The organism is Chitinophagales bacterium, assembly GCA_041392475.1.
Taxonomy (GTDB): domain Bacteria; phylum Bacteroidota; class Bacteroidia; order Chitinophagales; family UBA2359; genus JAUHXA01.
In genome coordinates this window covers 1-115,343 of the sequence record JAWKLZ010000001.1, presented here as the reverse complement: position 1 = coordinate 115,343, position 115,343 = coordinate 1, and the positions used below count along the sequence as shown (strand labels likewise).

At 38.9% G+C, this 115,343-nt stretch carries 84 protein-coding genes (1 of these 84 running past the window's edge); 43 read left to right on the top strand and 41 right to left on the bottom strand.

Going from position 1 to position 115,343, the window contains the following annotated elements; translation table 11 throughout:
• From R3E32_00420 to R3E32_00390, 7 genes are all read left to right on the top strand, one after another.
• Positions 1-209, top strand: partial view of an ATP-binding cassette domain-containing protein gene (locus R3E32_00420; protein MEZ4883165.1) — the end only. It extends 427 nt beyond the left edge of the window; 209 of the gene's 636 nt are visible here — the last part of the coding sequence; the start codon falls outside the window, past its left edge; its stop codon occupies positions 207-209.
• 8 nt (positions 210-217) lie between these two features.
• Entirely contained in the window at positions 218-1,228 is a 1,011-nt protein-coding gene (locus R3E32_00415; protein ID MEZ4883164.1) for a patatin-like phospholipase family protein, read from the top strand.
• A 176-nt stretch (positions 1,229-1,404) separates the two neighbouring features.
• Positions 1,405-2,184 carry a class I SAM-dependent methyltransferase gene (locus R3E32_00410; protein ID MEZ4883163.1) on the top strand — a complete coding sequence of 260 codons (780 nt, stop codon included), beginning with the start codon at positions 1,405-1,407 and terminating at the stop codon, positions 2,182-2,184.
• Positions 2,185-2,202: 18 nt separating this feature from the next.
• The gene (locus R3E32_00405; GenBank protein ID MEZ4883162.1) at positions 2,203-4,578 is read left to right on the top strand and encodes a WG repeat-containing protein; all 2,376 of its coding nucleotides are present in this window, start codon (positions 2,203-2,205) and stop codon (positions 4,576-4,578) included.
• Between the two features lie 88 nt (positions 4,579-4,666).
• On the top strand, positions 4,667-5,044 hold the full coding sequence (locus R3E32_00400; protein MEZ4883161.1) for a VOC family protein: 378 nt from the start codon (positions 4,667-4,669) through the stop codon (positions 5,042-5,044).
• A 106-nt stretch (positions 5,045-5,150) separates the two neighbouring features.
• Entirely contained in the window at positions 5,151-5,594 is a 444-nt protein-coding gene (locus tag R3E32_00395; GenBank protein MEZ4883160.1) for a hypothetical protein, read from the top strand.
• Between the two features lie 127 nt (positions 5,595-5,721).
• A complete protein-coding gene (locus tag R3E32_00390; GenBank protein ID MEZ4883159.1) occupies positions 5,722-6,381 on the top strand; it encodes a Vps62-related protein in 660 nt (219 codons plus the stop codon).
• Positions 6,382-6,740: 359 nt separating this feature from the next.
• Here the strand turns inward: R3E32_00390 and R3E32_00385 are convergent, their stop codons facing one another.
• A complete protein-coding gene (locus R3E32_00385; protein ID MEZ4883158.1) occupies positions 6,741-8,642 on the bottom strand; it encodes a T9SS type A sorting domain-containing protein in 1,902 nt (633 codons plus the stop codon).
• Positions 8,643-8,795: 153 nt separating this feature from the next.
• Between R3E32_00385 and R3E32_00380 the strand changes: the two genes are divergently transcribed.
• From R3E32_00380 to R3E32_00370, 3 genes are all read left to right on the top strand, one after another.
• The gene (locus R3E32_00380) at positions 8,796-10,382 is read left to right on the top strand and encodes a SusD/RagB family nutrient-binding outer membrane lipoprotein (GenBank protein MEZ4883157.1); all 1,587 of its coding nucleotides are present in this window, start codon (positions 8,796-8,798) and stop codon (positions 10,380-10,382) included.
• Positions 10,383-10,878: 496 nt separating this feature from the next.
• The gene (locus tag R3E32_00375; protein ID MEZ4883156.1) at positions 10,879-11,334 is read left to right on the top strand and encodes a DinB family protein; all 456 of its coding nucleotides are present in this window, start codon (positions 10,879-10,881) and stop codon (positions 11,332-11,334) included.
• Positions 11,335-11,357: 23 nt separating this feature from the next.
• Positions 11,358-18,353, top strand: coding sequence for a PKD domain-containing protein (locus R3E32_00370; GenBank protein ID MEZ4883155.1), 6,996 nt, complete (start codon positions 11,358-11,360; stop codon positions 18,351-18,353).
• On the opposite strand, the gene R3E32_00365 is transcribed toward R3E32_00370, so the two are convergent.
• A complete protein-coding gene (locus R3E32_00365) occupies positions 18,354-19,784 on the bottom strand; it encodes a hypothetical protein (protein MEZ4883154.1) in 1,431 nt (476 codons plus the stop codon).
• 61 nt (positions 19,785-19,845) lie between these two features.
• Positions 19,846-20,259 carry an alternative ribosome rescue aminoacyl-tRNA hydrolase ArfB gene (arfB, locus tag R3E32_00360; protein ID MEZ4883153.1) on the bottom strand — a complete coding sequence of 138 codons (414 nt, stop codon included), beginning with the start codon at positions 20,257-20,259 and terminating at the stop codon, positions 19,846-19,848.
• 23 nt (positions 20,260-20,282) lie between these two features.
• Here arfB and R3E32_00355 point away from each other — a divergent pair, with 23 nt between their 5' ends.
• Positions 20,283-21,281: an NAD-dependent epimerase/dehydratase family protein gene (locus R3E32_00355; GenBank protein ID MEZ4883152.1), complete on the top strand. Its 999-nt coding sequence runs from the start codon at positions 20,283-20,285 to the stop codon at positions 21,279-21,281.
• Positions 21,282-21,492: 211 nt separating this feature from the next.
• On the opposite strand, the gene R3E32_00350 is transcribed toward R3E32_00355, so the two are convergent.
• Together R3E32_00350 and R3E32_00345 are read right to left on the bottom strand one after the other, a co-directional pair.
• The gene (locus R3E32_00350; protein ID MEZ4883151.1) at positions 21,493-22,443 is read right to left on the bottom strand and encodes a mechanosensitive ion channel; all 951 of its coding nucleotides are present in this window, start codon (positions 22,441-22,443) and stop codon (positions 21,493-21,495) included.
• A 57-nt stretch (positions 22,444-22,500) separates the two neighbouring features.
• Positions 22,501-23,097, bottom strand: a complete 597-nt coding sequence (locus R3E32_00345) for a hypothetical protein (GenBank protein MEZ4883150.1) — start codon at positions 23,095-23,097, stop codon at positions 22,501-22,503.
• Positions 23,098-23,379: 282 nt separating this feature from the next.
• On the opposite strand from R3E32_00345, the gene R3E32_00340 reads away from it, so the two are divergent.
• Positions 23,380-24,879: an ISNCY family transposase gene (locus tag R3E32_00340; protein MEZ4883149.1), complete on the top strand. Its 1,500-nt coding sequence runs from the start codon at positions 23,380-23,382 to the stop codon at positions 24,877-24,879.
• 236 nt (positions 24,880-25,115) lie between these two features.
• Here the strand turns inward: R3E32_00340 and R3E32_00335 are convergent, their stop codons facing one another.
• The 4 genes from R3E32_00335 to R3E32_00320 all read right to left on the bottom strand — a co-directional run bounded on the left by R3E32_00335 (position 25,116) and on the right by R3E32_00320 (position 44,117).
• Positions 25,116-25,643, bottom strand: a complete 528-nt coding sequence (locus tag R3E32_00335) for a hypothetical protein (protein ID MEZ4883148.1) — start codon at positions 25,641-25,643, stop codon at positions 25,116-25,118.
• Between the two features lie 431 nt (positions 25,644-26,074).
• Positions 26,075-26,443 carry a hypothetical protein gene (locus tag R3E32_00330; protein ID MEZ4883147.1) on the bottom strand — a complete coding sequence of 123 codons (369 nt, stop codon included), beginning with the start codon at positions 26,441-26,443 and terminating at the stop codon, positions 26,075-26,077.
• A 374-nt stretch (positions 26,444-26,817) separates the two neighbouring features.
• Positions 26,818-40,824 carry a proprotein convertase P-domain-containing protein gene (locus R3E32_00325; GenBank protein ID MEZ4883146.1) on the bottom strand — a complete coding sequence of 4,669 codons (14,007 nt, stop codon included), beginning with the start codon at positions 40,822-40,824 and terminating at the stop codon, positions 26,818-26,820.
• Between the two features lie 911 nt (positions 40,825-41,735).
• Positions 41,736-44,117 (bottom strand): TonB-dependent receptor, encoded by a 2,382-nt coding sequence (locus tag R3E32_00320; protein MEZ4883145.1) that lies wholly within the window; start codon positions 44,115-44,117, stop codon positions 41,736-41,738.
• A 366-nt stretch (positions 44,118-44,483) separates the two neighbouring features.
• Between R3E32_00320 and R3E32_00315 the strand changes: the two genes are divergently transcribed.
• Positions 44,484-45,563, top strand: coding sequence for a histidine kinase (locus tag R3E32_00315; GenBank protein ID MEZ4883144.1), 1,080 nt, complete (start codon positions 44,484-44,486; stop codon positions 45,561-45,563).
• 1 nt (position 45,564) lies between these two features.
• On the top strand, positions 45,565-46,266 hold the full coding sequence (locus R3E32_00310) for a response regulator transcription factor (protein MEZ4883143.1): 702 nt from the start codon (positions 45,565-45,567) through the stop codon (positions 46,264-46,266).
• A 120-nt stretch (positions 46,267-46,386) separates the two neighbouring features.
• Here R3E32_00310 and R3E32_00305 read toward each other — a convergent pair whose 3' ends face one another.
• From R3E32_00305 to R3E32_00285, 5 genes are all read right to left on the bottom strand, one after another.
• Positions 46,387-46,995 carry a nucleoside 2-deoxyribosyltransferase domain-containing protein gene (locus tag R3E32_00305; GenBank protein ID MEZ4883142.1) on the bottom strand — a complete coding sequence of 203 codons (609 nt, stop codon included), beginning with the start codon at positions 46,993-46,995 and terminating at the stop codon, positions 46,387-46,389.
• 19 nt (positions 46,996-47,014) lie between these two features.
• A complete protein-coding gene (locus R3E32_00300; protein ID MEZ4883141.1) occupies positions 47,015-47,467 on the bottom strand; it encodes an NADAR family protein in 453 nt (150 codons plus the stop codon).
• A gap of 64 nt (positions 47,468-47,531) precedes the next feature.
• Positions 47,532-47,675, bottom strand: a complete 144-nt coding sequence (locus R3E32_00295) for a hypothetical protein (GenBank protein ID MEZ4883140.1) — start codon at positions 47,673-47,675, stop codon at positions 47,532-47,534.
• A gap of 79 nt (positions 47,676-47,754) precedes the next feature.
• Entirely contained in the window at positions 47,755-48,174 is a 420-nt protein-coding gene (locus R3E32_00290) for an HNH endonuclease (GenBank protein ID MEZ4883139.1), read from the bottom strand.
• A 299-nt stretch (positions 48,175-48,473) separates the two neighbouring features.
• A complete protein-coding gene (locus R3E32_00285) occupies positions 48,474-51,278 on the bottom strand; it encodes a DNA repair ATPase (protein ID MEZ4883138.1) in 2,805 nt (934 codons plus the stop codon).
• 60 nt (positions 51,279-51,338) lie between these two features.
• Between R3E32_00285 and R3E32_00280 the strand changes: the two genes are divergently transcribed.
• Positions 51,339-51,626, top strand: a complete 288-nt coding sequence (locus R3E32_00280; protein MEZ4883137.1) for a hypothetical protein — start codon at positions 51,339-51,341, stop codon at positions 51,624-51,626.
• A 60-nt stretch (positions 51,627-51,686) separates the two neighbouring features.
• Positions 51,687-52,286, top strand: coding sequence for a pseudouridine synthase (locus R3E32_00275; protein MEZ4883136.1), 600 nt, complete (start codon positions 51,687-51,689; stop codon positions 52,284-52,286).
• A gap of 53 nt (positions 52,287-52,339) precedes the next feature.
• Here R3E32_00275 and R3E32_00270 read toward each other — a convergent pair whose 3' ends face one another.
• Both R3E32_00270 and R3E32_00265 read right to left on the bottom strand, forming a co-directional pair.
• The gene (locus tag R3E32_00270; GenBank protein ID MEZ4883135.1) at positions 52,340-53,902 is read right to left on the bottom strand and encodes an SAM-dependent methyltransferase; all 1,563 of its coding nucleotides are present in this window, start codon (positions 53,900-53,902) and stop codon (positions 52,340-52,342) included.
• Between the two features lie 111 nt (positions 53,903-54,013).
• Positions 54,014-57,514: a tetratricopeptide repeat protein gene (locus R3E32_00265; protein MEZ4883134.1), complete on the bottom strand. Its 3,501-nt coding sequence runs from the start codon at positions 57,512-57,514 to the stop codon at positions 54,014-54,016.
• 226 nt (positions 57,515-57,740) lie between these two features.
• Between R3E32_00265 and R3E32_00260 the strand changes: the two genes are divergently transcribed.
• From R3E32_00260 to R3E32_00230, 7 genes are all read left to right on the top strand, one after another.
• A complete protein-coding gene (locus tag R3E32_00260) occupies positions 57,741-58,625 on the top strand; it encodes a M23 family metallopeptidase (protein ID MEZ4883133.1) in 885 nt (294 codons plus the stop codon).
• A 25-nt stretch (positions 58,626-58,650) separates the two neighbouring features.
• Positions 58,651-59,130: a polymer-forming cytoskeletal protein gene (locus R3E32_00255; protein MEZ4883132.1), complete on the top strand. Its 480-nt coding sequence runs from the start codon at positions 58,651-58,653 to the stop codon at positions 59,128-59,130.
• The gene (locus R3E32_00250) at positions 59,084-59,311 is read left to right on the top strand and encodes an AtpZ/AtpI family protein (protein MEZ4883131.1); all 228 of its coding nucleotides are present in this window, start codon (positions 59,084-59,086) and stop codon (positions 59,309-59,311) included. The genes R3E32_00255 and R3E32_00250 overlap by 47 nt, the downstream gene beginning before the upstream one ends.
• A gap of 64 nt (positions 59,312-59,375) precedes the next feature.
• The gene (locus R3E32_00245; protein ID MEZ4883130.1) at positions 59,376-59,756 is read left to right on the top strand and encodes a hypothetical protein; all 381 of its coding nucleotides are present in this window, start codon (positions 59,376-59,378) and stop codon (positions 59,754-59,756) included.
• 334 nt (positions 59,757-60,090) lie between these two features.
• Positions 60,091-60,948 carry a glucose-1-phosphate thymidylyltransferase RfbA gene (gene rfbA, locus R3E32_00240; protein ID MEZ4883129.1) on the top strand — a complete coding sequence of 286 codons (858 nt, stop codon included), beginning with the start codon at positions 60,091-60,093 and terminating at the stop codon, positions 60,946-60,948.
• 337 nt (positions 60,949-61,285) lie between these two features.
• Complete coding sequence (locus R3E32_00235) at positions 61,286-62,218, top strand: NAD-dependent epimerase/dehydratase family protein (protein MEZ4883128.1); 933 nt, start codon at positions 61,286-61,288, stop codon at positions 62,216-62,218.
• A gap of 6 nt (positions 62,219-62,224) precedes the next feature.
• Positions 62,225-62,890, top strand: coding sequence for an HAD hydrolase-like protein (locus tag R3E32_00230; GenBank protein ID MEZ4883127.1), 666 nt, complete (start codon positions 62,225-62,227; stop codon positions 62,888-62,890).
• Positions 62,891-62,989: 99 nt separating this feature from the next.
• Here R3E32_00230 and R3E32_00225 read toward each other — a convergent pair whose 3' ends face one another.
• Entirely contained in the window at positions 62,990-63,787 is a 798-nt protein-coding gene (locus tag R3E32_00225; GenBank protein ID MEZ4883126.1) for a M15 family metallopeptidase, read from the bottom strand.
• A 289-nt stretch (positions 63,788-64,076) separates the two neighbouring features.
• Between R3E32_00225 and R3E32_00220 the strand changes: the two genes are divergently transcribed.
• Complete coding sequence (locus R3E32_00220; protein MEZ4883125.1) at positions 64,077-64,595, top strand: hypothetical protein; 519 nt, start codon at positions 64,077-64,079, stop codon at positions 64,593-64,595.
• Positions 64,596-64,654: 59 nt separating this feature from the next.
• Here the strand turns inward: R3E32_00220 and R3E32_00215 are convergent, their stop codons facing one another.
• The 4 genes from R3E32_00215 to R3E32_00200 all read right to left on the bottom strand — a co-directional run bounded on the left by R3E32_00215 (position 64,655) and on the right by R3E32_00200 (position 69,290).
• Positions 64,655-66,289 (bottom strand): ATP-binding cassette domain-containing protein, encoded by a 1,635-nt coding sequence (locus tag R3E32_00215; GenBank protein ID MEZ4883124.1) that lies wholly within the window; start codon positions 66,287-66,289, stop codon positions 64,655-64,657.
• Between the two features lie 122 nt (positions 66,290-66,411).
• Positions 66,412-66,633 carry a cation transporter gene (locus tag R3E32_00210; protein MEZ4883123.1) on the bottom strand — a complete coding sequence of 74 codons (222 nt, stop codon included), beginning with the start codon at positions 66,631-66,633 and terminating at the stop codon, positions 66,412-66,414.
• An 85-nt stretch (positions 66,634-66,718) separates the two neighbouring features.
• Positions 66,719-68,686, bottom strand: coding sequence for an adenylate/guanylate cyclase domain-containing protein (locus R3E32_00205; protein MEZ4883122.1), 1,968 nt, complete (start codon positions 68,684-68,686; stop codon positions 66,719-66,721).
• A gap of 43 nt (positions 68,687-68,729) precedes the next feature.
• Positions 68,730-69,290: a MarC family protein gene (locus R3E32_00200; protein MEZ4883121.1), complete on the bottom strand. Its 561-nt coding sequence runs from the start codon at positions 69,288-69,290 to the stop codon at positions 68,730-68,732.
• A 136-nt stretch (positions 69,291-69,426) separates the two neighbouring features.
• Here R3E32_00200 and R3E32_00195 point away from each other — a divergent pair, with 136 nt between their 5' ends.
• Entirely contained in the window at positions 69,427-69,900 is a 474-nt protein-coding gene (locus R3E32_00195) for an Lrp/AsnC ligand binding domain-containing protein (GenBank protein MEZ4883120.1), read from the top strand.
• A gap of 191 nt (positions 69,901-70,091) precedes the next feature.
• On the opposite strand, the gene R3E32_00190 is transcribed toward R3E32_00195, so the two are convergent.
• The 3 genes from R3E32_00190 to R3E32_00180 all read right to left on the bottom strand — a co-directional run bounded on the left by R3E32_00190 (position 70,092) and on the right by R3E32_00180 (position 72,650).
• Positions 70,092-70,451, bottom strand: a complete 360-nt coding sequence (locus R3E32_00190) for a nuclear transport factor 2 family protein (protein MEZ4883119.1) — start codon at positions 70,449-70,451, stop codon at positions 70,092-70,094.
• Between the two features lie 97 nt (positions 70,452-70,548).
• The gene (locus R3E32_00185; protein MEZ4883118.1) at positions 70,549-70,887 is read right to left on the bottom strand and encodes a molybdopterin dinucleotide binding domain-containing protein; all 339 of its coding nucleotides are present in this window, start codon (positions 70,885-70,887) and stop codon (positions 70,549-70,551) included.
• Between the two features lie 17 nt (positions 70,888-70,904).
• On the bottom strand, positions 70,905-72,650 hold the full coding sequence (locus R3E32_00180; protein ID MEZ4883117.1) for a molybdopterin-dependent oxidoreductase: 1,746 nt from the start codon (positions 72,648-72,650) through the stop codon (positions 70,905-70,907).
• 181 nt (positions 72,651-72,831) lie between these two features.
• Here R3E32_00180 and R3E32_00175 point away from each other — a divergent pair, with 181 nt between their 5' ends.
• Positions 72,832-74,625 (top strand): tetratricopeptide repeat protein, encoded by a 1,794-nt coding sequence (locus R3E32_00175; GenBank protein MEZ4883116.1) that lies wholly within the window; start codon positions 72,832-72,834, stop codon positions 74,623-74,625.
• Between the two features lie 57 nt (positions 74,626-74,682).
• Here the strand turns inward: R3E32_00175 and R3E32_00170 are convergent, their stop codons facing one another.
• Entirely contained in the window at positions 74,683-74,871 is a 189-nt protein-coding gene (locus R3E32_00170) for a hypothetical protein (GenBank protein MEZ4883115.1), read from the bottom strand.
• A 600-nt stretch (positions 74,872-75,471) separates the two neighbouring features.
• On the opposite strand from R3E32_00170, the gene R3E32_00165 reads away from it, so the two are divergent.
• Entirely contained in the window at positions 75,472-76,146 is a 675-nt protein-coding gene (locus tag R3E32_00165) for an ATP-binding cassette domain-containing protein (protein ID MEZ4883114.1), read from the top strand.
• A gap of 262 nt (positions 76,147-76,408) precedes the next feature.
• Here the strand turns inward: R3E32_00165 and R3E32_00160 are convergent, their stop codons facing one another.
• Positions 76,409-77,947, bottom strand: coding sequence for a T9SS type A sorting domain-containing protein (locus R3E32_00160; GenBank protein ID MEZ4883113.1), 1,539 nt, complete (start codon positions 77,945-77,947; stop codon positions 76,409-76,411).
• 198 nt (positions 77,948-78,145) lie between these two features.
• On the opposite strand from R3E32_00160, the gene R3E32_00155 reads away from it, so the two are divergent.
• Positions 78,146-79,567 (top strand): hypothetical protein, encoded by a 1,422-nt coding sequence (locus R3E32_00155; GenBank protein ID MEZ4883112.1) that lies wholly within the window; start codon positions 78,146-78,148, stop codon positions 79,565-79,567.
• Between the two features lie 6 nt (positions 79,568-79,573).
• Here the strand turns inward: R3E32_00155 and R3E32_00150 are convergent, their stop codons facing one another.
• Positions 79,574-80,155, bottom strand: a complete 582-nt coding sequence (locus tag R3E32_00150; GenBank protein MEZ4883111.1) for a DUF6565 domain-containing protein — start codon at positions 80,153-80,155, stop codon at positions 79,574-79,576.
• Positions 80,156-80,375: 220 nt separating this feature from the next.
• Here R3E32_00150 and R3E32_00145 point away from each other — a divergent pair, with 220 nt between their 5' ends.
• Positions 80,376-80,810, top strand: a complete 435-nt coding sequence (locus R3E32_00145) for a hypothetical protein (GenBank protein MEZ4883110.1) — start codon at positions 80,376-80,378, stop codon at positions 80,808-80,810.
• Here the strand turns inward: R3E32_00145 and R3E32_00140 are convergent.
• The gene (locus tag R3E32_00140; GenBank protein ID MEZ4883109.1) at positions 80,755-82,914 is read right to left on the bottom strand and encodes an HDIG domain-containing protein; all 2,160 of its coding nucleotides are present in this window, start codon (positions 82,912-82,914) and stop codon (positions 80,755-80,757) included. The two genes, R3E32_00145 and R3E32_00140, sit on opposite strands and share 56 nt — an antisense overlap.
• Before the next feature lie 128 nt (positions 82,915-83,042).
• Here R3E32_00140 and R3E32_00135 point away from each other — a divergent pair, with 128 nt between their 5' ends.
• From R3E32_00135 to R3E32_00125, 3 genes are all read left to right on the top strand, one after another.
• Positions 83,043-84,071, top strand: coding sequence for a hypothetical protein (locus tag R3E32_00135; GenBank protein ID MEZ4883108.1), 1,029 nt, complete (start codon positions 83,043-83,045; stop codon positions 84,069-84,071).
• Between the two features lie 125 nt (positions 84,072-84,196).
• On the top strand, positions 84,197-84,862 hold the full coding sequence (locus R3E32_00130) for a WbqC family protein (GenBank protein MEZ4883107.1): 666 nt from the start codon (positions 84,197-84,199) through the stop codon (positions 84,860-84,862).
• Positions 84,863-84,920: 58 nt separating this feature from the next.
• Entirely contained in the window at positions 84,921-85,646 is a 726-nt protein-coding gene (locus R3E32_00125) for a (Fe-S)-binding protein (protein ID MEZ4883106.1), read from the top strand.
• Here the strand turns inward: R3E32_00125 and R3E32_00120 are convergent.
• Positions 85,643-86,083, bottom strand: a complete 441-nt coding sequence (locus R3E32_00120; protein ID MEZ4883105.1) for a UPF0158 family protein — start codon at positions 86,081-86,083, stop codon at positions 85,643-85,645. The two genes, R3E32_00125 and R3E32_00120, sit on opposite strands and share 4 nt — an antisense overlap.
• A gap of 106 nt (positions 86,084-86,189) precedes the next feature.
• Here R3E32_00120 and R3E32_00115 point away from each other — a divergent pair, with 106 nt between their 5' ends.
• The 4 genes from R3E32_00115 to R3E32_00100 are packed head-to-tail and all read left to right on the top strand — an operon-like array spanning position 86,190 to position 90,859.
• The gene (locus R3E32_00115; protein MEZ4883104.1) at positions 86,190-86,984 is read left to right on the top strand and encodes a hypothetical protein; all 795 of its coding nucleotides are present in this window, start codon (positions 86,190-86,192) and stop codon (positions 86,982-86,984) included.
• Positions 86,985-87,013: 29 nt separating this feature from the next.
• Complete coding sequence (locus R3E32_00110) at positions 87,014-88,348, top strand: AAA family ATPase (protein ID MEZ4883103.1); 1,335 nt, start codon at positions 87,014-87,016, stop codon at positions 88,346-88,348.
• Between the two features lie 5 nt (positions 88,349-88,353).
• Positions 88,354-89,100 carry a hypothetical protein gene (locus tag R3E32_00105; GenBank protein MEZ4883102.1) on the top strand — a complete coding sequence of 249 codons (747 nt, stop codon included), beginning with the start codon at positions 88,354-88,356 and terminating at the stop codon, positions 89,098-89,100.
• Positions 89,101-89,113: 13 nt separating this feature from the next.
• Positions 89,114-90,859 carry a S8 family serine peptidase gene (locus R3E32_00100; protein ID MEZ4883101.1) on the top strand — a complete coding sequence of 582 codons (1,746 nt, stop codon included), beginning with the start codon at positions 89,114-89,116 and terminating at the stop codon, positions 90,857-90,859.
• Positions 90,860-90,982: 123 nt separating this feature from the next.
• Here R3E32_00100 and R3E32_00095 read toward each other — a convergent pair whose 3' ends face one another.
• Positions 90,983-92,395, bottom strand: a complete 1,413-nt coding sequence (locus R3E32_00095) for an MBL fold metallo-hydrolase (GenBank protein ID MEZ4883100.1) — start codon at positions 92,393-92,395, stop codon at positions 90,983-90,985.
• 418 nt (positions 92,396-92,813) lie between these two features.
• On the opposite strand from R3E32_00095, the gene R3E32_00090 reads away from it, so the two are divergent.
• The 6 genes from R3E32_00090 (at position 92,814) to R3E32_00065 (ending at position 101,013) form a co-directional block, all read left to right on the top strand.
• The gene (locus R3E32_00090) at positions 92,814-94,451 is read left to right on the top strand and encodes a T9SS type A sorting domain-containing protein (GenBank protein MEZ4883099.1); all 1,638 of its coding nucleotides are present in this window, start codon (positions 92,814-92,816) and stop codon (positions 94,449-94,451) included.
• Positions 94,452-94,462: 11 nt separating this feature from the next.
• Entirely contained in the window at positions 94,463-96,082 is a 1,620-nt protein-coding gene (locus R3E32_00085) for a T9SS type A sorting domain-containing protein (protein MEZ4883098.1), read from the top strand.
• Between the two features lie 155 nt (positions 96,083-96,237).
• A complete protein-coding gene (locus R3E32_00080) occupies positions 96,238-98,820 on the top strand; it encodes an alkaline phosphatase family protein (GenBank protein MEZ4883097.1) in 2,583 nt (860 codons plus the stop codon).
• 20 nt (positions 98,821-98,840) lie between these two features.
• Positions 98,841-99,530 (top strand): glycosyltransferase family 2 protein, encoded by a 690-nt coding sequence (locus R3E32_00075; protein MEZ4883096.1) that lies wholly within the window; start codon positions 98,841-98,843, stop codon positions 99,528-99,530.
• Between the two features lie 12 nt (positions 99,531-99,542).
• Complete coding sequence (locus R3E32_00070) at positions 99,543-99,899, top strand: DUF2304 domain-containing protein (protein ID MEZ4883095.1); 357 nt, start codon at positions 99,543-99,545, stop codon at positions 99,897-99,899.
• Between the two features lies 1 nt (position 99,900).
• Positions 99,901-101,013, top strand: coding sequence for a glycosyltransferase family 4 protein (locus R3E32_00065; protein MEZ4883094.1), 1,113 nt, complete (start codon positions 99,901-99,903; stop codon positions 101,011-101,013).
• A gap of 68 nt (positions 101,014-101,081) precedes the next feature.
• On the opposite strand, the gene R3E32_00060 is transcribed toward R3E32_00065, so the two are convergent.
• The 11 genes from R3E32_00060 to R3E32_00010 form a co-directional block, all read right to left on the bottom strand.
• The gene (locus tag R3E32_00060) at positions 101,082-102,173 is read right to left on the bottom strand and encodes an NAD-dependent epimerase/dehydratase family protein (protein ID MEZ4883093.1); all 1,092 of its coding nucleotides are present in this window, start codon (positions 102,171-102,173) and stop codon (positions 101,082-101,084) included.
• Positions 102,170-103,378 (bottom strand): hypothetical protein, encoded by a 1,209-nt coding sequence (locus R3E32_00055; GenBank protein ID MEZ4883092.1) that lies wholly within the window; start codon positions 103,376-103,378, stop codon positions 102,170-102,172. The genes R3E32_00060 and R3E32_00055 overlap by 4 nt, the downstream gene beginning before the upstream one ends.
• Positions 103,379-103,431: 53 nt before the next feature.
• Positions 103,432-105,276, bottom strand: a complete 1,845-nt coding sequence (locus R3E32_00050) for an ABC transporter ATP-binding protein (protein MEZ4883091.1) — start codon at positions 105,274-105,276, stop codon at positions 103,432-103,434.
• Between the two features lie 23 nt (positions 105,277-105,299).
• Complete coding sequence (locus R3E32_00045) at positions 105,300-106,337, bottom strand: glycosyltransferase family 2 protein (GenBank protein ID MEZ4883090.1); 1,038 nt, start codon at positions 106,335-106,337, stop codon at positions 105,300-105,302.
• 202 nt (positions 106,338-106,539) lie between these two features.
• Positions 106,540-107,361, bottom strand: coding sequence for a hypothetical protein (locus R3E32_00040; protein ID MEZ4883089.1), 822 nt, complete (start codon positions 107,359-107,361; stop codon positions 106,540-106,542).
• Entirely contained in the window at positions 107,358-108,383 is a 1,026-nt protein-coding gene (locus R3E32_00035) for a glycosyltransferase family A protein (protein ID MEZ4883088.1), read from the bottom strand. The genes R3E32_00040 and R3E32_00035 overlap by 4 nt, the downstream gene beginning before the upstream one ends.
• A complete protein-coding gene (locus R3E32_00030; GenBank protein ID MEZ4883087.1) occupies positions 108,367-109,260 on the bottom strand; it encodes a glycosyltransferase family 2 protein in 894 nt (297 codons plus the stop codon). Before R3E32_00030 ends, R3E32_00035 begins: the two co-directional genes overlap by 17 nt.
• Positions 109,257-110,087, bottom strand: a complete 831-nt coding sequence (locus R3E32_00025; GenBank protein ID MEZ4883086.1) for a hypothetical protein — start codon at positions 110,085-110,087, stop codon at positions 109,257-109,259. The genes R3E32_00030 and R3E32_00025 overlap by 4 nt, the downstream gene beginning before the upstream one ends.
• Before the next feature lie 94 nt (positions 110,088-110,181).
• Positions 110,182-111,924, bottom strand: coding sequence for a phosphoethanolamine transferase (locus R3E32_00020; GenBank protein MEZ4883085.1), 1,743 nt, complete (start codon positions 111,922-111,924; stop codon positions 110,182-110,184).
• Complete coding sequence (locus tag R3E32_00015; protein MEZ4883084.1) at positions 111,893-112,792, bottom strand: glycosyltransferase; 900 nt, start codon at positions 112,790-112,792, stop codon at positions 111,893-111,895. Before R3E32_00015 ends, R3E32_00020 begins: the two co-directional genes overlap by 32 nt.
• Entirely contained in the window at positions 112,789-113,631 is an 843-nt protein-coding gene (locus R3E32_00010) for a glycosyltransferase (protein ID MEZ4883083.1), read from the bottom strand. The genes R3E32_00015 and R3E32_00010 overlap by 4 nt, the downstream gene beginning before the upstream one ends.
• Positions 113,632-113,816: 185 nt before the next feature.
• Here R3E32_00010 and R3E32_00005 point away from each other — a divergent pair.
• On the top strand, positions 113,817-115,343 hold a 1,527-nt coding region (locus tag R3E32_00005), incomplete at its 3' end, for a glycosyltransferase (GenBank protein MEZ4883082.1).

The following is a 115,343-nucleotide window of genomic DNA, read 5'->3' as shown; positions in this document are numbered from 1 at the left end:
TGAAATTGGTATTGGCTATTTTAGCAGACAGTTCTATTCTACTCTTGGATGAACCCGCTACCAATTTAGATGCTACTGCAACGGAATGGTATCGGCGATTGGTGCAGCAATATGCTCACAATCGAGTGGTTATCGTAGCTTCTAACCAAGAAAAGGAGTACGATTTTTGTGACAACAAGTTGGTGATAGAAGACTTTAAAAAAATGTAACAAAGAAAATGAAAAAGACAGTATCGTTGGTATTGGGATGCGGTGGCGCAAGAGGTTTGGCGCATATTGGAGTGATTGAAGCAATTGAAGCAGCAGGCTACGAAATCAAGGCCATTGCAGGTACTTCAATGGGGGCAGCTGTCGGAGCAGTGTATTCTGTGGGAAAGTTAGCTGTTTTCAAGGAGTGGTTTTGTGGATTGACCAAATTCGGTGTGTTAAAGCGAATAGATTTCACCTTTAGTTTTCAGGGTTTTGTACGAGGAGATAGGTTATTTGAAGAAATGGCGAGCCTTGTTGGTGGAGATAAAAATATTGAAGATTTAGAAATACCCTATACCGCTGTTGCAGCAGATTTGAATACTGGTCAAGAAGTGTGGATCAATCGAGGAAGTCTTTTTGATGCAGTTCGTGCTTCGATTGCCATTCCTACCGTTTTCACTCCAAAAATACTGCATGACCGAGAGTTAATCGACGGAGGAATTTTGAATCCTACACCTATCGAACCAATTTTGGAAGAGAAAAACGACTTGATTATTGTGGTCAATCTTAATGCAAGAATGTCAGGACCACAACCGAGACAAGTGGTAGAAGTTGCAGATAAGGCTGATAATTTGAGATTGAATATGATACCCGAACCTGGCAAGCCTGGCCATTTTTTGTTTCGCTCCAAATGGCTGCACAACCTTCCAAAAGTGAGCATGGTCAAACACCATTTGAATTATATTGGATTGACTACGAGAAGCATTGAAGTAATGCAAGACAAAATCACCGACTATACCCTTCATCTTTACAAACCCGATATTCTGGTCAATATTTCGAGGGACGCAAGTGGCGGTTTTGATTTTTACAAAGCCAAAGAACTCATCGAATTGGGCAGAAAAGAATGTGAAGCAGCACTCAATAGATATGAGGTTGCTCAACAAGAATTGATTCAACAACAAACCATTTCCAAAAAAGAACGCATGGATTTGTTCAAAACCATACAAATGGGTTGGGATAGTATCTGGTCTAAAAAATAAACAAAAAGCTTTTTTTTCAATTCAAATGAACAATTTGGCAAGCTTTTGGTATATACTACATCATTGTGAAGAGAAAAAGTTTGTAATGTCATTTTAGTAATTGGTTTAGTTAATATAGGCTCGTAAGATTTTCCCCTTGCGAGCCTTTTTGTTTTTATATTTGCAAGGTGAATAAAATGCAAACCATATACCGTTACCTTCAATACTTGCGTCAGGCAAAGTCGAAGTACTACCTTCATTCTCCGTTTGTATATCAACTTGCAGAAGAGGTAATTTTCGACAAACGAGATTATTATGCCTTCAGCGATATAGAGTATGTGAGGAGTCAACTGCTTCAAAATCACCATATCATTGACGTGAAAGACTACGGCGCAGGGTCTAAAAATACGGAAGCCTCAGAACGAAGGCAGATATCCGAAATTGCCAAAAACGCAGCTGCTCCCGAAAAAGTAGGGCAGTTATTGTTTCGTTTGGTGCATTATTTTGAACCCAAAACCATGCTCGAATTGGGAACTTCACTCGGCATCGGCACACTCTACCATGCACTTGCACTCCCCAAAAGCAAAGTTTACACGATTGAAGGATGTCCCAATACTGCAAAAATCGCTCGGCAGACTTTCGATTTGATGCAATTGAAGAACATCTATACCAAAGTCGGAACTTTTGAACAAATGCTGCCAACTACATTGGCTGAAATTGGACAATTGGATTACATTTATATGGATGGAAATCACCGAAAAGAGCCAACTCTACAATACCTCAACCGGTGTTTACCATATATTCACAACAATACAATCATGGTTTTTGACGACATCAATTGGTCAGAAGAAATGCAAGAAGCATGGGCTTCCGTCAAAGCACATCCCAAAGTGACCCTCACCATAGATTTGTTCCGATTGGGCATTGTTTTTTTTAGAGAAGAACAAGCCAAAGAGCATTTTCAGTTGTATTTTTAAAAAAACGATTCGAAATTCATGTCAATAAATATTCATCCTCATATTCAACTTTTTGTGTTGTTTTTACTCACTTCAATAGCAGCCTGCACAGGCGGAAAAGAAGCCACCCTAAAAACAAATATTCCTGAAAAAGTAACTGCAATAAGTACTGCAAGCCAACAACTCTATCCCATATTGACACGTAGCAAAAACGGCTTTATTGACCCACTCGGACAGTGGGTATTGAATTTGCCGTATTTGAAGTTTGGCACTTTCAAAGAAGGTTTGGCCAGTGTCGTGGAGAAAGGAAAAACGGGATTTATCAACCAAAAAGGAGAAGTGGTTGTAACGCCACAATACAAGGATGCACAGGATTTTAGTGACGGAATGGCTGCCGTTCAAAATGACCAAAATTTGTGGGGTTTCATTGATTCACTTGGAAACTTAATCATACCTACAACCTACATGGAAGTAGGTGATTTTTCGGAAGGAAAGGCATCGGTAAAGCTACCCAATTCGCAGCAATGGGGATTCATTGACAAAAAAGGAAGTATGCTTGTTTTCCCGCAATTTGATTTTCCTTATCCACCTATTTTCAAAGATGGTTTGGCTAAAATTTTGATAGACAACAAATATGGCTTTATTGATGAATCGGGAGAATTGAAAATCCCAGCTCAATTTGCGGCTGCTTTGGATTTTTCGGAAGGATTAGCAGTCGTCAAAGAAGGCAGCAAAATTGGCTTCATCAACACAGACGGATTGAAGGTGATTACCCCTCAATATGACAGCGCACGGAGTTTTTCGGAAGGATTGGCAACGATTTATGTGGACGGAAAAGCGGGATACATCAACTACAAAGGCAAAATAGAAATAGAACCACAGTTTGATGATGCGCTCGACTTCAAAGAAGGATTTGCACCCATATTGCAGAATGGGAAAGCGGGTTATGTCAATTCTAAAGGCCTGATTGTCATTGAGCCGCAATTTGAAACGGTGGATTACTTTTCTGAAGGGATGGCAGCTGTTCGTGACAACAACCGCTATGGTTTTATCAATACAAAAGGTGAGTGGGTCTTTTTGCCGAGATTGGATTTTGCGACTTCCTTCAATGATGGTTTGGCAAAGGCGATGTCTTTTGACAAATGGGGCTTTATGGATGCAGCAGGTACGGTGATTTTGAAGCCGCAGTTCGACAAAGTGGGCGATTTTGCAGAAGGTTTGGCAGCCATTGAAGTAGATGGTAAATGGGGTTTTGTGAATTCCCAAGGAGACTTGACGATTGCGCCCCAATTTGACAAAGTTGACATTTTTTCGGAAGGTTTGGCAGCCATTGAAGTAGATGGTAAATGGGGTTTTATTGACAAAACAGGCACGGTGATAATCGTCCCAAAATTTGATAAAGTTGCCTCTTTTTCAGAAGGGAAAGCGGGTGTGATGCAAAACGGTAAATGGGGTTTCATTGACCAAAAAGGAACTGCAATGGGTGACTTTCAATGGGAGTCGGTAGCCAAGTTCAAAAATGGCATGGCATTAGTGAAAATGAATAGTCAATATGGCTACCTTAACAGCAAAGGGGAAATGGTAATCGAACCACAATTTGATACTGCTAAAGACTTTGAAGGTTCGTTGGCAGAAGTGGGTTTTGGGACAAACAAAGGTTTGATCACAAAGTCTGGCCAAATTATCCAGACTGATGCGTACAAGCCTATTAATGAGGGCCTTAAAGCGATTCAGGTGAACGAAAAATGGGGCTTTATTGATGCAAACGGCAAAACAGTGATTGTTCCACAATATGAGGATGCGGGTAGTTTTTCGGGAGGTATAGCAATGGTGAAATTGGAAGACACCTATGGTTTTATCTCCTCAACGGGTAAATTGGTGGGTGAACCGAAATACTTAATGGCTCGTGATTTTTCGGAAGGCTTTGCTGTGATTTACTTCAAAAACAAATGGGGCTATGCTGACACAACGGGCAGCATGGCGATTTACCCCAGTTATGAATGGGCAAAGGACTTTTCGGAAGGATTTGGAGCGGTAAAAACCAATGGTAAATTTGGCTACATCAACCGCAATGGGGAATGGATAATCAAGTCCATTTACGACGATGCCAGTGCTTTTGAGAATGGAATGGCTAAGGTGCGAATGGATGCAAAATGGGGAATCGTTGATACTTTGGGGCAAGTAAAGGTGCCGATTGAATTTGACCAAATATGGTTTTTGGAAAACGGTGCGATTCAAGTCAAAAACGACAATTCTTTTGGCTTATACCATTCTGAAAATGGTAAACTAACCGAAATGGATTTGAATGGAATCATCTGGTATCCGACTGACCGCATCGGCAAATTAATCAAAGGCAGCAACATGGCATATATCAATGAAAAGGGGGAATATTTGTGGAAAGCAGAAGGGTTTTAAGAAATCAGTGGCTGCTCTTCAACTTTTGAAGAAAGCAAGCGTTTTCAAAAAAACAATGGAATCAAACCTACAAAATCAAAGAAATCAAATGAATATTCCTGAAAATCACCAAGCTGTTATGCCTTATTTGATGGTCAATAAGGCTGAAGATTTTATCAAGTTTGCTCAAGAGGTTTTTGGTGCATCACTGAACTTCAAAAGGATGCGACCTGACGAAATCACCATCATGCACGCCGAACTTCAAATCAATGGTAGCACCATTATGTTTTGTGAAGCAACGACTGATTGGCTGCCTCAAACCGCCAATTTGTTTGTCTATGTGCCTGATGCAGATGCTACTTACCAAAAAGCGATTGATTTGGATGCAACAACTGTGATGGAGTTATCAGATCAGGATTATGGTCGAACTTGCGGTGTAAAAGATTCTTTTGGAAATATTTGGTGGATAACTTCAGCAGGACATTAAGAGAATGGGTACTGGCTTTTTTCCTTCAATACTTTTTGGACTTTGACCGAAAGAAGTTGACAGGCTAATTTAGAGCATAAATATTTGATAATAAATGTGTCTACTGATGAAAAAAGTTGAGATTATTCCTTTGGAGAAATTGGAAGAATTGCTAAAGCATGAGATTGGAGGAATGGAAGGTTGTCAAGAAATTTTGGATATATTTATTTCATTTTTTCAGACATTTAAAGTCAAAAAAGAAGTGAGATATGAGGATGAAGATATGCTGCTTTTTCAGTACGAGCTTTTTGATTGGGATGGTACAGGTGGGGATTTTGAACTTAACCTCACCCGCCAACTCGAAATTCCTAATAATGATGAATTGTTGCAAATAGGAGTGACACTCTACTTTGACCCTAAATCAATTGGCGAAATAGAAGAATTTAATATTTGGTCTATGGACTGTGAGAGTATTGAAGCATGGAAAAAAGTAATTGAAGCTACAGATGGGTTTCAAAAAATATTGGGATTGAAACCTCTAAAAGTTGAGTTGAATTCAAATGAAACATAGAAAATGTAATTTCCAAAAATAAATCTCTCCAATCTTGTAACGCCTTACCTCTTTTTTCAGATTCTTGAGTGTAAGCAACGAAATCTATCGTTGAAATCATTTTTTTATCAAAAAAAAAATACACCTCATGAATCAAGTAAAATTTGTAGCAACCTGTCTTTTTGTTTTGGGCCTATTTTTGAATGTGTCATCTGCAAATGCACAAGAAGACGTTTTAAAAATGGATGTAATTGGTGTAATGTATGTCAATAACTTTGACCACGTTTATTCTGATCGAGGAACGGGAGCGGAAGAAGATCTTTCGATTTGGAAACCTCAATTACCATCGGGCTACCATGCTTTGGGACATTATGCCAAAGCGGGTTACGATGCACCTACTGAATCCATGCCAGTTGTCAGAGCGATAGACCCAACGGCTTTAGCGCATCCTGTGGATTACCAACGATTTTATGCTGACAACGGTACAGGCGGTGATCAAGATGCTTCTTTTTGGATACCGATTCCACCAGCAGGTTACAAGGCTTTGGGAACAGTAGCGATGAGTTCGTACAACAAACCCTCACTTACCGATGTGGTATGTGTGAGAGAAAATTTAGTAGTTCCTGCGGTCATTGGACAACCTATTTGGACAGATAGAGCTTCAGGTGGAGATATGGATGTTGCACTTTGGGCAATTGAAGCGGTAAGTCATTCGGGTACAATTCCTTCAGGCTCTTTTTGTGGTCATGCTTCTTACAATCAATTGACCCGCTCAGAAGTTTGTTATGCACTCAAAACTGGATGGTAAGTGGGGATTTAACTTCAAAATACAAACTATTAAATGTATAAATATTTTGAAATTTAATATTTTTTACTTGAGCTAAGGATTTTTTTTGGGCGAACAGTAATGGCTAACCCACAAAATAAAGTTAAGAAAACGCTTCAAAAATGTGTGCTTACTTTTTAGTGCCATTGCTTAGAAAAAATAGCTTCCCGACTGAAATTCCCTTTCTATAAAGAGGGAAGGACAGCACAAAAATCGGGGAGTTATTTTTTTACCTTGAACTTATACTTTCGATTTTAACATTCAAATAATGAAGCCTTTATATCGAAAAGTGAAATAACCTTCAATTACAGTTCATCCACAATAACAATATTCAACACACACTACTGCATCACCACAAATTTTTCACTCACCCACTTCCTTCCGTCTGTTAGCATCAACACATAAACCCCACTCCCCATTGAAGGAAAAGCTAACTCTAATCCATTTTCCCCCATTACAGCCATAACTGCCTGGTTTTGCAGCAAACGACCATTCACATCGTACAACATCACCTGCAAATTCACCTGTTTTTCACTCAAAAAATCCACCTTCCAATCCGTTGCCGACAAGCGGTGAATCGCTGCAATCTCAAACTCCCTTTGCAACTTCAAGTCTTCAATACCCACACAATCTGCATCGTAAGCAAGCATATAGGTCGTCTCGGTCAAATCGGCACACAAAGAACCAAACTGAATGCGGTTTTCGATTTCGCCCATTGAAGTCAATGCCTGCACCTCCACCACATCTTCCACCTTCAAAGACAAACCCACCACTTCATATTCACCCGATGCCACATTGTTGAAGTCAAAACTGCCCGTTGCACTTTTTGCGGCAATATTTCCATCCCCATCCGCCAACAAAAACAAATAAGCAGAAGCCCCTCCAATGTATTCATCCCCATTTGTTTGCGCTCGAAAATCATCAGCAGAATCGGCGCACAAAGTCGTTTCGGTGGGTATCTGCAGCGTTCCCCCATTCGCAATACACGCACAAGCATTCAACTGCACATCGTCTAGAAAGAAAGCGGTCAAACCACCTCCAGCACCAAACAAACTAAATTGAATCGTATGGGCATTGCCATCTGCAAAAGAGCTCAAATCCACTTCAAAACGCTGAAAATAGAGTGCACTGCAAAGCGCATCGTTGCTGCCAAACACATCCAATAAAGGCACATTGTCCACCAAGACCTTGAAGTTATCGTTGTCGCTTGCACAGAAAAACAAGCCGTAAAAACTCAATGTGGCACTGCCAGTAAGTGGCATTGTTATCTGCTGCGAAATTTGGGTAATTTGCTGCGTTTGGTAGCCTCCCAAATAAGCCGAAAAATTGCCCACCATCGGAATCGTGTTGTCAATGATGTTGGCATCAGGTTGATTCGGTTCTTCAAATTCTACCCACGCATTGCCGCCTTCTTCAAAGCTGCCATCTGCTATCACATTGCAGAGAACAGGACAATAATCTCCTAATACATAAAACAAATTGCAGTCAGCATTTTGTGTATCTATCACCCAAATAGGTATTTCACCTCCTTCGTAAGGCCCTAAAACCACTGTTCCTGCACTCGTCAAAACCTGCGAATACCCATTCAAACTGTCTATCACCGTATAACTACTCGCCCCTCCAAAAGTGACATCAAACTCCAATTCAAACATTCCTTCCTCGTCGCATTCACTGCTAAAAATCTCAACCATTGGCGGATTGTCGCAGCCTTCAATGACCGGCTCACAAGAAGGTTGTCCGCCATTTACACCACAACCGAAATAAGGAAAACCATTGTCTATCTGCACCAAGTCTCCTCCACAACTACCCTCTTCCGAAATAATGACCATCACATCCACAGGCTCGGTATAGCTCGTTGGAACGGTGAAAACCAATTGACAATCTTTCGCCGAAGCCATCACTGTACCCGAGACCACCATTGGCGGATCGCTGTTGATGTACTCCAATGCAGTCAATTCTGCCCGCCAATTATTGGCATCGTAACCCTCACAAATATCAAAAACGTATTCAGCACCAGGATACAATTTTCCCAACAAATAGGCCTCATTGAGCCACACTTCAAAACCTGTAATCTCAAAACCACCTGCATCACAACCTTCTGCACCATCACAAAGCACTTCGCCCACATTCGAGTTCGCAAAGTTCGCCACCGCAGATGCAAACTGTTCACACTGAGCATAAACATTTGAAGTAGAACAAAATACTATCAAAATAACTGTCAACAAGGAATACATTTTTTTCATAAGATTGATTTTTGATGCCCTAAAAATACAATAGTTTTACTTCAATAAAAATTACATTTTCTACGGTTTATCTCCGAAAATTGACAACAACTGACACAAAAGACACTTGGACAAACTTCAAAAAACAACTACTTTTGACTATAAATAAATCGTATGAAAAAAATTCTCCTCCTACTAAGCATCCCCCTTTTCCTCCTCCTACCCGCCTGTGAAAAAGGTTTTGAAGAACTCAACAAAAATCCGTTTTTTCCAACACAAGCAGATGTCGGGGCAGTCTTCAATACGGTTGTTGATTTGACCCGATTAGGCTGGAACGAGCAGTTTTACATACACAACGAAATGCTCTATGGCATCACCCAATTGGCAGCCTTGACCGATGCGAGTTTCCAAAACAGTTCGATTGGAACAGAGGAAGTTTGGGAGATGTACTACAAAAGTTTGGCGCATATCAGAACCGTAGAAAATCGCCTCAATGCCCTTGAAGTAGAGGAAGAAGCATTAGACAATGTGCGTTCCATGCTCAAAATCCTCACCGCCTACAAAACCTTTCGAGTCACCGATTTATTTGGCGATATGCCTTTTTTTGATGCAGGAAAAGGCTTTGAAGGTTTGCAATATGCACGTCCAAAATTTGACACACAGGAAGAAATTTACAAATCTTTGCTGCAAGACCTTCAATGGGCCAATGAACACCTCAACACACTTCCCAATCCTCAAACGGCTTCTGGTCAAGCATACATAAGTTTGGGAGATTTCGACAATTTGTTTTTTGGCGATATGCTGCGATGGAAAAAATTTGCCAATTCACTGCGCTTGCGCCATGCCCTGCGAATGGTCGAAAAAGACCCAGCATTTGCACAGCCGATTTTAGCCGAAATCATTGAAGGAAACCTGCCCATTATTGAAGAGGGAGAAGATGTGATGATGTCGCCAGAACGTCAGAACTGGCTGAACGAGAGCCTCAATTGGTCTTTTAGAGAGCACAAAAAACTGCGAATGGGATCCAACATCTGGCAATCTTTTTCGACAAGCAATGCAACAGATGGCAGCGGCATTTACGACCCTCGTGCCTACATTTTCTTTGAACCCAACAATGCAAATGAGTGGGCGGCTTATCCTCAAATTCCGAACAGCGACACAGCACCTTCTGGAGGAATTCCATACCAACAACACCGAGACAACAACTATACCGTCAAGGGAACTGCCAACATTTATTCGCCCTTCAATTATTACCTCATTCGGGACGAAAAACAGGTTCCGCAATTGATTTTGACTGCCGCCGAAGTCCATTTCATCAAAGCAGAAGTCTATGCACGGGGTTTGGGCGTAGCGGCAAACGACGGGGAGGCAGATGCGTCCTATACGCTTGGCGTTGTGGCTTCTATCAATATGTGGCAAAACCTTGTGAATGGCACACAAATTTGGGAAAACAAACGACCAACGCTTTCGAGCGGACAAATTTTTGGCGTGGTCAACCATCCCAACATCAGCATTTTCGGCAATGACAACAAACTGAAACTCATCTACCAACAACGATGGCTCGATGCTTTTCGCCAACCGTGGGAAGCCTATTCTCTGATGCGGCGCACACGAATGACTCCACACGAAGGCGAATTTTCCGAGCATTTTCGATTTGCTTACCCGCCTTCTGAAGCACAAAACAATCCCGAAAACTGGGCAAACCAAGTAGCCAAAATGGGCGCAGATTCGGAGAAGGTGAAGGTTTGGTGGAATGAGTGAATTAGTGTTCAGTCAACAATGATTTAATGAGTAGCCTGTTCAAGTGTCCACACTTGAACAACGCTCTTGCTTGGAGTGTCCACACTCCTTACTACCTGCAAGTCTGAAGACTTGCAGCAAGAATTTCGCTCAAGTTTGGAAACTTGACCGTGCCATCATTTCAAATTTGACGAAACACTATATGGAAGAAATAATTATTTGATTATAAGCAAATACCGTAGAACAAAAATTATTCAATCTTTCAGCAGCATCGCTGCGACTCTATTTGTAGAAATAATGAGTAATAGATTTTCATGAGGGGCATAGCCTCGACACCATAGAGAATCCGTGTCGAAGCTATGCTCCTAATCGCTTCCATTCTATCTATTTTTTCTACATATAGAGTCAGGGCTATGCCCTTATAAATGTCAAAAAAACTTTCGTTCCAATTGTAGTAAACTGTATCTTTAAATGTAATTTCACCTAAATCTTTCGTCTTTCGTATTAAAAAAAATCAATGAAAAAACAATTCAAACTACTCGAAGCAACCAGAAAAAATCTATTGGATGCGGTCAAAGATATGACTTTGGAACAATTGAACCACATCCCAATGGGCTTCAACAACAACCTTATTTGGAACATGGGGCATGTCCTTGTGACCCAACAACTGCTGTGTTACGCGCTTGCAGGTGTAGCTTGCAAAGTGGACAACGCCATGATTGCCAAATACCGAAAAGGAACAAAACCCACCGAAGCGGTAGAAGCCGAAGAAGTGGTTTTTATCAAGCAGCGAATGGTAGAAACCATTGAAGAAACCAAATCAGATGTTGCAGCAGGCAACTTCAAAAACTTCAATGAATACCCTACAAGTTACGGAATCACCTTGCACTCTTTGGAGGAGGCCATAGAGTTCAACAACCTACACGAAGCCATGCACTTTGGATATGTATTGGCACTCAAACATGCTTTATAGAAAGAACACAAAACATTCTAACCATGCGTCCAATATTATCTTTTCTGATATTGTTTATCCTTTTGCCCTTGCGTCCTTTTACTGCAAAAGCACAAACAAACACGGGTAATTTGTTGTACCAACCAATCGACCCAACAACGACCAAAGTACAAGCCATCCATTTTGAAACTTGGTTGAAGAGTCATTTAAAATTGGAAAATGAAATCGAACTACGAGCCCTGCAATCAGAAACAGACCATCTTGGATTCACCCACCAACGCTACCAAGTCGCCCAAGCGGGCATCCCCATTGAAGGTTCAGTGCTCATCAGCCACAGCGATCCCCAAAAAAACATCACCGCCTACAATGGCAGCCTTTTCGACACAAAAAATATTGACAAACAAGCCACCATTACACCAAAAGAAGCATTGAATACTGCCATCCAATATGTAGGCGCAACAGTCTATCGTTGGGAAATTGAAGCCGAAAACGAACACCGAAAACACCTCCACCAAGACAAAGCCAAATCCTATTTACCCACTCCCAAATTGGTCATTGTACCAACGAATCTCGACTTCAAAACCCAAGATTTTCACCTCGCCTACAAAATAGACATCTATGCGCTTGAACCCCTTCAACGACAATGGATTTATGTCGACGCAAAAACAGGTGAAGTCATCGCCACTCAAAACCAACTCTGTACGCTACATTCTCCTCCATCAAAAAACCCCTCCACCGCTTCAACTGTTGGCAAAGTCCTTGACCATTGCCAAAGTTTTCGCTTTTACGCCCCTAATAGCACAAATTCCCTCTCCGTCTCCCCGTCTCTGCGTTCCATTTCAAGCCCAGTAAGCAAACCTCTCTGTGCCTCCGTGTCTCCGTGTTCATCCCCAATAAACACCCTCTGTGCCTCCGTCCCTCCGTGTTCATCCCCAATAAACACCCTCTGTGCCTCCGTGCCTCCGTGTTCATCCCCAATAAACACCCTCTGTGCCTCCGTGCCTCCGTGTTCAATCCCCAAATCAGACACCCCCGCCATCGCTATCACCAAATACAGCGGCATCCAAACCATCACCACCGACCAACAAAACAGCACCTACCTCCTCCAAGAAACTGCCCGCAACATCTTCACCTACAACATGCACCAAAACAATCTATTTGCCAACGCCACCATATTTGAAGACGAAGACAACTACTGGGACAACTTCAATGCACAACAAGACGAAGTAGCAACTGATGTACACTGGGCAACCGAGCGCACTTATGACTACTTTTTAGAAACATTCGGACGCAAAAGTTTCGATGGAAATGGTATCGCCATCAGAAGTTATGTTCACTACCTAAGACCTATATTCAGCGATGTGTATGCCAATGCCTTTTGGGATGGCGAACACTTGACCTATGGAGATGGCGACAACGAGCGACGCAGTGCCATGACCTCTCTCGATATATGTGCCCATGAATTTACCCACGCCATCACCGATTATACCGCCAATCTAATCAATGCAAGAGAATCAGGCGCATTGAATGAATCTTTCAGCGATATATTTGCCATTGCAGTAGAGCATTATGCAAAACCTTCAACCGCCAATTTTTTGTTAGGGGAAGAAGTAGCCTTAGGTGAAACAGATGCCATTCGTTCAGCCATTGCGCCCAAAACACTCGAAGCTCCCGACACCTACAATGGTGAATATTGGAACAAAATCGAAACACACAACCGCAGCAATGTCCAAACACACTGGTTCTATCTGTTGGTCAATGGAGGAACAGGAATCAACGATTTCGACCATGCGTATGAAGTGGAAGGCATTGGGTTAGAAGCTGCAATAGCCATTGCCTACCGAAATTTAACCGTTTACCTCACTCCACCAGCCACCTATGCCGATGCCCGATTCTTTTCTATTCGTGCAGCAATGGATCTATTCGGAGACTGTTCTGCCGAAGTACAGCAAGTCGCAAATGCTTGGTATGCAGTCGGTGTAGGAGAATCCGAATTGAAGGTCGAAGCAAGATTTGAAGCCGATGAAACCGATTTTTGCAGCAGTCAAGAAGCAACAGTTCACTTTTTGAACCATAGCATTTACGCCAACAGCTACCAATGGGATTTTGGCGATGGAACTAACAGTTTGGAAATCAACCCAACACATACCTATCAAAGTTCAGGAGAATATACCGTTCAGTTAATCACCACATCCTGCAATGGAGATCAGGACACTTTGACCAAAGAAAAATGGATACACATTGAAGCAGAATCTCCCTACTGTAATGAAATCATTTTCAATCCAATAGAACAACAAAACTTAAACGACTGCAAAGGCACATTTTACGACGATGGCGGTAAGTCGGGTGATTATACCCGAAACAAAAAAAGCCAAGTCACCATTGAAGTAGCAGAAGCCGATCACATCACATTGGATTTCAAGCAATTTGACCTTAGCAACAACCACGAACTGTACATCTATGATGGAAATAGCCAAAATGCTTCCTTGATTGGTTACTATTTTGGAAGCCGATTCCCCGAAGATGGAGCAACCATAGTTTCAAAAGGAAATGCCCTTCATTTGTACTTCGATGCTTCGGATGGTCCTACCAGCACAGAAGAACGCACTTTTCCAGGGTTTGAAGCCGTTTGGGCTTGCCACAACACCAACCGAAAACCTCTTGCATCCTTTACATCCAACAATGTTTTCATTTGCCAAGGACAGGTAAGTTTCACAGAATCATGCCTATACCAAGCCATGGAGTGGTTTTGGGATTTTGGAGATGGCAACACTTCACAAGAAGCCAATCCTGTACATACCTATCAAAAAAATGGCAAATATGACGTACAATTGATTGCCTGCAATGATTTTGGTTGTGATACTTTGAAGCAAAATGCTTTCATTAAAATCAACAAAGAATCCGATAACTGCTACCAAGCAAGAGTCCCTCAAAGCGGCAAAACCACAGTAAACAATTGTCAAGGAGTGATTTACGACCATGCAGGAGCAAACAGCTATTATAGCAACAATGCAAATGGCATTTTGGTCGTTTCGCCTCCTGCCTCCGAGCGTTTGGGATTTGTCATCCAAACTTTTAACACCGAAATCCAAGACGATGTACTGTTAATTTATGATGGAACCGACACAGATGCGCCCTTATTGCTCAGTCAATCAGGCACATCCTTTCCCAAAGACACGATATGGGCGGAAAGCGGAGCGATAACCCTTCATTTTCGCAGCAGCCCAAGTACCATCAATCAAGGTTTTGAAATATTCTATTTTTCGGTTCCAAAAGCAGAAAACCCAACAGCAGCCTTCCTATGGAACCCTTCAAATCCCCCCTTAGAAGTACCCATTTCCTTCAACAATCAGAGCATAGTAGCCAATCAATGGCATTGGGATTTTGGTGATGGCAAGAGTTCCTCACTCAAAAGTCCCGCCCATGTTTACACAGAAAGTGGTGATTATGAAGTCATATTAACGGCAAAAAACTGCTTTGCCGCCGATACTCTTCAAAAACAAATCAATGTTCAGTCCAAACCTAATCTTGAAGTCAGTCCACAAAATATTCACCTTACTTTGGTGGCAGGCAACAGCAGCAATCAGACAATCCATTTGTCCAATGTAGGAGCAGGAGATTTGTATTTTGGCACCAAAACGAAAGCATTTGAGCAAGATATAGTGGTTGAAAAATATTATACCAATTTAGGAATTGACGAATATGTGTTTGAGCAAGTACATCCTCTACAAAAGTTCCAATTAGAGGTCACTATCAATGGTGACTTTGATGCATCTGACGAATTTTTGTGGGTTAAGATAGAGGATAGTCCACTTTTGCAGGTTGGAGACAACAATCAAAGTGCGCCGAATGGAACGGACATTACGGAGGTTTTTACATTTGATATAGATGGTGCAAATGTAGAAAAATGGTTGGAAGACCAACAATTGAAGATTCAAGTCGGAAAATCGAATCAGGTAAATTTGGAAGAAGGAGGTGAAGATTATTACAAAATTCGGTTGGTGACAGACCATGCCAAATGGCTGAAAACGGCGGTAAGTAATGGAGTCGTAGAAGGAACAGCAAATAAAGATGTTCAAATCACCTTTGATGCCAGTGATTTATGGGAAGGTACTTACTTCAATGAACTGCAAATATTGACCAACGAAACAGACAATTCTCCTCAAACCGTTTTCTGTACGCTGGAAGTATTGGCGCATCCACAAGCAAATTTCAAACAAGCAAGTGCGGTATCCTGCAATGGGGAAATAGAGTTTCAAGACAAAAGCATCAATCATCTTGATACTTGGACTTGGGATTTTGGAGATGGCACAACTTCAACCGAACAACATCCGACCCATACTTTTCCCCAAAATGGCGATTACACCGTTTCTTTGACGGTTTGTAAAAATGGCGATTGTGATTCAACCAGCAAAAATATATTCATTGCGCCTTTCGCCGATTTTAGTTTTCCCTTCAACAATGTGCGGCATCATACGCCTGTGCTTTTCACCAATAAAAGCCGAGGAGGACAAACCTACCATTGGGATTTTGGAGATGGGACAACAACGACTGAAAAACATCCAACGCATCTATTTGAAGCAGAAGGCACTTATGAAGTCCAGTTGATTAGCCAAACTTGCTTCCAATCTGATACGACCACCAAAACCATTCACATTCAAGCTCCTCCAAAAGCAGTTCTTTCTTTGGACACACTCAAAGTCACCATTGATGCAGGCAACCAAAGTATTCAAAAAATTCCTATTCAAAATACAGGAATGGGTGATTTGTATTGTGAGTCAGGTGTGCAAAAAGAATCTGCTGAAAGTACGGTGATTTTTGAAGAAGTAGGACAAAAAACGGAGCATGTTTTTGAAGGGGTAATAGCCGAAGATTTCCTTCAATTGAAGATTACCCTCAATGGTGATTTTGACAAAACCACCGAGAAAGTTTGGCTGCGAATAGAGGGGGAAGGTATTCAGTCTGTTTTGGACAATAATATGGAATCTCCTGACGATGAAACACATATTATCACCTTATACCCTCCAATTTACCGTCATTTGTTGGCAGATGGACAGCTAATAGTGGAGTTGGAAAACAGTCCAGAAGTAGAGCCACGGGCAGATCGAACCAACAAACACAGCGTACAGTTGATTGCTCATGGCATTGAATGGTTGTCGCTTGTGGAAGAAAATCAAACGATTGCCGCAAATGAAATTGCGGATATTGAAGTGCTTTTTGATGCAAGCAACTTGAATAGTGGCATTTACGAATTTCCACTGCAAATAAAAACCAATGAATCGGATGAATCTAATTACTTGATTCCTACAAGATTGGAGGTGATTGGTGCGGCTGCAATGGAGTTATCAGCTTCAAACATAGATTTCGGTACGATTCGGGCAAACAGCAGTCTTACAAAATCTTATGAAATTTTCAATGCTGGAACAGATACGCTTTTTATCGGCAATATCAGTACCCAAAACCCTGTTTTTGAAGTAGATACTACCATCCTTGTTTTGCCACCCAAAACGACTTATCAAGGCTCAGTTGCTTTTTCACCTACTTCAATCAGTTCTTTTGCAGCAGATTTGGAAATTCAAAGCAATGTCGGAATAAAAACGGTTTCGCTTTTGGGAACTGCGGTTGGTGCGCCCAAAATTTCGGTGACACCTGATTCTTTGTGGGTAGCTTTGGAGGTGGGTGAACAAACAACAAGGGAACTTTCGGTCAGCAATACAGGCGTTAATGAATTGCTTTTTGAAGCCCAAAACACCACTTTCACACGATTTGACAGTTTGGTTGTCAAAGATTTCTACAAAATTGCAGACACGACTGTTCATGTTTTTGAAAACTTGGTGCCTGCCGATTCTCTGCAATTGAAGTTCAAAATGTTTGGTGATTACAACAAGCCGAATGAATATGCGGATGTGTATTTGAATGGAGAATGGAAAGCGAGGTTGGGAGAATTCAATGCTGATACGATATACAACGTAAGGGATAGTTTGTCTTTGGCTTGGTCGGATATTTCAAACGGTTTGGAGGAAGGGAAATTGGAGGTCATGTTGGTCAATTCGGAGGAAGTGAATACGGGTATAACGATTTCACAAGCGCATGAGGTTCAACTCAAAACCTTTGATACGGCTTGGCTCAATGTTTCTCAAAACGAAACTGGTGTAGGGGTGAATAATTTGGAAACGGTTGAAGTATGGTTCGATACGAGTCATTTATCGGTTGGAACGTACCATCAAGATATTGAAGTGTTTGCAGATGATCCTGTGCGTCCTTTGACCATTGTTCCTGCTACGCTTGTGGTGTATGAACGTCCACAGGCGAATTTTGAAGTGGATTTGCAGAAAGTTTGTAGTGGTGCGGTTCAGTTTCAGAATTTGAGCAGTGAAAACGCAACAGAATGGCACTGGAATTTTGGGGATGGTACGACTTCAATGGACAAAAATCCACAACATATTTACGCTTTGCCCAATAAATATTTCATTGAATTGGTTGCGGCGCATGAATTTGCAGCCGATACTTTGCGTTTCGATTTGGTGGTGGATTTCACAATTGCCGATTTTGAAACTCCTGATACGGTTTTTCACCACACTGATTTTGAAGTGGTCAATCAAAGCATTGGAGCAATAACCTCGCTCTGGAGTTTTGGAGAGGGAACGGTCATTACAACAGACAATCCTGTTTTTCAATACGATACAATAGGAATTTATACGATTCAATTGGTTACACAAAGTACGAATGACTGCTTGGATACGCTTCAAAAGGAAATTGTAGTGGAATTGAAGGTGGGTATTGAAGCCAATCAACTCCTCCCCGATTGGCTACGAATTTACCCCAATCCTGTGGATGCGGATTTGACCATTGAAGTAAACAAAAGCACATTGCAACCCATTGAAGTGACACTCTACAATGCTCTGGGTCAATCTCTTAGAAAGATTCGATTTGAAGGAAATCGGCAAATCATTCACTGCAATGAGTTGCCGAGTGGTTTGTATTATTTGAAGCTGCAAACGGGTGATTTTACGGGTTTGCAGAAGGTAGTGGTTCGGTGATTACAACTGACTCAATATGTATTCTAATCCTTCTTCAAAGTTTGTTTTCATCTGCTCAACGTTGGGAAGCATGGTCGTTGCAAATTCGGGCGTAAGTCGTTGATTTTCATCTTCGACTTGAAACATAAAGTGTAGAATCTGTTCTCCTAGTGTGTCGAAACTGGTCAGTTGGGTCAAGGCTTTCATGTCCAAATCTTCCATATTCACCAAATTGGCATCAATTTCTCGCAATCCATTCACAATCGTAATTTTCAAATCCAGCGTTTTGGTGAGCAAACGCTGCAAAGGCAGTGCAAGCCGCTGGGTAGCCCATTCTTTTTCCAATTTTTTTATCAATTGGTCAAAGGCTTTATTGAAATTCTTAGCTTGTTTGGAATTGGCAAAAGGTTGGTTGTTTTTGAAGATAATCGAAAGGATTTCTTCTTTGTCTATGGCCTGATTTTTATGCAGTTGTTGAACAGCATGTCCCACAATAAATAGTTCTGAAAAACTATTGCCCATTTCTGCAAAAATACCGTCAATTTCTTTTGATTGACCCGCTTCAATTGGAAACTGTTCCATATTTTCCATCAGTGCTTCTTCCATCATAATTTCTTCGAAGTTGTTGTAATGGATGAAGGCGAAATTGGCGAAATTGTGAAAAGTAAAATCTTCGTGTTGACTTATAAAAGGACCAAAAGCTGTGCCTGGTTCTTTCACCAAATCGGGCTTAGAGATGGCATAGGCCCGAAACAAACACATATCAACAGGCATGGGTTCGGCATACCAATTGAGGATATCTTCAATAGCTTCAGTGAGTTGATTGTCTTTGTTTTGGATAACGAAAGTTTGTGTTGCCAATTCGCGAGAAGTTACTTTCTCCAATCGAAAAATATGTTTTTGGTAATCCACAGGAACAATTCTTAAAGCATCTTTTTCTTTGAAATCGTTCTCTTTCAACCAATCACACAAATCGTAAGCCTCTATGATGGCAGTATCTTGACCTTTTATTTTTGGAATGTTGGCACTATAAGGAGCCAAAAGCGAAACAAACATATACATTTCACTTACGGCTACTTCTACTTTTAGGAGAGTAAAAGGATTCCCGTCTTCATCTTGCAATTGAATGTCCGAAAGAGGAATTTCGGGATGGATAAAGGGCATAAAGCGATGTCCTACATACATTCTTCCTTCTTCTATTTCGATGTCTGTTAGGCTGATTTTGAACTCAGTATCATTGAACAAATTTTCTCTGTAAATAATGCTTCTTTTGTCCCAATCTACAGCTATATCTGTCACTAAATCCTCTGCCAAATATTCATCAATAGCCTCTTCAATTTCTTCTTCATCAGGTCGTTTTTTGCTCAATCGCTTGACTTCATTGTAAAATGCCTTCAAGCTCGTGATTTTTCTCTCTGCAAAAACTTTTTTGACAGTATCGGATAAGTTCATATTGGTAATTTATAAAAGTTGATATGTTGACATTGAAAGATAAAAGTAAAAAAAATATTCTTCAATCCAAGTTTTTTCGCCAATTGGTATTTCTACTTTGTTTTTTCTCGGAATGTATCTTTTTATTTTTCAAACGATTTGCATGATATGCTTTTGAAGGCAATCGGCGTTTTCTTTTTTTGCGAAGGGTCAAGGCCTCTTTGATTATTTCTTCAAAGCGTTCGAGTGCTATACTTTGATTTCTTATGGCAGAACGTTCATCTTGTACAGTCAGCCGAAAAATGCCTTCTTTGCTGATGCGATTTTGTAGTCGACTTAGCAAAAGTTGCTTTTGTGCTTGGGTTAAAAGTTCGGAGTTCACCACATCAAAATTTAGTTCTACCTTTGTCGAAACCTTGTTGACGTGTTGTCCCCCTTTGCCGCTGCTGCGAACATTTTTGAAGGACAATTCAGGGGTTAAATCTATTGAGATCATTTGGAATAAAATTAAAATTTAGCATGAAAAAAATACTCATATTTGGAGGCACTCAGTTTATTGGCCGCCGATTGGTAGAACTACTGCTCGAAAATGGACAGTATGAACTAACGCTATTCAATAGAGGTAAAAGTATGCCCAATTTGTTCCCCAATGTGAAAAAAATATTGGGAAATCGGAGAACTGAGGACATCAATCAGCTCAAAGAGGGGGATTGGGATGTGGTGATTGATGTGTCGAGTTACCACCCTTACCCACTTCAAAAAGCAGTGGACATACTGAAAGACAAGGCAAAACGCTATATTTATGTTTCTACGATATCGGTTTATGACGATGAGGCTTGCCAAAATCAAGTCATTACAGAAACTACAAAATTAAAAACCTATACCGAAGAAGACAAAACTGCCGAAGACATCACTGGTCAAAACTATGGTCCAAAAAAGGTTGCCTGTGAAGAAGTATTGCTCAATACGCCTGAATTGGACTCCATTATTTTGCGCCCATCCGTGGTTTATGGCAAATATGATCCCTTTGACCGTCACTATTATTGGCTCTATCGCATTCAAAATCAAGACAAAATATTGCTTCCTGAAGGTGGCAAAACCCAACTTTCGTTTACTTTTGTAGATGATTTGGTCGAGAGTATCATTGCAGCCATTGAAGTAGAGAATCACTCTGGGATTTACAATGTCACAACACATCCTGTTTTGTCCTTGAAAGACATCGTGTATGCAATGGCGAAGGCTTTGGGAAAAGAACCTGAGTGGATCAATACAGATGCAGATTGGCTGCAAAACCAAAAAGTAAATCAATGGGCAGGGATTTCTTTTTGGACAAGTCAAGATATGTTGATGGTCGACAACGAAAAAATCACCACAGACTTCCAACTTCAATGGGATGACATAGAAACTTCTTTCAAAAAAACAGCCGACTACTACGAAAGTTTGGGATGGCCATTGCCAAAGTATGGAATAAGTGTCGAACGAGAACAAGAATTGATGGATATTCTGGTTGAGCGATAGTGAAATCCCGATTTTTCATTGGATGTGATGGTTAGTAATCAACTATTTCCACATTCTCAAAAGGGCAGTAAACGAGAGTTTACTGCCCTTTTGTTAGTGCATTTTAATACATAAAAAAATAACCAGCACCTACAAAAGATACTGGTTATATTACCCTATTTTTTTTACTTACCCTATATTATTCTATCACAAAAACGCCTTTTTCATTTTGTCATACATTTACATTTTTAGATTTGAAATTTTGACGAGAATCAATTCCGTTTTTTGATTTTTTGTTTGCATGAAAAAACTCCTTGGGTAACTGTTTCTTTGCCAAACCAAAATCCAATGTTCGAATTGGAAATGGAATATTAAAGTCGTTTTCATCATACACACTTTTGATTTTTTTGATGGCCTCACTTTGAGCCTTCAAAAATTGGCCTTGTTTGTAAAAATCAATCCAAAAACGGACTACAAAATTTATCGAACTGCCTCCAAATTCTTTGTAGAACAGTTCCACAGTCGTATCTTTTCGCACTAAATCCAAACTTTCTATTGCAGCAATGGTCACATCTTCTACTTTTTGTAAATCAGATTCATAACCTACACCCACTTCAATATCTACCCGTCTAGTAGATTGGGAATTGTAGTTTTTCAGAGGCCCTTGTAACAATTCTTTGTTGGGAATCATCACGCTTGGCCCTTGAGGTGTTCTAATAATTGTTGCCCTCAAATTGATGCGTTCTACTGTACCAAAAGTACCTTCCACCTCCACCAAATCACCTACTTTCAAGGTTTTACGAAAGGCCATGATGATTCCTGATATAAAATTGGTAGCAGTATCTTGAAAAGCAAAACTCAATGCTAAACCTATAATACCTGCACCTGCGAGTAAAGAAGTTACGGTTTTGTCTAAATTCAGTATACCCAAAGCCACAAACAATCCTGCTGTGCAAACTACCAAAAATACGATTGTAGCGATTAATTTACTGACGCTGATGTTGGTAGAAACTCTACTGAGTATGCGGCCTACCACATTGCGGGCGAGTTTAGCCAATAGATAAAAACCAAATACAACTATGATGGCTACAACAAAATTGGGTAGCATCGCTAAAAAGGTTTCTATCCATAAATTTATTTTTTCTATTACTACATTTATATTTACTCCAATATTTTCGAACATATTTTACTCTTTCGCTTTTTTATTATTGAATGTTGTTAAAGGTTGTTGCTGTTTCTATTACTTAACAGTAGGCACTTGAATGTAAGACGACTCTTGCGTTTCATTTACATTAGAAGACCTTTTTGAGGTTTTGAGAGGACTTGTGAAATACAAAATACTGGCAATACCTGCAATCATTCCATATATCACTACTTCAAGTAAGGAAATAACAAACATCATATAAGCAACCATGCTATTATCTGCTCCTTCTACCATGGCTCTTCCGGACATTTCAGGTTCAAAATAAGCTGGACTTCCAATCAAAGCAAGGAATACTTGTAGTAATAAAAAGCTGACTGCGGCAGCCAATGTGATTGTACCTGCGAGCCTAACTCCTTGTGCAAAGGAAGGTTGTTCCTTTCGAGGTTTAAATAATATGAATCCAATGGCCATTATACCACCTATGATAAAGAATTTGCTCAGATGCACCAATACATAGTTGTCAAAAGAAACCATTTTGAAGAAGAAAAAGTACAGTGCTGTCAGTGCAGCTGTCAATACGCCAAGTTTGATTCCCAAAGATATAGATTGAACTTTGGACCGGAAGCCCATTGCATCTTCAATCTTTTCTGCTAAAGTATTTGGAACATTCGTTTTATTTATTTGCTGATTCATTGTTTAATTTTTTTGGGGTAGGTTATAAAAATAAGGAGCATAGTGTAATAAGAGAGAAGGTAAAAAATAGTAGCAGCGTACAGAATATACATCTGCTACTAATTAGTGCTTGAACGATAAGGCACAAATATTTGATATTGATTAAAATAAAGAGCTTTTTTTGCTTGAATTTTATAGTAGAAATTATTATCTTAGCAATTGCAATATTTGTATAATGTTAATTACGAATCAAATGATGATTTGTCTGTCTATGAGATTCGTGTAAAAAAGTATTACTATCTGATGCGTAAAGAATTTGAAGCACAATTACAATTGGATTCGATTCCTATTGGAGAGGTAGAAATAGATATGCGAAGCCGTCATGAGCTACCTCAACTATTAGCAGGATTACAGCATATTTTCACGAATGAAGCACTTCGAACAGCCGTTCTGAAAGTTTTATCTGAGGCTATTTTGTCAGAAAAAAAAGCGACGGGTCGTTTGGGAATGAGTTTATGGGAATTATTTGTTTTGGGTTGTTGCCGTCTAAATTTAAATATAGATTATGATAATCTACATGATTTATCGAATAATCACCATTCACTTCGAGGGATATTAGGTGTAGCAACGAGAGGTTATCTACCGAATGTAAAACATTATTGTTTGCAAACAATTAAAGATAATGTTGGTTTACTTACTGAAGATAACCTTAATGAAATCAATAAAATAATAGTTAATGAAGGTCATCAATTAAAAAAAAAGGAAGGTAAAATTTTAGAGTTGAATCTCAAAGCAGATTCGTTTGTAGTAGAACGTCATATTCATTTTCCAACCGATATCCGTTTATTGTGGGATTGTGTACATAAATGTATTGGTTTTATAAAGCTGTTAAAAAGCGTAGTAGACATATCAGGATTACGTAATTATAAATCAATACGTAAAAAAATAAAAAGATTATATACGCTTACAGCAAGAATACATAAACGAAAAGGTAATAATTATATAAAACGCCTTCAAGATTCGACAGAGGAGTATTTGGCAGCAACCTATCCTTTATTAAAGAAAGTGAATGATTTAGTAGAAGCTTTGAGTGAAATAATTGATTCAAAACCTCACTTAGCAACAAAGTTAGAAAGCTTGAAATATTATCGAGATATGTTAAAAAAACATATCGATTTGGTGGATAGACGTATTCTACAAGGCGAACAAATTCCTCATTCGGAAAAGGTATTTTCCATTTTTGAACCTGAAACGGAGTGGTTGAAGAAGGGCAAGGTGCACCCAAATGTAGAATTGGGGCATAATGTGTTGATTGTAACTGACCAATTTCACTTTATTGTTTATCACAAAGTAGCTGTAAAAGAACAAGATAAGGATTTAGTGATTCCATTAGGGAAGGAATTACAGGAACGCTTCAAAGAAAAGTGCAAATTGTATAGTATTAGTTTTGATAAAGGTTTCTGGCTGAAATCAAATAAGGAAGCGATGGAAAAAATATTCGATATAGTTGTGATGCCTAAAAAAGGAAAACCAACTATTGCTGAGAAAGAGGCGTACCAGGCAGATAACTACAAAACTTATAAGCGTAAACATAGTGCAGTAGAATCAAATATTAATGAATTGGAACAGGGTGGTTTGGATAAAGTAGCGGATAAGGGCTTGGATGGCTTCAAGAAATATGTGGCATGGGGAGTATTGGCTTACAATTTAAAGCGATTGGGCAGATTGTGCATGGAGCAGCAAAAAGCGAAAGCCAAGAAACTGCAAAAAGCGAAAAAACGAAAGCTCAAAAAAGCCTCTTGAGTTTCAAAATAGGCTTTTCTTTATAAATTGTTGATAAATAAGATTTTAACGTATTTCATAGGGGATTGTCTGCTCCGAAATGAGCGCAATGCAATGTATATCAGTAATTTAGAAAGAAATTGCCTCAAAACTCAAAAAAACATTCTCATAGATGTTTTTTTTTAATCTGTTTTTAATAAAAAAGCCTGTTTTCGTTCAGGCACTAATTACCTATAACAACATTAGTTTAAATAATTTTATGGCATCGATTGTAGCATAAAAGACTCAGTAATTGTTTCTTGTAATTCTCTTAATTGCTTGTTTTCGATAGGATCCATCTCAGAGCGAAATATTAGGGTTATAAACTGCTCTTTGTCTTGATTCAAGTAAGTTTTTTGGTAATAATATTCACCATTTACAACTCCTGCTAATTCAAAGTAGTTGTCGGCTAATATGCTGGTTTTCAAATTTAATTCTTCACCTTCGCTATTAGCACGCAGCACTTCTCTCCATCGGTGGTATTCATTTTGTAGTGACCAGTCCAAGCTATTCACACCATAAACTGTCAAGTGCATGTCACCATCTTCACTTACCCAAATTCGACCATCATCATTTGTAGGTTCAAGTTCGGTTTCAAATATTTTTTCGGGATAAGCAACACAGTAGTCAAACCTATTGTTACAGTACTTTCCAAATACCACCACTCTATCTCCGATTAAGACCAGAGGCTTCAACGTAGTGTTGACTTTTTCATCAATATTTTGGGCATTTAGCGGGCTAATCATTATAAATGATATTGTAATCAAACATAACAACATCATTTTTGTAATTTTCAGCAATTTGCTTTCAAATTTTTTATCAAATAAAAGTTTCATGTTATAGGGTTTTAGGTTAAAAAGTAAGGTTTAGTTGGCGCAGAAAAAAATGATTTAGGGTCTCCCTTCAATGTGAGTTATTTGAGCTTGATTTTGATTTTTATGGATTTATTTAGGTTGGCTCAAGACTTTTGAAGTTTGTATTTGGTAAAACACCAATTTTCTTTTTATAGTTAAACTTCAAAAGTCTGCTATTGCCAATATTATAGATGAGTCAATAGAATTTTGAACTCAATATTTGATATCTCACCACTTAGGAATGGTCGGAAACTAACGCTCAGATTAAAAATTCTGAGCAACTTGATCAATTAAGCAGGTTTTCATTTTGATACTTATGCTAATTACAACTTAATTAAATCTGCTTGTATGTTGTAATCCTCTACTAATTGACTCGTAAACCGAGCATGTCCTCTTGGTACTAGCAAGAAAAAACCACCATGTCTCACTTCTGCTAATTTGCTCATTAGCTTCCATTTATTCACAAGCCTTCTAACTTCAGTTGTCTTCAAAGCTATTTCAAAATAACTTTTTCTTCCCAAGTGCAAAGCAGTTAAATCAGGAGTATATACGTCATCTTTGTTCTGTTGCACATAAGCCGTAGGTGATTCCAACTCTAAATCTTCTGCGTTTGCCTTAATGTTTATGAACCCTTTCTTACGAATAATATCTACTGCTTTTTCGTACAACTTATTGGATTTTTCCTTGATCATGCCATTGGGATTTAATGTAATTAAGAAATTAAGTATGCAAAAAATGACGGACTATCTTAGTAGATAAAAATCGACTTAGAAGTAAACTCAATTATTACCGTAACATCTTATTTTAGCCAAAGAAACTGCTAATCATCATCCACTAATAGAAAATGAGGTAATAATGGCATTAATAATGCAAACTTTATAATATAAACAATTTAGTTACCAAAATGTTTTGTCTTTTACATAAAAAAAGAAAGGCTGATGAACTCGTAGATCCATAACAGCCTTCCCTGTACTTCCACTAACACGCTGAATATATAATCTTATCAAAAAGTAAGGGGCGAGAAATCGTTATATTGCAGGCTGACTTCTCGCCCCTACTTTGGTGTTTATTCCCGCATAATTTTCGCATTGATTACCTCACGGCCATTTGCCAATTGAAGATGATACAAACCCGAAGCATAAGCTGAAATATCAATTGTGTATTCATTTACACCCTGTTTAGCAGACAATGTTTGAGTATTAATCCATCGTCCATCTACACTGTGAATAGTCAAAGTAACGTCTTCATCGCTTCCATTTATGAAAGTAATCGTAACCCAACTATCGCTCGGTACAGGTCTAATGTTCAACAGTTGCATATCCATTGATTTTCGACGCAAAGTAATCACACTGTATGCAGAACGCTCGCCATCAAAGTCTATTTGACTCAACCGGTAATAGCTCAAACCAATAGGCGCATTTCGGTGCATGAAATCGTAGGAATGTACTTCACTTGTTGTGCCTTGACCATCTACCTCTGCAATCACTTCATAGTTTTGACCATCCATTGAATGTTCGAGTACAAAATAATCGTTATTCAATTCAGATGCTGTCACCCATTTCAGTAGATTGCCTTCCTCCAATACTTCGCCTGTAAATTCAATCAAATCAACAGGTAGCGTTGTACACAAATCACCGTCTCCACTAATCAACTGTGCACATCCATTGGCATCCGTAATAACAACACTGTAAGTAGCCGTACTGCTAAATGGTCCGAAACCTAAAATACTGCCCTCAGTCACATTTTCTTTCAGAATACCGCCACTCAATACTTCGTAAGGCCCTGATCCACCACCAACATACAAAGCAACTTGATATGTGCTACCAACACTGGCACAAATCACTTCATCCGAAGCCAAAATAGGACAATTATCACATCTACTCAAGAATATGGCCTCAGCAGGAAGTCCCAGTTTCACACAATCATCTCCCGAATCTACTATACTACCAAATGGAGCTTTCAGCAAAACGGAAGTCACGTAAATGGTTTCATCCAAAGGCACACCTAAAATAGAACCATCATTGAAGAATTGACCAGACTTATTGAGTGCCAACATTGAACCAAATGGATCTGCAATGTTGGTGTAAAGCATAAAGCCTAATTCATAACTATTGTCCAACAATATCACTCCTATCGCTTCTGCCTGTACTCCTTCAAAAGGACAAACTTCCAAGGATGCTGCTTTCTGCAATAAGGTAAGGTTACAAATACCTGCACTGTTTAGCGTACAAGCCAATAGACCCGCACAATCAGGAGCAAGATAGTTAAAACTTTGTGTACAAGTCGAACTACCTATATCCGTAATGATAACCGTAATATCCAATGACTCAAAAGTTTGAATTCCACCAATAGTAAAAGTCTCTAAACCATTACCATCGTAAATACGGCTACCACTTGCTACCACTTGATCATCTGAATCCACAAAGACATAATTAAAGCCTGGAGAACTACCAACATTATCATATTGCAGTAGTACAGCAACACTATAATTTCCATTTTCATCACACGCCGTTGCAGGGAATATGCTAAAATTCAAGTCGCAGACCTGTCCTTCTTCACAGTTTGGTGTCATATAAGATGCCGTAGCCATGCAAGATTCATTACCCACATCTGTCACCATAACCGATATAGACCCGACATCAGATGTCAATCCTGTTACCGTTACAAATTGCTGACCAGTATTGTCGTAATTTGCTGAACCAATCTGATCCTCACCAATTTGATACGTAAATCCACTTCCAATTGTGTTCTCGTAGTTTACAATCAAAACAAGGCTATACGTACCATCTTCCGCACAATTACTAGATGGTACTGCTGTGACACTCAAAGAACATACGCCGCAATCTGGAGCAGTGAAAGCATTTACAAGCGAATCACCACAAGTAGGATTGTCCGCATCTACTACTTCAATGTTCACAGATTCTCCATTGCCCTCCATTGTCACAGTCACTGTTGATTGATTACTATTAGCAACATACGCCACATTCGTTGAGCTACCGCCGTTGATACTGTAATTGAAACCATTATCACCCACATTATTGTTATGGCTAACCACAAATGTAAAGTTGAATGTTCCATCACTGTTACAACTACTCGTTGTGAATCCTTGAATTACCAAAGCACAACCATCAATCCCATCTTCTGGGCATTTAGGTGCATCAAAACTAAGTTGATCAGAACATGTCTCCGCCAAATTATCACTGACCGATACTTGAACCGCACTTCCATTTCCTATAAGATTTGAAAACGTAATTGTTTGTAAACCACTACCATCATAGGCCAATACTCCAGCAGGATAATCAGTACCCAAATTATCACTCAACGAATAATTGAAACCTGTTCCCAATACATTATCATAAGTGACTACCAGTGTAAGGTCGTATGTATCACCTTCCTCACACAATCCTACAACTGTATCAACTTCAATGCTACAATTGGTTTCATCACCACAATCAGGTGCAGAGTAAGTCACCACATCACTACAAGTTGGATTGTCCGTATCAAATACTTCAATAGTTGTGAAACCACCATCACCAATCAATCCTTCCAAATTCAAGGTTTGCAGACCTATTCCATCATAATCCACTGTTCCGCCCAATTCGCCGTCAATGGTATAAGTGAAACTAGTACCCGTAGGATTTGCATAATCCACGATAACCAATGTACTATATGTATTGTCTATAACACAATTCGCATCAGGAAAAACTGTAATATTAACATCACATTCACCTTCCACTACTTCACAATTAGGACGAACCACAATAAATGACTTGTCACACGCTTGCTGCACTTTGTCGTAAATCGTGACAAAAATAGCAGGCCCTTCTACAGACAAATTAGGGAACAACAAGACTTGGACACCAGAACCATCATAATCCACCAAAGTAGGATCAGCACCGTCTAAACTGTATTCAAATCCAACCTGTCCCACATTCTGATAAGTTACAATCAAAGCCAAATCAAAAGTACCGTCACCATTACAGAAACGCTCAGGTACAGCATTAATCTTACATTCGCCCGAACAGAAAGGAGCTAAGAAAGAAGTATTTGCACTGCAATTTGGATTAGCTGAGTCACTAACTGTAATGCTCGTTGCAGTACCCAAACCTGCCAAATTAGGTATAGTCACCGTTTGTAAACCACTACCATTGTACGCTACAAATGTTTTTGGACCATTATTCACACTATAATTGAAACCCAAACCTTTGGGATTCTCATAAGTAACATTTAAAGTCACATCATACGATTCGCCATCACAATCACCGATGATTGTACTAAGTGACAAACTACATGCGTCACTACAATTAGGTGCAGTATATTGAGTCACAACAGAACAATCAGGAAATTGTACATCGTTCACTTCAATGGTTTGGTTTAGAGAACCATTGCCCAATAAACCTGACACAGTAACAAATTGAGAACCAGAACCATTGTAAGGCACTGTCACAGGGGTACTTCCTTCAATGCTATATTGGAAACCGCTTCCTCCAACTGCAGTATTGTGGTTCACCAAGAAGCTCAAAGTGTAAGTGCCATCATCTTGACATTCTGTATCCACATTGCTACTGCTTACAATTAAATCACACAAATTACAGATAGGAGCAGCCACTGTTGCAGTACCTCCACAATCTTGATTGATTGCATCCCAAACTTCAACACTTACAGTTGAGCCATCGCCAATCATACCTGACAACAAGATGGTTTGCAAGCCCGTACCATTGTAATCCACAATCACGCCTGCACCACCATTAATGCTATACAAGAAGCCAGAACCACCGACTAAGTTATTGTAGCTTACATCCAATTGAAGTGTGTAAGTACCATCACCTAAACAGGATTCGTTGGAAGCGGTGGCTGCAACATTTAAAGTACATAGTTCACATATTGCAGAAGCAAAAGTTAAACTTGCACCATCGCAATCATCAAACTGAGCATCACTTACTTCAATGTTGATATTAGAGCCATCTCCAATCACATTTGGAACAACCAAAGTTTGTACTCCAATCACACTCGTATAAGGCACATTGACCAACGCTCCACCATTTATGCTGTAATTGAAGCCCAAAGAACCAACACTTTGGTTGTAACTTACTGAGAAGGTAAGGGTATTGGTTCCATTTGACTGACAATCTTGAGAAACCAATGCTACATTGATGTTACAAGCAGGACACTCAGGTGCCAAGTAGCTATCTGTTGCGAAACAATTACTGTTAGCAGCATCTTCCACTTCTACTTCCACTAAGTCACCATTACCTGGCAATCCGCTGATTACCACTACCTGAGAACCTGTACCATCATACGCTACATTCACTGATGTACCTCCATTGATGCTGTAATTAAAACCACTATCTCCTACTGTATCATCATAAGTTACGTTCAATGTCAAGCTATACGTATTGTCGGGTTGGCAACTTATTGCAGCCGCTTCTACGCTTGCCGAAACATCCAAACCACACAATACAGGACAGTTGGAAGAAATGAAAGTCGTGGTTGCCGTGCAGTTGGCATTCACATTGTCTATCACATCAATTGTAATCGAACTTCCATTACCCACCAAATCTTGAATCAATACAGTTTGTATGCCTAAACCATTGTAGAACACATTGGTTGCAGCACCTCCATTGACACTGTAAGAAAAGCCCGTAGAGTTCAAAGTATTGCTGTACGTCACTACCAATGCCACATCAAACATACCATTGGGTTGGCAAGCTAATGAGGTAGAAGAAATACTCAAATCACATACGCCACATGTAGGTTTGATGAAATCAACAGAATCACCTGCACAATTTGCATTATTGGCATCACTTACTGCAATTGCAACGCTTGTGCCATCACCAATCAAACCTATCACTGTCACAGTTTGTTGACCGCTTCCGTTGTAAGTCAAATTCACAGGTGTACCGCCATCAATTGTATAATTGAAGCCGCCGTTACCTACTAAATTATTGTAGCTCACATCAAAAGTCAATGTAAATGTACCATCACTAAAGCAGTTGGTATTGAAGGAATTGGGTACGATTGCTACCGAACAAACATCACAGTTTGGAGCATTGAAGTTTACAAAACCAGAGTTGCAAGAGGAATCTTCTACATCTGAGGCGGAAATACTCATTGCACCGCCATTACCTTGTAAACCAGTCACATTTACCGTTTGCTCACCACTACCATCATAAGCAACATTCACACTTGCACCGCCATTCAGACTATAAATGAAGCCTTGACTGCCTACCAAGTCGTTGTAAGTCACAACAAATGAAAGTGTGTATGTACCATCGTCCTGACATTGAGTAGTGATATTGTTAGCTGCAATGCTCAACATACACGATTCGCAAACAGGAGATTGATAATTCACAACTCCACTGCTACAAGCTGCATTGCTTTCATCCGTCACTTCAATGGTTGCAAAACTACCATTGCCAATCAAACCAGCGACTGTTACCGTTTGACTACCTGACCCATCATAGGCAACATTGACATTTGAGCCACCATTGATGCTATAATTGAAGCCATTGCTACCCACCAAGTCATTGTAGGTAACAGTGAATGTCAAATCGTAAGTACCACTGCCATTACATTCTGTAAGAATGTCTGAAGTTGCGACTGAAATGTTGCAAGTTTCGCATACTGGTGCGGTAAATGTTGCGGTGTCACCACTACAATCTGTCAAATTCGCATCGTTTACTGCAATGGTAATATCGTTGCCATCGCCTATCAAACCGACTACAACTACTGTTTGAGAACCTGAATCATCATAAGCAACACTTGTATTGTTTGCTCCATTGATGCTATAGGTGAACCCATTGTTTCCAACAGTGCTGTTGTAATTCACGGTGAAAGTCAAATCATACGTACCATCATCGTTGCAATTTGCGGTGATGTCGCTTCCAATATTGAGATCACAAAGCGGACACAAAGGCGTATTGAAACTGCTAGAATTTGCACAATCTGCATTGTTTACATCTGTGACAGTTACATTCATGGCTTGTCCAGTACCTGCAATGCCGTCCACAGTGATGGTCTGAGAACCACTACCGTCATAGGCTACATTTACAGGGCTACTGTTGCCAATAATATAGTTGAAGCCATTATCACCCGCACTATCACCATAGGTTACGGTGAAAGTAAGTGAGAAAGTATCATCTGCTTGGCAAGTTCCGATTGCGTCTATTGTAGGTTCTAAATCACATACCACATTACAAACTTGTGAAGTGTAAGAGGCAGTTGTCGTACAGGTAGGATTCAATAGGTCTGTCAAGACAATATTGACGGTTGTGCCATCTCCAACGAGATTTTCAATCGATAAGTTTTGCTGGCCTGTACCATTGTAGTTTACAGTTATTCCAGTACCACCATTGACGGAGTAAATAAAGCTTGGTGAACCTACTGTATTGTTGTAAGTCACTACCAAAGCCAAATCATAAGTGCCATCACCTTGGCAAATACCTTGACTTGCATTAACTGCAAGGTTACACAATGGACAAGTTGGTGCTACAAAACTGGTGTTACCACTACAACTTGGATTGGCGATGTCATTGACTACTATTGAAGTTGTCGTGCCATTGCCGCTCAAATTATTGACGGTTACGGTCTGTGAGCCTGTACCGTTGTAAGCTACAGTTGTAGCAGTACCACCATTGATGCTGTATTGGAATCCACTGCTTCCCACTAATTCATTGTAGGTGACAGTGAAGCTTAGATTGTAAGTTCCATCGCTGTTACAATTGGCTACTGTGGGCGAAGCACTTACTATAATATCGCAAACTGGACAACTTGGAGCTGTATAACTTACCGCACCACTTCCACAAGATGGGAATTGAGCATCGGTAACTTGTATCGTGCCGCTTCCACCATTTCCTGCCAAGTTTTGTACAGTAACGACTTGTGAGCCAGTTCCGTTGTAAGGAACATTGACCTGTGTGCCACCATTGACTATATAATTGAAGCCTGTGTTTCCTGTTGCAGAATTGTAACTGATAGTAAAGGTCAAATCATAAGTGCCATCGGACTGACAATTGCTGCTTATACCCGAAACACTGATGCCACAACTGGGGCAATTGGGTGCTGAATAATTCACTGTGCCACTTGAACAAGACGTGTTTTGTGCATCAGTAACTGCAATGGTTGCAGCTCCACCATTGCCTGACAAACCAGTTACCGTGACGGTTTGTGAGCCGCTATCATTGTAGGCTACATTGGTGGATGTACTTCCATTGATGCTGTAATTGAAGCCATTGGTTCCAACGGTTTCATTGTAGTTTACAGTGAATGTAAGGTCATAACTGCCATCAAATTGACAGGTACTGGTGATACCTGTAACGCTGATAGAACAGTCTGGACAAATAGGTGCGGTATAGTCTGCACTTGCATTGCAGATGTTTTCGTTCTCTGCATCAGAAACAGATATGGTTGAGTTTTGACCATTAGAGGCCAAACCTGTAATCTGAATGACTTGCAAACCACTTCCATCATAAGCTACATTGACAGGTATTCCTCCGTCAATGCTGTAATTGAAACCTTGTGTTCCAACAACATTCTCATCATAAGAAACGGTCAAATTGATGGTGTGGGTATTGTCTGCTTGACAAGCACTTCCGCCTGATTGCATCACACTAACCGAAGCATCAAAGTCACACAAGTTAGGACAAATTTGAGCAGTGTAGGTTTGAGAAGCAGTACAAGTGCTGTTGGTTTGGTCGGTCAAAACCACTGTAACGCTGTTACCATCGCCTATCAAGTTGGGTATGCTTACTGTTTGTGAACTACCACTACTGTAAGCTACTGCAACGGCTGTTGCGCCATTGACGCTGTATGTGAAGCCATTGGAGGTAAGGGTGTTGCTATGTGTCACGTTCAAGGTTAAATTGTACGTTCCATTTCCTTGACAAGCTTGTTGTATTGCGGTAAAACTAAGGTTGCAAATAGGACAGTTTGGAGCGGTAAAGCTGTAACTGTCATTGCAGCTTGAATCGTCTGCATCTTCAATGTTGATGCTAACAGCACTGGTACCGTTGCCTGTTAGGTCGTTTATGGTAATGCTTTGTGAACCACTTCCATTATAAGCTACATTGACGGATGTTCCACCATTGATGCTGTAATTGAAGCCGTTGCTACCTACTAAGTTGTTGTAAGTAACTGTGAAGGTCAAATCATACGTTCCATCGCTGTCACAAGTAGTGGTGACATTTCCTGTGTCAATCGTGACGTTACAGTTTGGACAATCAGGCTCGGTATAAGTTGCTGAATCTGTGCAATTCGCATCTAAATCCAACGCACTAACACTTCCATTGGTATTTCCACTTGAAGTGGCAGTAACGGTGACTACGGTTGAGGTGCTGGACAAATTATAGTCAAAAGTTCCGACTACTGTTCCGTTTACGGTCAGTTGGAAACCTTGGCTGTCTGTTCCCAAAATATCTACTATTTCTGGATTGGTGACAGTGACCGTCAAGTCATATGTATCATTTATTCCGTCACAAGCACTGGTAGGTGTAGCATCCACATCAAAATCATCACAATCAGTTCCAAAACAAACCAATGGTTCAAGGAAAGTACTGCTGGCTGTGCAATCTCCATCCAAATCATTTGCTTCAATAGTACCTGTTAGACCACCTGTGCTATCAAATTGAACACCATTGATTGTTACAATCGTTATTGCTCCTGCAATGCCTGTATAGTCATAAGTACCAACTGAATTGCCATTGATAATCAATTCAAATCCTTGTGCATCACTACCTAATAAGCCTAATAGGTTCGGATTCGTGACCAATACTTGTAAATTGTAGGTATTGACGGCTGTGCCACATTCTATTGTGCCTGCTACCACTGCAAAACCCAAACAATCTAAGTCTAAACATGCAATTGGTTCGAGGTAAGTGCTATTGACTGTACAGTTTTCATCCAAATCTATTGCTTCTACTGTGCCTGTCAAACCACCATTGGAGTCATAAGGTACATTCTCCACGTTGATAGTCGTTAATGCACCTGCAATTCCCTGATAGGTATAAGTTCCATAGGATGTGCCATTGATAAACAATTCAAATCCTTGTGCGCTGCTACCCAATACATCTAACAAATCAGGGTTGGTTACTATTACTTCTAAATCATACGTGTTTATTACATCTCCACAACCTGTGGGTGCTGCTACAATGGCAAAACCGATACAGTCTAAATCCAAACATGCAATTGGCTCAACATAAGTAACTGTGGCAAGACAGTCTGTATTGTTCAAATCCTGAATGCTTACCGTTCCTGTCAAATCACCTATCGCATCAAATGGTACATTTTCAATCGTTAGTGTAGTTAGAAGACCTGCATCGTAAGCAAAAGTACCATAAGAAGTACCATTGATGCTTAGGCTATAACCCAAATCATCGTCTCCCAACAAACCTAAGAAACTTGGGTTGGTGATAATGATGTCTACATTGTAAGTATTGGTGACTGTGCCACATTCTGTTGCGGTAGCTGCTACGGCATATCCTAAACAATCTAAATCCAAACAAGCTATCGGTTCTAAGAAGGTAGAGTTAGCAACACATTCTCCGTCTAAATCCCTCACTTCAACTGTACCAGTCAATTCGTTTACTTGGTCATAAGGTACGTTCTCAACTGTAATAGTAGTCAATTCACCTGCTATAATACCTTGGTAATCATAACTGCCAATCAATACATCATTCACATACAATTCAAATCCTTGTGCATCACTGCCCAACAATCCCAATAAATTAGGATTCGTCACCACTACTTCTAAATCATAAGTGTTGATTTCGGTACCACATTCCAAGGCTGTTGCTACTACTGCAAAACCTAAACAATCCAAATCAAAACACAATATCGGTTCGAGGTAAGTAGCTGAATCGGTGCAATCTGCATCTAAATCCGTTACAGAAACTGTTCCTGTCAGACCAATGCTTTCATCTGCTGCTACATTAAGGTTTATTACAGTTTCACTATTTGTTAGGTCATAGGCAAAAGTACCTGTTACATTACCATTGACACTCAGTTCAAAACCTTGTGATGTTGCTCCCAAAGCATCCAATATCGCTGGGTTGGTCACCGTCACTGTTAAGGCATATGTATTTGTGTTTTCATCACAGTCTCCTGCCACAGCATCCACATCAAAATCATCACAATCAGTTCCAAAACAAACCAATGGCTCTAAGAAAGCTGAATTCACACTGCAATCAGGATTGTCCAAATCCACCACTTGTATCGTTCCTGTCAATCCACCTGCCGAATCAAATGGAACACCTTCTACGGTCACATTCGTAATCAATCCCGCCAAGCCACTGTAATCATAAGTACCAACTGAACTGCCATTCACAAACAACTCAAAGCCTTGGCCATCGCTGCCCAATATATCTACCAAGTTCGGATTCGTAACCAACACTTCCAAATCATAAGTATTAACCGCAGAACCACAATTAATCGTTCCTGCTACAGCTGCCAATCCAAGACAATCCAAATCAATACAAGTAATCGGTTCAATATAGGTCGAATTGACAGTACAATCTCCATCCAAATCACGAACCTCTATCGTACCTGTCAACCCACTAATCGCATCATAACTAACATTGTACACCGTATCAATAGTCACCAATCCTGCAATTCCATTCGCATATTGGAACGTGTCTATCAATTCTCCATTGACATACAATTCAAATCCTTGGGACAATGCACCTATTGTAGTCAAAAACGCAGGATGCGTAACCGCAAATTGAAGATTGTAGGCATTGCTTTCCGTACCACATTCCAAAGGAACTCCCACTACTGCAAAACCCAAACAATCCAAATCCAAACACAATATCGGCTCTGCAAAAGTAGTCGAGGCAGTACAATCCCCATCCAAATCCACCAAACTAACAGTTCCTGTCAAATCACCTGCTGCATCAAACGGCACATTTTCCAACGTGTCTATTGTCAACAATCCACCTAATCCTCCATCGTATTGGTAAGTCCCATAAGATGTGCCATTTACAAATATCTCAAATCCACTCGCATCGCTGCCCAATATATCCAATAGATTTGGATTCGTTGTCGTAACAATCAAATCAAAGGTATTCGGGATATCTCCACATTCTGTAGCAAGTCCCACTACATTGAAGCCCAAACAATCCAAATCCAAACACGCTATCGGTTCTAAATACGTAGAATTGGCAACACAATTACCATCTGTATCCCGTACTTCCACTGTTCCTGTCAAGCCATTCACCGCATCATAGGCAATATTGGGAACATTAATCGTTGTCAATGCACCTGCAAGTACACCATCATATTCATACACACCAATCAAATTGCCATTGATATACAATTCAAATCCATTCGAGTCGCTGCCCAACAATCCCAATAAATTAGGATTCGTCACCACGACTTCTACATCATAACTATTCGCTTCCGTGCCACATTCCAATGCGGCAGCTACGACTGCAAATCCCATACAATCCAAATCAAAACACAATATCGGTTCGAGGAAAGTAGTGTTAGAAGTACAACCTCCATCTAAATCTACTACCGTTACAGTACCTGTCAAACCATCTGTTTCGTTGGCACTTAATCCTGTAATGGTTTCAATAGAAACTAATCCCAATAGGTCGTAGTCAAATATACCTACTGAAGTACCGTTCACAAACAACTCATATCCTTGACTTGCAATACCGAGTAAAGCTGCTATTGGAGGCTTCGTGACAGTGACAGTCAAATCATAAGTATTTGTTGCATCATCACAATCTCCTGCTAAAGCAATTACTGCAAAACCGAGGCAACCTACTGAAGAACAAGTCAGAGGATTGCTATCTTCAGTTACAGTTGTGCTTGCACTATTTGTACAGTCATTTGCATCGGTTACAACAACTGTATAACTACCTACATTATTTGACGAAAAACTATTGATTGTAGGATTTTGAAGGTTAGAAGTAAAACTATTAGGCCCTGTCCAACTATAAGACACTCCACCTGATGAAGTTAGATTCAAGTCATCACCTGGACAAACAGGGCTATTGCTACCTGCTATTGCTGTTGGTTGATTGATAACAACAGTTGTCTCAGCCGTATCGCTGCAACTATTACCGTCTGTAACGGTAACTGTATAAGTTCCTGCATCGACAGATTGAGCATTGGGAATACTTGGATTTTGTCCATTGAAGGAGAAGCTATTTGGTCCTGCCCAAATGTAAGAAGTTCCTCCATTTGAAGTCAAATTGATAGCTTCACCGACACAAATTGCACTATTGCTACCTGCTGTTGCAGTCGCCCCAACAGTTACGACTACCGTTGTTTCAGCAGTATCCGAACACCCATTTCCATCTGTAACAGTAACAGTATAAGTTCCGGCATTGACCATTTGAGTATTGGCAATATTTGGATTTTGTCCATTGAAGGAGAAGCTATTTGGCCCTCCCCAAATGTAAGAAGTCCCTCCACTTGAGGTTAAATTAATTGTTTCGTTTTCACAAACTGGGCTATTGCTGTTTGCAGTTGCAGTTGGAGGGTCATTGACGACAATAGATGTGCTTGCGCTATCTGTACAACCATTATCATCTGTAACAGTAACTATATAAGTTCCTGCATTGGCAGCAGCAACGTTGTTGATTGTTGGGTTTTGCGCTCCAGATACAAAACTGTTAGGCCCACTCCAACTGTAAGAATTACCACCCATTCCCATCAAACTTAAGTTTCCATCTAAACAAACGGGGCTATTGCTGCTTGCCGTTGCAGTCGTAGGGTCAGATAGAGTCAATGATACAGGTGTTCCAAATGCGCTGCAATCAAGGTCTATATATCCTGCGGGTATATTTCTCACTGTCACAACAATGTCAATATTGGTTGGATCAAAGATAAGATTTACACCAACCAAAAAGTTCAAACTATATGTACCATTTGGATTACCAGTAAAAGTTTGTAGATTGTTGTATCGATTGTTTAAATTAATGTTTATCGGTAAAATAGGACTTTGGGGAGAATTGTAAGTGGCTAAGTACAAATCTACTGCAGATCCTCCTATAATAACATCAAAGTCAATAGAAGTGCTGGCATCAAATGGCACATTGCTAACATCAAGAGACAGCGATCCACCCAATGAAATATTTGGCATAACAGCACCTGTTTGAAAAACTTGTACATCGGTTCCATTTGTACCATCAGTCGCAATGTAAGGGGTTAAGGTATAGGTTCCTGCGGGGCGTGTGTCACAGTCATAAGTCAACACATCGGAACTTGTTCCTTGTCCAAAAGCTTCACCTGCTGCAACATCGGCTGCACTGCTAGCTCCTGTTGCTCCACTTGACAAAGTCCAAAATATATCATACCCACTATCTGTGACATCACCGCTTACTTCAGCTTGTGTATCGTCATTGCAACAAAGTGAACTATCAAAGCCTCCTACAATGGCAGCCGTTCCTGCATTTGCATTGCAGTCAGCAGTACAATCACCATTAGAGAAATTGATGGACCAAGAGTCGAATGTACCTGTTGTAAAAATAAAATTGTCTTCAACTGATAGTATCCACGCTCCAATGGGAGACTCTCCATCAAAAGCATCAAAACCATTCTCAGGATTCCAATCACCTGCTTGTCCATTAGAGCCTGCACAATAACTTGTTATATTTTGGGCTGCTCCATCTACAAAACAAAGTTCAACAGGATTTGCACCAGAATAATTACCATAATTATTGCTGGAAAAGCATAGACCTGCAGAACCATTACCCGAACTTAGTTCAATAGTAGTGCCTTGAGGTGAGGTTAAATATATTTCGATTTGTGTAGGAACACTGTGTTCTATGGCAACACAAACACTGGAAATACTAGTGGTTCCTACCCCTCCTGCATTGTTAAGGAGGCCTTCAGAATCAACATTAATAACATAACTGGAATAACTACCATTTAGCAAACCTAATGCTACCCCATCAGGTATAGATGCATTAGGGTTATCAGCACATTGACCCAAAACAGGGTTAAAACTTGAAGTGAAAAGTAAGAAAAGTAAGAAAAGTTTGGAGGGTATTTTTCGTTTATATGTAACGATTTTACTAAAAAATAGGCATACTCCTGCCATTCTGTGCGTTGTGGAAATAGAATACATATTACTAGGGCTTTAGTGAAAATAAAAGTAATAGCAATGAAATACATGCCGTATCTGAGCACATTCATTTCCTTCATGGCTTTGTTAAGGTTGATGTACTAAACGACCTACATGTTCATTTATGCATCCACAAATGACAAGATAGTTCGGAAATAAAACTTGGAGATAGTTGTGACAAACAGTTTCACACGCCACAATTATTTTGATTGGTGTGGCTTACTTTAGAGGGCAACTATTTTAATAAGTGGCTACTATTAAAAATGACGGTAAATCATTTTAAGCAGCTTTTTAGGATAGTAATAAATGCTGGTGAAACTAGAAAGATGGGAATCTAATCGAGAGTTAAATAAAGGTACCATGGGCTAATGGGTTTAGGGATTAAATACAATAATAAGGTTCTACTATTTAGTATATACGATAAATGTTTGCGTGTAGATTTATTAAAAAGCAAATAATTCTTGAAATTCTATAAAAAAGTATCTAAAATTTAGATAAAAATTCTTTTTACAAAAAAGTAAATTATCAATATATTTTATTTTTTTTCACAGAATTCTATTTTAAAAATACAATTGTTTTGTATTTTATTTTTATTTTAAAAAATTTTAATAAATATTTTACCATATAGAAAATTAAAAAAATCTCAACAAAAAAAACTACTATAGCCTTTTTTGTTGGAAGTTGTAGAAATCAAAACTAATTTAGAGGCTATTGAAATAGTATTTGTCCGATGATAATTGTAGCGTTTTTGTGTACAAAGGATGAAAAATGGATAAATACCCAACGTATCGAAATGCTAAGTGAAAAGATGATACAATAACTTCAACTTACAAAAAACGGCAATATAGAATATCCATATTGCCGTTTGATTTAGAGTTTTAAAAATTTGATTATCATTTGATAATCTCCTGATGCTAATGTCTTTTCTGTCCAGAAAATTCCATTGCCTCCCCTTTACCAAAACCATAACTCACTCCAAATGTAACAAACCGACCTCTTTGATTGCGGTTGTAGATGTAAAAATTGGGCTGTAGGGTTTCGGTTTCAAATATGCGAGAAGCGAAGACATCTCTCACGCTTAGATTCAAGATTGCCTTGCCTTTGAATACTTTTTTACGCACTCCCAAGTCTGCAAATAAATTGTCAGAGACGGTTCCCTGAAAGGTTTGAAAGCTGGAATTGTAGTTGGCAGTCACTTCAAAATCTATGTCTGCGGGCAGTTTGAATTTGGAGGTTAATCGGGAAGTCCATTTGTTGGCATTGAAGTCAAAATTTGTGGCTTCAAAAGTTCCTATTCGATTGAAGTAGTTGAAGTTGAAATCACCATTTAAAGACAACCATTTGTTAATTCCCAACTTCACATTCCATTCTATGCCTGTTGCTTGATTTGTACCCACGTTATACGGTTTGACTGTACTGACATTGTTTTCAAAAGTGGAAACCCGTTCTATCACATCAGTCGTATAAAGGTGGTAAACGCCAAGGTTCATAGACATTTGCCCAAAAATGAAAATACTCGTCAACTCGTAGGAGTCGGTAAATTCGGGCTGCAATTCGGGATTTCCTTGTCGAATCGAAAAGTTGTTGCGGATATTGAAAAAAGGATTCAGATCCCACAATCTTGGTCTTCTGATTCGCTTAGAATAGCCTGCTTGTAGCGAAACATGATCGCTGAGTTTGTAGGAAGTATGGAGACTTGGAAAAAAGTTCGTAAAAAGCTGTTTGTTTTCTTCGTTGGTGTTGGTGAGCAAGGTCGTCAAATCGGTATTTTCGGCTCGAAGCCCTACTTTTATACCCCATTTATCACCTTCATAGGCTCCTGTTCCATAGACACCCAATACTTTTTGGTCGTATTCAAATAGGTTGGTGAGGTTCGCATCTTCTACCCATTCACCATCAATCAAATTACTGACCGCATAGTCATTGCCTACATCGGTTGTCACATATTGCGCTCCCGTTTCTACGGTTACTTTGTCCGAAAAAGGGTGTGTGTAGTCCAGTTTGAAGGTATATGTTTCTTCCTTAAAATCGGCACGGGTTTTTTGCTGATTGTAAATATCGGTACCAAACAAGGTCGCATTGTTAAATTCAGAAGACTGGTCTTTGCCAAAAAAATGCCCCAAAGCACTGAATAACAACGTATGGTCTTTATTGTCTTTGAAGTCCTTTTTGTATTGCAGTTCGTACTGCCATTTCGGATTAGTGGCTTCGGTGACTTCGGTGCGGTTCCATTGTGAGGTAAGTGTTCCTGTTTCATCAAAAAAACTAAAATCTGTATCGGAAGGTTGCTTCTCCAATTCAAGGGCATAATTACCTGACAAAGTCAACACATTGTAGTCATTGATGTGGTAATCTGTTCCGAGAATCAGGTTGTAGAAAGTCTCGTTTCTTTCCTCCAATCCAATGGTTTCGATTGTGGTATTGTTAACCAAATCACGGTTGATGTTTTCGTTGTCGCTCGGCAAAGCCCTGTAACCAACTCCCAATTGACTAAACAGGTTGAATTTTTCGGTGCGCCGATTGAGGCTTAGTCCAACGCTATGGTTGTCAGGAAATCCTGTATTGAAGGTAACAGAACCGTTCAATCCTCGTTTTTCCTCTTTTTTCATCACAATGTTGATGATGCCCGATGTGCCTTCCGCATCGTGTTTGGCAGAAGGATTGGTTATCACTTCAATTTGTTCAATCATTTCTGCGGTAATCGTTCCGAGCGCGCCACCTTGTTCATTGGCCAAAACTGAAGGTTTTCCGTTGATGAGAATTTGCACTCCACTATTGCCTCTCAAACTGATTTCTCCTTCAATGTTGACCGTCACCGAAGGCACATTGTTCAAGACCTCCAATGCGCTTGCGCCTGTATTGCTCAAGTCTTTACCGACATTGAACACCCGCTTGTCGAGCTTAAATTCGGTTTGCGATTTTTCGGCTCTAACGACTACTTCCTCCAATGCCTGACTGTTTTCGGACACCACAATAGTTCCCAAATCCACTTTCCCATTCACTATTTGAAAATCTTGAACAGTTTTGGTAACAAAACCAATAAAGCTAACTTCAATGTAAAAATCCGTTGCAGTAGTATTCACTTCAAAAGATCCGTCAACGGCAGTTGTTGTACCTGTAATCGGCTTTTGTGTTTCTGGGTTGCCCACCATTACAGTTGCAAATTCAACTGCTTTTTGCGTTTTGCTTTCTACAACTTTACCTGTGATTTGAATGCTCGAACTTTGAGCGAATAGGTCATTTGTTGTAAAATTGATGAATAGAATAAGAAAAAATGGAATGATTGCAAATTTCATAAATCAAATACTTAAAGGTTAAACAAATTTGGACTTTGGACGAAAGACATAAGAAGTAAATGTTTGGTTATGAGCAAATTGCATTTTCAATCCAATTTTACTTAATTTCTTTACTGTCAATGATTTAAAACTTTTAGTCTTATGTCTTTAATCCTTCGTCTAAAGTCTAAAACAAATAGACTGTTTATAGTTTTATTCTTATGTTTGAGATAAAAAACCAACTATTTCTTGGTTTTTGCCACTGCAAAAAAACAACATCCTGCTGACAAAAAACAATCGTTTCCTTGAACGACAAAACTTTAGGGTTAAACAACACATCTGAGTTTGAAAGGTTGAAAAATGTTGTTTACCCGATTAAATTTGCCGATGCCCTACTTCCTTTTCCTTTCTTTGCGGCAATGTGTTATTTTTGAAGTCATGACTCAGTTTTCAAAAAAGCCATTCATCTCTCGACAAGAGTTGTTATTCCAACTTTTGCTTCATTTTGTGGTGTTTATTTTCTTTTCATTCGACAAAAACCAGCCACAGATTGAAGGGCATCAGTATTTGTTTTTTCTGAACTATGCCGTCTGTGTTTTTCTCATCAACTATGTTTTTTTACCTCGCTTTTACTACCAAAAGAAGTACCTACTTTTTACTATTGGAGTGATAACAGCTGTTGGAATAGTGATATGTATCGAAGAATTTGTGTTGGAAAAAATATTTTTCCCTACTACAAAAGGAAAGCATTTTTCAGGTTTATTTTATGCCTTATTGGATGTTTTGCCTGTGATTACGATTCTGTCGGGCTTCAAATTTGCGTGGGATGCTTTGGTAAAACAAAGAGAATTAGATGATTTGAAGGCTGCAATTGAAGACAGTGAATTGCAGTTTTTGAAGTCTCAAATCAATCCACATTTTTTGTTCAACAATTTGAACAATCTGTATGCGTATGCCATCGAAAGTTCGCCCAAAACACCTGCTATCATTTTGGAACTGTCTTCGGTTCTGCGGTACATGCTCTATGAGTGCAAAGAAAATTTTGTATTGCTATCGAAGGAAATTGACCAGATGGAAAATTTCACCCGCCTCAACGAATTGCAGATTGAAGAACGGGGAACGGTTAATTTTAATACCCCGAATACCACCAACAATTACCAAATTGCTCCGTTGATTTTGATTGTTTTCATCGAAAATGCGTTCAAGCACAGCACTGCAAGCCAGTCTAAGGACATTTTTATTGACATTCATATCGAATTATCAGATGAAGGCATATTGGAGTTTGTGTGCATCAATTCGTTTCAGAATCAGACAAATACCGAAAATCTGTCACACGGAATTGGTTTGAAGAATGTGCAGAAACGATTGGAATTGTTGTACCCTAATTCTCACCAATTGGAGATTGAAGAAAAAGAAGGTAGGTATGAGGTAAGGTTGAAATTGCAATTGTGTAAAAAAACAATATAATATGAACTGCATCATCATTGAAGACCAGCCTCCTGCACAGCGCATTCTCAAAAAATATGTGGGAGATTTGGGTTATTTGGAGCTAAAAGGCACTTTTTCGGATGCCATTGAAGCGATGGATTTTTTGAAGGAAAACGCTATTGACCTGATTTTTTTGGATATTCACCTACCCAAATTATCGGGCATTGATTTTCTGAAAATCTTGCCCCAAGCTCCTCACATCATCCTCACAACGGCTTTTTCGGACTATGCTTTGGAAAGCTACGAACTCAATGTGGTGGATTATTTGTTGAAGCCCTTTTCGTTTCAGCGGTTTGTGAAAGCGGTTTCTAAAGTTCCTGTAAAAGGACAAGTGGGTCAAGGTGTTGAGTCCAAATTGGAGACACAAGTCCCACAAGAATTGTTTATCAAATCGGGATATGAATACTTGAAAATTACCATAGCCGACATTGTGTTCATCAAATCCGATGCAGACTATACCGAAATATATACGCCAGAAAAAAAGTACCTTGCCTCCGAATCGCTTCGATATTGGCTCGACAAACTCGGCAACAACCAATTTATTCAAATACACAAATCCTACATCGTCAATACATCAAAAATTGTGAAGGTTTCGGGCAATCAAATTTACTGTGGCAAAAACACGATATTGCCGATTGGAAGAGCGTTTAAGGAGGATTTTGTGCGGAAGTTTTTGAAGTGATTTTTTCATCAATCCAATTCACTTTTTTCCTCCAATTTTCCTCAGACCAACATCAATATTTGCCCCAATCTATTTCTCCAAATATTTGGTTTACTTCAATTTATATTTTCATTACTTTCATCAATACTTCCATTTGTTTTGAATCAAAGTCTGTGCTATTTCTTCAATAAACGAATCTGCCACTAATTTGGATTTGTCTGCTTTCTTCAACCAATGCCACTGGATTCCATAAATAGCAGTTATTTTCTTTGCCCATTTGATACTTTCCGCATCTTCAGGACTACCAATGATGAAATGCCGTTTTTGAGGATTTTTCAAGTATTCTTGGAAGAAAAAACCAAACTCCCATCTACTCGTAGGACCTATATTTGGTGCAAAGTACTCCGCCCTTTCGGTAGTCCAATAAGTTGGCAACCAAAAAGCGGTGATGTCGCATAAGTTCAAATATTGCAGCTCCCACGGCATTTGTTTGTCCCTTACCACCTCCAATTCATTTTGTGGATTGGGATTGTCAATTTCTGCCCAATAACCACTTTCGGGTTCGGGTGAAACCACTATCATACTAGCATCCAAACGCTTATCCTGCTTCAATTTTTCGGTAATGACTCTTCTCCATCCTGTTGACATCGCTTCATCTGGCGGCGTTGGCCCTGCTAAAAATACCCCCAATTTTTGGAAAACGGTATCGTGTTTTCGAGAAAACAAGGTTCTAATTTGGTTGTTTTGCATGGTTTGATTTGTAAATAATTTAAGTCTCTTTTTCTTTCAATTCCTCCCGTACCAACACCAATATTTGCCCCAATCTATTCTTGCCTTTTCCATCTCCTCCATCTCCCCAATAGCTGTCATTGGCAGTATGTTCCACGATTTTTGCACCTCCTGTAGAGAGTAACAATTCCTTTAATTCATCGTGTTGTTTGAACTTTGCCCGCACCGCATCCAACATCACCGAATCTTTCACCCGTTCCCAATCCAATCGCAATTTTTCCTTCCGACTTCTACCCATTTGAGCCGCCAACATAGGTTTTGCCGCCTTGCGTATTTTGGCTTCATAAGGCGTTCCTTTGAATTTTTGGGCTTGAAAATAATGCTCTGAGGTAGGCCATATTTTGCCCTTCAATTTGATGGGATAATCTGCAAAGTTGGAGAATTCGCCATATTCATCAGCGGTGCTGTAAAATTTGATGATGTTGAGTTTCATTATTAGGGGTTTTTAAAATTTGCTCTCTTCAATTTCTTTTTAGGGTGATTGAAAACGGAAACATTCATTTGTTGTTAAAATCTCTGATTTTCAACAACAACAAACCCATCAACCACCCTCCTCCAATCAAAACCGTTAGCAAATATCCGACTACAAATAACCCATTTTCCCAAGCCCAAAATCGAGGTAAATAAGGAGCAACTGCCATTTCTTATTTACCTCGATTTTGGGTGTAACTTCACATGAGTTTGGCATGTATAAATATAATAAATATTCAAATGTTTTATTTAAAAATATTTCAACCATTCATTATCAGAATCTAATTTTCTTAAAATGCCTATAAATCCATCCCAATTATTGGCTAATTTTAAATCAGATATATTTTTAATTTTTCTTTTCCAATTCTGGGTGGTATCATTACTTTTCCGTGTATTACACTTCCAACAAGCGCAAATTAAATTATCCGTATCATTGGTTCCTCCTTCAGTTATAGGAATTATATGGTCAATACAGCCGCACCTATCTAACAAAAGTTTTGACATTTTTTCTTTATTCCCATTCCTATGATAATACCCTTTATCTGGAGCTAATGTTTCTAAAGCTTTTAACGAAGGAGAGAAGAATATCTCATAACCACAGTACCTACAACACCATTTATCTCTTACATAAATAGATGCTTGAACTCCTTTTGAAATTGATTTTCGCATAAGAAATATCTTTTAAATGAAAATTTTAGGGTTGATTAATATTAGTAGTGGCAAATTAAGGACACAAATGTGTTTGTAAGACAACAAAGAGAATACAAATAGATAAACAAGGTTGAATTACAATAGTTTGAGAAAGAGGACAGATTGGTGGACAAGTTATTTTTTAATTAATATCAAAAAAAATATTGCCTTGTACTAGATTTCGTTTATTAATGCGATTAAAAGTGAAAATATATTTTTGTACCAAATTATAGCTTGGGAGAAATATTGAGTTGAGGCGTTTCAATTCTAAATCTTGTCTATTTTTCACTCATTATCAAACCCTTAAACATCAACCAAGCCAAATACTCCCCTCTATACACCTCCTCATTCTCCGAAATCAAATCCTGTTCCCAAACTGCTTTAGTAGCCAACAATTCGGGGCTGTCGATTTTCTCGAAAAAATTGGTGCCTGTCAGGTGGAAATAAAGCGCACCTTCCCGGCGAACTATGGTCAAATCAAGCGGTTGCGTATTGACCGAAAAATGGTGTCGTCCTAATTTGATAATATTTTCACCATCCACAAATAGTTCCTTTCGGTCCTTCAATTGACGAATGCCCTCTTCCTTCAATGCTTTTAATTGACTTTGTAGGTCGTCCGCTTTCACCGAATCTTCCAATACCAACAACTGTTTCACAATGTCTCGCACCTTGTCCACCATCAAATCGGCAGCAAAATAGCTGTTGATTTCCTCCACCTCTTTGAAGTTTTTGAGGCGGCTGCGGATGCCTTTGAAGATGCGATTTGCAGCACTTTGAAGGGAAGCTGCTCGACGGTTGCGGGCTTCGGTCAATTGCAGTTTTTTGGCCTCAAAAGCATTGTTGATTTCCTCCCGCTTATCGTATATTTTGGTGGTGAACTCGTCAAAATCCACAAATTTCCCCTCCAATTCCTCCGCTTGCACCATCAGTTTGGTCAAATATTCATCGCATTTGTTGGGAGTCGAACAGAGGTCGAGGTAGTTAATGATGCTTTGGTCGAGCAGCTTCAATTGTGCATTGAATTCTGCCACTGCTTCCACGCTCAACAATTCCTTTTTGCGGTTTTTGACCTTCGCCTTTAATTGGTTCAAACCCACAAAAATATCGGAAATACTGTCAATGATTTGGGTCGTATGCGTTGCATCTTCGATTTTGAGGTTGCTCACAATGTCAATCAACAACTCCAATTCTTGCCCAATGCCATCAATTTTCTCCTGCAAATCAGCCGCTTGCATTGCCGTTTCAATTCCTTCAATATCGGATTGTCGGTCTTTGACTTTTTGGTGGTAAGGCTCAAGGGCATCTTCTCGCAGCAAAAACTGCACACAAGCATTGGAAAGTCGGTCGGTTTCTTTGGCGACTTTTTCCTCCAATGTTTCAATCCAGCCCATGTCCACATAGCGCAGTTCCTTCAAAGAAATCACCTCGCCCCGCAAAGCCCGAAAATCCGCCAAAGCCTTAACATACACATCCACCGTTCCAAAACGGGTGCGTTTGAGTTGGTTGAACAATGCTTCCGCTTTTTGGTCGGTTTCATTGACCGCCTTTTCGGTATTGCGTTTGATGCGCTGCACCTTCTCAAATTCCTCTATCGCAGAAGTCGCTGCCGCCTTGATTTCCTGCAAAGGATGGGCTAAATCCGCAGCTTCGGTTTTGCCAATCCAATAATAGGCATCCATGATTTCGGTGGTTTTTTTGACCAAATCCAAGTAAAGGTTCGCATAGCTGTCCTCCTTGTTGAGCAGGGTCAAAACCTCGTGACATTCCGACATCGCCCTTACGATGTCTTTGTTGCCGACTTTGTAAAGGTAGCTGTCCGCTTTGTCGCCCACATTTGTCGCCAAAGAACGGGAATAAGGCGTTTGCCAAATTTGCAGGACGTGGTGTTTGGTCGGTTCGCTTTCTGCTCGAAAATAACACAGTTCGCCATTCGGAAAAAGCGTGTAGCCATTGCAGGGAATGGGGTTTTCGACCTTTTGTTGGATGATGTTGTAGGACATCAAAATATATTCGGCCCTTTCGGTGTGGTAGAACACATAGAGGTAGTCTTCGCCATTTGGAGAGGCAATGCGCTTTTCGTACTGCATACCCCTGATGATTTTGTCAAAGCGTTTAAACTCACCCGTTTGGAGGTAGTAGCCATCTGGAAAAATGATGCCATGACTTTCGGGCAGCAATATTGCAGCATCCTCCAAGCTGTCTATCCGCTTGACTTCCTTGACCTTTTCGTTGTAAACAAAGTAGCGAGCTTCTTCTCGATAAGGGCGAATTTTGAGGGCAATCAGATTGCCCAAGTCGGCATAAAAATACTCGCCATCATCCAAAGTTTGCCCTTTTTCCAGCACATCTTCACTGTAAATTCCCTTGCCATCTTCGGTATTGTCTTCAATTTTGATGGTCAAATCTCCGCCAATTGTCTCGACAAAAACCCTGTCCAAAATCGAAACATGGGAATGTGCGCCCAGTCGGTGATGGTCCCGATGCGCCCGCTGCCATTGAAAGGCATATTGAGGCGGCAATTGGATTTCGGGCGCGCTTCGGTCGTCTATGTACTTCAATTCTCCTTCCAAAATATGCCATTTGAAGGCCTTTACATCTACTGCCGTTTTGCCTGTCTGAAACACCATGTATAAAAATGCGCTTTTGAGGACAAATTTGGCAAAAATGGTGTTGCGGTAGTATTTGTAGAGGTTGTGAAAATCGTCTTCAAAACGTTTGTCTGCAATCAAGTCTATCGGCAATTGGTGAAAGCCTTGATTGCGAAATTCATAAACGCTGAATACGTCGGTGAGCTTCAATTGGGAACGAAGTCCTATGTGTACATTATAGGCAAAGATACACTTGTTGCCCAATGCCACGATTTCACGGGCGATGCAGTTGTTGTCGGTCGCAATGTGATCGTTGGCAATCAAGACGGTTTCTATAGCTCCAAACACTTCTTTGCGGCTTTCATTGAGGGTCGTCAATCGCTGCCGTAAATCGCTTGCTTGTTTTTGGAGGCGGGCTTGTATGATTTCGTAAGTGCCTGCTTCGAGTTGTTGGTTGTTGGAGGTTTGAGTTTGGGGAACGGTATTTTCTGCCATTTACAGGTTTTTTGGAATTTAGGGCAAAATAACAAACATTTTGTTTATCTACAAATCAAAATGATTTGTATTGTCTATTTGTTGGAACTTGTTTTTGGGGGGATTAGTTCCTTTTCGCTTCAATTGTTGGAGAGTTTTGACAAACGTTGCCGAAATTTCTGCTATGAACGAAAATTCGCCAACTCGCACTCGTTTGGAACGAGTGCAGACTACCACGGCGTTTGTAACGCCACCTCCAAATGTGCAAATATACTGTTGGAGAGAGATAAGTTAATGCTTGTGAGTGTTTCGTCGTTACAAAGCACTCGTTGCAAACGAGCGCAATTAAGTGCGAAGTTTGCCGCTTAAAAAATCAAATTTGTTTACCTCAATTTTGGTATCTTTGAACCCAACTTCTCAATACAACAAATGGTTTCTCAACACCGTCATTTCATTATACACAAACCCTACGGCTACATGAGTCAGTTCGTACTCCCTACCAATCAAAAGCGGCAACTGTTGGGAGAACTCTACGATTTTCCCGAAAAAACGATGGCAATAGGGCGTTTGGACAAAACGACAGAAGGTTTGTTGCTGCTAACCACAGACGGCAAAATGAGTGAAGCCATCAGAAGCAAAAAGGTCGAAAAAGAATACTACGCTCAGGTAGATGGCATCATGGACGAAGCTGCAATTGAAGCGATGAAAGTGGGTGTAGAAATCGGTTTTAAAGGTACTAAATACACCACTAAGCCTTGTAAAGCCTCTCTCCTATTGCCGCCGCCTAAGTTTCCTCCACGTATCCGAAAAATTCGAGATGATCGGCATGGCCCTACGAGTTGGGTGTCCATAATTTTGACCGAAGGTAAATTCAAACAGGTTCGGAAAATGACTGCTGCTGTGGGTTTTCCTACTTTGCGGCTGTTTCGGGTGCGTATTGGAGGGATTTGGTTGGGTGAATTGAAGGCGGGGGAAGTGGTGGAAGTGAGTACGGAATTTCTTATAGAAAAAGGAACTACTGCCGTTTAATTCACTCATTATCATTTAATTTTGTCTTTATACTTATGTCTTTCGTTCTAAGTTTATACCGCCTTCAAATCCAAATTATCCAAAAAATCGAAGTTTTCTTCTGCAAAATGCAGTTTGGCTTCAAGGACTGTCCGCTTAAACAACATATCTTTCCGCAATTGGTAATAACACAAAGCTTTGTTGTAATATCCATCTGCTGTATAACCAAATAACTCGACCGAATATTCAAAATACGTTAGAGCATCTTCATAGAAACCAAGTTGGTAAAAAATACCTGCTATCTCAAAAGCAAGGTCATCTGGTTCAATTCCTGTGAAATACATATCCCACGTTTGGCGCATGGTTTGTGCCAAACGGGTGCGCTCATTGAAGGTAAGTTGTGTGGAGAGTTTTTTCAAACGGGGGAGTACATTTCTAAACAAAGTCGAATCGTAGGCTGCTAAACGCAACATTCCTATCAATTCGGGTAAGTTGATATTTTTGATGTGTTTGTACATAAATTTTTTGTGTCCGTGAAAATCGTCAGGCCCATAATCATCTACTACACGCTGATAAGCAGCCTGTGTTTCGGTATAGGTTTCCGTTTCAGGCAGAAAAAAGAGACAGCCCAGTTCTAATTCAAAAGTAGAGAAAGAAGGAAAAAGTGCTTTTCCTCCCTGTTTTTTGCAGTAGGCAGCAAAGGCATGGTAATTGACGGAAAAAGACATACTTCCATGCGTAATCATTTCGGGTTTCTTCTCATTTTCGAGGTCATGGATTTCGTGATCTCCTTTATCCATCGAAATGAGTATCAAGCCTTTTTGGGATAATTGGCGCAGATTGTGTACGCATTGCAGTCCTTTGTGTGGAAAAAAGAGGTAGGTATTGAAGACCAAATCTCGATACTCTTCCAATATTTCGTTTAAAATAGCTTCTGTGTAGAAGGGTTCCTCGAGAGGGTATTTGGTAAACACCAATTCCATTTTTTTGAGTAAGGTAGATGCTTTTTTCATCCCTTCTGGGTTTTCGGTCGCTTCGAGCGCAATGGAACAGGCAGAGATTTTTTTGTCTTTAAAATAGAAAAGATCAGAGGGGATAGAGTCAAAAAAATAATTGGCAATGACCAATAAAGGTTGCTTCAAGTCTTGGGGTGAAATCTCCCTGCCAGATCGACGAAGCATGAGTTTTTTACCTTCAACTGCATCAAAATAAGTCAAATCCAACAAACCTTGCTCATAATAAGGTTGAAACTGTGGATGTGTATCAAAAAAGTCGAGGTTTTCTTCTACGATGTCACTGAGTACATAACAATAAGGAGGTAATACCAAACTTGTCTGTCCAATCAACCGCCCCAAATGTTTGAGGATGTGAAATGACAAACGGCCATGTCCTGTTCCCAACTCTATAATATATACTTTCTCTTTGGTCTGGCCTTTGTACGCCAAGTCTTTCAAAAAACCAAAAATCAACTCAGCATAGGTTTTGCCGACCATCGAATTGCTGGTAAGGTGATGCGGTACAGTGCCTTTGCGCCAAGCGTTAATGCCAACTTTGTTGTAATAATCACGGTTGAGTTGCCATATTAGGCTTTGCGAAAAAGGCTTTTCAGCTTCAATTTCGTAACGTATATTTTCCATCGTACAAGTTGTTTAAGAGGTGACAAAAAGCATCCTAAACTTGGTGAGCTTGTACTAAAAAGAACGTTTAGTAGAAACAAACAAAGAATGAAACGTTCATCAAAGATACAATTACTTCACATACTTACTCATAAAAAACTCCATGTATGCATTGGCATCTTTCTGTTTGAAGTATTGGGTGAAGTTGGATTTAGAAATCACAAAAAATTGATACCCAACATCTGCACCCTGCATTACTTCTACCTCTTTGTTTTTTACAGTTTTGTAGTAAATCATTGCCTTGTCTGCATTGTCAAACTGCTTTATGAGTACTACCTGATGTTCGGGATCCAACAACATTTGCTGAACTTTCAGACGATCGCTATTGAAACTGCTTTGATTGAAGTCGGAAAAATTGTTGATGACCGAGTTGATTTTTGAAGTATAACTGTCCAGTGCTACTAAAAAATAGTGTCGGCTATCTGGATTGTAACTGTACAAACCCGCAGCCTCCGTTTCACCACTCGCTTCCGAAGTTTGCCCTCTCAAATACTTCAAAATTTCGGTTGCCTTATCTTTCACCTCATCTTCGGGGTATTTTGACACAACTCCTTCCAATGCAGTAATGTAATTCTCTTTGTCTTGTGCATGTCCGACTACCATTGCAGCCAATAGGTCAAATTTGGGTTGAAGTGTATTTTCTTCAAACTTTTTATTGACATCTTCTATTCGTGTAGTCACCTCGTCAAATTTATCTTGTTTGAAAAGTTGGTAGGTTTTTTCGTAGTAAACCTGCAATTCTTCACCTTTCTTGTTCAGCTCTTTTGCATAGTCTGGTGACTGAACGATTTTTGCATATTTTCCATCTGAATATTGCGACAACAGCTGTTTCTTGTACTTATCGGCATCAGCGGTAAGCCCCAATTTTTGCGAAATCAAGTAGAGACTATAAAGCACCTCTTGTGCATATTCGTTATCAGGATATCGGCGTTGCAACTCCTCGTAAATTCCTTTGGCTTTTTGTGGATTATCGAGTTTGTCGTTGTAAATCTTACCCATTCCATACAAACCATCCTTGATTTTTTGGTTCGATTCCTTCATTTTCGCCTCCGTCAAGGGTAAAATCGCCATGATACCATCACGGGTAATTTCACCTCGATTTGCATCGATTTGTGCTTGTAGCTCTGCTTGATTTAATCCACTGGTACTGAGTTCTGTCGCATCGTTGGCACTTGTGAGGTAATCACCAGTTGAAATCTTACTAGATATTCGCCAATTGTTCACACGGGGTCTATCGCCCCATTCTGCTCTAAATTCGCCTTTGCCTCGTTCTACCAAAGAAGGGTTGTAGAAAAGCCAAGTATCACTTTTTTTGTCTTTTTTATCCACTTCTTGCTCCAAAGCTGCCAACTGCGCCTGTTTTTTCTTCTCTGCTTCATCTGCAAAATAGGCAATCAATTCTTCAATCCGTTCCACTCGTTCTGCGTTCGGAAGGTTGGCAATTTGCTGCAAACTGTCCTGCAATTCTACTGCTTGTGAAAAGGCTACCAAATCGGAAAGCACCTCTTTTTTTCGAGAAATTTCTTCGTAGTTTTCGTATTCTTTGGAAAGGTAAACCAGTGTACTGTCGTAGAAAATACCTGCTTGTACAAAGGTTTCGTTCTCAAAAAATATCTCTGCTAACCGTAAGAATGCCAAAGCTTTTTGTTCATCATTAGCCGTGCTTACCTCAGCCGCTTTTTTGAAGTATTCAGTAGCCATAGCAATGTCACCCGCTTCAATAGCTACTTCTGCCATGGCAAAGTAAATTTGGTCTTGCAGTTCTTCGTTTTTATCATCTTTGAGCATTTTCTCCAAGGCACGAATAGCTTCAGTTGTACTGTACACATCGTTTCGCATTTTGGAGCGAATCACATTCACCCTTGCGTGAAACTCCATGTCATATATCACAGGTTTTGCCTTAATAGTTTTCTTAAAGGCTGCAATGGCTTCTTCATAGTTTTGGTCTTTTTCTTCCAGTTGCCCCAAAATAAAATACAACCTCGCTTTCCCTTCTTTTTTACCTACCTTTCTCACTGCATCCTGCAATGCAAGTTTGGCTTCTCCTCGATTGCCACGTTTTAGGCAATAATGGGCTTTGAGCATACTGTATTCACCCGCCAAACGTTTGGGGAAAGTTTCATCCTGTTCTAATCTATCCAAAACTGTAGCCGCTTGACCATATTCGGCCATGTCTATATATGTACGAATCATCCATATCTGAGCATCGTAGTTCACCAGATCGTGGCTAAACATGCCATTGCTCACATATTTTTTAGAGGATTTTCGCTCCAAACGTTTCAATTCCTTCGCACTTGGACCTTCATCTACTTCCTCCTTAATATCTTCTTCGGCTATTGTTTCCTCAAGGTCATCTATCACTTCATCCTCTACCATTTCCTCTTCTACCACAGGTAGTTCTTCGACAGGCGTATCAGTTTCTTCTGACGCTTCTTTTGCAGCTTTGTCTTCTTTTTTATTGGATGCCTTTTCCTTTTTTGAAGGTTTATCTGGTTCGGGAGTATCCTCTTTTTCTACTTCCGTAGTTTTGGGTTTGTAAGTAGGAGCATATTTTTTTCCTTTCTTTTTCGCCTTCAAACGTCTTTTCTTTTCCTTTTCACGTTCTTTTTTATCATTTGCCCTCTGTTTTGCCAGTTCCTTCTTGTCCTTAGCTCTTTGCTTTGCTATTTCTTTTTTGTCTTTGGCTCGCTCTTTTTGAAGTTCCTCTCTCTGTTTCAATTCTTCCTTCTTCGCCTGTTCTCGTTCTTTTTGAGCCTCTTCTCTTTTCTTTAGTTCTTCTTTTTTAGCTGAGTCCCTCTCTTTTTCGGCAGCAGCTCTTTCTTTTTGGGTTTCTTTCTTATCTTTTGCTCGCTCTTTGGCTTTTTCTTTCTTTGCCTTTTCCCTTTCACTTTTCAGTGCTTCAGATTGTTTTTCACGTTCTTTTTGGGTTAGTTCCCTTTCCTTTGCACGTATTTTCGCACGTTTCTTTTTTGATTGAACAGGAGGTTTTTTTCGGATTTCGCTGCTGTATTGAGTCGTAATGTATTTGAAAGACTGAACAGCTTTGTCGTAATCACCCATCAAAAAATTGGCTTTCCCCAGTAACAAATAAGCATCGTCTACCCATTTGCTGTAAGGGCGAATCTGAATCATTGCCGAAGTTTTGTCTATGACTGCACTCATTTCGGTACTTGCTCTAGTGCCGTCTCCACCATTGTAGGGGTAAACGGTTAGGACATCTTGATAGGAATCTTGATTGTCTTCAATGAGTTTGGTTGTTCCTTCCATATACCGTATGGTGGCATTGAAGTAGCGGTTGTAGCGTGCTACCATGTCTTGATAGCGAAGGTCAAAACCTGACAAATCCTTGTCTTTCTTCTTTTTTACCGTTCGGGTAGGTGTCGGTGTTTTTGAATCCGCTTGGGATGTCGTTTTTGAATTGGAACTCGAACTGGCTTTGGGGGCAGTTCGAGTTCCTGTATTAGAATTGGTTCTCGAATTGGTTTTTGGTATCGTTTTGGATTGCGCTACTACATCCATTCCACCAAAAATGAGCAATATAAAAATAAAGAGTATTTGAGCTACGTTTTTCAAGCGACTAATGCTTTTAATTTGTTAAATGGTTCAGTTGTTTAAAACCTTTTGTCTATCGTCTAATCTCAGTGATTAAACGTAAAATCAACGGAATATGTTATGCTTCATGATTGAAGTTTGAACCAAAAGAAGGGCAAATTTATTGCTTTCCATTGATTTTTTAACCAATAAGCGATTTAAAGCCGCAATTTTCCGATATTTGCCCCTCGAAAACGAGTATTTTTTTATGGAACGCAAAGATGAAAAACTACTGGATAAATTGCAGCACAAGTATCGTTTGGTGGTTATGCAGGACGATACATTGGAGGAAAAGTATTCTTTTCGACTCTCTCAAATGAATTTATACATATTTATCAGTACGGTTTTGATTATCGTGGTGATTTTGGTTTCTTCTGCCATTGTGATGACTCCCCTCAAATATTACATCAAAGGATACGGTGATCCTGGTGTTCGCCGAAACATTGTGAATTTGACTTATACTTCTGATTCATTGGAGGATGTGGTGAATAAACAGGTAGCTTATATCGAAAACATCAAAAAAGTGCTTCAAAATGAGGTGGAAACGGAGGATGATGTGCAACAAAATTATAAGGAAGATGAATATGTTGAATCAGTGGATGATAGCATTAAATCGAGTGATCGGTCGGAAGAAGAATTGAAGTTGAGACAGGAAATAGAACAGAATGAGAATTTTGAATTATTTGGCAACAATGCCGATACGTATGACAGTGGTTTGGTGAATGATTACTTTTTTCCGCCTATCAAGGGTAAGTTTACTGATGGTTTTGACGCTTCGGAAGAACACTTTGGAGTGGACATTGCAGCTCCTCTGAATTCTCCTGTCAAGAGCATTGCAGACGGTATGGTTTTGTTGTCTTCTTGGACTTTGGAAACAGGTTATACGATTGCGATACAACACGATGATAACATGGTTTCTTTTTACAAACATAATTCGGTATTGTTAAAAAAAGTGGGTAACTTTGTTAAAGCAGGAGAAGCTGTCGCAATTATGGGAGGTACGGGCGAAAATAGTTCAGGACCTCACTTGCATTTTGAATTGTGGCACAATCAAAGACCCGTTGACCCTACCGAATACATCAATTTTAATTAATAACCACCTGAAAAACAATACATATATGTTTGGTTCAAAAAAAAATGACCCACAAGAAACAGTTAGAACCACAAGCAGAATGCCTGCTGGTATGGCCAACCAAATCATGGAGGGAACGGAGATTGAAGGTAAAATAACCTGCATTGGTGATATCCGTATTGATGGTATTTTGCATGGATTTTTGGTATCTAAAGCCAAAGTGATTGTAGGGCCTACGGGTTATATCAAAGGTGATGTGATTTGTGCCAACGCCAATATTCAAGGGAAAATCGAAGGGACTATTAAAGTCAAAGAATTGTTAGACCTTAGAAGTTCTGCACAGATATTTGGAGAAATTTTGTGTGGTAAATTAGCCGTTGAAGCAGGGGCGATTGTGAATGGTACGTGCAAAATGCCTGAGGGTGATTTGGACATTGATCAGGCTCATGCAAAGGCTTCAAATTTAAAAACAGGTAGAGATGCCAAAGAAAGAAACCAACCCGGGCAAAAAGCCTCCGTTAGCTAACTACGGTAGGTATATGGGGATTGCTTTTCAAATGATTGCTGTTTTGTTGATAGGAGTTTTTGGAGGAATGAAAGCGGATGAATATTTCCAAACTTCTCCTATTCTAACGGCTATATTGGGTTTGCTGTCGGTAGTTGTTGCGATGGCGATGGTTATGCGTGAGTTTATTGGCAAGAAGTAAGAGGACAGAAATGGGAAATGAGATGTCAGAATTCCATTTTGTCCAATGAATTAAAAAAAATAAAATGCCTGTTTCTTCTATTCTTAAAAATGTTGGTTTATTTGCTGCAATAATTGGCCTCGGTTTGGGCATATTACATTACCTTCAATTGTTGGGTTCAAACCCCGATTTTGCGTGGATTTGTTTTGTGTTTTTCACCATCCTCACTTTCCTCACTATTTACATTACTTCTCTTTCGGCAAAAGCGAGCAGCAAGGTTAAAGGAACGACAATGATTCTCGGTGCGATGGGCATCAAGTTTATTTTTAGTATGTTTATGATTTTGGCGTATTTGTTGGCTGTTAGTCCTGACAGTCCTCGGTTTATTCTTCCCTTTTTTGTGTTGTATATCTTGTTTACAGTGGTGGAAACAAATTATTTGCTGAAGATTACAAAGGGTCAGTAGTCAGTGGTTTACATACGATGAAGCCGAACTTCCGCTCGTTTGTAACGAGTGCTTAACCACTATCCGCCATTTACCTTCAATGACAGTATTCTTTCCTCAATTGCAGTGGCATTACACAACGCCGATGTTATTGTAAACGAGCGCAAAATGGACTATAAATTGGTGGTTGAATAAGGGCTGGCTGATTTTCTGAGTTTACATTGCGGAGCGGTTAGAAAAACTAATCATTTCAAAGGAAGAAATGATTAGATGTTTTTAGTGTCCGTTCCACACATTCTAACTTTTCCTTTATCTTTGCTCCCTTCAAATAGTAAACCCACAATCAACAAACAATATGAAAGGAATCATTTTAGCAGGTGGAATGGGAACAAGATTGTATCCTATCACCTATGCCATTAGCAAACAAATCATGCCTATTTATGATAAGCCCATGATTTACTATCCATTGACTACCTTGATGATGGCAGGGATTCGGGAAGTTTTGATTATTTCTACGCCTGAACATTTGCCTTTATTTGAGCAGTTGTTGGGTGATGGCAAAAAATATGGTTGTGATTTTCAATACTTGGTGCAACATGAACCAAAGGGTTTGGCACAGGCTTTTGTATTGGGGGAATCGTTTATTGGCAATGACAAAGTTTGTTTGGTCTTGGGCGACAATGTATTTTATGGTTCAGGTTTGGGTGATCAACTCGCCAAACTCAATGACATTGAAGGAGGAGTAGTATTTGCCTACCATGTTTCGGATCCAGAAAGGTACGGCGTGGTGGAATTTGACGAAAACAAACAGGTCATTTCTATTGAAGAAAAACCTACTCAACCCAAATCTAATTATGCAGTTCCTGGCTTGTATTTTTACGACAACAGTGTGGTGGATGTGGCTAAAAATTTGAAGCCGAGCGGTCGTGGTGAATACGAGATTACGGATGTCAATGCAGAATATTTGCGGAGAGGGCTGTTGAAAGTTTCCATTTTGGGACGGGGTACGGCTTGGCTGGATACGGGTACGTTTGATTCTTTGATGCAAGCGAGTCAGTTTGTTCAGGTTATCGAGCAACGTCAGGGATTGAAGGTCGGCTGCATTGAAGAAGTGGCTTACCGCAAGGGCTTTATCAACAAATCACAATTGAAGGAGCTTGCTGAACCTTTGTTGAAGAGTGGATATGGTGATTATTTGATGGCTATTTTATAGTTGGTGTTGGTTGATGTGTTGAAATATGAAATATTACATTATTTCAAAAATTATTTGACATTCTAAAGGGCGTTAGCCTTGCCCCTATTTGTAACAGATAAAATTGAAGCGATTAGAAGCCTAGCTTCGGCACAACTAAATGGGTGATTATGTGTGGTGTCGAGGCTAAGCCCCTTGAAGATAGTTTATTTTTGTTTCTACACATCTGGGATTCCGATGAAATCGGAATAGAGTAGCAGCGATGCTGCTGTATTCGCAAAAATTCTTTTACATAGTACTACCAATCAAACTTTAATACATCAGCACCCAACAAAAAACAAAACCCTAACAAAAAAAAATGCGAACGATATTAATAACAGGAGGAGCAGGATTTGTAGGTAGTTCATTGGCAGATGCTTTGGTGAAAGACTCCGACAATTTTGTGGTGATAGTAGATGATTGCTCAACAGGTTCAAAGGATAAATTACCTTCAAAAGAGTTTCCCAATTGGAAATTTATCAAATGTGATGTCAACAACTACGCAGACATTTCGGCCATCATGTTTTCACATAGTTTTGACTATGTGTTTCACTATGCCGCAGTTGTAGGAGTTCAGCGGACTTTGGACAATCCGACTTATGTATTGAAGGACATTGATGGCATCAAAAACATATTGGATTTGTCGAAAAATACTGGTGTAAAGCGGGTATTTTATTCGTCATCTTCAGAGGTTTATGGTGAATCCATTGATTATCCACAAGATGAAATCTATACGCCGCTCAATTCTCGCTTGCCTTATGCAGTGGTCAAAAATGTGGGTGAGGCATTTTGTACTTCCTATAAACAGGAATTCGATTTGGACTACACCATTTTCCGCTTCTTCAATACGTATGGACCGAAACAAAGTAATGATTTTGTGATGTCGAGGTTTGTAGAATCAGCTTTTAGAAACGAAGATATTACTGTTCATGGTCAAGGCAATCAGAGCCGTACTTTCTGTTATGTGGAGGACAACATCACCGCTACGACAGCCTGCCTTTACCACAATCACTTCTTAAACGATGTGGTCAATATTGGTAGTAGTGTAGAAACTTCTATTCTGGAACTGGCACAGACCATCATCCGACTAACAGGTTCAAGTTCCAAAATTGTACACATTCCCGCTCGGGAAGAGGGAGATATGCCCCGCCGTTGTCCGAATACGGATAGAATGCAAACATTATTGCAGCAAGCACCCATATCTTTGGAGGAGGGCATCAAGCGGGTGATTGCATCGGGAAAATTTGGTTAATAACAAATGGAAATTTACGAACATATTATTTGGGATTGGAATGGTACATTGCTCAATGATGTAGATTTATGTGTGGCGATTGTGAATGAAATGTTGACTGCCCATCATGAAGAATTGTTGGAGGAAATTACCAACGAACACTACCGCAGCATTTTTGATTTTCCTGTGATTCAATATTATGAGCGAGTTGGTTTTGATTTCACAAAGGAATCTTTTGACGATTTGTGTGTCAAGTTTATTGGCAGCTATCATTCAAAGGCCTTAGAATTACAGTTACATCATGAAGTTAGAGATGTGTTGTCATATATTGCAGCATTAGGATTTCAACAGTCTATATTATCAGCAGCCAAACAAGAAGGATTGCGGCAGATGGTTCGGCAGCATCAAATTGACCATTTTTTTCAACACATCATGGGTGAAGACGACCATTATGCTCATGGCAAGGTGCAAAATGCAAGGCGACTAAGAGATACTTTGAAGGGAGTAGCCGACCACAAACTGTTGCTGATTGGAGATACTACCCACGATTTTGAAGTAGCGCAAGCGATTGAAGCCGATTGTATTTTGATAGCACATGGACACCATTCTCACCAAAAATTGCAGAAAACTGGGGCGAAAGTCGTGAATTCTCTGGGAGAATTGATGTCACATTTAAGATTCCCCACAAAATAAGGTTCATCTAAGATAAGATTTTGAAGTTTGTTCTTGAAGATATGAAATAGTTGAAAATCAGTTTTTTCTTAAAAGAAAACTTCAAAAATCTTGCCCCTCCTACTCTACTCGTTTGTACTTCTGAAAAACCAAATCTTTGTTAAAAGCATCAAAATGCCACCATTCTCGATCTATGGGGATGAAGCCCGCTTTTCGCATTACTTCTCGCAAACGTTCTCGATTCGTGACTTGCTCCAAGGTCAATTCGCCACTATCCAAAAACTTTTGGTGGTAACGAGGCTGTGCCTTTTCACCAAAAAAATCGTAAGGTGTTCCCATATCCAATTCTTTCCCATCTTCTTCCACAATGGTTACATCTACCGAAGCACCGTAATTGTGGATAGACCCAACGCCATAGGGTGAAGCTACATAATATTCTTGTTCAGTTCCTTTCACCACTTCCCACATTTCCTTTTGTACACTCCATGGACGAGCACAATCCAAAACCAGCAAACTCAATCGAGGCTGCTTTTCCTTCAAAAATTCCTGTGCTTTGGACAACATTCTGGCTACTTCCCCCTGCAAATAACACTGATTCAGCCCACCATACAAGTCTTTTTCCATAAAATTGTGGGCAGTACCATAGCGCAAATCTGCTTTGATACTTGGATCTAATTTATGGACATTCACCAAGTCGGCAGCGATAAATTTGGCTACAATGGTTTTTGCTTTTTCCGTATCGGTAACTGGTGGTACGACAGGTTGCTTTGTAGATTCTTTCGCTTCATCCGTATAGACAGAATCATTTTGTTCTGTATTTATGGTAGTTGCGCTATCGTTGAAATATACAATAATATTGGCAAATATTAATAATACTACAATGATAATCATGGCTGTATAAAGAGGAGTATTTTTCAATTTTGTATGGTTTTTTTAATGGCGAAAGAAAAACATGAAGATTAGTAAAGCTCAAAAAACAAATTTAATTCAAGTTCAAACAACACATTGGAGGTCATCACACTTCAATTTTGAAATCGGAAACTTAATTTTTAAGTGATACTCAGGAAGCAATTTAGTATTTACATTACAATAGTGGGTTAATTTTAGGGTTTTAATTCAAACCCAACTACAAAAAAAACAAAACTGTATCAGAATAGCTAATTTTTTATTATATTTATCCTATTTTTTTCTCTAAAATCCTATAAAAATGTTTAAAAATCTTTTCAACAAAGCTAAATGTAAACTCGGATTTCACCTAGGTGAATGGACCTATGATGCAGTTGGAGACTGCCATCAGACCCGTATTTGCGAAAGATGTGGACAAGATAGCACGCGCCTCGAACATACTTGGCTAGAATGGATGTATGATAGTGCAGATACTTGTGACCAAACCCGAAACTGCAACCGATGTGGTGAGCAGGAACACAAATTGGAACATACATGGGGCAAGGAGCAATATCAAAACGATAGTTCTTGTGTGCAAATACAGTGTTGTGAACGCTGTAATACCGAAAAAATAGGTCGGAAAGTCCACCGAAAACTGCAATGGAATTACACAACGGCGGCTAATTGTCAACAGGTCGAAATATGTGGAACTTGTGGCGAAAACACCCAAAAAACTCGTCTTTCCCACGATTGGGGGGATTGGCAATACAATCCAAACCTCAATACAACGGTCAGGGTATGTAGGAGATGTGGGGAGTTTTTGCAGAAAGGAACAAGTTAGAAAAGCTCAAATTCAAAATTCATCCCGAGTGCTCGGGATGAATTTTGCTATTTATTTTATTACACCGTTGCTCCTTCATACAAGGCAACTCGTTGCTCCTTGATACGCTCAGATCTTAGGTAATCATCAAACTCTAACAAACTGTCAATCATTCCGTTTGGAGAAATTTCCAATACACGATTTGCGCCTGTTTGCATCAATTGGTGGTCATGAGAAGTGAAGATGATATTGCCTTCAAACTCGCTGACAGCCTTGTTGAGTACGGTGATGGATTCCAAATCCAAGTGATTGGTTGGTTCATCCAGCAATAAGAAGTTGGGATAGTTGAGCATGATTTTCGCCATCATACAACGCACCTTTTCACCACCCGACAATACACTGGATTTTTTATAGACTTCTTCTCCTGAGAACAACATCCTGCCCAAAAATCCTCTAATAAACTGCTCGTCTTTCTCTTCTGAAAACTGACTCAACCAATTCATCAAGTCCAAATCGTGTTCGTCTGTAAAAAACTCTTCGTTGTCGTTGGGAAGATATTCAACGGTAATCGTCTGTCCATATTCAATCGTTCCTGTTTCAGGTTTTATCTTACCTGACAATACTTCAAAGAATGCATTGACAGCACCTGGCTCACGACTGAGAAGTGCAATTTTATCTCCATCATTCATTTGGAAATTCACATCTCTGAACAACCATTTCCCTTCTGAATTTTTGACACTCAAATTTTCAACCTTCAAAATTTGTCCACCTGGCTTACGTTCAGGTTTGAAGTGAATAAATGGGTACTTACGGCTAGATGGCTGTATATCGTCAATGTTGAGTTTTTCCAAAGCCTTTTTACGGCTCGTAGCCTGTCGAGATTTAGAAGCGTTGGCACTGAATCGTTGGATAAATTCTATCAACTCTTGGCGTTTTGCTTCTGTCTTTTTGTTTTTGTTTGCCAATTGACGCGCCATCATCTGACTGGTTTCATACCAGAAAGTATAGTTGCCAGTATAAATTCTGATTTTCTGATAATCAATATCTACAACATGTGTACAAACCATATCCAAGAAATAACGGTCATGCGATACCACAATCACTGTATTTTTGAAATCTGCCAAAAAATCTGCTAGCCAAGTCACTGTTTCTGCATCCAAATCATTGGTAGGCTCATCCAATAACAACAAATCGGGATCTCCAAATAAAGCCTGCGCCAATAAGACTTTCACCTTTTCAGATCCAGTTAAATCTTTCATCAATTTGTAGTGCAAATCCTCTTTAATACCCAATATACTCAACAATTCGGCAGCATCACTTTCGGCAGTCCACCCCCCCATTTCACCATACTGGTTTTCAAGGGTAGCGGCGTGCATACCATCTGCTTCAGTAGCATCGGGATTCATGTAAATGGCATCTTTTTCCACCATGATGTCGTACATTTCCTTATGCCCCATAATCACAGTAGTCAGTACATCGTATTCCTCAAACTCAAAGTGATTTTGCGACAATACTGCCATACGGTTGTTAGGCTCTAAAGAAACGTTGCCACGATTTGGACTAATCTCTCCTGAAAGTATCTTCAAAAAAGTAGATTTTCCTGCTCCATTTGCTCCAATTACCCCATAACAGTTGCCACGGGTAAATTTCAAATTTACTTCATCAAACAATATTCGTTTGCCGTACTGCAAACCCAATTCACTGACTGTAAGCATTTTATTATTTTAATTGCGGATTATGATTTGAACTCTCTTATAACGAGGGCAAAGGTAGGGAGAAATGAGGAGAAAGGGAAAAGTAAAAGCTGGAATTGAGATAAGACGCATTTGTTACTTGCCTAAGAAATTCCGACTACTTGAAAAGGTGTTTCCATCACGGCTTCTACAATATCTTCCCTTGAAGTCATATCCGCATCGTATTCGACCTTGGCATTTTTATCTTTCAAACTCACATCAGTGTGTGATACACCTACAATACTGCTAATTTTTTGATGAACCGTATTCATACAGTGTCCACAAGACATTCCTTCAATTTGTATAGTCAATTCTTTCTTTTGCATGAGATTAGTATTAATTTTTGGAATAAATTTATCCTGCAAAGTTCACAAAAATTTTCATACAGGTTAAAGAAAATTCTGCAATTCATTAACAAAATGTCGCTATTTCGATAGGTTTACTCATTCCTTTTACCATTACCGCCTCAAATTTGACGGGAGTTCTAAGATCATCTGGCAGATGTTTGTAAACATCCTTAGAAAGCACCATTGTACTGCCATATTCTTTGTTCAACTGTTCCAATCGAGCAGCAATGATGACCGCACTACCTGTTACCGAAAACTGCTTGCGGTTTTTCGAACCAACATTTCCAGTCACCACATAACCTGCATGAAGTCCAATCCCAATTTTTGTAGGCGGAATTTCACCCCTTGCACTTTTTTCGTTTACCATTTCCATGATTTCCCTCGCCGCAAGATAAGCCTCCATACAATCGTTGCCCGCAGAAACGGTTGCACCAAAAGTCGCCATAAAACCATCTCCCATGATTTGATTCACAATTCCTTTGCGTTTCGTGATGGCATCCATCATAAATCCAAACACATCGTTTTGATAGTTGATAATTTCTTCGGGTTTAAGCTTTTCGACAAATGGAGTAAAATCACGAATATCCAAAAATAAGACACACACAAATCGCCTTTCCACTTTCTGTTCTCCCTCAGCAGCCATCAATTCATGAGCAACCGCTTTAGAAACTTGTTGGCTCAACAAACTTTTTATGCGTTGTTCGGCTGATTTCAATTGAGATTGAGCAACTTCCAAATCCTGATAAGCAGCACTAATTTTTAGATGATCTCGTTTTTTGTTGCGATAAAGTAGGTAAAGCATCAATACAATACTTACCAACAAAAACACCCCAACACCTAAACTTTGTTGAAAACGTCGCTGCTTCTTCAATTCCATTTCATTTTGTTTAATTTGAAATTGATTAAGTGCTTCCGTCTGCTTCAAAAGGGTGATTTCTCTTTCTTGATTGTTTATTTCATTGGCCTTTTCGAGAAGAGCCAACTCTTGTATTTTCCTTTCTTCAATGAGTTTTTTCTCTTTTTCAGCGTATTTTTTGAAATAAGCAAGCGATTTTTCAAAATCTTGGGTATTCTCTGCTCTTTCTGCAATGATTCTGAGGTCAGTTGCTTCTGCTTCAGTTTTCGCAATTGCCTCATCCATTTTTGTCAGCATCTCAGGTATTTGATTCGGCAATTTCTTTTCGACTTTTATTTTAGGTGAAGGCGTTTTCTGACTGTTGATATCTGTGATTTTCTGTTGAATGCGGTTTGCTTCATCCACATCATTCGCCTGCTCTTTCTGCTGTTTGATACGCATCAAAACACTGGTTGCATCCGTTGGATTCCCTTCTTTCACCAACAAATCCGCAATCCGCTCTTGCAGTTCTGCAATTTTTTGCGAATCACCTTTGTCTCTCAATAGATCTATTGCTTCTCTATAATGCTGGATGGCTTTGGCATAATTGCCATTGTTTTCTCGAACATTACCCAACTTAATGGCAGCACTTACTGCTAAGTCAGAGGAGGTTTCACTGGCTTTTGAAGAAATACCTTTCAGCAGTTTATCTATACCTCGTTTTTTGGCAGGTGTATAGTTATTCACCTTTTCATCAATTTGTTGGAGGTATTCACCTGCTTCCTTTGCCAAATTTGGAACGCCCAATTCCTCTGCGCTTGCCACTGCCTTTTCAAAAGACATTTTACTTTCCAAATACTTCCCATCCATCTCATATACCTGTCCTAAACGAATATAAGCCAGTGGCTTCAAATAATAATCCTTTGCAGTAATGAGGCTGTTGCTTTTTGTGATGATGTTTTCAGCAAGTAATTCAGCCCGTTTTGCATAAGTAAATGCATATTTTGTATTGTACTGAGCCAAGTAAACTACAGTTAGTTCATTCATCGCAAGTAATTTTTCTTTACCATGCAATTCGTTTACTTGGTTCTTCAAACTATCAATGGCATTTTGCGCTTGAAGCAAAGGCACATTCAACAGGCAATAAACAAAAAATAGCTGTAAGAAATGGCAGAAGAATGTATATACGTTTTTCACTTAGATGTTTGTCGGTTCTTAGCTCAGAAATTGCGCTAAGATACTAAATATACTGTTTGAACATCTGAATTGCAATTGCAATAATTAAAATACCAAATACTTTACGCAAAGTAGAGGATACTTGTGGAGACATTTTACGAGACAACCAATCGGTTGATTGAAGGATGAAAAACATGACAATCAAGTTGATAACAATTCCTGTAATAATAGTAGCGGTTGTATATTCGACCTTCAAAGATACAATAGTTGTTAGTGTTCCTGCTCCTGCCAATATTGGGAAGGCAATCGGTACAATGCTGCCTGAACCTCCGTCTTCATGATGATCTCGGAATATGCGAATACCCAAAATCATTTCCAAGCCAATGAAAAAGATAATAAGCGAACCTGCAAGAGCAAAAGAGGATATTTCGATACCAAATAAACTCAAAATAGCTGTTCCGAAAAACAAAAAGGTCATCATAATAATGGCCGCTGAACCTGTTGCTATAGACGGGTTAATATGTATGCCTTCTTTTTTCATATTGATGATAACGGGCAATGAGCCGATGATGTCAATGACCGAAAATAAAATCAGACTAACTGATATAATTGCTGTTAAATTCATTGTATTATTGTTTTTAAATTCGCTGCAAAGATACATCATTTCAATATAATTTACTTTATATTGCATAATATAGCGTCAATATTGCTATTTTGCACTTATTTTTGTGTCAATTTCACTATCAACAAAATCAAATAAAATGAACCAAAATCAATTTGACCCAATTGACCTTTTAATTATGAAAGAATTGACATTGGATGCACGAATTCCTTTTGCACAACTCGCCAAAAAATTGAAGGTTTCGAATACTCTGATTCACCAAAGGGTGAAAAAATTAAAGGAAGCGGGCATTCTTCAAAATGCTATTTTTAGACTCAAACCAGTCACATTGGGTTATCAATCATCGGCTTATACCCAAATCATGCTTACCAACTCTAAGCTACATCGTGTGGTAGAGGCTGAACTTCAAAAAATCCCTGAAATTGTGGAATGTGTCAATATTTCGGGTAGGTATGCACTATTAGTGAAGATTTATGCACGAAACAATCGGCATTTGAGAGATATTATTTACGAGCGAATTTTGACAATTGAAGGAGTAGAAGGAACGAACTCAACGATTTGTTTTGAAACAGCTTTTGTGCGGAATGTGCCTTTGTTGTTGGAATCTGAATAACCTTACAATATAAACCGTATGGAGGACTAAAAAAATATTTTTGAAACGTATCAGGAGGCACTAAATAAAAAAAGGATTTGTTGGAATCTAAAAACCAACAAATCCTTCTTATTTTATGCAATCTAAAATATTAACATCGAGTACTAATGAAGTTCGAATTCTTCACTAACAATTGATTGGTTGAATGTACTTTAGCTGTTGTATAAAAATTGCTCGTTTACAATTTTACCATCTTGCCAACGCTGAACCGCAACCTGTGTATAATTGCGATCCCCCCATTCTTTGTGGGTGTAATCAAAGTTCCATTCAATAGCTGCAATGCCTGCTTCTTCACTTATCAAAACACTCTTCACCTCTGCACCTCGAAATGCGGTAAGGTTGTTTACAAAATCTTCTTCAAATTGACGGCACGCTTTTTTGCCTACACGAGCCCCCGTATCATTGTCCTCCATCACAACATTATCTGCATAAAATCTATCAAAGGCATCCAATATTTTGCCTTCAAGAATCATGTTATTCAATTGTTCGACATTTTCTTTAATTGTGGACATATCACTACATTTTTAGGTTAAAATATGTAGAGCAGAACGCAAACCTCAATAGATTGTTCAATCGATCTTACATTTTTGTAGCATAATACAAAATTTCTCACCCCGCAATCACCACCACAGAAACACCGTTCACCACTGCGTTTCCCGTCAGTTCATCTACCAACAACTCGTCTGTTATGTCATTCATACTAACACCTGCGTGAGCCTCAGCTATCGGGAGTTTAGTATCTTTCCTATTGTGACCCCACCCATGCGGAATACTTACTACGCCTTTCATGATTTTATCCGTGATTTCTACAGGAATCCTTACTGAGCCTACCCTTGTCAATACAACCGCTTGTTCTCCATGTCTCAATCCTCGCTTTTGAGCATCCTTTGGGTGTATCATCAAAGTACAACGATTTTTACCCTTCACCAACCTTTCGCTGTTGTGCATCCAAGAATTGTTACTCCTCAAATGTCGCCGTCCAATAAGCAACAATTGACGTTTATCATCCTGACAGGCATTTGTTGCAGCAATCTCTCCAAATCTTTGGCAAAAATATCAGGAATCAATTTGATTTTTTTGTTTTCTGTCAATAATCTATTCGGCAGTCCGCTTTGAAGAGAACCCAAATCAACTCCGTGTGGATTGTCCTTCAAATCCTGAAGTGTCAAATCATAAGGACCACTTTTTAAACCTGCACCAATGATCATTTCTGGAGTCAATAAGGGCATTTTTTGAGAAGCAGACATTCCGAGAAGTCGTTTGGTCAATTCCGAAAAAATTTCCCAATCGTACTTAGTCCCTTCCGCTTTCTCCAAAACAGGCTGTGAGAATTTGGCGGTGTTTCGCACTGCCAAATAGTGAAAGGTGACATCGTAATGCCCTACTTCTAAGCCTGTTGCAGGCGGCAAAATGATGTCAGCGTGTCGGGTAGTTTCGTTGATGTAAATATCCATTGACACCATAAAATCAAGCTGGCGAAAGGCTTTGTCCAATTGAGTTCCATTGGGTGTGGACAGCACAGGATTGCCACAGCAGGTGAACATTCCTCTGATTTGCCCTTCTCCTTCTGTCAAAATTTCCTCAGCCAAAGTAGCCGATGGCATTTCTCCCAAATGTTCGGGCAAACCCCTCACCCGACTTTTCCATCGGTCAAATTTCATCTCTGCCTTTTGATTTGGGCGAATCACTTCAAAGGCAGGACTCGCAAACATGGCTCCTCCCTTGGTATCAAAATTTCCTGTCAAAATATTCAAGACATTGATAAGCCATTGACTCAAACCTCCAAATTTGACCGTAGAGACCCCCATTCTTCCATAACATACTGCCGAAGGTGCCTCTGCAAATTCTTTCATCAATTGACGAATTGTTTCTTCTTCAATGCCTGTTCTTTGAGCAACCATCCCAATGTGAAAAGGAGAAACCAGAAGTTTCAATTGTTCTATTTCGGCTGCATCTATACTGTTCTTCAAGTGCTTCAAATCTACCCAATCACGCACCAACACCCCTCGAATCAAGCCCAAAAGTAACCAAACATCCGTAGCAGGTTTGATAAAAATATGTTGGTCGGCTTTTGAAGCAGTTTCTGTATATCTGGGGTCAATTACCACTATTTTACCTCCTCTTTCTTGAATAGCTTTCAGGCGATTGGCTACGTCTGGCGCAGTCATTATGCTGCCATTGGAGGCAATGGGGTTTGCACCCATAATCAACCAAAAATCAGTATGATCAATGTCTGGTACAGGCATCATCATTGGGTGACCAAACATGGTCATACCTGCTAAATGATGAGGCAGTTGGTCAACCGAAGTTGCGGAAAAACGGTTTTTGGTCTTCAATGCACGAATAAAATTGGGCGAAAAGAGCATACTTCCGTAGTTGTGCACAGTAGGATTTCCATTGTAGGTAGCCACTGCATTGTCACCATATTTGGCTTGAATTGCCTGAAATTTACTCACGACTTCGTCAAACGCTTCTTCCCAAGAAATCTGCTTCCAACCTTCCTCTGTTTTTCGGACGGGATACTTCAATCGGTTAGGGTCTTCGTGTATATCCTTCAATGCTACTGCTTTGGGGCAGATGTGTCCTCGACTGAAAGGATCTTTTTTGTCTCCTTTTATAGTGGTGACTTGCTGCCCTTCAAGCGTTATTTCTAAACCACACATGGCTTCACACAGAGGACAGGTTCTAAATTTGGTATTTGTTGATGTCATTACAGTTTGTTTTTAGAAATAGGGAAGTGAACAAATGTAAGGTTTTAAGCGCATTTTAAAGAGGTTTGAAGTTTTAGAATCAAAGTAATTTTCACCAATTATTGGTTTCTTCAAAGGTTTACTTGGCTTAGTTTTTGAAATGACAATATAATGACATAATTCCATTTAGCTCAAATACCTTATGACATTTCAAAGTAAATCCACAACCAATCAAAATTCCTTCACTTCCAATGAATTAATTGCCTCGACTGCAAAAATCAAAAAAATCATCCAGTTGGCACTAGACAATAGAAAAGAGCCTGCAAAAGCGATGAACTACATTGATGAAGCGATTGGAAAAGCAAAAGAAGACAATAATAAAGAACAATTGGCTACTGCTTTAGACATAAAAGGAGGGCTGTATTGGTTTGAATGTAACTTTGCTCAGGCGAGTGAACAGATGCAGTTGGCATTGAAGATTTGGCAAACATTGGAGAATAAAGATAAAATTGCAGAATCACATAACAATATTGGAACAATTTACTACAATACAGGGAATTATAAAAAAGCACTTCATTTTTATTTAACAGCGACTCAATACAAAGAAGAACTCAATGATCACCTTGGTTTGAGCCGTTGTTACTTCAATATTGCTGTGCTGTATGCCAAAAGAGAGTTTTACCAAAGAGCCCTTGACTATCATTCAAAGGCTCTTGCGATTCGCCAAGAATTGAAGGATACTAAGGGAATTACAGCTTCACTCATAAGTTTAGCGGGTATCTACAAACAATTGGAACATTTCAAACTTTCAATAGACTACTACAAAGAAGCATTGTATCTATTGGAGTCTTCTGAAAATGAATATATGCTTTCACAAGTATATTATGAAATGGGTGAGGCTTATAACAGAATTGACGACTTCCATCTGGGTTTAGATTATTTATTGAAGGCATTGAAATTATTGGAACAAAAGCCATATCAGGCAGATTTGGCAGTTTGTCTTCTGAAAATTGGACGGGCTTATGTGCAGATAAAAAAGTACGAGGCTGCTATTCAAATATTGGAGCGAAGTCTAAACATCATGAATCAAATTGATTTGCAGAAGTGTTTGGATGAAGTGTATTATAATATGGCAAAGGCCTATGCAGAGTTGGGAGAATACGAAAAATCGAATCAATATTTGTGGAAATATACCCACTTTATCACCAAATCCTATCAAAATGAGAAAACGAAAGCCATTATTGAAATAGAGACAAAATATGCAACCCAAAAAAAGGAGCGAGAAATTGAAGCCTTGAGTCGTACGCAAACCGATTTGCGCCACCAAAATCAAGAACTTTATGAGTTTGCAGGTAAGGCAGCACACGACCTCAAAGAGCCTTTGCGAATGGTGGGTAGTTTTAGTGGTTTGTTTTATCGTAGGTATTCTCAAAATATTGATGAGCAGGGAAAAGAATTTTTGGACATCATCCAAGATGCGGTAACACGTATGAATCAATTGGTAACAAATTTACTGCATTATGCTAAAGCGGGGAAAAACCACCAAAACATTCAGCAGGTTGACTTGAATGAAGTTTTGAATACAACTTTACAAAATCTTCAATTGACCATTGATGAAAAACAAGCAATCATTGAAGTAGGTGAACTACCGACCATAACTGCAAATTTGACCAATATGATTCAGTTGTTTCAAAACCTAATCGGCAATGGACTTAAATTTAAAAAAGCAAATGTTCCTCCGATTATCAAACTGACGGTAGAACGCCAAGAAAAAAGTTATCTTTTTAGAGTGAAGGACAATGGTATCGGAATTGAAGATGAAAATCAAGAAAGAATTTTTCAAGCCTTCGACCGTCTGCATAGCAAAACAGAATATGAGGGTACAGGCTTAGGGCTGGCCATTTGCAAAAAAATAGTGACAGGATTGGGCGGTAAAATATGGGTAGAATCTGAATTTGGAAATGGAACTTGTTTTTGCTTCACTCTTCCTGTCTAAAAAAATGCCTTGTAAGTGTTACTTACAAGGCATTTTTATCTTAAAAGTATTTATATATTATTTTCCAACCTTTGCTTTTCCTTTTGTTTCCCACCAATGCACTACAGTATTTGCAATATCGTTCAACACAGGATTGTTGGGAAAGAAAATTTCTGCTGCGCCACAAGCACCTGCACCACCTTTACAGTTTCGTTGCTGATTTTCTGACAAAAGAGATATTTTTGATGAGTTGATTAGTAATTTCATATTTGATTTATTTGGTTATGTGAATGACTATGACTGTCTTTGTATCTTTTGCAGTAATCATGCCATGTTTTCTAAGTATCTGTATTCTTGAATACATGAAAGATATACATTCGATAGTTCCTGTTTTACCGAAATTTTTTATTTATTTTTTTCATTTCTATGTCAACTAATAGCAAAAATAAAATAAAAAAATCCTGAACAAATAATTGAATTCCAAAACAATAGCACATTTCCTTTAAATAAGAACAGCTATTTCAGTCATTTTTCTATGTCAATATCGGCATTTCCTTTCCTTTTAGCCTTCCTATTTATACTGTTTCTTTGCAGTATAAGTATTTAATTAAAATATTGCTTTTACACAAAAACTATTTTTGAGAGCAATTTATATTTCTTCTTTCATTTCTATGGAGTGCCAAATTTCTTCAACAAATATTTGTTGAAGAAATTTGGTAAGAATTGGGAAGATGTCAATTGCATTTTTTATCAAAACCCATTTTAAAAATTATACATAGCTATCAATGGAGTCTGCATAAAGTAAGATTTTACTGTCATAAATTACCATTTAAAATCAACTTTTTGTCAGCTTAAAATTGATAGATCATGAAAGTAACACTAAAAGCCCGTAACCTAAGATGGCGGGATAAAGAACACTTAGCACTTACTCCTATTAACTTCACTGTTAAAGAAGGAGAAATTTTTGGATTATTTGGAGATACAGAAAGTAAAAATGCAGAAGTTGTAAAAATACTTGCAGGAAGCTCACTACCTGTATCTGGCTCATTGACAATATTGGACACTTCCGAAATTGCAACTGTTAGACACCAAATTGGTTCTACATTTGATATATTAGGTTTTAGAAGCGAATATTCTATCGAAAAGAATATAAAAATTCTATGTATGATTAAAGAAATTCGCCCTAACGAAGCTGTCAAAATGTTGCGTTTATTCGATTTATGGGATCAAAGAACCAAAACTTTGGTAGAATGTAGTCCTGAACAAAAAAAGCGAATGGCAATTATCTGTGCATTGATAGGTAGTCCCGATGTAGTATTACTCAATAGACCTTTGCAGTTTTTGAGTAGAGGATTAGCCATCATTGTCTGTAAATTGTTGAAAAAAGCAGCCGCTAATGGTCAAACTGTTTTTATTACAGACAACCCTTCGGCTTCAATAGCTAAAATTTGTACTCAAATTTTGGAATTAGAAGAACCATCAACAATGGTACAAAGAAGAAAAATTAAAAAAGCTTATTTGATTAATAAAAAGGCGAGTTAAATGCATGCTGCACTATTTTTAGCGTAATTCTGAACGTTTGATACGCTAAATTTAGACTGATACATTGAGTCGCTATGATTATGAATTGACAGGAAACGTTAAATTCGGGTGTATTTTCGGGCAAGAGTTGCTAGCTCTTGCCCATTTTTTTTGGGATAAAATGTAAAAATGCCCAATAATAAAATACATCACTACTGGGCAAGAGAACAAAACTTTACTCAATTATGAAACGATTCTTACTAACTTTTTTTCATTTAACACTTCAATAGACATAAATTTTCCCCGATTGTATCAAAACTCCTCGCTCATTTTGTATTCGATACATATACATTCCTTCCATCAGATCATTAATATCCACCAACGTATGTCTTTCTTCAAACAACACCGATTTGATTTTCTCTCCCATTAGGTTATACAGTTCAATCTTCAGTGATTTACTGTTCATAAATTGCTGCTGACTCACCAACACAAAATGCAAATAATCTCTGGCAGGAATTGGATATACTTCAACTGCCTCCCCTACTGTCACAATTGTTCTATCCAAATCAAGGGTCAAGTCACCCGTAAAATGATGCACAGGATTGGTAAACACAGGTGAATTGTTCCCAAATCTCATACTTGCCTGATTATCAATTTGAATATTCAATAATTCTTCGTCAATAACGTGTATTTTGAATTGTACAAATCCTTGACTACCTTCCAAATCTGTTTCAGAACTCGGTAGATTGATGTTCTCAAAAGTCCATACCAATACATTTGCAGCATTGATCTGGAAAGTATAAGGGTGACTACTCGCCCCTAGCTCCAATCGGCTGATGTCCAAATAAGGAGACAAAACATCTCGTATCACCAATCTTTCAATAGGCATGCCTTCGTCGTTTTGAAAGCGAATTTTGTAGGTTAGCTGTGCCTTTCCCGAAACAATTCGATCTGCCCCAGCACCAGAGGGTGACAACAGTTTTTCAGTTCCTTTCGATACTCCCTCAATCTGTTGACAGTCATAGTCTGTAAAAGGTAGCTGGTCATTTTGCGGAAACTTATTCACAATTCCCAAACTGTAAGGCGGATTACCACAAGCTTCTACACTCGCTTTTGGCGTGTCACGCTGCGGATGAAAAAGACTTTGGTCTGCTGCCAACGAAATCGTGCGACCATTTGGAGTACGTGAAACCGTAATAGATTCGCCAGACAACATCTGAAATTTGGTGCCACTTGACACAAAAATATCGTCTTCATAAATGCGGTACTGACTCGGTTCTGCCATATCACCCTCACCTGTATTCGAAATGGTAAATATTACTTTACCATCCAAACACTGCCCTGTTACTTCAATGTTTGCCTTGTCCCACAAGTCACTTGGTGGTTCACAAGCATCATTGGGGCTAATATGAGCAACCACACAAGCCGTTTTTCCAATCAATACATCACAAACTACCGCTACCGTAATCGAAAAATCACCACATTGCCCTGCCTCCATTGTACCGACTTCAAAAAAGTAAATATCATCAATACGCTCAGCAGGCAACTCACTATCCTTGAAGGTAATCGTTGAAGGAAAAGTAACTCCAATTTGGACATTTTCCACCAGAACATCTCCTTCATTGCAGTAATGAACAAAATATTGATTTTCAGAACATATCTGCAATGAGGTGCTGCCAATATCCACCGTCAATAGTGGGCATTGTGCCTTCAAAGCATAGGAAAGCCCTACACTGCAAAAGCAGATAAGTAAGCACTTAAAAAACAATTTTACTTTTTTAGGTGTGTTTTCCAATAAAAAAGGCAAGACACTCCAAAACATAATTCTGACAATTTTTAAAAAAAAATTTCCTGACAATACTAAGTTCTAATTTTTTAGCTTCTTAGCCAAAAACATTTTTTAGTGATTGTTAAATGATTTAAACACAAATGTTACTTACGAAGAAGACGATATTTATTTGACTATTAGTTGCTTGGAGTGTGAAAAGTTTATTAACTTTGTTCACCCAAAAATCCTATTATGCAAACTAGCAAATTGCTTCAAATACTTAAAACGCTCCATAAAAACGAGTGGCGGTTGTGCAGTAAATTTGTGCGGTCTCCTTACTTCAATGAGCAGCAAAAGGTAATCGAATTGTTTGATTATCTCTTTGAAGCCGCACCTCGATTTGCCCAAAAACGAATTGCCAAGGAGACTGTTTTCCAACACCTCTTTCCAAACGAACCCTATCGCAGTATTCGTATGCGACAACTCATGAGCAGTCTTACCTCATTGATTGAAGAATTTCTTAGGTATGAAGAACAAAAAAAAGAAAAGGAAAATGGGCTGTTGCAGTTGGCAAAAGTCTATCGGCAACGCTCACTGACCAAGCTATTTGACAGATGTATCAAGGATTTACAACTATCGCAGCAAAAACGCATTTCAAAAAACGCTGATTATTTTTTTGATGAATGGCGGATTTACACTGCATTGAAGGAACAAATTGAAGACCAACACAAACGAAATGCAGAGCCTTTTTTACAAGAATTGTCAGACAGTTTGGATGCATTTTATTTGATTCACAAGCTAAAAATAAGCTATGAAGCCATCAATTATCAGCGTTTTGCACCCAAAGAATACCATTTAAATCTATTGAAGGAAATACAGCAACACCTAAAAGAAAATCCTTATACCCATATTCCTGCAATTGGTATTTTCCACCAAGGCCTGAATACCTTAATTGAAGAAGGCGAAAGTGTTCATTTTGAAACCTTGAAAGATTTGTTAATGAAGCATTTCAAGGATTTTGACATAAGTGAAACGCAAGATATGTTTGTGATGGCACACAATTATTGTATTCGTCAAGCAAACAAATCAGGCGGTGAGATAGATACGGCATTCAGAAGATTATTTGACCTCTACCAGTTTGAAATTGAGAATGACGTGTTTTTGGAAGATGGATGGTTATCGCCTTTTGTCTATAAAAATGCGGTGACAATTGGGCTGCAATTACACGATTATGAATGGGTCGAACAGTTCATTCATCAATACAAAGAACGGGTGAAAAAAGATGCACGGGAACGTCTGTTTACCTACAATTTGGCACGTTTGTATTTTATGAAAAAGGAATTTGCAGAGGTCATTCCTTTGCTCAATCGGGTGGATTACAAAGAAGTTTTTTTGGAATTGTCTGCCAAAACCATTTTGCTGCAAACCTATTTGGAATTGGGAGAATATCCCGCATTGAGTGCTTTCTTAGATAGTTTTTCGGTATTTATTCACCGCAAAAAATCCCTCAAAAGCCGCCGAAAACCTTATCTCAACCTCATTAAATACACCCGCAAGGTTATTTCTTATGAAAACCAACCAGATAAACTACAAAAAATATTTGAAGATATTCAAGCAACTACCTTTTTGACCGAAAAGGGATGGCTGTTGGAGAAAGTGCGGCAATTGCTATGAATTTGTCTAATCTTTGTTGAACTTTTTATCCAATTCCTTCACATCTTCTTCAATATCCTCTACGAAATCTTCTACTGCATTTTCCACTTTTTTGGTGAAACGATCCAAGACATCCTCCGAATCTTGCAATTCGTCCTCGACTTCTTCTGCAATGTCTTCCAGTTTTTCACTCATGATTTCACCTACTCGATTGAACACATCACCCACCTTTTCGGTATCATCTCCAGCATCCTCCAAGAACTTTTCCATTGCTTTTTCACCTTTGCTGCTGATATTTTCGATAAAATCTCCGATTGCCCTTAAATTGTCTTTTTGTTTGATACCATTATAAGTAAGTCCATAACCTGTTACGGTAAGCTTTTCGCCAATCGTCAATTCGTCGCTGAATCGGTCGTAATACTCTCTTGCATAGAGTTCTTGGATTTCGTCTTGTTCTTTCCAATCGTCTTCGTCAAAATCCGCAGATTTTTTCTCCATCTGCTCTATAAATTGACTGTATTCGTTGAGGTATTCTTCTTTTGTTTGTGGTGCACGACTACATGATTGAAGGAGTAAAAGACTGAATAATAAGGCAAATAACGATTTCATATTGTATATTTATAATTTTGTGAAAGTAAAGTTGGGTCTTCGATTCTTACAATTGTTTTTATAAAAAATTAGTTCCCTTTACACCCTTCAAATTCGAAAAAATGGCATAATGCTTGTAACTTTAACAGTTGCAGACCTTTTCTATACAATATAAAACCAAAATTAATAAACTCATGACTTAATCATTCGTTATTACTTTGAAAAGACAAACCTTAACACAATGAACACATACACACACATTTTAGCATTACTATGTTTTATGTTTTTTTTTACTCCACTCAATGCCAATGATAATTACAATATTTCTACACTTTATTTAACACTTCCTCACTATCAAGCAGTAGAGGCCAGCCTAAGTGGTCAAAAAATGAAGCAACACGGCGATGTATTTGTTGCTGAGGGCATTGCACCAGGAAAATACCTTCTGAAAGTGAGTCATAGACAAGCTTTCCATCCTTCAATGGCGACCAATGCTGATTCTTATGAGATAATCTTTTATTATGGCTATATCCAAATTGCTCCCAAAAAGGTCATTGTAGCAAAGTTAGATAGTAGTAAGCACCTCCAAATTCTGGAAGAACGCAATACTAAGACAGTTTCTATTGAATCCCAACCCTATTCACAACAGGGGTTCTGTCTTCTTCAGGATAGCTGATACGGATGTGGTAAAGGCTTTTGAGTTGTTTTTTGAAGACTTTTTTGATTTGATTAATGTCTTTGAAACTCAAGTCACAGTTAACGAATTGATTTTGTTGAATTTTTCCGTCGATTATTTTTTCTACCAGTCGGTGAATATCTTCTTCCGTTGGGTTTTTTAAGCCTCTTGAAGCTGCTTCAATCGAATCCGCCATCATCACAATGGCCGTCTCACGAGAGTAGGGCAAAGGTCCTGGATAACGAAATTGCTTTTCATCCACTTCTTTTTTGGGATTTTCTTTGATCCACATTTGGTAAAAATATTCGGTGCGAGTAGTGCCGTGATGCGTACGGATGAAGTCAATGATGATATTGGGCAAATTGTTTTTCTTTGCCAATACGATACCATGTACTACGTGATCTATGATGATTTCGGCACTTTCCAAATAAGTGAGACTATCATGTGGATTGATGGCAGACTTTTGATTTTCAATAAAATAAATAGGTCGACGAATTTTTCCGATATCGTGGTAAAGCGCACCCACCTTTACGAGTAGTGCATTGGCGTTGATTTCCATTGCAGCTGCTTCTGCTAGGTTTGACACTTGTAACGAATGCCAGAATGTTCCTGGGGCTTTTTTTGAAAGGTCTTTGAGTAAGGGTTTGTTCAAATCACCCAATTCCACCAAAGTAATATCCGACAAGAAGCCAAATATTTTTTCAAAAATGGGAATCAAAGGAAAGGCCAGTAAAGTCAAAAAAGCATTGATGACCAGCCATCCAAAAATATTCCATGGGATACTGTCAAAAGAGCCTTCCTGTATTAGTGAAATTCCCAGAAAACCAAGCGAATAGGTAGCAAAAATCAGTGCAGTAGAAATGAAAAAATGTGACCAATAGTAGGTCTGTACATTGTATAAAATAGCTACTAAGCCTGCCACAAAATGCAAAAACATGTACTCAAAGCCTAGAGGCACCAAGAATCCACTCAACAACACAATGACAATATGCACATACAATGCCATCCGATTGCCAAAAAAGGTCTTGATGATAATCGGAATGATACAATAGGGTAGGAAATACAGATTGAGCACAGCCAATGAACCTGATTGCAGGTCAATGGATATTTTCACAAAATAAAGAAATAACATAATAGATACCAAAATGAATGTCAATTCATAAAGACTACTATATGCACTTTTCTCAAAACTTTGCATAAACATCACAAAAATGAAAATGACAATTGCAGTAATGATAAAATATCCCAAATCCATCGCATGTCTTCCAATAAAAGATTGCTTTTTTTCATCAATACTTTGTGCATTGTAAGCTGCCTGTAAGGTCTGTAATTTTTGATAGGTCTTGTATGGTGCATCTGCGGTCACCTTTGCGCCTTTCGCCACAATGACTTCGCCTTGCTCAACATAACCTTCTGTATCAGATATTTCACTATATCTATCTTTAATAATATTATCCGTTGTTTGCTCATCAAAAACGATATTCGGCTGCAAACTGTTGCACATCAATTGGGGTAGGAACTCCAAGTTTGGATCTTTCAGTTCTTTGATTTCATTTTGAATGTATCTACAAGCATCTGGCTGTGAATAAAAATCGCTTGTAGTCGTAATATTGGCATAATTACCTGCCAATACATTGAGGATACCCGTACTGTCAATTGGTTCTTTGTAGCTTTCTTCGAGCTTCAATATTCCTTTTCGATATACGTCTTCAAAAATCTTTTTAGCAATTTTCACATATTTAGTAGAATCATTATTAACTTTTTTTAACAAGGAGTCCTCTTTTGACAACAACATATATCTATTTAATGCCTTGACAAATTGCTGTGTAGAAACCTCTGCAATATTTTCTTCAAAGTTATAATAAGGATGCAAATTGCTCAGAACCCGTTTTTTCTCTGCTTCAATACTATCTTCTAATTTATTGATAGTGAAGGAAAAAGGCGAATATAAATTGTCATATTTCCAAGGTTTATTGATGGCAAAGTCATAACTGAAATAATTGCGGGGAAACAACATAGATATTCCAATGATTGCCATCAAGACAATCACATATTTCCCGATGATTAAATGCTTGTTTATGATGAAAGAAGCGACATTTTTCACTATACTGTATTTTTAGATTTACGTGAAACTTAAACAAAAATTGTTTTAAAAAGTCTTTAGTGACATACTATATTGTTTCTAAAAAACGTACTTAGCTAAATAAATTGTTTTCAAAAATAAATTTAAGTATGAAAAAAGTAGTGATTTTCTCATTATTGTGTTTACCTATTTTTGTCTTCGCCCAAGTCGGAGAAAAAATTAGTCCCGAGAATTTAAAAACATTAAAACAACAAGAACATGAATTGATTGAGATTTTCTCCAAAATGGTGAATGCACCTTATGATTCTGTCAAGGCACAACAAGTAGCCGACGCACATGATCCGATTGCCCTACGTTCACTGGTTAATTACAATGACTCTGTTCGATTAACGTATTGCTATAAATTTATCCCTACTTTGGTCAATGCGCTCAAAACGCCCAACTCCTATGAATATCCCTTTGATTCTCTAAAAAGTGTGTCTATCCTCAAACCCGCAGACAATTCCTTCCGAATTTTTACTTGGACTATTCCCTTGCTTGCCAGCAGTACTTACCGATACTTTGGAGCGATTCAAATGAATTCGGGGGAACTCAAGTTGATTCCTTTAGAGGATAAGTCTGCCAATGCGGGGCAAGCAGAAGACAAAGTTTTAGATGCAGCCAACTGGTTTGGTGCATTGTATTACAACATCAAGCAGGTGACACACAACAACAAAAAGTATTATATGCTCTTTGGTTGGGATGGCAACAATGAACGCAGTGATATAAAGGTACTCGAAGTATTGCAATTTGAAGAAGGAAAAGCAGTTTTTGGTGCACCTATTATTGAAGTAGTGAGAGAAGATGAACCTCTTGTCGTAAAACACCGTTTTCTTATGGAATTTCAAGACAAGGCGATAGTGAACTTAAACTTTGATGTTTCACAGGGAAAAATCATTTTCGATCACTTAGAGCCGAAAGATGAAAAATCCAAAGGATATTATTTTGATTATATTCCTGATGGCACTTATGAGGGGTTGGAGTTTGTGGACGGAATGTGGAAATATGTACCAAAAGTATACCATGCAGTGCTGCAAACAGCTCCTGTGCCTAAACCTTTGTTCGATTCGAACACTAAAAAAAGTAACAAAAAGAAAAAATCGAAAAAGAAAAAAGCCAAGAAAAAGAAGAGAAATTAGTGTCTGATATAAAGTTAGAAAGGGCAAGTTTCAAAAGAAATTTGCCCTTTTTCAATGATTGACAATGTAAAAAAAGCAAAAACTTTTTTTCACCTTGCTTTTAATTTATTCCTAACTTTGCCTGTATGACAACGGAAAATAAAACCACCTTACTCATCGAATCCCAATATGTGGGCAATATCCACTATTATGCTCGACTATTGCACCACGGCAAAGTGCTAATAGAACAATGCGAACATTTTCAAAAAGCAACGTATCGAAATCGTTGCCATATCGCCATGCCCGATGGTCAACTTCGCTTGAGTATCCCGTTGAAAAGAGGCAGAAGTCAACGGCAAACCATGAAAGATATGAAAATTAGCTATGATGAGGAATGGCAAAAACACCACTGGAATAGCTTAAAATCAGCCTATCGTTCTTCTCCTTATTTTGAGTATTACGAGGATGATTTACTGCCAATTTATACCCAAAAAATGGTGTATTTGATGGATTTTAACCAACACCTCAACAACTTCATTCTAACAGCTCTACACGCTCAAAACCTCATTGAGATTACTTTTACAGAGGAGTTTCATAAAATCTATGACAGTTCAAAAGTCATTGATTTTAGGTCATTTATACAACCAAATCCTTCAAAAGAAAAACAAGATCCCCTTTTTGAGACTCCTGTTTACCATCAAGTATTTGAAACGAAAACAGGTTTCTTGCCCAACCTCAGTGTTTTGGATTTGCTCTTTTCAGAAGGTCCAAATAGCTTAGAGATTTTGAAGAATAGCATCAAAATTCAGTGAAAATAAATCTTCAAACGCAGCTGTATTGTTTTGATTTTCAAACATTAATTTTCATACCATGAAAGTTTCCTTATTCATCCCTTGCTTTGTCGACCAGTTTTTTCCAGATACTGCACGCAACATGGTGAAAATATTGCAACAAGTAGGCTGTGAGATTGATTACAATCCCAATCAAACCTGCTGTGCTCAGCCCGCCTTCAATGCAGGATTTTGGCAAGAAGCCACGAAGGTAGCCTCCAAATTTGTAAAAGACTTTGAAAATGCCCCTATCATTGTTTGTCCTTCAGGTTCTTGTGTTGGCTTTATCCGAAATCACTACGTCAAACTCTTTGAAAATCAGCCTACACTTCAAAAAGAATCTGCCAATCTAAGCCCAAAAATATATGAGTTAACAGAATTTTTGGTAAATGTTCTACAAGTAGAAGATTTAGGTGCAACCTTCAATGGTACAGCTACTTACCACGATTCTTGTGGAGCACTGCGAGAATGTGGCATCAAGGATGCTCCCCGCAAACTGTTGGCCAATGTGAAAGGATTACAATTACAGGAATCCCATGAATGTGAAACTTGCTGTGGTTTTGGCGGTACATTTGCAGTCAAATTTGAAGCCATTTCTACTGCAATGGCAGAAAAAAAAACAGAAAACATCTTGGCTTCTACCCAAAATGTGGACTACCTCATTTCCACCGATTTATCCTGTTTAATGCACCTCGATGGCTATCTCAAAAAACACAATATTCCATTAAAGACCTTACACATTGCAGATATATTAGCAAGCGATTAAGGTTCCATTACTCCATTCTCCAAAAGCCAGTCTTTGGCTTTTTGCAGATAAAACACATCTTCAAAAAAGTACCAATTCTTCAATACTTCGGGATAAGGATGCAAGGCCTGCCTAAACGCAACTTCTAAACGGTCACTCTCCAAGGACTGAATCAATGCCGCTTGCAATGTGGCATCATTGACCATTTTCACAAAATCTTGTTTTGCTTGCAATAGGTCCTTCATTCCAATTGGCTCAATTTGAAGATATTGTTCGGGATGTGCTTCGATTTCATCCCAATAATCATCTACCAATTCATCCGATTCAGAAAAACTGATAACGATTCGTTTTTCCAAATCCAAAAAGTGCTTTACGTTGTTACTCCTCAAAGCAAGAGCTACTTCAATACTAAACAATAACTGCCCTTGAGCAGTCAAGATTTCAAGTTCTTGTTCCATTTGATTTTATTCATTTATTAAATTCGCCCCAAAAATAAACATCGTTTTGGTTTTTCACTACAATGTAATAATTGTATTTTCGCTTCTAAAAATAAGGTCAATAAACATGAATAATAATATTGCCATTAAACATCTGGTAAAAAAACTATTTTATACAGTATGCATTGTTTTTATAAGTCTTGCAACTCCTCTCCTACATGCACAAGTACAAATAGAAATCTACAACAAAGCCATTGAAGACATTAACTGTTCCACCATTAAATTATTGCTCATTGGCTATGATCGCCCTCTTGCAGCTCGAAATATCAAAGATTGTAATTATGACTCGATTGAAAAAGAGGTAAACAAAGTAAAAGAAAATCAAGTGCGTGGCTACAAAACCATGTTTTTGAAACTTTCAGCAGAAATAAATGCCTACAAAGGAAAAGTAGAGAACCCGAGTGAATATAGTCACTTCGCCAACGCATTAGAGGAGGTTAGTACTTATGCTGTTCAACAATTTAGAGCAACTTGCCAAAAACATCAACAAATCAGCAATCGTGTGTGTGTGCGTCTGGATCAAAAGGTATTACAACTTGAAGGCGAAATCAACGACATTGCCAACAATGCGCTTACCGAAATCAGTAAACATACTTTTGGCGTAAGCAAACCCATCAAAGTAACGACTCCCAAAACAACGAATACAGCCTCCGAAACGTCAACAGAAGCAGTAACAACAGCAAACAACGATGAAGTTACTCCTACAAAACCCAGTTCTGGAGGAGGTACTTCCCTGATTGTTGTGTTTATTTTGATTGTATTGGTAGGTGCGGTCGGTTGGTTGTTCAAAGAAAATTATTTGATAAAAGAAGAATTGGCCGATTTGAAGCTTTTGTTGAAGGCTTTAAATCAAAGAAATTGATAATCAAAACTTAAAACATTTTATAAAATATGTCTCCAAAAGAAGAAGCTCTTCAAAATTTGTTAGATGCGCTGCAATTTTCTCCCGACAATGTCCCTTTGCGAATGCACATTGCAGGTAATTTGTTTGACCTGAACCGTTTTGCAGAAGCAGAGGAACAGTACCGCAAAGTTTTGGAAATCAGACCTCAAAATAAAATAGCCAAGATTGGGCTGGCACAATCTTTTTATAAATTAGGCAAAAATTCAGCAGCTTTTGTGATTGTAGAAGAATTGCTTCAAGACAATACGCCCCATCCTACTGTTTTTCTTTTACACGCCCATTTACTCTATGAAAGTGGCGATCGGACAGCTGCCATTGAAGAATACGAAAAAGCCGTAATACTTGATAAAGACCTGAAAGACTTGCACTTTGAAAGCAAGTTGAAGGCAAAGACAACTTCTTATGGCAATGATGAAGGAAAAGTGTCGGTAGATTTACCAGATGAAGAAGAAATAGGTGAAATAGAAAAGCCAAAAATTACGTTTGAGGACGTAGGAGGTATGGAGAAAGTGAAAGAAGAAATTGAATTGAAAATCATTTCTCCTCTCAAGTTTCCTGACCTCTACAAAGCATATGGCAAAAAAATTGGAGGAGGCATACTGATGTATGGTCCTCCAGGATGTGGTAAAACGCATTTGGCAAGAGCTACGGCAGGCGAAGTAAATGCCAGTTTTTTGTCTGTTGGAATCAACGATATTTTGGATATGTGGATGGGTAACAGCGAAAAAAATCTGCATCAAATATTCGAACTCGCACGTAATCAAGCTCCTTGCGTGTTATTTTTTGATGAAGTAGATGCGCTGGGTGCAAGCCGAACGGATATGAAAAGAAGTGGTGGTCGTAGTACCATCAATCAGTTTTTGTCGGAAATGGATGGCATTGACGGTGACAATGAAGGAGTTTTGGTATTGGGTGCGACCAATACGCCGTGGAATTTGGATGTGGCGTTTCGTCGCCCAGGACGTTTTGACCGTTTCATTTTTGTAGCACCGCCCGATGAAGCTGCTCGAAAAAGCATCTTGGATATTTTGCTGAAAGACAAACCAACTGAATCAGTTGATACTGCAAAAATTGCAAAACACACCAATGATTTTTCGGGTGCAGACCTCAAGTCATTGATAGACATTGCCATTGAAGGAAAACTACGGGAGTCTATGCGAGCAGGAAAACCCATTCCCTTGTCGCAAAAAGATCTGTTAGCAGCCAGCAAGCAGTTGCGACCTTCTACAAAGGAATGGTTTCAGACAGCCAAAAACTATGCACTGTATGCCAATGACAGTGGTTTGTACGATGATATATTAAAATATTTGAAAATCAAATAGAAATAATGAAAAAATTCTCTTATTCTTTTTTGTCCATATCTCTACTATCAATCTTTTGTTTGATTTTTGTTAGTTCTTGCGAGGATAAAATCGAAACATTCGATTTGGCCAAAGGCTTGGAGTATTTTCCGACTGAGCAAGGTTTCTGGCTCGAATACAAAGTGGACTCGGTGCTTTACAGCCCACTGAGAACCAACGGAAAAGATACAGTAAGTATGCAAATGAGAGAGGTTTTCGGGCAGGTATTTTTTGACAATGAAGGCAGAGAGGCGATTACCATCGAACGCTATGTTCGCCCCAACCAAAGTATAGCATGGAAAGACGTTACACCTACTATTTGGTATGCAGTACGTACTGACGATCAAGTAGAACGTGTAGAAGGAGATTTGCGGTTTATGAAACTTATTTTTCCCGTTTTTGAAGGACGAATATGGGATGGCAATACTTTTATCAATACAGACGATCCACGATTGCGGGACTACCGTGATTGGAACTACGAATATATTGAAGTCGCAGGCAATGCTTCTTTGAATGGTTTGAGTTTTGCGGAAACGCTTACAGTAAGTCAAATTGACAGAGAAGATTTGGTAAACAAAACCTTTGCCATCGAAACTTATGCAAAGAATGTGGGTTTAATTAAAAAAGAAGAATGGATTCTGAAACGCAATGACACAAACTCCTCTGATGACTGGCCTCAAAGAGCAGAAACTGGCTATTTAACTGTTATTACGCTTACAGATTACAAGCAATAAATCAATTTTTTGCATGAAAAAAACGACCTGCAATTTTTCCCTTCAACAATACGACAACATACGCCCAACCAAAGGCTATCATTTTTATTGGCTTACTGCTTTACTGCTATTTTGTAGCATGGGTTCAGCTTATGCCCAAACCTCTTATAACAAATATTGGGTAGGTTTTGCAGATAAAGCCAACACCGCTTATTTGCTTTCTCATCCCGAAAATTTTTTATCTGAAAGAGCTATAGACCGCCGATTGCGCTACCGAATCCCTTTGACGAAGGCTGATTTACCTGTTTCTCCTAATCATCTTCAATCTGTTAGACAATCAGGTGCAACAGTTCTATATCCTTCAAAATGGTTCAACGGTGCAGTAGTTTCTATAGAAAATCCCAATGTACTGGAAGAATTAAAAAAACTGCCATTTGTGACAGAGGTGACTGCAATTGGTAAGGACAAAAAGAAAAGGAGGAATGTGACCATTACTTCAAAGTTTTCTGATGTCCAGTTGAAGGTGGAAGATGAGGACGAACCAGAAGAAAGTATTTATTATGGAGCTGCTTTTCACCAAATCGAAATGCTAAAAGGTGATTATCTTCATGCACATGGTTTTACAGGCGAAGGTATGCTCATTGCAGTGATAGATGCAGGTTTCTCGAATGTGGAAAAAATGGAAGTATTTCAACATTTGTATGAAAATCACAAAATTGTAGGTACTTACGACTTTGTGGACATAGATCAAAATCCCTACCACGATAGCACACACGGCACACACGTACTTTCTACGATTGCAGCAAAATTGCCCGGTCAATTCGTTGGTACGGCTCCTGATGCTAGCTTTTGGCTGTTCCGAACCGAAGACAACAAATCCGAATCCCGCATTGAAGAATACAATTGGGTGGCAGCGGCTGAAATGGCAGATAGTGCAGGTGTGGATGTCATCAATACCTCGCTGGGATATACTACTTTTGACGATTCGAGCATGGACTACAGTGCCGAAGATTTGAACGGCAATACTGCTGTGATTACAAGAGGGGCAGACATCGCTGCCAGTAAGGGAATGTTGGTAGTGGTAAGCGCAGGAAATAAGGGTAACAAACAATGGCAATACCTCACAACTCCTGCTGATGCCGATAGCGTATTGACCGTAGGGGCAGTGAACAAAGACGAGAAATATGCTTCTTTTAGCTCTATTGGTTTGGAGATTGACAGCAATAATAAGGTCAAACCCAACCTAATGGCTCAAGGACAATCAGCTGAAACAGTGACAGTGGATGGAACTATTCAGAATGCCAATGGTACTTCTTTTTCTTCACCGATTATGGCAGGTTTGGTGACTTGCCTTTTGCAGGCTCATCCTCGCCAAAACCCACAAGCCATCATTGCAGCCCTTGAAAAAAGTGCGAGTCAATATGAAATACCTTCTCAGGAAATGGGTTATGGTATTCCTGATTTTCAATCTGCTCATCTTCGCCTCTCTGAACTTGCCCCTTCAAATATGCCTGCACCAGCAACGGCTTTTGTGTATCCCAATCCTTTCGATGATACGGCAAGGGTGTATTATTATGCACCCCGCTCTGAGTCCATTACCCTTCAGCTGTTCGACCTCACAGGACGACTGTATGAAGAATACCACACAGATGTGCTTTCTGAACAACCCTACAAATTTGACTTTTCGGCCTGGCAATCTGCCCCAAAAGGGATTTATGTGGTGCGAATTGCGAATGCTTTTGAACGGATTGCATTGCAGGCGGTGAAAACTTCGGATTAAAATTCAATGACTGAGTTCGAAATAAAAACTCAGTTTCAACTTCAAAAAAAAAAATCGGAGGCTTCTGTAAACAGATACCTCCGATTCGTTTTTATGCCAAGAACAACCTACTTTGAATCCTTCCTACAACTCCGTAGTCGGACAAACATAATCCGTTATTTCAAATTCTGTCTTACCTTTGATTGCATTGAAACCGCCCATGATGTCAGTCAAATTATCAAAGCCTCTCGCCTTCAAAATGGAAATAAACGCCAATGACCGATATCCAGAAACACAATGCACATAGAAATCCTTGTTTTTGTCAATCATCGCCATGCTGTCATTGATGTAGTCAAGTGGCGTATTCAAAGCATTGACAATGTGTTCACTATTGTATTCACTTGATCTACGCACATCCAAAATATTGGGATTTTTCATTGAAGCCAAGGTCTCCACATCCACAGAATCAATCGTATCTACTTCGTTACCTGCATTCTCCCAAGATTCAAAACCACCTGCCAAATAACCAAGCGCATTGTCATACCCTACACGAGCCAAACGGGTGACTACTTCTTCTTCCCTGCCTTCATCCGCTACAAAAAGAATGCTTTGTTTGATATCTGGAATCAATGTACCGACCCACGATGCGAAACTTCCATCAAGACCAATGAAAATAGAATTGGGAATAAATCCTTTACGGAAATCATCCTTAGAACGGGTGTCTATGATTACCGCATCTGTCTCATTTGCAACAGTCTCAAATATATTCGGGCTGAGCGCCTTCACCCCTCTTTCCAATACTTCGTCAATGCTGTCATAACCCGTGATGTTCATCAAAACATTTTGTGGGAAATAGCCTGGAGGTGGAGTCAAACCTGTCAAAACTTGTTTCACAAATTCTTCCCGAGTCAATTCAGGTTGCAGTGCATAATTCGTTTTCTTTTGATTTCCAAGAGTATCTGTGGTTTCCTTACTCATTTTTTTGCCACAAGCACTTCCCGCACCATGCGCTGGATACACAATAAGGTCATCAGAAAGCGGCATGATTTGGTTTCGCAAAGAATCAAAAAGATGGTTTGCCAACTTCTCTTGTGTCAGTTCTGCGATTACTTTTTGTGCCAAATCAGGGCGGCCTACATCTCCAATAAACAAAGTATCACCCGTAAACAAGCCAACCTCTTTTCCTTCTTCATTACTTAATAAATAACAACTGCTCTCCATCGTATGCCCTGGCGTGTGCAATACCTTGAAGGTAACACCTCCTACCTCAAAAACTTGGCCGTCTTTTGCCACTACTTTCTCAAAGCCCGTTTCCATTGTCGTTGGCCCAAACACGATTTTTGCACCTGTTTTTGCAGCTAAGTCCTTGTGTCCAGACACAAAATCTGCATGAAAATGAGTTTCAAAGATGTATTTGATAGTAGCACCATCTTTAGTAGCTCGGTCTATATAAGGCTGTACTTCTCTCAAAGGATCAATGATTACGGCTTCGCCATTGGATTCGATATAATAAGCGGCTTCTGCCAAACAACCAGTATAAATTTGTTCGATTTTCATTTTTATAAATATTTGTAGATTATTAAATTAATACATGAACATATATTCATGTTTTGAAACAAAAAAAAGCGTCAAATTTTTGAAGCTGATTTAGGGGCATCTTGAAGTACACATATTGGAATCTGTTTTTAGTGTTTGATTTCTTTTTACGATTGTAAAGTTCACCCATATTTGCCTAACGAAAAATGATAATCATCAATCTAATTTTTGACTTTTATCATCAATTCTTTACACGCTCCCCAAAAATACATTCCAACAACATGACAATCAACCCTTCAAATACGGTCCTGTTTCAATCCAAAAACCAAAACTTCTTCAATGATTGCACCGATAAACACAAAAAAATGTATTTGGTAAAGTAATGCATTTTCTGCAATTTTGATGCGTATAATATGATATGCCAATCAAAACAAAAAATATGAAACCTGCTTACTTCAAAATCCTATTCTTCCTACTTTTCTTCCACTTCAATGGTCACGCCCAACTCCCCCAATGCGAAAAAGGAGTCACTTTTGCAGATTTAGACATCAACAATGTGCGGGCAAGGTATTGGGCAAGTGGTGATATGTGGTTTGACATACAGACTTTCAAAAACCACTACGAAGTACCGAAAGGAAGCGGCATTCATCCATTTTTCGTGTTTGACCTTTGGGTAGGTGCTATAGACGAAATGGGGCGAAAAAGAACCGCATTTCAATATTATGCAGGACGAGCCAAAAATGCCTATTTCCCTGGACCACTAAACGATATGGGCGACACCTTTCCCGAAATCTGTAACGAATATGATAGGGTCTGGAAAATCAATAAATCTACCCTAGACTCTTTCCGTTTGGGCTTACTTAGCGAAGTTCCCAAAGACATTTTGGAATGGCCCGCTCGAAACAATCCACACATAAGTTTTTCGCCCGAGCAAGACTTAGCCCCTTTTGTAGATGCGAATGGTGACGACAATTACAACCCAATGGATGGAGACATTCCCAAGATACTGGGTGATCAAGCCTTGTGGTGGGTATTCAACGACAAAGGTGGATTTGGTTCACCCACTGCCAATAAAACCGTACAAATAGATGGGCACTGTATGGCTTATGCGTACAACACCATTCCCGAGCTTCAAAACCATACTTTTTACCAATATACCCTCACCAACAAATCACAATTGAGGTTGGATTCGGTGATGGTTGGCATGTCCTTCGATGCTTGTTTGGGACAATTCGATGATGACTATGTGGGCTGCGATACCCTCCGAAACTTGGGTATCTTTTACAATGGTGATGAAATAGATGGTGATTATGGCGAAAATCCACCTATTTTAGGAGTAAAATTGTTACAAGGACTTCCCAAAGAAGACGATACGTACTCCAATATGTACACCTTTTGGAATAGAGAGCCCGCTTTTCATGTTTGGGGTTTCCCCGAGTCCAACAATGATGCTTTTAATGGTTTGAGAGGTTTGTCAAAAAACGGATGGAAAATGACCTATGGAGGAGAAGGCTTCAATGGTGGGCTACCTCCGCACACCCGCTACATGTACCCTTCCGAGCCAACAGACGCAAACGGTTGGTCAGAGTGCTCAGAAGAAAATTCTCCATCTGACAGACGACTTTTTATGAGTACAGGCCCTGTCACCCTTCAAAACCTCGAACAAACCACTTTCCACTTTGCAGTCTTGTGGGTGAGAGAAGGCATCGAATATCCCTGCCCCAGTTTCGCCCCCATCCGACAAGCAGCCGATTATGTGCAAGCTTTATTCGATGAAGGTCTGATTACCAACATTGAAGAAAAACCAACGACAAATCTCCAATCCTCCACAATTCACTTATTCCCCAACCCTGCCGCTTCAAATGCTGTTTTGTATTTGAATCAAAATTCCAATCAAGCCCTTCAAAAAGGCATATTGCAGCTATTTGACAGCTTGGGAAAATTAGTGAAAAGTGTGGCATTGAAGGAAACACAGCGAAATGAAATAGAGCTTTTTTCACTTCAATCAGGCATTTACTTTTATCGGCTGCAATGGGAAAAAGGTGGTGTTGAAAACGGTAAATTAATGATTCAGTAAAATACAAAACTATGCAAAACAACTACTTCAAAACCTTATTCGTCCTACTTTTCATCCACTTCAATGTTCATGCCCAACTACCCCAATGCGAAAAAGGAGTCACTTTTGCAGATTTAGACATCAACAATGTGCGGGCAAGGTATTGGGCAAGTGGCAATATGTGGTTTGACCCATTGACCACTCATCCGCATTACGAAGTCCCAAAAGGAAGCGGCAAACACAGCATGTTTTCTTTCGACTTTTGGTTGGGAGCAGTCGATGAAATGGGGCGGAAAAGAATTGTCTTCCAAAACTTTGCAGGGCAATGGAGCTTAGGAGAGCGATATTTCCCAGGACCTTTAGACGACATCGGAGATACCTATCCCGAAATATGTAAATACTACGATAGAATTTGGAAAATCAATAAATCTGCTTTGGATTCCTTTAGATTGGGCTTGTTTACCCAGATTCCCAAAGATATTTTAGAGTGGCCTGCCAAAAACAACCCTCATATTTCTTTTTCACCCAACCGAGAATTAGCTCCTTTCATAGACTTAAACGGCGACGACAACTACAATCCAATGGACGGTGATTATCCCGAAATCTTAGGAGATCAGGCTCTTTGGTGGGTTTTCAACGACAAAGGTGGGTATGGTTCTCCTTATTTAGATAAAACCATTCAGTTGGAAATCCATGCTATGGCTTATGCCTACAATAGTGTTCCTGCGCTACAAAACCATACTTTCTATAAATACACCTTCTCCAACAAGTCCAATTTGCGAATGGATTCTATGATGATTGGAATGTCTATTGTTCCAGATTTAGGACAGTACGATGATGACTACATGGGCTGCGATACTTTGCGAAACATGGCAATTGTTTACAATGGGGATGATTTTGATGGCGAATACAAAGAGGACATACCCATGACAGGTATAAAACTGCTTCAAGGGCCACAAAAAAATGACGGAACTCATGCCGATTTATATACTTGCTGGCACCGAGGAGGAGACCCAAATATTTGGGGCTTTCCTGAATATGAAGAACAAGGTTACAACGGTTTATGGGGTTTACTAAAATATGGAAGCCCTATGACATACAATGGCGAAACCTTCTTACACATGTTTCCCTCCGACCCAAAGGATGAAAATGGTTGGTCTATGTGTTCTCTAGATTACCCTGCTCAAAACATAAGAATGTTGATGGGCATTGGTCCTTTCACCATCCAACCCAACCAACAAAAAGAACTCCACTTCGCAGTTTTATGGGTACGTGAAGGTGTAGAATACCCCTGCCCCAGTTTTGCACCCATCCGACAAGCAGCCGATTATGTGCAAGCTTTATTCGATGAAGGTCTGATTACCAACATTGAAGAAAAACCCACTACAAATCTCCAATCCTCCACAATTCAATTATTCCCCAATCCCGCCACAACAAATACGCTTTTGACTTTGGAGCAAAATCCAAAACAAGTCCTTCAAAGCGGCACATTGCAGCTATTTGACAGCTTGGGAAAATTAGTGAAAAGTGTGGCATTGAAGGAAACACAGCGAAATGAAATAGAACTTTTTTCACTTCAATCGGGCATTTACTTTTATCGGCTGCAATGGGAAAGAGGCAATATTGAAAACGGTAAATTGATAGTTCAATAGTGTGTGTGTTGTGTCCTCTCGAAAATACTCTATGAGTTTGGATGTCACTAATTTCTATTCTATATCATCGCCAATATTATTTTGTTAATTATTTGCTTTATAAAAAATAAAAATCATCCTTATATTGAGCCAAATAAAATGACAAGTGGAGGCTCATGCAAAAAAAGAAAATATTACTCATCGGTTGGGATGCAGCAGATTGGAAAGCCATCAATCCCATGATGGATGCAGGTTTGATGCCAAATTTAGAAAAACTGGTAAATGAAGGAGTTATGGGGAATTTAGCGACCCTCGACCCACCTCTTTCTCCCATGTTGTGGACTTCAATCGGTACGGGTAAGCGTCCCTACAAACATGGTATTTGGGGATTTTCGGAGCCTCGACCCGATGGAAAAGGGATTCGCCCCGTCTTGAACACTTCCCGAAAGTGCAAGGCAATTTGGAACATGCTCACACAAGAAAACTACAAAACCCATGTAATCGGTTGGTGGCCCTCCCACCCTGCCGAACCCATCAATGGGACGATGGTTTCAAATTTTTACCAAAAAGCCCATTACCCCAAAGAAAACGAACAACTGACAGAATGGCCCATGATGCAAGGAACTGTGCATCCTGCTAGCAAATCTGACCTGTTCGCCAAAATGAGAGTACATCCCCAAGAATTGACTGCCAATCATTTGCTACCATTTTTGCCGAATGCTCCCAACATGAAGCAGGATGACAAACGCACCCAAAAACGCATTCATTCGGTGGCAAAAATTATTGCAGACTGTTCTACGATTCACTCGGCTGCAACCTACATTATGGAATACGAAGAGTGGGATTTTTTGGGCGTTTACTACGATGCCATTGACCACTTTGGGCATGGATTCATGAAATTTCATCCTCCAAAACAAGACCACATCCCACAAGATTTGTACGATGATTACCATTATGTTATCACCGCAGGTTATCGCTACCACGATATGATGTTGGGCAGATTGATGGAATTAGCAGGAGAAGATACCACGATTATGCTGATTTCAGATCACGGTTTCCATCCCGATCATTTGCGCCCAAAAGCGATTCCTAAAGAACCTGCTGGGCCTGCTTTGGAGCATAGCCCCTATGGGATTGTGGTCATCAAAGGCCCGAACATTAAAAAAGATGAGCGCATTTATGGGGCGAGTTTGTTGGATATTACTCCTACGGTTTTGGCGATGTTGGATTTGCCAGTAGGAGAAGATATGGACGGAAAGGTGCTGTCGGATGCTTTTATCAAACCTCCAGAGTTAAAATCAGTAGATAGCTGGGAAAACATTGAAGGAGAATGTGGTATGCACGACAAGGATGTTTTGCACGACCCCTATATGGATGCAGAAGCATTGGAGCAATTGGTGGAGTTGGGCTATATTGACAAACCCGATGAGAATGCCGAAAAAGCCATCAAAAAAACGGTGGATGAAAACCATTTTTGGTTGGCTCGAAGCTATATGAATGGACAAATGTATGAGGAAGCTTTGTCGATTTTGGAGCGGCTCTTCAATGAGCGACCTGATCAAACCCGCTATGGTTTTCGTTTGATGCGTTGTTATGAATACCTCAATCGGATTGATGATGCCCAACAAACCCTGCAAGTATTGAAGGGGCATATACCGCAAGAAGGTGCAGGTTTGCATTTGATGGAAGGGAATTTGCATTTGCTGCAAAACAATGCAGATTTGGCTTTGGAGCAACTATTGAAGGCTGAGGTGAAAGCTCCAGACAACCCGAATATTCACCTACTTTTGGGACAGGCCTATTTGAAGCTGAATCGGTACATTGATGCTGAACGTGCTTTTTTGAAAGCTTTAAACATTGACCCTCAAAGCCATCGAGCGCATTATGGCTTGGGTTTGAGCTATTTGAGGCGGGGTTTGTATGAGGAAGCTGCACAAAGTTTGGTTGAGGCGATTGCGTTGATTTATTATTTCCCATTGGCGCACTACAATTTAGGCGAAGCACTGTATCAACTCGGTGATTTTGAAGGGGCTGCACATGCTTATGAGGTGAGTTTGAGTATGAACGAAAACATCAGTAAGGCGCGTCAAAAATTGGCGGTGACTTATGAACATCAACTCGATCAGCCTGAAAAAGCGGCGGTAGTTAGTGAAGAATTAGTGGCTCGAACACTGAAAGAAATTGTAGTGGTATCGGGTTTGCCTCGTTCGGGTACTTCAATGATGATGCAAATGTTGGACAAAGGAGGAATTGCGCCTTTTACCGACAAAAAACGGGAGGCGGATGAAAGCAACCCCAAAGGCTATTACGAACATGATGCGGTGAAGGGCTTGTCGTCGGACAAAAAGTTTTTGAAGGATATTGAAGAAAATCAGGTGGTCAAAATCATTGCTCAGTTGTTATTTCAATTGCCGCTTCGCTACCGCTATAAGGTGATTTTTATGGAGCGTGATTTGGATGAAGTGGTTCAATCTCAGCAACACATGCTCGACCGTCTGGCAGAAAAAAGCGACAAAAAAATGCCCCCTCGCCGCCCAAATCGTATGAAACGTGCATTCCAACAGGCATTGACCCGTGTTGGCAATTGGCAACAGCAAATGCCCAACGTAGAAGTTTGTTTTATTCCTTATACAGAGGCGATTGCGAATCCAATGGAAGTGGCTAAAAAAGTGAATGAATTTTTGGGTGGTGAATTGGATGTGAGGGCTATGGCGAGTGTGGTGGATAAAAGTTTGTATCGGGAAAAAATTGAAGAATAAGGACTTAGAAGTCAAAAATCATGGCTATTGAAAAATCCAAAATATTAGTATTGCTGCCTGCCTTCAATGAGGCTTCTGTTATTAGAAGTGTGATACAAGGAATAAGAAATGTTGGTTATCCAAATGTATGTGTGGTAAATGATGGCAGTTCAGATGATACGTTATTGAATGCGCTTCATTCGGGTGCTATCGTTTTGTCGCATTGCATCAATCGAGGTGCTGGTGCAGCAGCGCAGACAGGAATTGCATATGCCAATAAACATCACTTCCCATTTATCATTATGATGGACAGCGATGGGCAGCATTTGGTAGAAGATATTGAAAAGTTGTGCTTTGCGATGGAAAACACGATGGCGGATATTGTGATAGGCAATCGTTTTGCCTTACAATCGAATGCAATTCCAAATCAGCGAATTGTTTATAATTCTTTAGCAAATATCTTCACCAACCTTTTTTGCAGTAAAAAGTACAGCGATACGCAATCGGGCTTTAGGTTGTTGAATAGAAAGGCAATTGAAAACTTACAACTTAAAAATAGAGGCTTTGGTTATTGCAGTGAAATGCTCATTGAGGCAGAAAAAAACGGGCTTCAAATTGCAGAAACTCCTATACAGGTAATTTATAACGAATACTCTATGAGTAAAGGACAAAATTTATTTGTAGGTTTCAAGACTGCTGCCAATATACTCTGGCGGATTGTTTTTAATTAATCATCATTTATCATGGAAATTCGCTACTTTCAAATCATCATTCCAATCTTTTCTTTACTGTTCATATTGAAGCAGATAAAAGAATATAGCAATAGAAAATCGGGGATTTACGAAGCTATTTTAATCGTTGTCCTTTGGGCAGGAGTAATGGCAGTGGCTTTATTTCCTGATTTTTTCTCGGAATTAATAGCCAAGGTTTTCGGTATCAAAGACAACATCAATGCTATTCTATTTTTTGCGATAGGAGTGCTATTTTACTTTCAACTTCAACTGTTTAAGATGGTGAAAAAACAAGATGAAACCTTGACGGAGTTGGTTCGAAAAATAGCATTGGAGCATCCTCAAAAAATAAACGAAAATCAAAATTGATATGAAAATCCTGTTCGTTCTCGAACATTTTTATCCTTATATCGGAGGGGCTGAAAAACTCTTTTATGTACTGACTACTGCTTTGGCAAAAAACGGCTACAAAGTGGTGGTAGTGACAACACGATTTGAAAAAGAATTATCCAAAGAAGAAGTCCACAAAGGGGTGCATATCATTCGGTTGAACTGCTGGAATCGCTATGCGTTCACTTTGTTTAGCCTGCCAAAAATTCTTCAACACGCCCAAGATGCACATCTAATACATACTACTACTTACAATGCTGCGCTGCCTGCCATCATTGCAGGGAAAATCAGACAAAAGCCTGTGTTTGTGACCTTTCACGAAGTTTGGGGAGAACTTTGGAAGCGGCTGCCTTTCACCTCTTTTCTTCAAAAATACAGTTACTATTTTTTTGAAAAACTGCTACTTCACCTTCCCTTTTATCGGTACATAGCCGTTTCGGATTTTACTGCAAAGGCATTGCAGCAAAACGGCATTTCGAGCGATAAAATAGTACGCATTTACAATGGTTTGGAATATAATGCTTTCCATTTTTCGCCAACAGCTTCAACGGCAACTTTTACCTACACTTACTTTGGCAGATTGGGTATTTCAAAAGGCTTGGACTTATTGATACCTGCGGCAGCCGAATTCAGAAAACTTTTTCCCAATACGACTTTGAAGTTGATTCTCCCAAAAAAGCCCAAAGCTTTTTTTGACAAAATCATGAGGCTGGTAAAAGAATATGAACTTGAAGATTATATTGACTTCAAACACAACTTATTGAAGGAAGATTTGTATCAGGAACTGTTGCAGTCTTCCTGTGTGGTAATTTCGTCTTATAGCGAAGGATTTTGTTTTGCAGCGGCCGAAGCAGTTGCCTTAGAAGTACCGATTGTTTCTTCGCATCAAGGAGCATTGCCCGAAGTGGTTAGCGGCAAATTTGTGGTGATGGAGAAAATGACGATAACGGCTTTGGTAGCAGCTTTGGAGGAAGCATATCATGAAAATTGGCAACACAAACCGATTCGATATTTTCCATTGAAGGAAACGGTGGAGGCTTATCAGAATCTTTACAAACTCAGTTTCAACAACTCTATCCACACATTTTTCTGACCATAAGTTTTTTCAATATTTCCTTTCTCAATCATTTATGAAAAGATTTGGAAAGGAAATAACTTTTATCACATGGAGGCTGTTTTAAACCCGATTTGTTGAGAAGCGGCTTTTGTCGCATCAATCATTTCCGTTAATATTTGCCGAATATTGTACTGATAGGCAAAGTTTGGATAGTGACTTCTAAATTTAGAAATATCCGAAACGTACCATATATGATCACCAATACGGGCTTTATCAGAAAGAGTAAAATTTAAGCGGTGACTACTTATTTCTTCAATACTTTTGATGGCTTCTAAAATGGAGATGTTGGAATGTCGAGAGCCTCCTATATTATATACTTCACCAGATATGGGTGCTTTGTAGTATTCCCAAAAAGCATTGATTAGGTCAATACTGTGGATATTGTCTCGTACCTGTTTGCCTTTGTGTCCATAAATAGTGTAAGGTTTTCCACTGATAGCACATTTGACCAAATAGGCTAAAAATCCATGCAATTCTGCACCTTGATGTGTTGGCCCTGTCAAACATCCACCTCGAAAAGCAACCGTATTCATTCCAAAATACCGCCCATATTCTTGAACCATCATATCCGCAGCAATTTTACCCACTCCAAAAATACTGTGTATAGACTGATCGATAGACATTTCTTCGGCTATCCCATTTTGAAAATAAGGATGAGATTCATCCAATTCCCAGCGATATTCGTGTTCGATAAGCGGCAGTTTGTTGGGTGTGTCTCCATAAACTTTATTGGTACTCGTGAAAATAAAAGCTGCTTTGTTGCAATATTTTCGGGTCATCTCCAGCAGGTTAGCAGTTCCTGTTGCGTTGATAGAAAAATCGGTTAGAGGTTCTTTTGCAGCCCAATCATGTGAAGGCTGTGCCGCAGCATGAATAATTAGTTTTATATCAGAACTATAGGTTGCAAAAATCTTGTTCAATCCATCAATATCTCGAATATCTGTATCAAATGATTGATAATTTTTCAGAGTAGCATTTAGTTTTTCATCTACGTGTTTGGTGCTGGCTTCTACTCCAAAAAAATATTTTCGCATATCATTGTCTATACCAATTATGCGAAACCCTTTGGAGTGGAAAAACTTGCAAGCCTCGCTTCCAATCAGTCCCGAGGAACCTGTAATAATCGCAGTATTCATACTATATTGTTTTTTTTGTAATGTTCAAGAAATGAAGAGCGGATTATGTCTGCCGAAAAATATTTTTTCCAAACCTTCAAACTGTTATCTCCCAGACTTTTGCGATAGGTAGAATCTGATAATTTCTGCATTGCAGTTTCCAATACTTCAATGTTGTCATCTATGAGAACTTCTGCGAATGGAGAGTCCTTGTTTAATTCTGCAAACTTGATGATAGATGCAATCTTAGGAGCTTGTAGGATGATAGGTAGTCCAGTAGAAAGATAATCTACCAGCTTGCTCGGAAAGGAGCATTGAATCATGTCCTGTTCACCCTTATCAAAATACATGGGCAAATATAGTATGTCTGCCTGTTCTTTACACCAACTCAGCAAATCTTCATTCTTCAAAAAACCATTAGCTTCAACATTTTTACTTTTCAGTCCATTCGCTTCAAAAAAAGACAAATCTCTATTCGTAAAAAGCACCAACCTCATTTCTTTTTTATCCAAAATATGGGCTAAATCAATTAAGGAAGGTTGATTTCCCCAAATATTTCCAAAATAGACGACAGTTAAGGGGTTTTTATCTTCTTTCTGTTGTTTTTCAAGACGCACTGTACTTTCATTGCCAATGGGGTACAAGACATCAGAATGAATGCCTGTTTGACGATAATAATACCTTTCCATTGTAGGACTGATACAAAATCGCTTTCGAGCGTATTGAAATACTTCTTTAAATTTAGGCTGTAAATAAGCACAAACATTTTTATTGCCAACATTGGGTTCCCAACGGTCGTGCAACACGAGGTCTAAGGGTATTTTTAATTCTTTGGATATCAAGTAAGCAATGTACCAATGAATATTCATCGTAAGACTTAGGATAATATCGGGCTGAAAGGCTTCTACCTCTTTTATGATGGAGTTTTTGCAGGCTTTAAAAAAAGGTTTGTAATGCCACCATTTTTGAAATATTCGCACTGGAGGATATTTTGAAGTAGGGTGGTTTGCCGTAGGAAAACCATTGTGTTCTTCAATGATGTAATATTTGACATTTGGCAGTCTTTTGATTTGAGAATCTGTTCCTCTGCTTTTATGAGAACCGATAACCAATAGCTTTTCAGGAGGGTATTTTTTAAAAAGTCTGTAAAACAGTATATGACTCCCTGTTAGTTCTTCAAAGGTAACAGCACCGATAAAGGCTATTTTTGGAAGATTGTTTTTCATGTATTTTATTTTTTTTGAGGTGTACTCATTGAAGTATAAATCCAGTGTTACTATCAAGAAGCTGCATATCCACGAGCTTGCAAATCAAAAAGTTGTGCATATTTTCCATTTTTTTCAATCAATTCAGTATGACTACCCTCTTCCAATTTCTGACCATTCTCCAAAAACAATATCCGATCTGCCATCCGAACCGTACTGAATCTATGCGATATAATCACCCCCGTCTTTCCTTTCATCAATTCTGAAAAACGCAGAAAAACTTCATGCTCGGCTCGGGCATCCAATGCAGCCGTTGGTTCATCTAAAATAACTACTTGAGCATCGCTTCGCATATAAGCACGAGCCAAGGCGATTTTTTGCCATTGTCCACCCGACAATTCTGTTCCTTTCTTGAAACCTCTACCCAACATCTGGTCATATTTATCCTCTAATTGATCTATTACTGTATCGGCAAGTCCTTTTGCTGCTGCTGTTTCAATCAACTCTTGATTGTCAAACTCCTTCACATTTCCCACTGCAATGTTGTCTCTTGCAGTAAAAATAAAGCGAACAAAATCTTGGAAAATCACTCCAATTTTGGAGCGATACGCCTCATAATCGTATTCTTTGATGTCAATTCCATTCAATAAAATACGCCCACTACTTGGCGTATAAAGGCGAGCGAGCAGTTTTACCAAAGTCGTTTTACCTGCACCATTTTCCCCAACAAGAGCGATTTTTTCACCTGTGTTCAACTCAAAACTCAAATTTTTAAGTGCATATTTATTTGTCCCTGGATATTTGAAACTCACATTTTCAAAAACAAAGTTGAATTGATTGGCAGGTGGTAGCGATTTAGTGCCTTTATTATCAATATCCAGCGGCTGGAGGGTAAACAGGTCAAACAAATCTTGAAGATAAAGAGCAATGTCATTGATTTGAGAAAACCTCCCTACACTGGCCTGCAAGGAACTCTGCATTCGCTGAAACACCCCCGCTAAAAAGGTCATGGTTCCGAGCGTGATAGCTCCTTTCACTGTTTCCAGCACGACAAAGATATAAATCCCGTAATAAGCCACTGCCCCTAGAACACCGAATATCATACCTGCCATAGTTCGCCTAATAGCCAATTTTTTATTGGCTTCATAATAACGGTTAGCTATATTTGCAAAACGATTGGTAATATAGTTTTCAAGACCAAAAATTTTAATCTCCTTTGCCGTGTAATGGCTAGAGCCTATAAGTCTTAAATAGTCCAATTCTCTCCGTTGTGGAGTCCAAGAATGGGTAAGAGAATAGTTTTCTTGGTTAAAATAATTTTCCAAAAAGAAGGCAGGTACAATCCCCGCACACATCACCAACAACAACCATGGGCGAAAGGTCATGATGGCTCCCGTTAGGAAAACAAGCGTTACCATATCCTGCAATTGGGATAAAACCATGGACATCAGCAAGGTGCGATTGCCCGTTTGTTCGCGAGCACGTTCCAGTGTATCGTAAAAATCGGGATTTTCAAAATAGTACAAATCCAAAGTTGCAGCATGTCTGATGATTCGCTCCGAAACTTCATTGCTCACCAAATTTCCCAACAATGTATCTGCTAATGCCACAAGGCTAGCCAATGAAGTGGTCAAAATGACCAATGCCAAACCAATTACAATCCAAAGCATTAAAAACTGCAATGCTTCCCAATTGTAAGCAGCCCCCTCAATGTCTATCAATCGAACCACTTCATCTACCACCATCTTTCCTGCAAAAAGAATGGCAATAGGAATGACAGCCTGAATCAAACGCAATGCAATGTTTAATACGGTATAACTTGCATTGGTTTCCCATATTATCTTGAAGAATGGCGGGATATTGCGAAGTGCACCAATTTGAATTATGAGGTTTTTTAATCTTTTCTTTATGTTGCTCACATTTATTTTTTTAAAATTAGCTGTTAGGGATTTACCAAAACGGGTTCAGGGATAACTGAACGGTAAATACTTCTGCTGATAATCAAAGCATAAGTCAAAAAATAGCGGCGAAATGGAAGATACCGCCATACATCATTGCGTAGAAACGCAGCAAGGTTTTTTAGACCTTTTCCGCCTTCACTAACATATACTTCAAGCAAGCGTTTTCCGTAATACTCCAAAAAAGTCTGTCCAAATGCTCCTGTTTTGGCCAAGTTGAGTTTCTCTTTAATCAAGCTGTCCACTATCGGAAGTGTTTCGAGGTACACATCTCCTCTAAAAAATGCACAGATAGTTTTATGTTCATTTTCAGTCAAATCATCCATGCCGAGCCATGTTTTAAAATTATGGCGACTGATTCTGCTAAAATTATTTACTTGTACCGCATACTTTTGATTAGAAATATTCATTCCATGTTGCCGATAGTGATAAAGTGGTTTTTGGATACAATATGTCTTCGTTTTGGTTATCACTTCCGATAAGAATAAGAAATCTTCGGCTGCCAAATATCCCTTCTTATATCTGATTTTGTGATATTCCAAAACAGAGCGGCGTATCATACAAGTAGCATGGGTCATAGATGTAGAAAATAAGCTATTCAATTGAATTTCATTGTGCTTTTCTGTTCCCCAAAATATGCCTGTCTTGTATCCAAAAAAATGAACGCAAGTGCTGCATATACCGATTTCGGGGTGTTGCTCCATAAAATCAAATTGTATTTGAAGGCGGTCGGGTTCACTGATGTCATCCCCATCCATATACGCGACATATTTGCCAGTCGCTTTGGATAGTCCGAGATTTTTAGAATCTTCCTGCCCTCTGTTTTCGGGATGTTCAAAGTATCGAATTTTTGGTGAGGCAAAGTTATGGATAATGGATTTTGTATTATCAGTAGAGCCATCATTAATGATGATAAATTCAAAGTCAGCGAATGTTTGGTTCAACATACTCTGAATGGCTTCTTCCAAAAAAAGACCATCGTTGTAAGTACATAAGATGATGGAAATGAAAGGTTTTTGCATAAGATAAGTATGTGTACAAAATTAGGATGAATCAATGGATTTATGAATAGTCTGATAAGTACCTAATCAAAATTATTGGTACATTTCAAAAATCACAAAATGTTTATTATTAATCTCTTGTGAAGATTTTAATATCCTTTTAAATCTGGTTAGGTACTTAGTACGCAATCTTAAGTCTTGCTTCTCTCTTCCTGCTCAAGTCTTATTCATTGGCGTGCAATATTTCTAAATGTGGCATGCCCCAACATTCATAGCCCATTTCATAAGCCATAATGCCCAATCCTTCGGTTTCTATTTCACCTTGAAACTGTCTGTTTAGAATACCTCCTAATCCAAATTTTTTCAACAAATCCCTTTTCATAAAAAAATGATTGCTGGCTCGAATCAGTGGGCTTCGATGTCCAAACAAAAAGGTCGGAAAAACCAAACCTTCTCGGTGAATGTCTGCTTTCACCAGCAACATCGTTCCGCCTACCCCATGTATTTTCACCAGTTTTCCCTTTTCTTTCAAATCGGACAAAAAGTACTTACCTTTATCGCTCCAAGCATTCATATCATAGCTTTTTCCGCCGTATTCTTTGACCGTATTTGGGTGGACAATTTCTTTTTTTACTGCCAATAACTGTTCGATTACATCTTTTGGGTATTCAATCAAATCGACATCTAACCAAAGCACCCAGTCTTCGTCTTCCAAAGCTCTCGACAGTAAATAGTTTCTGCTTTTTGCCAAAATAGAACGACGTTCGATTTGAATGGAAGAAGACCAGCGAAAAAGCCCATCGGGAATCACAAAGGAATAATCTCTTTTCCAAATATTCGCTCTACGAAAAGTGGTATTCAACTCCAAAAGTTTCCCTTCAATAAAACCAAAAGTATCATCTCGGCTATCCCCTTCTAAGAAACCGAGACTGATTAATTCTTTTGGATAACTTAGGTTTTCCAATAATTGAAAATAAAGAGACAGGTGTTTTGTAGCATCTTTGACAGGGGTGAGGATTAGTATTTTATCTTTTGGTTGGTTCATTTGACAAAATTTCGATAAATACACTTTGCAATAATGAGCAAATATTTTTGATAATAAACTTTAAATGGAAGATTTTGCCAAGGCTTAGTCCTAAAAAAAGAAAACAAAGTAATAAACCCTTTGGGCGATTCAAAATTATAAGACCACATTAGTTTTTCCGAGTAAAACTTTTTGAAAGGCTTAACCAATTCAGAATCTGAGCTTTTTAGCTTTTCATACAAAATGAAATGTATTTTGTCTATTTCTTCAATTGTTAATTTATATGCGTTAAGTTTTGAGTGTATAAAAGAGTGTTCATCTCTTGGAAGATGAACGTTTAGAAGCTTTCTGAAAGCAATCTGGCTTATTTTAAGTGTATTTTCTTTTTGCAAATCTTTTTTCTCAATAGAAATATTCTTTCCATGCCAGCGATATCTGTACAGTGCTTTTTGAATACAGTATGCTTTTGTTTTTTCTAATAGTTTTAAAATAAAACAGTAGTCTTCCGCAGCTAAGAAACCTTGCTCATACTCAATACTGTGCTTTGTCAAAATATCTCTTCTTATCATCCAAGTAGGATGTGGCATTGGAGTAGAAAAAAGGGCTTGCAAACGAATATTTTCATCCGTCTCTACGGTTAACAATTCTCCATTCCTTTGCCCAAAAAAAGCAAGCCTTGTACTGCAAAGACCGATGTCCATATTTTTTTCCATAAATTCAACTTGAGTGGCAATACGTTCAAGTTCACTGATATCGTCCCCATCCATATAGGCAATGTATTTGCCTTTTGCTTTAGAGATACCCAGATTTTTGGAAAATTCTTGTCCTTGATTTTTTATATTTTCAATATATCGAATTTTTGAGGAGGCAAAGTTATGGATAATCGTTTTTGTGTCATCAGTTGAGCCATCATTGACGATGATAAATTCGATGTTTTTATACGATTGCTTCAATATGCTCTCTATGGCTTCGCCAATATAGTCTTCATCATTGTAGGTACACATCAGAATAGATACCAATGGATTTTTAGTGTTGTTGTCCATTATCTTGATTCCTATTTGCGGTATAAAGTCTATTAAAAAAAAGGCGATAGAACATTTTTTGAAAGAACTGCTTTACAACCGTTAACCTTTTATACAGCAATTTCCCCTCTCGTTTGGAATGCTCAAAATAGAACAGACGCACTTTCATCCAGAGTGGAGAAACATCTCCAAAATCAATTGCATAATCAAACGTACCTACTTTCATTCCCGACCAAAGACCCGCTCGACCAATGTGTTGAACAACAGAAGGTTTGGTGCATAAAATTGGGTAATTGTTTTCTTCCATCGCATCCCCTACCCTAAAATCGAAACTTAAATTTATCAATTTTGCTCTAATAATTTTCTGATACAAATTTTGATTGAAGAAAAAGTTGATTCCGCCCAAGGATTTTTTGATGTAGTAAGTTTCCTTTTCTTCAATAATTGGGTGTTGATACGCATTGAAACCCGTCACCAATATTTCTTCATTCTTGGATTGACCCAACTCATGCAGTTCCTTCAATGCACTTATCCAATGAGGCTGCACCAGTACATCGGGGTCTAAATTTGTCAAATATTTGCAATGGAAGTTTTCGGAAAGAAAATCCCAACCAAATTGTAGGTTTTCATACATTCGACAGCCTTCTTTTTCCTTTCTAAACGCTTTGATAACAGGCGTTTTTGCCAAGGTTAAGCTTTCCAAAAGTTGATTGGTGAGATAGTTCGTACTGTTATCATCAATCATCATGACAACTGTACTACTCAAATCGCTTTTTCGCAAACTCGCCAATGTTCGATGCAAATAGAAGGGACGATTATAGGTAGTAATCACCAAGCCCACTTCATAGGTTTTTTCCAGTGGTTGATTTGGATAAACGATGTCAAACAGTTCGGTCATGCTGATAAGCTCGAATTTATGGATTTTTCAAAACTATGTATCATTTTTTTCAGACGGTACAAAAGATGGGTCATTGGTCGAAACAAGCATCCCAATCGCCCTACTCCCAAGTCGTGAATATAGAAAGCTTCAAAATTAGCAGGAGCAATTTGGTAATACTTTTTGCTTTCTGCTGCAGAAGTGCTGACCAAACCTACATGCTGAAATAAAGAACGTGGTATCCGAAAAAAGAAACGTCCTTCTTTTTGACATTTCATTTCTATATATTTTTCTTGTAGCAAATCAACAGGCATGACAGTATATTTTTCTCGTAGCAAGTTGATAATTGGAGGTAAATCATTGCTTTTGAAGACAGCTCCTATTGTTCCCAAGGGGCAAACTCGAATCGCAATCCAATTGAAGTAACTCAGATAGCTGATGTCGTTCAAAATGTATTTTACAAAATTATCAGTAGTCCGAATATCATCATCCAATTGCACCACGTATTCTCCCAATGACATTGCCCTTTCTAATAAAATACTAAAATCAATATTCTGTTTGACCATCCATCGGTTATATCCATCTCCAACATCTTCTGGTAAATGTGGATAATCATTAGGGTTTGTCTTCTCTATAATCAAAACATTTTGAGCAATTTCATCTGCAAAACGCACTTTTACTTCTTCAATATAAGGCGAAATTTTCAACTCTGCATCCAATACAAAAACACAACACACACGTCTGTAGTCTTCATCCATACAGCTAAAAATAGACTCCAATGTTTTCAACAGTTCATTTTCAGGTCTTCCTAAAACCGTTGGAATCGCCAGTACAATTTTTTTAGGCATTGATTTCATTTTTTAAGAACTGAACATTCTCTTTTTACAAAAACCACAAGTTTTCTGCTTCTCAAATTTGCTCAAAATACGATTCTTTATTCAATCAATATTCTTTTCCAGCATAAATCCTTTTTCGAGTAGAGTCAAATGCAGGGTTTATTACACTACGGGTAGAATCCCACATTTCATGTCTGAGATCGGATAAATCAAGAATAGTGTGGATTAGGTCATCAGACATATACCGACAATGTATGCTGTTTGAAATATGATTTACTTTTTTAGGTTTTTTTTCTTTGTAGGTATCTGACAACCAAATAAAAAAAGGTATTTCAATCATATATATCGATCCACTTATCTCATTGTGTCCAAACATATCTCGATATTCATAAACTTCTTCGCCGTGGTCAGAAAGATAAAGCACAGCGGTTGCGTAATCTTTCTTTTTACTGATGATTTTTATCATTTCCGAGACGACCCAATCATTGTATAAAACAGCATTATCGTAGGAATCAACGATATTTTTTTTTGCTGAATCAAGAAAAGGTCTGTCTGCAAATAAACTACTGTCTACTTTGTGGTTAAATCTTGAAAAATTTTCGGGGTATCGCTCATCATACCATCCATGTGTTCCCATTAGGTGTAGAATAATCAGTTGATTAGATGTGGTGTCGTTTTGTATTACTTTCTCCAAATACGACAGTAAAACTCCATCAGGGGGATAAGCATTGGTTTTACGAAAATCTCTTGAAGAAACCACTCTATCATGGAAAATAGCAACATCTGCTTGATTTCCTAAAACAGTCCCAAAACGTGCCCAGATACCGAAAGTTTCTTGATTAGAAATCCAATAAGTTTTACTGCTACTTGCTTTGAATATATCAAACAGAGTAGGGTAGTCGTACCAATTGCCTTCATTGTCTTTGTTAAAATAGGTCAACACTTTTTTAAGAGTGGGAACAGTATGAGAATGAGGAGACATGACATCATCAAAAATGTATAAATCACCTCTCATTTTTTCAAGAAGTGGCGATGTCGGTCTTGGATATCCATATAGGCTCATGTGTGTGCGAGAGGTAGATTCTCCCATTATGATTACGGTGAGGTTTTTTTTTGAGGGAGAAATAGATTTTACTTTATGTTCCAAATTAAAATCTCGAACATTATCGGCTATTTCTTGATAGGCCTTAAGCTCCTTTTGATATTCGGGAATTGCTCGTAGAAACGTCAAGGTAGGTTGTAAGGCTCTCATACTTACGAATCCCTCTATTGGAGAGATAATAAACAGTGCCGTCATAGCAATTAAACTTGCGAAAAAAAAATGACCAATCGACGCTCTGATTTTGTCAAAAAACGAAGCTTGAAATATCCAATATGCTATAGCAGGTAATGCTAAGTAAAAATATACTGCCCAGGATTTCTCTCTATTGTGCATTTCGAGGAATTCAAAAATATCCGATTTGTTTGTTTCAAATAATACAAAAGCAAGACCTTTACTCATGTTTTGTTCATAATAGTTCAATAGAAATAAATCTGCCGTACAGATAAAAACATGAACAATCAAAATACCCCATACTGCGACTTGAAATAAAACCTTTCGATATTTAAAAATTGGAATAAGGAAACGTAAGGTACTGACCAATCCCCAGCAAAGAATTACCATCGTACAAACTCTAACCAATAACCCAATTGCTTCTTGCCATGTAGTAGTAGAATTTTCTGAAACAAGCGAAATAAGTGAAAAATAAAAAAATACAAAATAATAGAAGGAGTCCTTTTTAAATCCCTCAAATGCTTGTTGTAAAACTGAACATATTTTATTTAAAAATGTTATTTTTTCTTTCTTCATATTCTTTTTCTGAAAATTTTACACTCGCCACTTCCCAAATTTGCTCAAAATGTGGCTCATCAAAGGTATTTTTTCCATGAAAACAATAGGTATATAATTGTGGGAAATCCAACAGTGCAATCTTGCCGTTCAGCGATAATTGATTCACTGCATCAGATTCTTCTCCCCGCCTCGTTTCATGGTAAAGCGGCAATTTTTTGTTATTGCAAATCATAGAACCCTCCCAAAGTCTTCGTGCTGAATAACCGAATCTTTGCTTTGTAGGAAACCACAACTCTTCTCTTTGCAAGGTGCAACCGTCCAAATTCATTTTTTGTATCAAAGTCATTTGAAACAGTAGGCGATTGTAGTGCGAAAGGTCGTCATCATCCCATTGTGCCACAAATTCACCACGGGCTTTTTCACGGGATAAATTGCGTAAGACACCCAGTTTTTTGGATTTATCGGGCAAATGAAAAAATCGAATTTTCGAGTTTTTCAATCCTTCTACCCAATCTTTTAACTGCCTATCCTCTCCATCGTCAATGACAATCAACTCTCGATTTGGGTAAGATTGTCGCATGAAACATTCGACCGATTTTTTTGCCAATTGAAACCGATTTTTGGTGACCAAAAGACAGGAAACCAAAGGTAAAGCATCTTCTGATTGCTTTAATAATTTTTCAGATTCTTCTTCAAGGTTGATAGAAGCCTCTTTTCTGACTATGCCTTTTTTCAAAACTCTATACCAACAGTTTTCTGCTGTTGGAATCAAATCACTTGGTAATGCAAGAATAGAATAATGTCTTAAAAACAAATACCGTTGTTTGGGTGAAACAACAGAAATAGCAAGCCTTAAAAAATAGCCTATTTTTTGTCGAAAAGTCATTGAATAGGTCGGTTTAATAGTTGATCGTAAACTTTGAAAATCTTGGGAAAATTTACCCGCAGTTTGCCTGCAAAAATATCTATTCGACCAGGTTTTTTTACAAAATCTCGCCACCAAGTACCCGACCAATGATGAATGCCATAAGCCTCATTGGAAACAGATATGCCCGAATTGGACTTGTTTTTTAGATGGTCATATCCAATATTTTCATTGATGGGATAAAGCAATTCAGGCGGAATGAGTGTGATGGATTTTTTATCTTCAAACAAATCATAGCCCTGTGTCAGACAAAAGGGGCCCGTAGCCACCAAAGGGTTTTCTGCTTTATGGTTTTTGATTAACTGCAAAATCATATATTCCCAAAAAGGAGCTTTGGGAACGGATGCCATAAAAGCATTGCAGAGAATGTGTTTGAAACTATATTTTTGTAAAAAATTCTTCTCTAAATGGTCATTCGGTTCTAAACCAATCACTATTTTCTGATTCAAAATCAATGGTTCAATAGACTTCAATGCTTCAAAATCCAAATCAACATATAGTCCTCCAAAATGATACATCCAAAAATACCGAACCGAGTCGACCTGCATGATGGGTTTTGGGTAGCCATCATAAATGGGCAAAAACCAATCGTAATGTTTTTCTAAAAATGCCCGATTCATATCGTCTGTCCATAGGCGATACTCCCAATCAGGAAGATAGGTTTGCCAACTCTTTTGAAAAGGGAGGTACTGCTCAGGAATATTTATATCTTTCCACGTTTGGTGAATGAGTTTGGGAATCAGTGCATTCTTTTCCATTTTTTTGCTACTTCTGCCGCCTATAAATTGATGTAACCGCATTCTTTACTATCTTGAGTTTTTTTGGCAAAATCTGTGACTTGAAACTTTTGAAGTATATTGTTGAATACATGAAGTGTATGAAAATCAGCATACTCTCAAAAGAAAACTTCAAAAGTCTTTAACCTAAAACCATCTAATTAAAAAATATTAACTATGTTTGACTTCCATGCAAACTAAAATAAAACATGAAAGATATCACCTCAAATATAAGCTATATCATAGCTTTTAGAGCTACAAATATAGAAAGAATTGCAGCTTTGGTTTTTGTCCTAAAAAAACTCAGAAATTATTTTCCCGACTTAGAAATACTAGTAGTAGAGCAAGATAGTGAAGCCAAATTAGATTTGGATGCAAATTTGAATGTCAAACACCTTTTTATCTTCAATTCGGGCTTGTTCAATAAAGGTTGGTCTTTCAATCTAGCGGAGAAACACACCCAAAAATCGGTGCTTGCCTTTGGAGATGCAGATATTTTTTTGGAGAAAGAGGACTATCTTTCTTTCTTCAAATCGGCAGAAAATTTTGAAGCGATTACTCCTAATATGACAGAAGCCATCAATGTACGCATAAGTGATGCCAATACATTGAAGTACGAAAATATTGACAAACGACCATTGTTTGATACCTTTGCAGGAGGGCTGGTAATATTGACTCGTGAAGGTTTTGAAAAAATTGGAGGATGGGACGAAAGGTTTGAAGGTTGGGGCTGTGAAGACAATGCGGTTTCTCACGTCATTTACAACACTTTGACTTCAAAAACCTACTATTTCCCCATGTACCACATTGACCATCCTCGCTCACAACTAGATGGAAAGGAACAGGTCAAATACGAGGAAAACAAAAATTTAATGGCGGAAATTCTGTCTATGAACGAAACTCCACTTTTGAGATATATCCAATACCTTCAAGACCAAGAGAAGGGAATCGCAGAAAAATACACCCCTACTGCAAAGACAAAAGAAGCCTCAACTCACTCCAGACCATTGCAGTTTGTGTTGGCAATCACTACCTTCAATCGCTTGGACTACCTCAAAATCTGTATTCAATCTTTTTTAAAAACTCGAACTTCCTCTCCTATGGTTTCGTGGAAAATCATCGTAGCAGATGATGGCTCAATGGATGGAACTAAAGCCTATTTAGTCGAATTACAATCAAAACATCCTATCCACGTCATTTACAATGAAAGAATACAAATTCAAAATCAAGTCAATACGATTTTGAAGTATCTTACAACCATTGAGTTTGATGTTTGCTTCAAATCCGACGATGATGTGGTTTTTCGGCAGTCTGGTTGGGATATACTGTATTGGCAAACAATGGAAAGAACGGGCTACCAACATCTGGTTTATTACGACAAACGCTGGCGGCCTCATGCCAATCTTCAGCGTCCTATTTCCTTTGGTCATTTGGAATCCAATTGCCTTGCCGAAAATATTCAAGGAGCATTTTATACACTAACAAAAGCCATCATCCAACAGGTTGGGTATTTTGATACACAGCGATTTAGTGGAGTCGGTTTGGACCATGTGGATTACAGTTTTAGATGTTGTCGGGCGGGCTTCAATGTGTTAAAACATCCTTTTGATGTGAAGAATAGCAATGATTTTATTCGCCTTCAAGGTTTAGAATCCTATACAGGGGCATTGACTTCAAAATACAAATCCCTTTTCAACTCGAAAGAAACAGTAGAATACAAAAAAGAGGTGATGCAC

What these genes read in the sequence shown, in the direction of transcription:
- R3E32_00175 (MEZ4883116.1), top strand. Translation starts at nt 72,832, where the DNA reads ATGACATTTCAAAGTAAATCCACAACCAATCAAAATTCCTTCACTTCC.
- R3E32_00135 (MEZ4883108.1), top strand. Translation starts at nt 83,043, where the DNA reads ATGAAAAAAGTAGTGATTTTCTCATTATTGTGTTTACCTATTTTTGTC.
- R3E32_00065 (MEZ4883094.1), top strand. Translation starts at nt 99,901, where the DNA reads ATGAAAATCCTGTTCGTTCTCGAACATTTTTATCCTTATATCGGAGGG.
- R3E32_00390 (MEZ4883159.1), top strand. Translation starts at nt 5,722, where the DNA reads ATGAATCAAGTAAAATTTGTAGCAACCTGTCTTTTTGTTTTGGGCCTA.
- R3E32_00150 (MEZ4883111.1), bottom strand. Translation starts at nt 80,155, where the DNA reads ATGAAATCGTTATTTGCCTTATTATTCAGTCTTTTACTCCTTCAATCA.
- R3E32_00045 (MEZ4883090.1), bottom strand. Translation starts at nt 106,337, where the DNA reads ATGCAAAAACCTTTCATTTCCATCATCTTATGTACTTACAACGATGGT.
- R3E32_00305 (MEZ4883142.1), bottom strand. Translation starts at nt 46,995, where the DNA reads ATGCAAAACAACCAAATTAGAACCTTGTTTTCTCGAAAACACGATACC.
- R3E32_00380 (MEZ4883157.1), top strand. Translation starts at nt 8,796, where the DNA reads ATGAAAAAAATTCTCCTCCTACTAAGCATCCCCCTTTTCCTCCTCCTA.
- R3E32_00330 (MEZ4883147.1), bottom strand. Translation starts at nt 26,443, where the DNA reads ATGATCAAGGAAAAATCCAATAAGTTGTACGAAAAAGCAGTAGATATT.
- R3E32_00080 (MEZ4883097.1), top strand. Translation starts at nt 96,238, where the DNA reads ATGCAAAAAAAGAAAATATTACTCATCGGTTGGGATGCAGCAGATTGG.
- R3E32_00350 (MEZ4883151.1), bottom strand. Translation starts at nt 22,443, where the DNA reads ATGTTCGAAAATATTGGAGTAAATATAAATGTAGTAATAGAAAAAATA.
- R3E32_00035 (MEZ4883088.1), bottom strand. Translation starts at nt 108,383, where the DNA reads ATGGACAACAACACTAAAAATCCATTGGTATCTATTCTGATGTGTACC.
- R3E32_00195 (MEZ4883120.1), top strand. Translation starts at nt 69,427, where the DNA reads ATGAACCAAAATCAATTTGACCCAATTGACCTTTTAATTATGAAAGAA.
- R3E32_00030 (MEZ4883087.1), bottom strand. Translation starts at nt 109,260, where the DNA reads ATGACCGAACTGTTTGACATCGTTTATCCAAATCAACCACTGGAAAAA.
- R3E32_00255 (MEZ4883132.1), top strand. Translation starts at nt 58,651, where the DNA reads ATGTTTGGTTCAAAAAAAAATGACCCACAAGAAACAGTTAGAACCACA.
- R3E32_00015 (MEZ4883084.1), bottom strand. Translation starts at nt 112,792, where the DNA reads ATGACTTTTCGACAAAAAATAGGCTATTTTTTAAGGCTTGCTATTTCT.
- R3E32_00190 (MEZ4883119.1), bottom strand. Translation starts at nt 70,451, where the DNA reads ATGTCCACAATTAAAGAAAATGTCGAACAATTGAATAACATGATTCTT.
- R3E32_00105 (MEZ4883102.1), top strand. Translation starts at nt 88,354, where the DNA reads ATGAAAAAATTCTCTTATTCTTTTTTGTCCATATCTCTACTATCAATC.
- R3E32_00200 (MEZ4883121.1), bottom strand. Translation starts at nt 69,290, where the DNA reads ATGAATTTAACAGCAATTATATCAGTTAGTCTGATTTTATTTTCGGTC.
- R3E32_00245 (MEZ4883130.1), top strand. Translation starts at nt 59,376, where the DNA reads ATGCCTGTTTCTTCTATTCTTAAAAATGTTGGTTTATTTGCTGCAATA.
- R3E32_00310 (MEZ4883143.1), top strand. Translation starts at nt 45,565, where the DNA reads ATGAACTGCATCATCATTGAAGACCAGCCTCCTGCACAGCGCATTCTC.
- R3E32_00180 (MEZ4883117.1), bottom strand. Translation starts at nt 72,650, where the DNA reads ATGACATCAACAAATACCAAATTTAGAACCTGTCCTCTGTGTGAAGCC.
- rfbA (MEZ4883129.1), top strand. Translation starts at nt 60,091, where the DNA reads ATGAAAGGAATCATTTTAGCAGGTGGAATGGGAACAAGATTGTATCCT.
- R3E32_00160 (MEZ4883113.1), bottom strand. Translation starts at nt 77,947, where the DNA reads ATGTTTTGGAGTGTCTTGCCTTTTTTATTGGAAAACACACCTAAAAAA.
- R3E32_00260 (MEZ4883133.1), top strand. Translation starts at nt 57,741, where the DNA reads ATGGAACGCAAAGATGAAAAACTACTGGATAAATTGCAGCACAAGTAT.
- R3E32_00040 (MEZ4883089.1), bottom strand. Translation starts at nt 107,361, where the DNA reads ATGAACCAACCAAAAGATAAAATACTAATCCTCACCCCTGTCAAAGAT.
- R3E32_00165 (MEZ4883114.1), top strand. Translation starts at nt 75,472, where the DNA reads ATGAAAGTAACACTAAAAGCCCGTAACCTAAGATGGCGGGATAAAGAA.
- R3E32_00120 (MEZ4883105.1), bottom strand. Translation starts at nt 86,083, where the DNA reads ATGGAACAAGAACTTGAAATCTTGACTGCTCAAGGGCAGTTATTGTTT.
- R3E32_00155 (MEZ4883112.1), top strand. Translation starts at nt 78,146, where the DNA reads ATGCAAACTAGCAAATTGCTTCAAATACTTAAAACGCTCCATAAAAAC.
- R3E32_00090 (MEZ4883099.1), top strand. Translation starts at nt 92,814, where the DNA reads ATGAAACCTGCTTACTTCAAAATCCTATTCTTCCTACTTTTCTTCCAC.
- R3E32_00405 (MEZ4883162.1), top strand. Translation starts at nt 2,203, where the DNA reads ATGTCAATAAATATTCATCCTCATATTCAACTTTTTGTGTTGTTTTTA.
- R3E32_00020 (MEZ4883085.1), bottom strand. Translation starts at nt 111,924, where the DNA reads ATGAAGAAAGAAAAAATAACATTTTTAAATAAAATATGTTCAGTTTTA.
- R3E32_00185 (MEZ4883118.1), bottom strand. Translation starts at nt 70,887, where the DNA reads ATGCACAACAGCGAAAGGTTGGTGAAGGGTAAAAATCGTTGTACTTTG.
- R3E32_00320 (MEZ4883145.1), bottom strand. Translation starts at nt 44,117, where the DNA reads ATGAAATTTGCAATCATTCCATTTTTTCTTATTCTATTCATCAATTTT.
- R3E32_00410 (MEZ4883163.1), top strand. Translation starts at nt 1,405, where the DNA reads ATGCAAACCATATACCGTTACCTTCAATACTTGCGTCAGGCAAAGTCG.
- arfB (MEZ4883153.1), bottom strand. Translation starts at nt 20,259, where the DNA reads ATGATCTCAATAGATTTAACCCCTGAATTGTCCTTCAAAAATGTTCGC.
- R3E32_00290 (MEZ4883139.1), bottom strand. Translation starts at nt 48,174, where the DNA reads ATGCGAAAATCAATTTCAAAAGGAGTTCAAGCATCTATTTATGTAAGA.
- R3E32_00115 (MEZ4883104.1), top strand. Translation starts at nt 86,190, where the DNA reads ATGAATAATAATATTGCCATTAAACATCTGGTAAAAAAACTATTTTAT.
- R3E32_00375 (MEZ4883156.1), top strand. Translation starts at nt 10,879, where the DNA reads ATGAAAAAACAATTCAAACTACTCGAAGCAACCAGAAAAAATCTATTG.
- R3E32_00110 (MEZ4883103.1), top strand. Translation starts at nt 87,014, where the DNA reads ATGTCTCCAAAAGAAGAAGCTCTTCAAAATTTGTTAGATGCGCTGCAA.
- R3E32_00025 (MEZ4883086.1), bottom strand. Translation starts at nt 110,087, where the DNA reads ATGCCTAAAAAAATTGTACTGGCGATTCCAACGGTTTTAGGAAGACCT.
- R3E32_00280 (MEZ4883137.1), top strand. Translation starts at nt 51,339, where the DNA reads ATGATTTGTATTGTCTATTTGTTGGAACTTGTTTTTGGGGGGATTAGT.
- R3E32_00095 (MEZ4883100.1), bottom strand. Translation starts at nt 92,395, where the DNA reads ATGAAAATCGAACAAATTTATACTGGTTGTTTGGCAGAAGCCGCTTAT.
- R3E32_00220 (MEZ4883125.1), top strand. Translation starts at nt 64,077, where the DNA reads ATGTTTAAAAATCTTTTCAACAAAGCTAAATGTAAACTCGGATTTCAC.
- R3E32_00170 (MEZ4883115.1), bottom strand. Translation starts at nt 74,871, where the DNA reads ATGAAATTACTAATCAACTCATCAAAAATATCTCTTTTGTCAGAAAAT.
- R3E32_00215 (MEZ4883124.1), bottom strand. Translation starts at nt 66,289, where the DNA reads ATGCTTACAGTCAGTGAATTGGGTTTGCAGTACGGCAAACGAATATTG.
- R3E32_00145 (MEZ4883110.1), top strand. Translation starts at nt 80,376, where the DNA reads ATGAACACATACACACACATTTTAGCATTACTATGTTTTATGTTTTTT.
- R3E32_00125 (MEZ4883106.1), top strand. Translation starts at nt 84,921, where the DNA reads ATGAAAGTTTCCTTATTCATCCCTTGCTTTGTCGACCAGTTTTTTCCA.
- R3E32_00130 (MEZ4883107.1), top strand. Translation starts at nt 84,197, where the DNA reads ATGACAACGGAAAATAAAACCACCTTACTCATCGAATCCCAATATGTG.
- R3E32_00400 (MEZ4883161.1), top strand. Translation starts at nt 4,667, where the DNA reads ATGAATATTCCTGAAAATCACCAAGCTGTTATGCCTTATTTGATGGTC.
- R3E32_00340 (MEZ4883149.1), top strand. Translation starts at nt 23,380, where the DNA reads ATGCGTAAAGAATTTGAAGCACAATTACAATTGGATTCGATTCCTATT.
- R3E32_00315 (MEZ4883144.1), top strand. Translation starts at nt 44,484, where the DNA reads ATGCCCTACTTCCTTTTCCTTTCTTTGCGGCAATGTGTTATTTTTGAA.
- R3E32_00365 (MEZ4883154.1), bottom strand. Translation starts at nt 19,784, where the DNA reads ATGAACTTATCCGATACTGTCAAAAAAGTTTTTGCAGAGAGAAAAATC.
- R3E32_00385 (MEZ4883158.1), bottom strand. Translation starts at nt 8,642, where the DNA reads ATGAAAAAAATGTATTCCTTGTTGACAGTTATTTTGATAGTATTTTGT.
- R3E32_00335 (MEZ4883148.1), bottom strand. Translation starts at nt 25,643, where the DNA reads ATGATTAGCCCGCTAAATGCCCAAAATATTGATGAAAAAGTCAACACT.
- R3E32_00230 (MEZ4883127.1), top strand. Translation starts at nt 62,225, where the DNA reads ATGGAAATTTACGAACATATTATTTGGGATTGGAATGGTACATTGCTC.
- R3E32_00275 (MEZ4883136.1), top strand. Translation starts at nt 51,687, where the DNA reads ATGGTTTCTCAACACCGTCATTTCATTATACACAAACCCTACGGCTAC.
- R3E32_00395 (MEZ4883160.1), top strand. Translation starts at nt 5,151, where the DNA reads ATGAAAAAAGTTGAGATTATTCCTTTGGAGAAATTGGAAGAATTGCTA.
- R3E32_00075 (MEZ4883096.1), top strand. Translation starts at nt 98,841, where the DNA reads ATGGCTATTGAAAAATCCAAAATATTAGTATTGCTGCCTGCCTTCAAT.
- R3E32_00010 (MEZ4883083.1), bottom strand. Translation starts at nt 113,631, where the DNA reads ATGCGGTTACATCAATTTATAGGCGGCAGAAGTAGCAAAAAAATGGAA.
- R3E32_00100 (MEZ4883101.1), top strand. Translation starts at nt 89,114, where the DNA reads ATGAAAAAAACGACCTGCAATTTTTCCCTTCAACAATACGACAACATA.
- R3E32_00085 (MEZ4883098.1), top strand. Translation starts at nt 94,463, where the DNA reads ATGCAAAACAACTACTTCAAAACCTTATTCGTCCTACTTTTCATCCAC.
- R3E32_00285 (MEZ4883138.1), bottom strand. Translation starts at nt 51,278, where the DNA reads ATGGCAGAAAATACCGTTCCCCAAACTCAAACCTCCAACAACCAACAA.
- R3E32_00325 (MEZ4883146.1), bottom strand. Translation starts at nt 40,824, where the DNA reads ATGTATTCTATTTCCACAACGCACAGAATGGCAGGAGTATGCCTATTT.
- R3E32_00210 (MEZ4883123.1), bottom strand. Translation starts at nt 66,633, where the DNA reads ATGCAAAAGAAAGAATTGACTATACAAATTGAAGGAATGTCTTGTGGA.
- R3E32_00060 (MEZ4883093.1), bottom strand. Translation starts at nt 102,173, where the DNA reads ATGAATACTGCGATTATTACAGGTTCCTCGGGACTGATTGGAAGCGAG.
- R3E32_00295 (MEZ4883140.1), bottom strand. Translation starts at nt 47,675, where the DNA reads ATGGCAGTTGCTCCTTATTTACCTCGATTTTGGGCTTGGGAAAATGGG.
- R3E32_00250 (MEZ4883131.1), top strand. Translation starts at nt 59,084, where the DNA reads ATGCCAAAGAAAGAAACCAACCCGGGCAAAAAGCCTCCGTTAGCTAAC.
- R3E32_00355 (MEZ4883152.1), top strand. Translation starts at nt 20,283, where the DNA reads ATGAAAAAAATACTCATATTTGGAGGCACTCAGTTTATTGGCCGCCGA.
- R3E32_00055 (MEZ4883092.1), bottom strand. Translation starts at nt 103,378, where the DNA reads ATGAAAAACAATCTTCCAAAAATAGCCTTTATCGGTGCTGTTACCTTT.
- R3E32_00235 (MEZ4883128.1), top strand. Translation starts at nt 61,286, where the DNA reads ATGCGAACGATATTAATAACAGGAGGAGCAGGATTTGTAGGTAGTTCA.
- R3E32_00370 (MEZ4883155.1), top strand. Translation starts at nt 11,358, where the DNA reads ATGCGTCCAATATTATCTTTTCTGATATTGTTTATCCTTTTGCCCTTG.
- R3E32_00300 (MEZ4883141.1), bottom strand. Translation starts at nt 47,467, where the DNA reads ATGAAACTCAACATCATCAAATTTTACAGCACCGCTGATGAATATGGC.
- R3E32_00270 (MEZ4883135.1), bottom strand. Translation starts at nt 53,902, where the DNA reads ATGGAAAATATACGTTACGAAATTGAAGCTGAAAAGCCTTTTTCGCAA.
- R3E32_00345 (MEZ4883150.1), bottom strand. Translation starts at nt 23,097, where the DNA reads ATGAATCAGCAAATAAATAAAACGAATGTTCCAAATACTTTAGCAGAA.
- R3E32_00415 (MEZ4883164.1), top strand. Translation starts at nt 218, where the DNA reads ATGAAAAAGACAGTATCGTTGGTATTGGGATGCGGTGGCGCAAGAGGT.
- R3E32_00070 (MEZ4883095.1), top strand. Translation starts at nt 99,543, where the DNA reads ATGGAAATTCGCTACTTTCAAATCATCATTCCAATCTTTTCTTTACTG.